The sequence below is a fragment of the Dialister invisus DSM 15470 genome (genome assembly GCF_000160055.1).
GTDB classification, from domain to species: Bacteria; Bacillota; Negativicutes; order Veillonellales; family Dialisteraceae; genus Dialister; species Dialister invisus.
The window spans coordinates 1,418,781-1,534,123 of the sequence record NZ_GG698602.1; the positions used below are offsets into that span (position 1 = coordinate 1,418,781).

Annotated in this window: 117 protein-coding genes, 2 tRNA genes, 2 pseudogenes and 1 other annotated feature (1 of these 122 only partly in view); of the genes and pseudogenes, 98 read left to right on the plus strand and 23 right to left on the minus strand. The window is 45.8% G+C overall.

Annotation, left to right across the window (positions count from 1 at the left end; all coding sequences use genetic code 11):
* Positions 1-506 precede the first annotated feature (506 nt).
* The 7 genes from GCWU000321_RS07015 (at position 507) to GCWU000321_RS07045 (ending at position 9,888) form a co-directional block, all read left to right on the plus strand.
* A complete protein-coding gene (locus GCWU000321_RS07015; protein ID WP_007070476.1) occupies positions 507-1,814 on the plus strand; it encodes an S-layer homology domain-containing protein in 1,308 nt (435 codons plus the stop codon).
* A 1,035-nt stretch (positions 1,815-2,849) separates the two neighbouring features.
* Positions 2,850-4,091: an SEL1-like repeat protein gene (locus GCWU000321_RS07020; RefSeq protein WP_040381468.1), complete on the plus strand. Its 1,242-nt coding sequence runs from the start codon at positions 2,850-2,852 to the stop codon at positions 4,089-4,091.
* Between the two features lie 206 nt (positions 4,092-4,297).
* The gene (locus tag GCWU000321_RS07025; protein ID WP_007070478.1) at positions 4,298-5,077 is read left to right on the plus strand and encodes a ZIP family metal transporter; all 780 of its coding nucleotides are present in this window, start codon (positions 4,298-4,300) and stop codon (positions 5,075-5,077) included.
* Between the two features lie 133 nt (positions 5,078-5,210).
* Complete coding sequence (locus tag GCWU000321_RS07030; protein WP_040381471.1) at positions 5,211-5,663, plus strand: YwiB family protein; 453 nt, start codon at positions 5,211-5,213, stop codon at positions 5,661-5,663.
* Positions 5,642-7,306 carry an arginine--tRNA ligase gene (gene argS, locus GCWU000321_RS07035; protein ID WP_007070480.1) on the plus strand — a complete coding sequence of 555 codons (1,665 nt, stop codon included), beginning with the start codon at positions 5,642-5,644 and terminating at the stop codon, positions 7,304-7,306. The genes GCWU000321_RS07030 and argS overlap by 22 nt, the downstream gene beginning before the upstream one ends.
* Before the next feature lie 10 nt (positions 7,307-7,316).
* On the plus strand, positions 7,317-8,933 hold the full coding sequence (locus GCWU000321_RS07040; protein ID WP_007070481.1) for a CTP synthase: 1,617 nt from the start codon (positions 7,317-7,319) through the stop codon (positions 8,931-8,933).
* 235 nt (positions 8,934-9,168) lie between these two features.
* Complete coding sequence (locus GCWU000321_RS07045; RefSeq protein WP_007070483.1) at positions 9,169-9,888, plus strand: DUF4198 domain-containing protein; 720 nt, start codon at positions 9,169-9,171, stop codon at positions 9,886-9,888.
* 51 nt (positions 9,889-9,939) lie between these two features.
* Here the strand turns inward: GCWU000321_RS07045 and GCWU000321_RS07050 are convergent.
* Positions 9,940-10,461, minus strand: a pseudogene (locus GCWU000321_RS07050) (site-specific integrase); the annotation flags it as partial.
* A gap of 73 nt (positions 10,462-10,534) precedes the next feature.
* On the opposite strand from GCWU000321_RS07050, the gene GCWU000321_RS07055 reads away from it, so the two are divergent.
* Together GCWU000321_RS07055 and GCWU000321_RS07060 are read left to right on the plus strand one after the other, a co-directional pair.
* Positions 10,535-10,711, plus strand: a complete 177-nt coding sequence (locus GCWU000321_RS07055; RefSeq protein WP_007070485.1) for a type II toxin-antitoxin system HicA family toxin — start codon at positions 10,535-10,537, stop codon at positions 10,709-10,711.
* A gap of 32 nt (positions 10,712-10,743) precedes the next feature.
* Positions 10,744-11,124: a type II toxin-antitoxin system HicB family antitoxin gene (locus tag GCWU000321_RS07060; protein ID WP_040381473.1), complete on the plus strand. Its 381-nt coding sequence runs from the start codon at positions 10,744-10,746 to the stop codon at positions 11,122-11,124.
* A gap of 214 nt (positions 11,125-11,338) precedes the next feature.
* Here GCWU000321_RS07060 and GCWU000321_RS07070 read toward each other — a convergent pair whose 3' ends face one another.
* Both GCWU000321_RS07070 and GCWU000321_RS07075 read right to left on the minus strand, forming a co-directional pair.
* Positions 11,339-11,731: a surface-adhesin E family protein gene (locus GCWU000321_RS07070; protein WP_040381476.1), complete on the minus strand. Its 393-nt coding sequence runs from the start codon at positions 11,729-11,731 to the stop codon at positions 11,339-11,341.
* Between the two features lie 23 nt (positions 11,732-11,754).
* Positions 11,755-12,666 (minus strand): radical SAM protein, encoded by a 912-nt coding sequence (locus GCWU000321_RS07075; protein ID WP_211204385.1) that lies wholly within the window; start codon positions 12,664-12,666, stop codon positions 11,755-11,757.
* Between the two features lie 199 nt (positions 12,667-12,865).
* On the opposite strand from GCWU000321_RS07075, the gene ispE reads away from it, so the two are divergent.
* The 5 genes from ispE to GCWU000321_RS07105 all read left to right on the plus strand — a co-directional run bounded on the left by ispE (position 12,866) and on the right by GCWU000321_RS07105 (position 19,576).
* Positions 12,866-13,714: a 4-(cytidine 5'-diphospho)-2-C-methyl-D-erythritol kinase gene (ispE, locus tag GCWU000321_RS07080; protein WP_040381477.1), complete on the plus strand. Its 849-nt coding sequence runs from the start codon at positions 12,866-12,868 to the stop codon at positions 13,712-13,714.
* 71 nt (positions 13,715-13,785) lie between these two features.
* Positions 13,786-14,535 carry a class I SAM-dependent methyltransferase gene (locus tag GCWU000321_RS07085; protein WP_007070492.1) on the plus strand — a complete coding sequence of 250 codons (750 nt, stop codon included), beginning with the start codon at positions 13,786-13,788 and terminating at the stop codon, positions 14,533-14,535.
* 715 nt (positions 14,536-15,250) lie between these two features.
* Complete coding sequence (locus GCWU000321_RS07095; protein WP_156777756.1) at positions 15,251-15,481, plus strand: hypothetical protein; 231 nt, start codon at positions 15,251-15,253, stop codon at positions 15,479-15,481.
* 748 nt (positions 15,482-16,229) lie between these two features.
* Positions 16,230-18,818 (plus strand): S-layer homology domain-containing protein, encoded by a 2,589-nt coding sequence (locus GCWU000321_RS09235; RefSeq protein WP_083786260.1) that lies wholly within the window; start codon positions 16,230-16,232, stop codon positions 18,816-18,818.
* A gap of 38 nt (positions 18,819-18,856) precedes the next feature.
* The gene (locus GCWU000321_RS07105) at positions 18,857-19,576 is read left to right on the plus strand and encodes a hypothetical protein (RefSeq protein WP_007070497.1); all 720 of its coding nucleotides are present in this window, start codon (positions 18,857-18,859) and stop codon (positions 19,574-19,576) included.
* An 87-nt stretch (positions 19,577-19,663) separates the two neighbouring features.
* Here the strand turns inward: GCWU000321_RS07105 and GCWU000321_RS07110 are convergent, their stop codons facing one another.
* Both GCWU000321_RS07110 and thiW read right to left on the minus strand, forming a co-directional pair.
* Positions 19,664-21,484 carry an S-layer homology domain-containing protein gene (locus GCWU000321_RS07110; RefSeq protein ID WP_040381478.1) on the minus strand — a complete coding sequence of 607 codons (1,821 nt, stop codon included), beginning with the start codon at positions 21,482-21,484 and terminating at the stop codon, positions 19,664-19,666.
* A 244-nt stretch (positions 21,485-21,728) separates the two neighbouring features.
* A complete protein-coding gene (gene thiW / locus GCWU000321_RS07115) occupies positions 21,729-22,241 on the minus strand; it encodes an energy coupling factor transporter S component ThiW (protein ID WP_007070500.1) in 513 nt (170 codons plus the stop codon).
* 120 nt (positions 22,242-22,361) lie between these two features.
* Here thiW and GCWU000321_RS07120 point away from each other — a divergent pair, with 120 nt between their 5' ends.
* The gene (locus tag GCWU000321_RS07120) at positions 22,362-22,835 is read left to right on the plus strand and encodes a pyridoxamine 5'-phosphate oxidase family protein (RefSeq protein ID WP_007070501.1); all 474 of its coding nucleotides are present in this window, start codon (positions 22,362-22,364) and stop codon (positions 22,833-22,835) included.
* Positions 22,836-22,917: 82 nt separating this feature from the next.
* Here GCWU000321_RS07120 and GCWU000321_RS07125 read toward each other — a convergent pair whose 3' ends face one another.
* On the minus strand, positions 22,918-24,312 hold the full coding sequence (locus tag GCWU000321_RS07125; protein WP_040381480.1) for an NCS2 family permease: 1,395 nt from the start codon (positions 24,310-24,312) through the stop codon (positions 22,918-22,920).
* 142 nt (positions 24,313-24,454) lie between these two features.
* Between GCWU000321_RS07125 and GCWU000321_RS07130 the strand changes: the two genes are divergently transcribed.
* Positions 24,455-25,378 (plus strand): radical SAM protein, encoded by a 924-nt coding sequence (locus GCWU000321_RS07130; RefSeq protein WP_040381483.1) that lies wholly within the window; start codon positions 24,455-24,457, stop codon positions 25,376-25,378.
* Between the two features lie 70 nt (positions 25,379-25,448).
* Here GCWU000321_RS07130 and GCWU000321_RS07135 read toward each other — a convergent pair whose 3' ends face one another.
* Positions 25,449-25,829: a thioesterase family protein gene (locus GCWU000321_RS07135; RefSeq protein WP_007070504.1), complete on the minus strand. Its 381-nt coding sequence runs from the start codon at positions 25,827-25,829 to the stop codon at positions 25,449-25,451.
* A 148-nt stretch (positions 25,830-25,977) separates the two neighbouring features.
* On the opposite strand from GCWU000321_RS07135, the gene mltG reads away from it, so the two are divergent.
* The 12 genes from mltG to GCWU000321_RS07195 all read left to right on the plus strand — a co-directional run bounded on the left by mltG (position 25,978) and on the right by GCWU000321_RS07195 (position 37,316).
* Positions 25,978-27,003, plus strand: coding sequence for an endolytic transglycosylase MltG (gene mltG / locus GCWU000321_RS07140; RefSeq protein ID WP_007070506.1), 1,026 nt, complete (start codon positions 25,978-25,980; stop codon positions 27,001-27,003).
* Positions 26,936-27,598, plus strand: a complete 663-nt coding sequence (locus tag GCWU000321_RS07145; RefSeq protein WP_244835094.1) for an O-methyltransferase — start codon at positions 26,936-26,938, stop codon at positions 27,596-27,598. The genes mltG and GCWU000321_RS07145 overlap by 68 nt, the downstream gene beginning before the upstream one ends.
* A 27-nt stretch (positions 27,599-27,625) precedes the next feature.
* The gene (locus tag GCWU000321_RS07150; protein ID WP_007070508.1) at positions 27,626-28,846 is read left to right on the plus strand and encodes a peptidase U32 family protein; all 1,221 of its coding nucleotides are present in this window, start codon (positions 27,626-27,628) and stop codon (positions 28,844-28,846) included.
* Positions 28,839-29,072, plus strand: a complete 234-nt coding sequence (locus tag GCWU000321_RS07155; protein WP_007070509.1) for a DUF4911 domain-containing protein — start codon at positions 28,839-28,841, stop codon at positions 29,070-29,072. Before GCWU000321_RS07150 ends, GCWU000321_RS07155 begins: the two co-directional genes overlap by 8 nt.
* A 58-nt stretch (positions 29,073-29,130) precedes the next feature.
* Entirely contained in the window at positions 29,131-29,532 is a 402-nt protein-coding gene (locus GCWU000321_RS09240; protein WP_007070510.1) for a hypothetical protein, read from the plus strand.
* A 1,330-nt stretch (positions 29,533-30,862) separates the two neighbouring features.
* The gene (locus GCWU000321_RS07165; RefSeq protein WP_156777757.1) at positions 30,863-32,305 is read left to right on the plus strand and encodes a nicotinate phosphoribosyltransferase; all 1,443 of its coding nucleotides are present in this window, start codon (positions 30,863-30,865) and stop codon (positions 32,303-32,305) included.
* An 864-nt stretch (positions 32,306-33,169) separates the two neighbouring features.
* Positions 33,170-33,565: an IS200/IS605 family transposase gene (tnpA, locus tag GCWU000321_RS07170; RefSeq protein WP_040382023.1), complete on the plus strand. Its 396-nt coding sequence runs from the start codon at positions 33,170-33,172 to the stop codon at positions 33,563-33,565.
* A 1-nt stretch (position 33,566) separates the two neighbouring features.
* Entirely contained in the window at positions 33,567-34,682 is a 1,116-nt protein-coding gene (locus GCWU000321_RS07175) for an RNA-guided endonuclease TnpB family protein (RefSeq protein WP_083786262.1), read from the plus strand.
* Between the two features lie 206 nt (positions 34,683-34,888).
* Positions 34,889-35,152, plus strand: coding sequence for a SemiSWEET family transporter (locus tag GCWU000321_RS07180; RefSeq protein WP_007070517.1), 264 nt, complete (start codon positions 34,889-34,891; stop codon positions 35,150-35,152).
* Positions 35,153-35,256: 104 nt separating this feature from the next.
* Positions 35,257-35,634, plus strand: a complete 378-nt coding sequence (locus GCWU000321_RS07185) for a hypothetical protein (RefSeq protein ID WP_040381485.1) — start codon at positions 35,257-35,259, stop codon at positions 35,632-35,634.
* A 135-nt stretch (positions 35,635-35,769) separates the two neighbouring features.
* Complete coding sequence (locus GCWU000321_RS07190) at positions 35,770-36,519, plus strand: hypothetical protein (RefSeq protein ID WP_040381486.1); 750 nt, start codon at positions 35,770-35,772, stop codon at positions 36,517-36,519.
* A complete protein-coding gene (locus tag GCWU000321_RS07195; protein WP_007070520.1) occupies positions 36,516-37,316 on the plus strand; it encodes a hypothetical protein in 801 nt (266 codons plus the stop codon). The genes GCWU000321_RS07190 and GCWU000321_RS07195 overlap by 4 nt, the downstream gene beginning before the upstream one ends.
* 152 nt (positions 37,317-37,468) lie before the next feature.
* Here GCWU000321_RS07195 and fliB read toward each other — a convergent pair whose 3' ends face one another.
* The 4 genes from fliB to GCWU000321_RS07215 are packed head-to-tail and all read right to left on the minus strand — an operon-like array spanning position 37,469 to position 40,226.
* A complete protein-coding gene (gene fliB / locus GCWU000321_RS07200; protein ID WP_040381488.1) occupies positions 37,469-38,338 on the minus strand; it encodes a flagellin lysine-N-methylase in 870 nt (289 codons plus the stop codon).
* Entirely contained in the window at positions 38,335-38,787 is a 453-nt protein-coding gene (locus GCWU000321_RS07205) for a low molecular weight protein-tyrosine-phosphatase (protein WP_040381490.1), read from the minus strand. Before GCWU000321_RS07205 ends, fliB begins: the two co-directional genes overlap by 4 nt.
* Positions 38,788-38,802: 15 nt before the next feature.
* The gene (locus GCWU000321_RS07210) at positions 38,803-39,645 is read right to left on the minus strand and encodes a nucleotidyl transferase AbiEii/AbiGii toxin family protein (RefSeq protein WP_007070523.1); all 843 of its coding nucleotides are present in this window, start codon (positions 39,643-39,645) and stop codon (positions 38,803-38,805) included.
* Entirely contained in the window at positions 39,645-40,226 is a 582-nt protein-coding gene (locus GCWU000321_RS07215; protein WP_007070524.1) for a type IV toxin-antitoxin system AbiEi family antitoxin domain-containing protein, read from the minus strand. The genes GCWU000321_RS07210 and GCWU000321_RS07215 overlap by 1 nt, the downstream gene beginning before the upstream one ends.
* A gap of 436 nt (positions 40,227-40,662) precedes the next feature.
* Here GCWU000321_RS07215 and GCWU000321_RS09665 point away from each other — a divergent pair, with 436 nt between their 5' ends.
* The 6 genes from GCWU000321_RS09665 (at position 40,663) to pheA (ending at position 46,769) form a co-directional block, all read left to right on the plus strand.
* A complete protein-coding gene (locus GCWU000321_RS09665; RefSeq protein WP_169303249.1) occupies positions 40,663-40,848 on the plus strand; it encodes a hypothetical protein in 186 nt (61 codons plus the stop codon).
* Positions 40,849-41,237: 389 nt separating this feature from the next.
* Positions 41,238-42,407 (plus strand): GspE/PulE family protein, encoded by a 1,170-nt coding sequence (locus tag GCWU000321_RS07225; RefSeq protein WP_007070528.1) that lies wholly within the window; start codon positions 41,238-41,240, stop codon positions 42,405-42,407.
* Between the two features lie 2 nt (positions 42,408-42,409).
* Positions 42,410-43,414: a type IV pilus twitching motility protein PilT gene (locus tag GCWU000321_RS07230; RefSeq protein ID WP_040382027.1), complete on the plus strand. Its 1,005-nt coding sequence runs from the start codon at positions 42,410-42,412 to the stop codon at positions 43,412-43,414.
* A gap of 1 nt (position 43,415) precedes the next feature.
* Positions 43,416-44,588 carry a type II secretion system F family protein gene (locus GCWU000321_RS07235; RefSeq protein ID WP_007070530.1) on the plus strand — a complete coding sequence of 391 codons (1,173 nt, stop codon included), beginning with the start codon at positions 43,416-43,418 and terminating at the stop codon, positions 44,586-44,588.
* Positions 44,589-44,763: 175 nt separating this feature from the next.
* Positions 44,764-45,927, plus strand: coding sequence for a hypothetical protein (locus GCWU000321_RS07240; RefSeq protein ID WP_007070531.1), 1,164 nt, complete (start codon positions 44,764-44,766; stop codon positions 45,925-45,927).
* An 8-nt stretch (positions 45,928-45,935) separates the two neighbouring features.
* Positions 45,936-46,769 carry a prephenate dehydratase gene (pheA, locus tag GCWU000321_RS07245; protein ID WP_022027383.1) on the plus strand — a complete coding sequence of 278 codons (834 nt, stop codon included), beginning with the start codon at positions 45,936-45,938 and terminating at the stop codon, positions 46,767-46,769.
* 158 nt (positions 46,770-46,927) lie between these two features.
* On the opposite strand, the gene GCWU000321_RS07250 is transcribed toward pheA, so the two are convergent.
* From GCWU000321_RS07250 to GCWU000321_RS07265, 3 genes are all read right to left on the minus strand, one after another.
* Complete coding sequence (locus GCWU000321_RS07250; RefSeq protein WP_007070533.1) at positions 46,928-47,758, minus strand: MetQ/NlpA family ABC transporter substrate-binding protein; 831 nt, start codon at positions 47,756-47,758, stop codon at positions 46,928-46,930.
* Between the two features lie 59 nt (positions 47,759-47,817).
* Positions 47,818-48,054: a binding site (T-box leader), on the minus strand.
* 196 nt (positions 48,055-48,250) lie between these two features.
* Positions 48,251-48,326, minus strand: a tRNA-Ala gene (locus GCWU000321_RS07260).
* 180 nt (positions 48,327-48,506) lie between these two features.
* Positions 48,507-48,806: a hypothetical protein gene (locus tag GCWU000321_RS07265; RefSeq protein ID WP_007070534.1), complete on the minus strand. Its 300-nt coding sequence runs from the start codon at positions 48,804-48,806 to the stop codon at positions 48,507-48,509.
* Positions 48,807-48,974: 168 nt separating this feature from the next.
* On the opposite strand from GCWU000321_RS07265, the gene GCWU000321_RS07270 reads away from it, so the two are divergent.
* The 19 genes from GCWU000321_RS07270 (at position 48,975) to GCWU000321_RS07360 (ending at position 64,524) form a co-directional block, all read left to right on the plus strand.
* Positions 48,975-49,676 carry a 7-cyano-7-deazaguanine synthase gene (locus tag GCWU000321_RS07270; protein ID WP_007070535.1) on the plus strand — a complete coding sequence of 234 codons (702 nt, stop codon included), beginning with the start codon at positions 48,975-48,977 and terminating at the stop codon, positions 49,674-49,676.
* 1 nt (position 49,677) lies between these two features.
* The gene (gene queD, locus GCWU000321_RS07275; RefSeq protein ID WP_007070536.1) at positions 49,678-50,007 is read left to right on the plus strand and encodes a 6-carboxytetrahydropterin synthase QueD; all 330 of its coding nucleotides are present in this window, start codon (positions 49,678-49,680) and stop codon (positions 50,005-50,007) included.
* Entirely contained in the window at positions 49,997-50,656 is a 660-nt protein-coding gene (gene queE / locus GCWU000321_RS07280) for a putative 7-carboxy-7-deazaguanine synthase QueE (protein WP_007070537.1), read from the plus strand. Before queD ends, queE begins: the two co-directional genes overlap by 11 nt.
* 1 nt (position 50,657) lies before the next feature.
* The gene (gene folE, locus GCWU000321_RS07285) at positions 50,658-51,221 is read left to right on the plus strand and encodes a GTP cyclohydrolase I (RefSeq protein ID WP_007070538.1); all 564 of its coding nucleotides are present in this window, start codon (positions 50,658-50,660) and stop codon (positions 51,219-51,221) included.
* Positions 51,222-51,298: 77 nt separating this feature from the next.
* Positions 51,299-52,222, plus strand: a complete 924-nt coding sequence (locus GCWU000321_RS07290; protein ID WP_007070539.1) for an alpha/beta hydrolase — start codon at positions 51,299-51,301, stop codon at positions 52,220-52,222.
* Between the two features lie 72 nt (positions 52,223-52,294).
* Positions 52,295-52,531 (plus strand): hypothetical protein, encoded by a 237-nt coding sequence (locus GCWU000321_RS07295; protein ID WP_040381499.1) that lies wholly within the window; start codon positions 52,295-52,297, stop codon positions 52,529-52,531.
* A gap of 133 nt (positions 52,532-52,664) precedes the next feature.
* Positions 52,665-53,429: a hypothetical protein gene (locus tag GCWU000321_RS07300; RefSeq protein ID WP_040381502.1), complete on the plus strand. Its 765-nt coding sequence runs from the start codon at positions 52,665-52,667 to the stop codon at positions 53,427-53,429.
* Positions 53,430-53,513: 84 nt separating this feature from the next.
* The gene (locus tag GCWU000321_RS07305) at positions 53,514-54,587 is read left to right on the plus strand and encodes an MBL fold metallo-hydrolase (protein ID WP_156777759.1); all 1,074 of its coding nucleotides are present in this window, start codon (positions 53,514-53,516) and stop codon (positions 54,585-54,587) included.
* Between the two features lie 93 nt (positions 54,588-54,680).
* On the plus strand, positions 54,681-55,130 hold the full coding sequence (locus GCWU000321_RS07310) for a universal stress protein (RefSeq protein ID WP_007070544.1): 450 nt from the start codon (positions 54,681-54,683) through the stop codon (positions 55,128-55,130).
* 73 nt (positions 55,131-55,203) lie between these two features.
* Complete coding sequence (locus GCWU000321_RS07315; protein ID WP_007070545.1) at positions 55,204-56,760, plus strand: DUF2157 domain-containing protein; 1,557 nt, start codon at positions 55,204-55,206, stop codon at positions 56,758-56,760.
* Positions 56,753-57,448, plus strand: a complete 696-nt coding sequence (locus GCWU000321_RS07320; protein ID WP_007070546.1) for a hypothetical protein — start codon at positions 56,753-56,755, stop codon at positions 57,446-57,448. The genes GCWU000321_RS07315 and GCWU000321_RS07320 overlap by 8 nt, the downstream gene beginning before the upstream one ends.
* Before the next feature lie 19 nt (positions 57,449-57,467).
* Positions 57,468-57,941 (plus strand): SixA phosphatase family protein, encoded by a 474-nt coding sequence (locus GCWU000321_RS07325; protein WP_007070547.1) that lies wholly within the window; start codon positions 57,468-57,470, stop codon positions 57,939-57,941.
* Positions 57,941-58,741 carry a bifunctional hydroxymethylpyrimidine kinase/phosphomethylpyrimidine kinase gene (gene thiD, locus GCWU000321_RS07330; RefSeq protein WP_007070548.1) on the plus strand — a complete coding sequence of 267 codons (801 nt, stop codon included), beginning with the start codon at positions 57,941-57,943 and terminating at the stop codon, positions 58,739-58,741. The genes GCWU000321_RS07325 and thiD overlap by 1 nt, the downstream gene beginning before the upstream one ends.
* A 1-nt stretch (position 58,742) precedes the next feature.
* Complete coding sequence (yfbR, locus tag GCWU000321_RS07335; RefSeq protein WP_007070549.1) at positions 58,743-59,324, plus strand: 5'-deoxynucleotidase; 582 nt, start codon at positions 58,743-58,745, stop codon at positions 59,322-59,324.
* 447 nt (positions 59,325-59,771) lie between these two features.
* Positions 59,772-60,542 carry a DUF6630 family protein gene (locus GCWU000321_RS09245; RefSeq protein ID WP_050754531.1) on the plus strand — a complete coding sequence of 257 codons (771 nt, stop codon included), beginning with the start codon at positions 59,772-59,774 and terminating at the stop codon, positions 60,540-60,542.
* A gap of 26 nt (positions 60,543-60,568) precedes the next feature.
* The gene (gene rlmD, locus GCWU000321_RS07345) at positions 60,569-61,945 is read left to right on the plus strand and encodes a 23S rRNA (uracil(1939)-C(5))-methyltransferase RlmD (protein ID WP_040382032.1); all 1,377 of its coding nucleotides are present in this window, start codon (positions 60,569-60,571) and stop codon (positions 61,943-61,945) included.
* Between the two features lie 324 nt (positions 61,946-62,269).
* Positions 62,270-62,887 (plus strand): L-2-amino-thiazoline-4-carboxylic acid hydrolase, encoded by a 618-nt coding sequence (locus GCWU000321_RS07350; RefSeq protein WP_211204388.1) that lies wholly within the window; start codon positions 62,270-62,272, stop codon positions 62,885-62,887.
* Positions 62,888-62,921: 34 nt separating this feature from the next.
* On the plus strand, positions 62,922-63,818 hold the full coding sequence (locus tag GCWU000321_RS07355) for a ketopantoate reductase family protein (protein WP_040381510.1): 897 nt from the start codon (positions 62,922-62,924) through the stop codon (positions 63,816-63,818).
* A gap of 79 nt (positions 63,819-63,897) precedes the next feature.
* Positions 63,898-64,524, plus strand: coding sequence for a class I SAM-dependent methyltransferase (locus GCWU000321_RS07360; RefSeq protein ID WP_007070555.1), 627 nt, complete (start codon positions 63,898-63,900; stop codon positions 64,522-64,524).
* Positions 64,525-64,692: 168 nt separating this feature from the next.
* On the opposite strand, the gene GCWU000321_RS07365 is transcribed toward GCWU000321_RS07360, so the two are convergent.
* From GCWU000321_RS07365 to GCWU000321_RS07390, 6 genes are all read right to left on the minus strand, one after another.
* A complete protein-coding gene (locus GCWU000321_RS07365) occupies positions 64,693-64,902 on the minus strand; it encodes a hypothetical protein (RefSeq protein ID WP_040381511.1) in 210 nt (69 codons plus the stop codon).
* Between the two features lie 88 nt (positions 64,903-64,990).
* On the minus strand, positions 64,991-65,704 hold the full coding sequence (locus GCWU000321_RS07370; protein WP_007070556.1) for an ImmA/IrrE family metallo-endopeptidase: 714 nt from the start codon (positions 65,702-65,704) through the stop codon (positions 64,991-64,993).
* A gap of 2 nt (positions 65,705-65,706) precedes the next feature.
* On the minus strand, positions 65,707-66,090 hold the full coding sequence (locus GCWU000321_RS07375; protein ID WP_007070557.1) for a helix-turn-helix domain-containing protein: 384 nt from the start codon (positions 66,088-66,090) through the stop codon (positions 65,707-65,709).
* A gap of 126 nt (positions 66,091-66,216) precedes the next feature.
* A complete protein-coding gene (locus GCWU000321_RS07380) occupies positions 66,217-66,588 on the minus strand; it encodes an ASCH domain-containing protein (RefSeq protein WP_040381513.1) in 372 nt (123 codons plus the stop codon).
* The gene (locus GCWU000321_RS07385) at positions 66,563-67,660 is read right to left on the minus strand and encodes a hypothetical protein (protein ID WP_007070559.1); all 1,098 of its coding nucleotides are present in this window, start codon (positions 67,658-67,660) and stop codon (positions 66,563-66,565) included. The genes GCWU000321_RS07380 and GCWU000321_RS07385 overlap by 26 nt, the downstream gene beginning before the upstream one ends.
* Positions 67,661-67,671: 11 nt before the next feature.
* Complete coding sequence (locus GCWU000321_RS07390; RefSeq protein WP_007070560.1) at positions 67,672-68,187, minus strand: ATP-binding protein; 516 nt, start codon at positions 68,185-68,187, stop codon at positions 67,672-67,674.
* 204 nt (positions 68,188-68,391) lie between these two features.
* On the opposite strand from GCWU000321_RS07390, the gene GCWU000321_RS07395 reads away from it, so the two are divergent.
* The 25 genes and pseudogenes from GCWU000321_RS07395 to GCWU000321_RS07500 all read left to right on the plus strand — a co-directional run bounded on the left by GCWU000321_RS07395 (position 68,392) and on the right by GCWU000321_RS07500 (position 94,757).
* Complete coding sequence (locus GCWU000321_RS07395) at positions 68,392-68,598, plus strand: helix-turn-helix domain-containing protein (RefSeq protein ID WP_007070561.1); 207 nt, start codon at positions 68,392-68,394, stop codon at positions 68,596-68,598.
* Between the two features lie 52 nt (positions 68,599-68,650).
* Positions 68,651-71,659 carry a type I restriction endonuclease subunit R gene (locus GCWU000321_RS07400; RefSeq protein WP_007070562.1) on the plus strand — a complete coding sequence of 1,003 codons (3,009 nt, stop codon included), beginning with the start codon at positions 68,651-68,653 and terminating at the stop codon, positions 71,657-71,659.
* A 1-nt stretch (position 71,660) separates the two neighbouring features.
* Positions 71,661-73,295 (plus strand): HsdM family class I SAM-dependent methyltransferase, encoded by a 1,635-nt coding sequence (locus tag GCWU000321_RS07405; protein ID WP_040381516.1) that lies wholly within the window; start codon positions 71,661-71,663, stop codon positions 73,293-73,295.
* Positions 73,283-74,545, plus strand: coding sequence for a restriction endonuclease subunit S (locus tag GCWU000321_RS09250; protein WP_007070564.1), 1,263 nt, complete (start codon positions 73,283-73,285; stop codon positions 74,543-74,545). Before GCWU000321_RS07405 ends, GCWU000321_RS09250 begins: the two co-directional genes overlap by 13 nt.
* Positions 74,546-74,591: 46 nt before the next feature.
* A complete protein-coding gene (locus GCWU000321_RS07415) occupies positions 74,592-76,415 on the plus strand; it encodes a DUF262 domain-containing protein (RefSeq protein ID WP_007070565.1) in 1,824 nt (607 codons plus the stop codon).
* Positions 76,412-77,179: a restriction endonuclease gene (locus GCWU000321_RS07420; RefSeq protein ID WP_007070566.1), complete on the plus strand. Its 768-nt coding sequence runs from the start codon at positions 76,412-76,414 to the stop codon at positions 77,177-77,179. The genes GCWU000321_RS07415 and GCWU000321_RS07420 overlap by 4 nt, the downstream gene beginning before the upstream one ends.
* Positions 77,169-77,666: a hypothetical protein gene (locus GCWU000321_RS09825; protein WP_007070567.1), complete on the plus strand. Its 498-nt coding sequence runs from the start codon at positions 77,169-77,171 to the stop codon at positions 77,664-77,666. Before GCWU000321_RS07420 ends, GCWU000321_RS09825 begins: the two co-directional genes overlap by 11 nt.
* Positions 77,667-77,685: 19 nt before the next feature.
* A complete protein-coding gene (locus tag GCWU000321_RS07430) occupies positions 77,686-78,852 on the plus strand; it encodes an AlbA family DNA-binding domain-containing protein (RefSeq protein ID WP_007070568.1) in 1,167 nt (388 codons plus the stop codon).
* 116 nt (positions 78,853-78,968) lie between these two features.
* A complete protein-coding gene (locus GCWU000321_RS09905; RefSeq protein ID WP_007070569.1) occupies positions 78,969-79,115 on the plus strand; it encodes a helix-turn-helix domain-containing protein in 147 nt (48 codons plus the stop codon).
* Positions 79,116-79,127: 12 nt separating this feature from the next.
* Positions 79,128-79,277 (plus strand): FAM83 family protein, encoded by a 150-nt coding sequence (locus GCWU000321_RS09420; protein WP_338131588.1) that lies wholly within the window; start codon positions 79,128-79,130, stop codon positions 79,275-79,277.
* Positions 79,278-79,312: 35 nt separating this feature from the next.
* Positions 79,313-79,633, plus strand: a complete 321-nt coding sequence (locus tag GCWU000321_RS07435) for a TfoX/Sxy family protein (RefSeq protein WP_040381519.1) — start codon at positions 79,313-79,315, stop codon at positions 79,631-79,633.
* A gap of 26 nt (positions 79,634-79,659) precedes the next feature.
* The gene (locus tag GCWU000321_RS07440) at positions 79,660-80,301 is read left to right on the plus strand and encodes an RpiB/LacA/LacB family sugar-phosphate isomerase (protein WP_007070572.1); all 642 of its coding nucleotides are present in this window, start codon (positions 79,660-79,662) and stop codon (positions 80,299-80,301) included.
* A 479-nt stretch (positions 80,302-80,780) separates the two neighbouring features.
* A complete protein-coding gene (locus GCWU000321_RS09735) occupies positions 80,781-81,059 on the plus strand; it encodes a transposase (protein ID WP_007069739.1) in 279 nt (92 codons plus the stop codon).
* A 17-nt stretch (positions 81,060-81,076) separates the two neighbouring features.
* Positions 81,077-81,550 carry an IS3 family transposase gene (locus tag GCWU000321_RS09740; protein ID WP_244835153.1) on the plus strand — a complete coding sequence of 158 codons (474 nt, stop codon included), beginning with the start codon at positions 81,077-81,079 and terminating at the stop codon, positions 81,548-81,550.
* Between the two features lie 7 nt (positions 81,551-81,557).
* Positions 81,558-81,923 carry an integrase core domain-containing protein gene (locus GCWU000321_RS09745; protein ID WP_007070574.1) on the plus strand — a complete coding sequence of 122 codons (366 nt, stop codon included), beginning with the start codon at positions 81,558-81,560 and terminating at the stop codon, positions 81,921-81,923.
* A 601-nt stretch (positions 81,924-82,524) separates the two neighbouring features.
* On the plus strand, positions 82,525-83,826 hold the full coding sequence (locus GCWU000321_RS07455) for an ATP-binding protein (protein ID WP_007070576.1): 1,302 nt from the start codon (positions 82,525-82,527) through the stop codon (positions 83,824-83,826).
* Between the two features lie 352 nt (positions 83,827-84,178).
* Entirely contained in the window at positions 84,179-84,370 is a 192-nt protein-coding gene (locus tag GCWU000321_RS07460) for a hypothetical protein (RefSeq protein WP_040381521.1), read from the plus strand.
* Entirely contained in the window at positions 84,367-85,065 is a 699-nt protein-coding gene (locus tag GCWU000321_RS07465) for a hypothetical protein (RefSeq protein WP_007070578.1), read from the plus strand. Before GCWU000321_RS07460 ends, GCWU000321_RS07465 begins: the two co-directional genes overlap by 4 nt.
* Positions 85,055-86,581 (plus strand): Eco57I restriction-modification methylase domain-containing protein, encoded by a 1,527-nt coding sequence (locus tag GCWU000321_RS07470; protein ID WP_007070579.1) that lies wholly within the window; start codon positions 85,055-85,057, stop codon positions 86,579-86,581. Before GCWU000321_RS07465 ends, GCWU000321_RS07470 begins: the two co-directional genes overlap by 11 nt.
* On the plus strand, positions 86,581-89,565 hold the full coding sequence (locus GCWU000321_RS07475; protein ID WP_007070580.1) for a GIY-YIG nuclease family protein: 2,985 nt from the start codon (positions 86,581-86,583) through the stop codon (positions 89,563-89,565). The genes GCWU000321_RS07470 and GCWU000321_RS07475 overlap by 1 nt, the downstream gene beginning before the upstream one ends.
* Positions 89,566-89,986: 421 nt before the next feature.
* Positions 89,987-90,610, plus strand: a complete 624-nt coding sequence (locus GCWU000321_RS07480) for a hypothetical protein (protein WP_007070581.1) — start codon at positions 89,987-89,989, stop codon at positions 90,608-90,610.
* 249 nt (positions 90,611-90,859) lie between these two features.
* Positions 90,860-91,327, plus strand: coding sequence for a hypothetical protein (locus GCWU000321_RS07485; RefSeq protein WP_022026742.1), 468 nt, complete (start codon positions 90,860-90,862; stop codon positions 91,325-91,327).
* 688 nt (positions 91,328-92,015) lie between these two features.
* Positions 92,016-92,096 (plus strand): annotated as a pseudogene (locus GCWU000321_RS09890) (sodium ion-translocating decarboxylase subunit beta); the annotation flags it as partial.
* 545 nt (positions 92,097-92,641) lie between these two features.
* A complete protein-coding gene (locus GCWU000321_RS07495) occupies positions 92,642-93,400 on the plus strand; it encodes a hypothetical protein (protein ID WP_007070585.1) in 759 nt (252 codons plus the stop codon).
* A gap of 130 nt (positions 93,401-93,530) precedes the next feature.
* Complete coding sequence (locus GCWU000321_RS07500; RefSeq protein WP_007070586.1) at positions 93,531-94,757, plus strand: phosphatase domain-containing putative toxin; 1,227 nt, start codon at positions 93,531-93,533, stop codon at positions 94,755-94,757.
* A gap of 14 nt (positions 94,758-94,771) precedes the next feature.
* Here the strand turns inward: GCWU000321_RS07500 and GCWU000321_RS07505 are convergent, their stop codons facing one another.
* Positions 94,772-96,103 (minus strand): MATE family efflux transporter, encoded by a 1,332-nt coding sequence (locus GCWU000321_RS07505; protein WP_040381523.1) that lies wholly within the window; start codon positions 96,101-96,103, stop codon positions 94,772-94,774.
* Between the two features lie 187 nt (positions 96,104-96,290).
* Positions 96,291-96,719 carry a tautomerase family protein gene (locus GCWU000321_RS09520; protein ID WP_007070588.1) on the minus strand — a complete coding sequence of 143 codons (429 nt, stop codon included), beginning with the start codon at positions 96,717-96,719 and terminating at the stop codon, positions 96,291-96,293.
* A gap of 192 nt (positions 96,720-96,911) precedes the next feature.
* Between GCWU000321_RS09520 and GCWU000321_RS07515 the strand changes: the two genes are divergently transcribed.
* From GCWU000321_RS07515 to GCWU000321_RS07525, 3 genes are all read left to right on the plus strand, one after another.
* Complete coding sequence (locus GCWU000321_RS07515; RefSeq protein ID WP_007070589.1) at positions 96,912-98,312, plus strand: NAD(P)/FAD-dependent oxidoreductase; 1,401 nt, start codon at positions 96,912-96,914, stop codon at positions 98,310-98,312.
* On the plus strand, positions 98,313-99,605 hold the full coding sequence (gene purB, locus GCWU000321_RS07520; protein WP_007070590.1) for an adenylosuccinate lyase: 1,293 nt from the start codon (positions 98,313-98,315) through the stop codon (positions 99,603-99,605).
* 137 nt (positions 99,606-99,742) lie between these two features.
* Positions 99,743-101,026: an adenylosuccinate synthase gene (locus GCWU000321_RS07525; RefSeq protein ID WP_007070591.1), complete on the plus strand. Its 1,284-nt coding sequence runs from the start codon at positions 99,743-99,745 to the stop codon at positions 101,024-101,026.
* A 110-nt stretch (positions 101,027-101,136) separates the two neighbouring features.
* On the opposite strand, the gene GCWU000321_RS07530 is transcribed toward GCWU000321_RS07525, so the two are convergent.
* A tRNA-Gly gene (locus GCWU000321_RS07530) sits at positions 101,137-101,210 on the minus strand.
* A gap of 284 nt (positions 101,211-101,494) precedes the next feature.
* On the opposite strand from GCWU000321_RS07530, the gene GCWU000321_RS07535 reads away from it, so the two are divergent.
* From GCWU000321_RS07535 to GCWU000321_RS07610, 17 genes are all read left to right on the plus strand, one after another.
* Positions 101,495-102,172 carry a nucleoside recognition domain-containing protein gene (locus GCWU000321_RS07535; RefSeq protein WP_007070592.1) on the plus strand — a complete coding sequence of 226 codons (678 nt, stop codon included), beginning with the start codon at positions 101,495-101,497 and terminating at the stop codon, positions 102,170-102,172.
* Positions 102,162-102,650 (plus strand): YjiG family protein, encoded by a 489-nt coding sequence (locus tag GCWU000321_RS07540; RefSeq protein ID WP_007070593.1) that lies wholly within the window; start codon positions 102,162-102,164, stop codon positions 102,648-102,650. The genes GCWU000321_RS07535 and GCWU000321_RS07540 overlap by 11 nt, the downstream gene beginning before the upstream one ends.
* Before the next feature lie 30 nt (positions 102,651-102,680).
* The gene (locus tag GCWU000321_RS07545) at positions 102,681-103,775 is read left to right on the plus strand and encodes an amidohydrolase (RefSeq protein ID WP_040381525.1); all 1,095 of its coding nucleotides are present in this window, start codon (positions 102,681-102,683) and stop codon (positions 103,773-103,775) included.
* A 288-nt stretch (positions 103,776-104,063) separates the two neighbouring features.
* A complete protein-coding gene (locus GCWU000321_RS07550; RefSeq protein WP_007070596.1) occupies positions 104,064-104,867 on the plus strand; it encodes a class I SAM-dependent methyltransferase in 804 nt (267 codons plus the stop codon).
* A gap of 223 nt (positions 104,868-105,090) precedes the next feature.
* Positions 105,091-105,900 (plus strand): TMEM43 family protein, encoded by an 810-nt coding sequence (locus GCWU000321_RS07555; RefSeq protein ID WP_007070597.1) that lies wholly within the window; start codon positions 105,091-105,093, stop codon positions 105,898-105,900.
* An 86-nt stretch (positions 105,901-105,986) separates the two neighbouring features.
* Complete coding sequence (locus GCWU000321_RS07560; protein WP_007070598.1) at positions 105,987-106,373, plus strand: hypothetical protein; 387 nt, start codon at positions 105,987-105,989, stop codon at positions 106,371-106,373.
* A gap of 62 nt (positions 106,374-106,435) precedes the next feature.
* Entirely contained in the window at positions 106,436-106,789 is a 354-nt protein-coding gene (locus GCWU000321_RS07565) for a hypothetical protein (RefSeq protein WP_007070599.1), read from the plus strand.
* A 78-nt stretch (positions 106,790-106,867) separates the two neighbouring features.
* Complete coding sequence (locus tag GCWU000321_RS07570; protein ID WP_007070600.1) at positions 106,868-107,161, plus strand: hypothetical protein; 294 nt, start codon at positions 106,868-106,870, stop codon at positions 107,159-107,161.
* A 37-nt stretch (positions 107,162-107,198) separates the two neighbouring features.
* Positions 107,199-107,582: a DUF7674 family protein gene (locus GCWU000321_RS07575; RefSeq protein WP_007070601.1), complete on the plus strand. Its 384-nt coding sequence runs from the start codon at positions 107,199-107,201 to the stop codon at positions 107,580-107,582.
* 197 nt (positions 107,583-107,779) lie between these two features.
* A complete protein-coding gene (locus tag GCWU000321_RS07580; RefSeq protein ID WP_007070603.1) occupies positions 107,780-109,129 on the plus strand; it encodes an FAD-dependent oxidoreductase in 1,350 nt (449 codons plus the stop codon).
* A gap of 131 nt (positions 109,130-109,260) precedes the next feature.
* Positions 109,261-109,512, plus strand: a complete 252-nt coding sequence (locus GCWU000321_RS07585) for a hypothetical protein (protein WP_156777760.1) — start codon at positions 109,261-109,263, stop codon at positions 109,510-109,512.
* A 56-nt stretch (positions 109,513-109,568) separates the two neighbouring features.
* Positions 109,569-110,384 carry an AzlC family ABC transporter permease gene (locus GCWU000321_RS07590; protein ID WP_244835097.1) on the plus strand — a complete coding sequence of 272 codons (816 nt, stop codon included), beginning with the start codon at positions 109,569-109,571 and terminating at the stop codon, positions 110,382-110,384.
* Positions 110,381-110,713 (plus strand): branched-chain amino acid transporter permease, encoded by a 333-nt coding sequence (locus tag GCWU000321_RS07595; protein WP_007070606.1) that lies wholly within the window; start codon positions 110,381-110,383, stop codon positions 110,711-110,713. The genes GCWU000321_RS07590 and GCWU000321_RS07595 overlap by 4 nt, the downstream gene beginning before the upstream one ends.
* 185 nt (positions 110,714-110,898) lie before the next feature.
* A complete protein-coding gene (locus GCWU000321_RS07600; protein WP_040381528.1) occupies positions 110,899-111,690 on the plus strand; it encodes a HEAT repeat domain-containing protein in 792 nt (263 codons plus the stop codon).
* An 85-nt stretch (positions 111,691-111,775) separates the two neighbouring features.
* Positions 111,776-111,901 (plus strand): hypothetical protein, encoded by a 126-nt coding sequence (locus GCWU000321_RS09865; protein ID WP_277352336.1) that lies wholly within the window; start codon positions 111,776-111,778, stop codon positions 111,899-111,901.
* 365 nt (positions 111,902-112,266) lie between these two features.
* Complete coding sequence (locus GCWU000321_RS07605) at positions 112,267-114,615, plus strand: TonB-dependent receptor (RefSeq protein WP_050754532.1); 2,349 nt, start codon at positions 112,267-112,269, stop codon at positions 114,613-114,615.
* Positions 114,616-114,651: 36 nt separating this feature from the next.
* Positions 114,652-115,343: the start of an ABC transporter substrate-binding protein gene (locus GCWU000321_RS07610; protein WP_007070611.1), read on the plus strand. Its footprint extends 868 nt past the window's final position; 692 of the gene's 1,560 nt are visible here — the first part of the coding sequence; it begins with the start codon at positions 114,652-114,654; the stop codon falls past the right edge of the window.

Genomic DNA, 115,343 nt, shown 5'->3' on the forward strand with positions numbered 1-115,343 from the left:
CAGGCCTGCCGATAAAGTAGCACCCATAGTAAGGCGTCATTCTGAGCGACAGCGAAGAATCTGTTACCGTGGTGAGGAAAGCGGTAAGAAGATAAAAGCTATCAGCTGTGAGCTGTCATCTGTCAGCTAAAAGTGCTGAATGACACCGAACGGTAAGACGTCATCCAGGGTGGCAGCGAAGAATCTGCTGCGCAAATGAAGGAAAAGGAAACCATACTGCTTAGCACATACTGCATATCATATGTATTATAGATATATAGTAAGATACTTTTTAAGGCATTTGTATGGGAACCGTAGATTTCAGGTTTGAAGCAATTAAGAAATAAAAAGACTGAAATTTGTCAAAATCTAATAATTGTGGTACACTGAAGTTGCTAAAAAGGCAGTCCTTCTTTTTTAGTGCGGAGATTCAGAAAACAGGCAGAGGAAACACGGTCACTCGAGCGAGATTTTCTGATTCCTGCTGAGCCAAGGACGCAAAGTTTTTTCTCAAAGGAGGAAGAATCATGAAAAAGATTCTCGCAATCGCAGCAGCAGCTGCACTCACCGCAGGCGTATCCGCATACGCTGCAAATCCGTTCTCTGATGTATCCCCTGATGACTGGGCCTACCAGGCAGTGTCCGATCTCTCCGATCAGGGCGTTGTAGAGGGGTATCCGGACGGTACATTCAAGGGCGAAAGAAACATGACCCGTTATGAACTGGCGCAGGTTATCGCCCGTCTGATGGCCCGTGAAGACCAGCTGAATGCAGAACAGAAAGCAACCCTGGACAAACTGGCAGGGGAATACGCTGATGAACTGGCTAACCTCGGCGTCCGCGTAAGCAACCTGGAAAAGAAAGTCGGCAACATTTCCTGGTCCGGCGATGCCCGCATGCAGTACCAGCATAACCTTGATGGAGATAAAGATCATACGGATGCTTGGAAAGGCCGTCTGCGCATCAATGCGGACGCCCAGGTCAATGACCAGGTTGTTGTTTCAGGCCGTTTCGTATCTGAAATGGATTTCAAAGACAGTGGGGATGCTAAGACTATCATGGACCGCATCCATGCGCGCTGGACACCGAATGACGCTTTCTACATGGATCTTGGCCGCCAGGGTGTGGCATTGGACCAGACCGGCGTGTTCTGGGATGAAGATGGAAGGTTTGATGGCGTCGTAGCAGGTTATGATAATGGCAAATTCGGCGCTGAATTCGGTTATGGCCGTTTCCAGGACGCTAAGCGCAGCATGGATCACTATTCTTGGGAAAACAGCGCGTCCATTGAGTCTTGGTATGGCAAGCTGACAGGACACTTTGGTGAATCCTCCGCGGTTTCTGCTTTCTATCTCAAAAATGCACAGGGGCTTGATGGAAATAGTGTAGATCCTGATATAAAGGGAGCGCATATCCACGCTTGGGGCGCCGGTGCGACCATTGGACTGGGGGATTCCGGCCTGAAGGTTGACGGTGATTTCATCCAGACAAGAGGCGATCATGACCTTGGACATGCTAATCTGTGGACAGCCGGCCTGAATTATGGCGAAGTGGATCTGAATAAACCGGGCAGCTTTACTCTCGGTGTCCACTATGTAAGAGCTGACGCAGGCGCTTATCTCCTCGGCAATTCCGCTCTGGATATGACGGATCAGCTGGATTATGGCTGGGACAATGACGCAGGTGTGAAGTTCTGGACAGCTCGTGCAGGCGTTGCTGTACAGAAGAATGTAGAACTGGACGCTTACTACAACTTCGGCGCGAAAGCATATGATAACGATGATGCAAAAGATCCGGCGAATACATGGGGCGTTGAACTGAACTACGCTTTCTAATTCGTGATTGTAAGCTAACAATAGAAGACCTCTTCGGGGGTCTTTTATTTTGCGAAAAAACAGCTGTTGGAAGAGAATTCCCTGCTTTCTCACAAAGTGTTCTTACCCCGCGCAGAATGACGATTGGAGGAAAGGACGTCATAATGAGAGAAACGGTAAGAAGATAAAAGCTATCAGCTGTGAGCTGTCAGCTGGCAGAAAAGTGCTGAATGACGGGATACGGTAAGGCGTCATTCAAAGCGCCAGCGAAGGATCTGCTACAGTGTTGAGGAAAGGGATTCTGACGGAAAAAATAGGGATTGGGTAAGCCTCCTTATTTATAAGGAGGTGGCCGGCGAAGCCGGACGGAGGATACTGGCTTGGGGGAACGACGCAAAAGAATAGAATGAAGATTCTTTTTCTGCCCCCCGTTCTGAGTGATAACGGACGGTAAAACGTCATCCTAAACGAATGTGAAGGATCTGCTGTCGTAGTGAGGAAAGCCGGTAAGACGTTATTCAAGGTAATAGATTCTTCACTCTGTGTCACCATCCCGTTTCCCGTCCTTCCCACAAGGTGTTCTTGCCTCCGTTCAGAATGACGTTAAACAGACGGCACAGCTGGGATTCTAACCACTTTCAGGCCTGCCGATAAAGTAGCACCCATGGTAAGGCGTCATAATGAGGAGAGCGTTAAGCGTCATCCTGAACGAATGTGAAGGATCTGTTACCGTAGTGAGGAAAGCCGGTAAGAAGATAAAAGCTATCAGCTGTGAGCTGTCAGCTGGCAGCTAAAAGTGCTGAATGACGGCGGACGGCAAGGCGTCACTCAGAGCGCCAGCGAAGAGTCTATACCCGTGGTGAGGAAAACGGAACGTGTGGTCTTGTAATGGCAGAAAGAATAGAAGCTGATGCCTGATATTTGATGCATTAAACATATTCCATTATGGTATATGTCATCTTTTCTTATACAATATATTCCTATATGCGTCGTTGGATGTTTTTTACACAGGCCGACTGTGTTACAATAGGTACACAGGTAATGAGAGAGGTTCGTATGTTTGACGAAAAGTTATTGAATAAGGCGGAAGCGCTCTACATCCGGTGCCGGCTTGATGAAGCGTTTCCTTTATTTATGGAGCTTGCCGGGGCAGGCTGCGGCCGGGCGATGTACTTCCTCGGTGAGTATTACAATCACGGTCTCGGCTCGATTAAAGACAGGAATGAAACGGAAGCCCGCTACTGGCACGGGAAAGGCGCGGCGGTCGGCGAACTATTGTCCCAGTTGAATCTGGCGTACATGGAGGATCCCCGCTCTGAGGAGAGGGCGGTGCTTTGCCGCGGGTATTTTCCGTCTGTCGTGAAGGCGGCGGAAGCGGGGGATATCGTGGCTGCTGATGAGCTGGGCGATATGTATCTGTACGGGTTCGGTGTGGAAAAGAGCGGGAAGCAGGCTGTCTTCTGGCTGGAGAAAGGCGTAGAAAAAGGGTATTGGCGTTCTCTCAATGCTCTCGGCGATATGTACCGCCTGGGGGAAGAAGTGGAAGAAGATGGGAAAAAAGCGCTTTCCCTGTACAGGAAGGCGGAAGAAATGCATTCCAGGGAGGCGCTCACATCGATCGGCTTTATGTACTATGCGGGGCAGGGTGTGGATTTTGATGAAGGGAAAGCTTTTTCCTATTTCCGGAAAGCGGCAGGAGCAGGGGACTTGGACGCTCTCTTCATGATGGGCCGCTGCTACATGGAAGGCGGCGCGGTAGAGAAGGATGACAGGAAAGCGGCAGACTGCTTTAAGGAAACGGCTGACCGCGGCTATCCCATGGGCATGTGGGCGCTGGGACAAAGTTACCTTCACGGCATCGGTGTACAGCGGGACGAAAAAAAGGCGGTCGCCCTCTATCAGAAGGCGGCAGGCATGAATCTGGCGGCAGCGTATTCCGCTCTTGCCCAGTGCTATCGCTACGGAGCGGGCGTGGCTGAAGATAAAGCGGCCGCTGTGGAGATGTACAAGCAGGCATTTGCCCTGGGCCAGGGTCTTGCGGCGGATGAGATCGGAACGATGTACCTTGTGGGAAATGAAATCCTTCCGAATGTGGCAGAAGCGTTCCGCTGGTATGAAAAAGGGGCTGAAATGGAAGAGGCGGCCAGCTGGTACCATTTGGGAATCTGCTATGCCGAGGGTCTCGGTACGGAAATCAATCGGGACAAGGCGCTGGAGTACCTTTACCGGGCGTATGCCGCAGAGTATCCCGGCGCGCTGGAATATATCACGGATAATATGCAGATCCGGCTGCAGTAAGGAAACTGCTCTTCTTCGGAGGAGCGGTTTTATCATGGCGGAAAGACGCAGATGAACGGGGCAGAAAAAATCCTTTCGGCGCAGGGGGAAGCTGATTGCTGTCATTATCCGACAAAATATTTCTATACAGGGAAAGAAAAGATACTTTTGTTGGCAGAAAAGCGGTAAAATAATATAAATCAGAGTATAAAATATAGGGGATATATATGGAAGATGTTTTCTGGGGGCTTATGATTCCCCTTCTTGGTACGACACTGGGTGCGGCGTGTGTTTTTTTCATGCGGGGACGGCTGCACCGATCGGTTCAGCGCGGCCTTACGGGATTTGCCGCGGGCGTCATGGTGGCGGCTTCATTTTTCAGTCTGCTCCTTCCGGCACTGGAGCAGTCGGCGCCTATGGGGCGGTGGGCGTTCCTTCCCGCGGTGATCGGTTTCGGTGTGGGTGTGGCGTTTCTTCTGTTTCTGGATCACATTATTCCTCATCTGCACATGAATGCGGAAACGGCGGAAGGGCCGAGGAGCCATCTCAAGAAGACGACGATGCTCATTTTGGCGGTGACGCTCCATAATATTCCTGAGGGAATGGCGGTAGGCGTGGTATATGCGGGGGTTCTTGCCGGCAGCAGCGGTCTGACAACGTCAGGGGCGATGGCTCTTTCAGCAGGGATCGCCATCCAGAACTTCCCGGAGGGCGCTATCATTTCCATGCCGCTCAAAGCGTCGGGCATGGGGAGCTGGAAATCTTTTTTTGGAGGCTTCCTTTCGGGCGTTGTGGAACCGGTCGGCGCGGTTCTGACGATTCTGCTTACGAGCCTTGTCGTCCCGCTTCTTCCCTGCTTTCTCAGCTTTGCCGCAGGCGCCATGATTTACGTCGTCGTGGAAGAGCTCATTCCTGAAATGTCGGCAGGGGAACATTCCGATATAGGCGTGGTTTCCTTTGCTGTCGGTTTCATGGTCATGATGGCTCTCGACGTGGCGCTGGGGTAATCTTATTTTCTTTTTTCATGGCGAATTTTCCGCTTTTGAATGTGATATAATTAATTGTAAATATTTTTAGAAAAATACCGAAACGCGTTTTTGTTTTTCGGCATTTCTTTTGTTTGAAGAAGGACGGGGTACCGTGGAAAAGCAGGTCATGATCCGCTGCAAGTCGATCCAGCGGGACGAACGGGGAAAGGCGGAGGAAGTGGTACTGGAAACGCCGGGCGTGTACGGTGAAGATGAGGACTGCCGGTACCTGACCTACGAGGAAACGTCTCTTTCCGGCATGGAGGGAACGACGACGACGATCCGTATGTACGGTGACCATGTCACGCTTTCACGGCAGGGGAGTTTTCTCCAGGAAACGGAATACCGTCCGGGCACTGTGGCAAAGTCGGAGTATATAACGCCGGCAGGACCTGTGGAAATCACTGTTTCTTCGAAAGAAATCACCGATACGGTGAGCGGGGGAAAGGGGCGGCTCCGCCTGGTTTATGACATTGAAATGAAAGGGCTTTTCAGCCATCTGAACGAAATTATTATTGATGTGCGGGAGGAATCGGAAACTTCATGGAAGTCAGAGAAGAACTGAAAGAAATTATTGAAAGGGCAAGGGCGGCGGCCGAGGCGGCAGGCGAACTTCCCCGTGGGGAGTATGCTCCTGTGCAGCGCCTGGAAATACCGAAAGCGAAGGAATTCGGCGATTATTCCACGAATGCGGCCATGCAGTGGGCAAGGACGGCACATAAAGAGCCCCGCGCCATTGCGGAAAGTATCGTAAAATATATTGACGCGCCTCTTGTTTCCAAAATGGAAATCGCGGGAGCGGGATTTATCAATTTCTTTCTGGCAGCAGACACAGTGTATGCCGAGTTAAGAAATATCCTTTCCGCCGGCGCTTCTTACGGAGATCTTCCGAAAGATAAAAAAGACAAAATCCTTGTGGAATATGTGTCCGCCAATCCCACAGGACCGCTCCATATCGGGCACGCCCGCGGCGCGGCTTATGGTTCTGCTCTGGTGAACCTGCTCCGCGCGGCGGGGTATGATGTGTATGCCGAGTATTATGTGAATGACGCGGGCAGCCAGATTGCCCACCTGGCGGAATCGGTCAATGCCCGTTACCTCCAGCTTCTCGGAAAAGACGCAGATGTGCCGGAGGACGGTTACCACGGATATGACATCGTGGAAACCGCCAAGTCCCTCATTGACCGTGAAGGCGATGCGTATCTGTCCATGGATGAAGAGGCGCGCCTGAAGGTGTTCAAAACGGTGGCGCTTAATGAAAAACTGTCTATCCTGAAAAAGGATCTGGCCGATTTCCATGTCACTTTTGACAACTGGTTCTCTGAAAAATCGCTTTACCCCAAGCAGGTGGACGACGCTCTCGCTGCGCTGAAAAAGGACGGATATCTGTATGAGAAAGACGGCGCCTGGTGGCTTGCCACGACGAAGAACGGTGATGACAAAGACAGGGTCGTTATCCGCGCGAACGGCGAACCGACCTATTTCTGTTCCGACATCGCCTATGTGCCGAACAAGGAAAAACGGGGCTACAATAAGCTGATTGATATCTGGGGCGCAGACCACCACGGATATATTATCCGTATCCATTCTGCCATGAAGTTCCTTGGCTACGATCCGGAAGATTTTGAAATCATGCTTCTCCAGATGGTGACACTTCTCCGTGACGGACAGCCGGTGAAAATGTCCAAGCGCACAGGACAGGCGGTCACGCTCCGTGAGCTGATGGACGAAGTGGGAAGCGATGCGGCGCGGTATTTCTTCTGCAGCCGCACACTGGACAGCCAGATGGACTTCGATATTGACCTGGCGAAAAAGCAGTCCAGCGACAATCCTGTTTACTATATCCAGTATGCCAATGCCCGTATCCACAGCCTTTTTGCCCAGGCAAAAGAAGCGGGCGTAAAGTGGGGCGACTGGGAAAAGACAGACTTTACGAAACTGACGGAAGAATGTGAACTGGACCTTGTCAAGAAAATGGAAAACTACCATATGCTCATTGACGGCGCAGCGAAGGAACGAGCACCCCAGCGGATAGCGAAATATGCTTATGAGCTGGCAGGGCTTTTCCATCATTTTTACCGTGAATGCCGCATTCTGGGCGTTGAAGAAGGCGTGACACAGGCAAGGCTCGGCCTCATCACCGCCGTACAGCACGTGCTTGTCCACGCGCTTTCTATTCTCGGTGTTTCCGCACCGGAGCGCATGTAAAGGAGGAACCATGACAAAGTATATTTTCGTGACCGGCGGCGTCGTTTCATCTTTGGGGAAAGGCATCACCGCCGCTTCCCTGGGCCGTCTTCTGAAAAACAGAGGGTACAAAGTTACCATTCAGAAATTTGACCCTTATATCAATATCGATCCCGGTACCATGAGTCCTTACCAGCACGGCGAGGTCTTTGTCACTGATGACGGCGCGGAAACGGATCTTGATCTGGGACACTACGAACGTTTCATTGATGAAAATTTGTCCAAAGCCTCCAACGTGACAACAGGCAAAATCTACCAGTCGGTGATCAATAAAGAAAGAAAAGGTGAGTATTTGGGGTCCACCATACAGGTTATCCCCCATATCACCAATGAAATTAAAGACCGTGTTCTCCGTGTCGGCAAAAATGACAATGCGGATATCGTTATCACCGAAATCGGCGGTACTGTGGGAGATATCGAATCCCTGCCTTTCCTGGAAGCCATCCGCCAGGTCAAGAAAGACGTGCCCAACAGAAATGATGTCATCTATGTCCATGTCACCCTTGTGCCTTACATTGCGGCGGCGGGCGAACTGAAAACGAAACCAACCCAGCACAGTGTCAAGGAACTGCGATCCATCGGTATCCAGCCGGATATCATCGTGTGCCGCACCGTGGAAAAACTGTCGGATGAAATGAAAAAGAAAATCGGCATGTTCTGCGATGTGGAACCGGAAGCCGTCATCAATAACCTGACGGCGGACAGCATTTATGAAGTGCCTCTTCTTATGGAACAGGAAGGTCTCGACCATATCGCTCTGAAAAAATTGGGACTTGAAGATCGTCCGGTGGATATGGAAGACTGGAAAGCCATGGTAGAACGCATGACCACGGCAAAAAAGGAAGTGCAGATCGCCCTTGTCGGTAAATATGTCCGGCTCCATGACGCTTACCTTTCCGTAGCGGAAGCGCTGTCCCATGCGGGATACGCCATGGGGGCCAAGGTGAACATCCGCTGGATCAATTCCGAAATCCTTGAAGAAGAAAAGCCGGATCTGGATGAAGTATTTGCCGGTGTTGACGGTATCGTCGTCCCCGGCGGCTTCGGCTACCGCGGTGTGGAGGGGAAAATCGACGCTATTCGTTATGCCCGTGAAAATAAAATTCCCTTCCTTGGGCTCTGCCTCGGCATGCAGTGCGCCGTCATCGAATTTGCCAGAAACGTGTGCCACATGGAACAAGCCAACTCTTCCGAATTTATTCCCGACGGGAAATATCCCGTCATTGACCTCATGCCCGATCAGGAAGACGTCACGGAAAAAGGCGGTACCATGCGCCTCGGCATCTATCCGTGCAAGCTGAAAGAAGGAACAAGGGCGAGAACTTTGTATGAAAATCAGGAAATCGTCTACGAACGCCACCGCCACAGATACGAAGTGTCCAACGAATTCCGTCCGCAGATGGAAGCGGCGGGTCTTGTCATTTCCGGCACCAGCCCCGATGACCGTCTCGTGGAAATTATCGAATTAAAAGACCATCCCTACTTTGCCGCCACCCAGGCCCATCCGGAATTCAAGAGCCGCCCGAACCGGCCCCACCCCCTCTTCAACGGTTTTATGGAAGCTGCCGTGAAACAAAGCGGTGAATAAAATATGAAAAGAAAACGCTCCCTGCAGGGCGTTTTTTTGATGGAGAAATGTGAAATGAAAGGATTAATAAAAACAGATTTGGGGATTGACATTTTGTATTTTGTTAAAATTTATACAGAAAAAGAGTTTCAAAAATATTTATTATAAAATGCAAAGTTAAAATTAAATATAAGGTGTGATATAATTATATATATAATTATGATTAAGTTGGTTATTATTTAAGGGAGGTTTTTTCATGAAAAAAAGATACGTACTGTTACTTTGCGCGGCTGCTTTGTCTATTGGCGCGGCTTGCTCTTCCGTGTCTGCCCACGGTGTGTTTATTGCAAACCGTTTTGACCAGAAAGCCCTTGTCCTTGGGGAAGGACCGACAGACAACGCGTACAATCCGTCCTGTGTGAAGGCGGTGGAAGCTTATGATAAGAATTTCGACGCTATGAATGTGGAAACTGTAAATTATGAGGATCATATTTCTATCATTCCCACGGATGAGTTGGGTGTAACGGTGACTTTCTTTGATTATGGCTTCTTCACGAAAGACAGCTCCGGCAAAATGCATCAGGCTCCGTTTGCGGAAGTAGCGGACGCGGTGAAGACGACCCACGCGATCAAATGGAATATTAACTACTGGAGCCCCGATGTAAAACCGGGCGGCATTTATAATGTGCCGATCCAGATCGTTCCCCAGGTGAATCCACTGACGCTCCGCAAGGGCGATACGTATAGAATCCGTGTATATAAAGATGGCAAGCCCTATGCGAACGCGCCTCTCATCAAGGACGTCATCAATGACCTGACTAATGAGTCCACAGCCGACGCGGACGGTTACGCTACAGTTACTGTCAGCGCAAACGGTCTGAACGTAGTAGGTGTGGAAGTGGCAGGGGAGAAAGAGGATGAACATACCACGCCGAAGTATTTCTCTTCTCTCTCTTTCATTATTGATCCGGAATAATCTAAAAGACCGTGGGACATACTATAAATACAGATGTTCCGCGGTCTTTTTTTATGCTATTGATACTGTTTTGATACTATTGCGTCCTATATCATTTAATTTAGCGGTTAATTCCTCTTGCTTAGACGGGTATAAATGGGAGTAGGTTTGAAGAGTTGTTTTAATATCTTCATGTCCTAAACGTTCTTTTATAAGTAAGGGAGAAAAAACCATTTCAATTAATAGGCTTGCGTGGCTGTGGCGCAGATCATGAATTCGTATCTGTTCTGCACCCGAAAGCTTGCATCCTAATTTCATATGGCGGAAAAGCCAAAATTTAGTACAAGGAAATATGCGTTCATTCTGCTTAATATATGGCAGGCGGTTAATATAATCGGCGAGCATATCCACAATGAATTGTGGAAGCAGGATGACTCTATTTCCTTTTTCCGTTTTTGGCGATGTTATGATGTCTTTTTTATGCAGGCGTGAATAGGTTTTATTAACACGTATACTTTTTTCTTTTTCATAAAAATCTGACAGAGTGAGTGCTAATAATTCTTCTGACCGCATTCCTGTATAAAATAGCAGGTTAAAGACGAGATATTCCTATTGATACATACGTATACACGTGCTACAATAGAATCAATAAAGGAGATATGGCAGGATGAAAGACAAAGACTTACTGAAACTGCTTTTGAAAAATGGATGGCAAGACGTGAGACAGCGTGGAAGCCATCACAGGCTTGTCAAAGGCGATAAGTTTGAAGTTATAGCTGTCCACGGCAAAGATATGCCGAAGGGACTGCTGAACGCCATACTAAAGAGAACGGGGCTGAAATAAGCCCCGCATGGGTGACAAAGGAGGTAATGAAAATGTTATTTATTTATCCGGCGGTTATACACGAAGACGCAGATGGAATGTGGGCAGAGTTTCCGGATTTAGAAGGGTGCACTACATACGGTGATACAATGGAAGAGATTTTGTCCGGAGCCGCGGAGGCAATGGAGCTGTACGTATTAGGAATGATGGAAGACGGAGTGCAGCTTCCTATGCCGACTGACATTAAAGAAATTAAGAGACTGGATAAAAATGCTTTCGCAACGTTGATTCAATCTGATGTGGATCTGGCGAAAAACACGAAATCGGTTAAAAAGACATTGACAATTCCAGCATGGTTAAATCAGCGGGCATTGGACAAAGGGATTAATTTTTCTAAGGTACTTCAAGAGGCGCTGGTTGCGAAAACAGTTTAATAAAGATACAGGTTACGGCCGTCCGAATGGGCGGCTTTTGCATTTTCTATACATTTCCGGCGGTACGTACTGCTCAATGGGCGGGATTTTAAATGGGGAGAGGAAGTCCGATGCCCGAGAGCAGCGGTCCGAAATTGACAGCGTATGTTTTTCTTTCCGTATTGAAGATATGGATATATTCCCACCTCACTGCCGATTTCCCGCTTATGGACGGCTACAGTGAGGCAGTGGCCGGCTTATTCACGATCTGTTTATAGAGCAGCTCTTCCTCCGAATTTTCTTTCACTTTTTTCCATCCGAAATCCGATTCATGGAAAGTTTCAATTTTCTTGACGTTCCCGTTTCGATCATATTCAATTTTGGAAGCAAGGGTGTATTTCTTCCGGTGGGTATCAAAAAGATAATTGTACTCCTCTGCCTCGCCATCCGCTTCCCGTTCCTGCATGGTGACGGCAACCAGGTTGCCCTGGCGGGAAACGGAAGAGGTATCATAATAGATTCGGTCGTTTCCGTCCTGTCCGAGGTAGACCCAGTTTACGGCGTAGGAAGTCATGCCTGCAGCGGTGAGGGCCAGGGCGAGTGCTGCGGAAGTCAGTAATTTTTTCATGATAGTCTCCTTTACTGTCATAACTATTTTGTCCAGTCGTGGTTGTAAATATCCCAGTCTTTCATTTGGGACAGGTAGTCGATGCTTTCCTCTATGTCCTCCATCAGCTGATCTTTCTGGGCGGGGAGTGTCGCCGCCAGACGGATATAGTTGGACACGTGATTGCTTCTGAAAATCATACGTTCGCTGTCAGGAAGATGCACGTTCTCCATGATCAGTTTGAGTTCTTTCATCAGTCCTGCCGGCGGCAGGGGATGGAATTCGCCTCGTTCAAACTGGTCTTTCAGTTCGCTGCCGCGATAGAGCATGAGGGACAGCGCAGAAAGCATGGTCGGCTTGATTTCATTGATGGCATGGGCGGTGGCAAGAGCGTGGCGCTCCGATCCTTCTACGCCTGCGATGCCGAGGATGACCATGATGGAGAGCTGCATTCCCGCGGCGATGGCGCGTTTGCCCACTTCGATGGACTGCTCACCGCTTACTCCTTTGCGAATCTCTTTCAGTGTCTGGGAATCGCCGCTTTCCATACCGTAGTAGAGCAGGGTGAGGCCTGCTTTTCTGAGAGCGGTGAGTTCTTCCACGGATTTGCGGAGGATATCTCCCGGCGCGGCATAAGAAGCTACTCTTTCTAAGTTGGGGAAATATTCTTTCAATACTGCCAAGATTTTCAGCAAACGGTCAGTGGGCAGTACAAGGGCGTCGCCGTCAGCAAGAAATACGCGGCGCACGCCTTCCGCGTCAGTGGCACGGGCAAGCTCAATCTGGCGCATGATCTGTTCATCAGAAAGCTTTTCAAATTTGACACCGCGGTACATATTGCAGTAGGTGCAGTTGTTGTGCGCACAGCCGCGGGTTACGCGGAGAATAAAGCTGGCCGCTTCACTTGGCGGGCGGTACACAGGGGTATCATATGTATCAAAAAACATGCCGTACATAAAATTCATCCTTTCAATTTCGGGTTCTTCACAAAAGATTTTGTTTACAATTCAATATATTTACAATGTTCTATATATCGAATTATACGGGAAAGGAAGTCAAATGACAACAAATCATTTCGATATAGAAGTATTTCATATCTATTATGCCGCTGGCGGAATGATATAATAGAGCCATCAATAACGAATGGGGATCATAATGATTGCAGAAAAGGCTTATGCGAAAATCAACCTGACTTTATCAGTGGGGGAAAAGAGAGAAGACGGTTATCATGAGATTGACAGCGTGATGCACAGTATATCTCTTTGCGATGAAGTGACACTTACGGAAGCGGGAGGGATTTCTCTTTCCATTAAAGAAGGGCTTGCGCCGGGGGGAAAAGCGAATCTCATGTGGGAAGCGGCGGAATTATTTTTCAGAGAAACAGGATTTTCCGGCGGTGTCCACATGGAACTGGTGAAACAGATTCCGTCGGAAGCGGGAATGGGCGGCGGCTCCTCTGACGCGGCGGCTGTCCTCCGTGGATTAAACAGAATGACAGGGCAGCGGCTTTCTCTTGCGGCGTTGGCGGATATGGGGGCGAGACTGGGGGCTGATGTTCCCTTCTGCGTGGCAGGCGGGTGCCGGCGTTGTGAAGGGATCGGTGAAAAACTTACTCCTCTTGCCGGTTGGGCGGGACTGCCCGTAGTTATCGTCCGGCCCGGTGTTTCTATCTCCACAGGGAAGGCTTATGGACTGCTGGACGTCTGCCCCCGCCGCAGGGCAGGTACGGCAGAAAGCTGTATAGAGGCTTTGAAAAATAAAGACCGCGCTGTGCTGCTGGCATCTCTTTCCAATGATTTTGAAGACGTCCTGTTTAAGGCGGAGCCCGTTCTTGGGGAAACGTTTTCCTATCTGTCCTCTCTTTGCAAAAAAGCGATGATGACAGGGTCAGGATCCGCTTTTTTCCTGATGGCGGGAAATGAAGTACAGCAAAGAAAGCTGGCGGCCAAAATAAAAGAGGAACGGCCGCAATGGTATGTGGGCACGGCGGAAACGATTTTGTGAAGAAATTGGGCGGTTGGCGGGTTAAAAGTGTTTGGTTTAATCATATAATGTAGAGATGAGGCATGTAAACCATGAAATCATATCAGGAGATTAATAAGGATACGATTGATAAATGGATTGAAGAAGGCTGGGAATGGGGGAAACCTGTTTCTCATGAAGAATATATAAATGCGAAGAATGGGAGCTGGAATGTTTTGCTGACGCCCACTGTTTTTGTTCCTCATGAGTGGCTTGGCAGCCTGAAAGGAAAGAAAATTCTGGGACTGGCATCAGGCGGCGGGCAGCAAATGCCTATCTTTAATGCTTTAGGCGCAGAATGTACAGTGCTTGATTATTCATCTAAGCAGATAAAATCTGAATTATTGATAGCAGAAAGAGAAGGTTATGATATAAATGCTGTTGAAGGAGATATGACAAAGAAATTTCCTTTTGCAGATGAAAGTTTTGATATTATATTCCACCCGGTTTCAAATTGTTATGTTGAAGATGTACAGCATGTTTTTAATGAAGCTTACAGGGTTTTGAGAAAAGGTGGCAGTTTACTGTCAGGACTGAACAATGAGATAAACTATATTGTTGACGATGAAGAAAAAGAAATAGTTTGGGCAATGCCGTTTAATCCGTTAAAAGATAAAAGAGCCAGGGATTTTATGATGGCAGAAGGATCGGGGATGCAGTTTTCGCATACTATGGCCGAGCAGATAGGGGGTCAGTTAAAAGCGGGGTTCACGCTTATTGATTTATATGAAGATACAAATGGTATCGGCAGGCTCCATGATATGAATATAAAAACATATATTGCAACTAAATCGGTCAAATAATTGGTTCATCATAGAAAGCTGTGAGGATGATGTCAGACGTCTTTCCCTAAAGCGTCATTCTGAACGGGGGTAAGAATGTTTTGTGGGAAAAACGGGAAAGCGGAATGGTGACACAGAGTGAAGAATCTATGACCCTGATGACATTTTATGGCTTTCCTCACCACGGCAGTAGATCCTTCGCTTGCGTTCCGGATGACGCTTTACCGGCCCCCTCATTACGGGTACAGATTCTTCGCTGGCGCTCATTATGACGTTTTACCGTACGTGGTCATTCTGAACGGGGGTAAGAAGGTTTTGTGGGAAAAACGGGAAAGCGGAACGGTGACACAGAGTGAAGAATCTATTACTCTGATGAAATTTTACGGCTTTCCTCACCACGGCAATAGATCCTTCGCTTGTCACTTCAGGATGACGCTTTACCGATGCCCTCATTACGGGTACAGATTCTTCGCTGGCACTCCGGATGGAGTCTGGCGCGTTTACAGGAAGCGGAAAAGCCTTGTGGGAAAAACGGGAAACGGGGCAGTGTCACTGAGTGAAGAATCTATTACCCGGATGACACTTGGAGATCCTTTTTTAAATACCGGTTCATATTAAATATTTTAGGAAAAATGGAATACGGTAAGGCTTCTTATTTATGAGGAACTGGCGTACACAGTGCGGCTGAGGATACTCGCTTACCGCGATGACTCTAATCATAAAAGAGGATAATCTTTTGGGGCGAATTAAGTTTCGAGCCTTTCTTGCGAATTCAGCACCACCTGTGATAGTGAGTCCGATTGATAAAGCAATCAGCAAAACGGATGTGGATTACTGGCTTGTCCAGGCTGATGTCATCCTCGCCAAGAATGTAAAACTTCACGGCGAATATGCCTTCGATGTAGACGCGAAGGATGGCAGCGACTACGATAATTTGGCCACCGTATCCCTGAACTATGTATTCTGAGATACAGGCAACAAAAAAAGACCTCGAAAGAGGTCTTTTTTGTGGTTTATTGCAAATAGACAAAGGGTAGAAATAACTAGATAAAGCGTATTGAAAGAGAAACGTAGTTTCTTTAGCCGTCTCAAATGACTAAATCAAAACGAGGACAGTGGTTGTATTCTTTATGTCATATCGACCTTATTCCATGCTAAAAGGAAGAATATTGTTGTGACAGGATGGGGAATTCTGATGCTTACGAATTGATGTTATAATCAAGTGGTCTTTAATATAAATAGAATAATTATTCATGAATGGAAATATATCTTTAAGAAAAGGAAGAATGACTCAAATCGTTCGGATGTGAACGATTTCTTTTTTTGCGTAAATTACTGTTTAAATTTATTGGGTGTAAAAAACAGAATATATCGATAAAATTCGGGGGGGGTGGGTAGGGTTAGAGGTGTATTTGATTAAGGCAATTAAAGATTGCTTTTGGTTTATATAAGCGGTATTATGTAATAAAGTATAAATAATTATAATATGGATATCATATATAATATTCAAAATACTGCATATAAATAAATTTTTACATGCGGTAGGAATGAGGATGTATAGGCTGTCTTATCTGATCGGGATATTCATGAGAAATAATCTGATCAGTTTATATAAATTAAAAGGAGGATGGGAGGGGAGATATCTGCAGGAAAATATTATTCATGACAGTAATTTGCAGGTTGTGCGAATGGTAAGTTGGGAGGAATGATTTGCAATGAGGTGGAATCAATGGCGTAAGCGGTGTATCTTAGCATGCATCGGTGGAACAGTTTTTTGGGGAAGTATGGCAGGTATTAATACCGTAAGTGCCGTTACTGCCGGATATATGGCGGATGGAGGGCATATCAACAGTACGAGTAATGTGATTTTATATCAAGATGCGAATGGAACATATGAGCTGTCTGATCAATCGGCTTCCAAAGGGAAAACAGATAATTCAGAAGCTGTCGGCAATGTGGCTGCAGGTAATTTTTCCCAAGCCGGTTCGGAAGCAAATTATGAATCATATAATATTCAGATATATCGGGAAACAACAAATCCATGGGCGGGCGTAACGCATAACGGAAAAAAATATGATTGGAATGGTTCCGTTGATTTAGTAAAAAAGGGAAATGACTATTATTGTGATACCGGAGCCAAAGATGGAGAAGGGAATGTTTTATATGCCAAGTTTGATTTTGCAACAATGGCCCCAAACCCTGATCATGCTGGTTGGAAGTCTGGAAAAGATTTGGGATTCAGCGGAGGTATTACTAATAATGTGGCGGTTGGCAATCATGCAGTGACAAAGAGCAGCAGCAGTGTGGCGATTGGAGATAACAGCAGTTCACAGGGATACCGCAGTGTCGCGGTTGGTGCAGACAGCCAGGCCGGTGATACGACTGATACGGCTGATCATAATGATGGTATTTCTGCTGTTGCCGTCGGTGACGGTGCCAAGGCTATGGGGAATGGCAGTATTGCGACGGGAAAAGGTGCTCATGCGTATGGTTATGCTTCTGTTGCCCATGGAGCCAATGCAGGCGCTAATACGACACGGTCGATTGCTATCGGTGAAAATGCAGCGGTCGGTTATAGGGCGGATGCGGTTAATGATCCGCAGCGTCTGATTGCCGAACAGGCGATTGCAATTGGCTATAACAGTGAGGCGAACGGCAAAGATGCTACTGCCGTAGGGCGACAGGCCGTCGCAGATCGCCGGAATTCATCCTCTTATGGCAATAACAGTCATGCAAATGCGTATAATTCCGTGGCAATCGGAAATAAATCGATAGCCGGTCTGAAATCGGAAACGGACAGTAATCCGGTTGCCGGACAGTCTGCTGTGGCTGTTGGCAATCGGGCTACAGCCACGGCGGAATATACGACGGCCGTCGGAGCCAGCACATATGCCTCCGGTTGGCATGCGGTGGCGGTCGGCGACTCCAATCGTGCCACGGGACGTTTCAGTACGGCTATGGGTGCCGGATGGTCTGATTACACTGTCAATGAAGATGATAATGATAATACGGAAAGAGAAAGAGTATACAAACATATTGGAGCTAACCAGGCTGCCGGGGATTATAGTACTGCCGTTGGTTATGGTAATGCTGTATCAGGGCAGAGCAGTTCCGCCTTTGGCAGACAAAATGCTGTATCCGGTGAAAATTCTGTCGGTATCGGCGGAGAGAATATTATCGGAAATGAAAGCAATCCGGGAGATACAGATGTATTAAAAAAGAAAAATACAGGAAATATCACCGGGTTTGCCTTCGGGCATAATAATAAAGTTACCGGACAGCGCGGTTTGGCAGGCGGTGAAAGCGCACGGGTGATGGCGGAGGATTCCATTGCCTTGGGGACGGAAGCGCAGGCGACATTGGCGCGGTCTGTCGCGCTCGGCAGCGGTGCCACGACGAATGAGGTCATTGGCACATCTGTCGTTGAAATACCCGGTACAAATGAAACATACAGTAATATTTCCGGAACGGAACCTGTGGGTACGGTCAGTGTGGGTGATAAAGGAAAAGAGAGGACAATCACGAATGTGGCAGCAGGACGTATAGGGCCGGGCAGTACGGATGCGGTCAACGGGTCGGAATTATATGCTGTATCCAGACAGGTCGGGATCAATGTACAGAATATTTCTGATTTAAATAACAGAATAAATAAGGTGGGGGCTGGCGCGGCAGCTCTTGCCGGTCTGCATCCGCTCGACTTTGACCCGGATGAAAAATGGGATTTTGCTGTCGGGTATGGACATTATAGAGGAGAAAATGCAGCTGCTATAGGCGCTTTTTACCGTCCAAATGAAGATACCATGTTCAATATTGCCGGCACCATAGGAAATGGGAATGACATGGTCAGTGCCGGTTTAAGCATAAAGGTAGGACAAGCCAATCATGTGTCAGTTTCCCGTGTTGCCATGGCGAAAGAAATCATTGAATTGCGCAAGGCATTGGAGGATCAACGATCATTCATAGCGGACAGCGTGGCCGGTAATGTCCTTGATTTATCAAAAATCCAGTTGTTCCCGGATACACCGGAGAACCACTGGGCTTATGATTACGTGGCGACATTGGCAGGGAATGGGATTCTGGAAGGGTATCCGGACGGATATTTTAAAGGAACCCGATCGATGACCCGTTATGAAATGGCAGCAGTTCTCTATCGGGCGATGCTTCGCGGTGTCAGGCTGAAAGAAAAGGCGCTTCGTGAATTTGCTCCTGAACTGGATCGCATCAGGGTAGATACCATTACAAAACATAAAGACGGTTCACCAGATATACAGAGGGTACGTACTATTAAAGGGCGCGGCTGCTGATTATGCCGGGCGGTGTTTTTACAGAAAGGTGATTAATAATGCTTACCGGAAAAATAATGAAAATTATGCTGGCAGTCTGTATGTTTGGTAGTACCGCATGGGCGGCCGATCAGCAGGAAGTCACGCTGCATGGAGAAATACGCGAATTCGTAGAAGGCGATATTTATAAGATAGCCGATGAGGCGGGCAGGGTCTTCCGTGTTGATTTGGGCAGGTACAGCGGCCGATTGCTGAACAGGACACCTTTTGAGGTGAGAGGGACGATGAAAGAAGCCAAAGAAGGAGCAATTCTTGTTGCAGATTATATGGACTATCGTGATCCGGATCCTTTTAAAGAGTATTTTGAAGCACTTAGGGGAAAAGATAAATCTAATGATGGCGGACTCAAACTGGAGCAGATTCGTGATAAGGCTTTTGACCATGAGAATCCTGTCAGTGACAATCCCATTTTCTATCAGAATAATGTGAAAAAGCTGCAACGGGCGGATCTTGATAAATACCAGATGATGGACGTACGGGAATTGTCTGACAAACCGAAAGGGGCGCGGGTGGCTTTTACAGGACGTGCAATCAATACTATCATAGATCAGGAAGTCATGAATTTCTGGGATATTAAGGGCGATCCGGTCATTGTCCATATGAACGGCGCATATTGTCCCCTTGGGCAGCGGTGTCTGATTTACGGCGTATGGAAGCAAGGTGAAGAGGGGGACTATATAGATTTAGAGTATATGGAAAGTGTAGATCTTCCCGGATAATCTGCTGATATTCGGGTGATATGAGGCAAATAAAAAGCTCATAACGGGTTCAGAAAATCTCTGCCTGTTATGAGTTTTTTACAGCTTTTATTTGATGTAAGCGGTCGCTTTCAGCATGAACATATTATCCATTTTTTTGCCGCCCATATCTTTGGCGTTAAAGCCGTAATCAGCTTCCACGATAAGGCCTTTCATGGGAACATAAGACGCTTTGGCGAGGAAGAACTTGGCGCCGCCGAAGTTGTTGTGGTCGTTGGCAGGGTTGCCGTCGGTCAGGGCGTCCATTTTGTCGGCAAAGTAGGCAGGGACATTTTTCATGCCGTGCCAGTTTTTATATACATGCCCCATGTACTGGTCGGCGATATCATTGCCGGAGCCGCCGAAGTATGTGCCTGCCTGGCTGTAAATATAATCTATGCCGATGGAGTAAGATCTGGGTTTGAGCACGTCTGCTGTTCCGTAGGAAAGACCGTAATTGAAGCTGTGCGGCTTCTCGTTATTCAAAGGAAGGACACGGAGATTCTTGACGAATTCGCCGTGGATATTCCATTTCGGTGTGACGTAGTAGGAACCGGCAAAGCCGTAGGCCTCGCAGATGTGTCCGACAGGACCGTTTGCTTTCATGGCATACGCATGGAATTCCCACTGATCCGGAACCTTGTAAATATAGGAGGCGTAAGTGACAGGCACGTCTTCATCTTCGCCCCAGTCCATTACGACATCTTTCCCCATGGGATAGAGGGTGTCATTAGCGGGATTGTAGTACATGGTGCTGGCGGAAACGAGGGAGTTCAGATTGAGAGTCCCCAGCTTGGCAGCGACCGCCTGTGCCAGCTGCGGATTCTGCGTCTTGATGAGATTGACGATCTTTCCTAAATTATTTTGCAGCTCTGGCAAATTATTGCTGCTGTTGATCAGGCCGGTGGCTTTTCCCAGTACGCTTTTGAGCGCCGGGTTGGCGGCAACGGCAGCGGCCACCACTTTGTTGGTGGAAAGCTCGCCAATCAGCTTGCTCTTGGCAATCGGCGTGACTTTTATTCCGTGCATCATGGGACCGGTATAATTATAGTTGATATTGGTGGCGCGGCCATAAGCGATTGTCAGACGGCCTCCCTTTATGTAGTCGCCGAAAGTGATGAAGGCGCCTTTAAATTCACCGTCATAGGTATAGCCGGTAACCCCCATTTTGACGGGGAACTGTCCGATACCGATGAGGTTCTTTGACGGTCCGAAAGGAAGGTTCGTGGTGTCCTGTTTCTTACCGAACTGGAATGTGGTCCAAAGACGGTTCAAATGAAGCTCACCATCGCTGTGTCCGGCGCGGACGCTTTCGTTTCCGTTTTTATCGTATGTGTATTTATTGATATCGTAAGGGTCTCTGCCGTTCATGCCCATGTAGGTCTCAAGCTGCCCGTACAGGGTGCTTCTGTCATTAATCTTGGTCATGGTATTTAAACGGATACGGGCGCCCAGTTCATAGTGTTTTTCTTTTGTGTCTTTGAAAATATTATCGTAGCGGTCGATGCCCTGTACACGGAGTTCCGTGAGAAGCGATGTTTTTCCCGTTTTTTTCTCCAGTTCGGAAATACGGACGCCGAGGCTGGAGAGATCATTGGCATACTCTCTTGAAAGCTTGTCTACGACGGACTGCTGATCAGCGGAAAGAGAGTTTCTTTTTGCCAGCAGGCGGGCGGTAATCTGCGCCATTTCGTAACGGGTGATGTGCTTGTCGCCTTTGAATGTGCCGTCAGGATAGCCTTCAACAATGTTCTGGTCTGACAGGGAAGCGACAGCTTCGTATGCCCAGGAATCTCTTTCTACATCAGAAAATGGGTTGGCCGCGGAGGCGGTCATCGCTGCACCGGCAAAAAATGCGCAGACGGCGGCTCTCAGTATGGTATGTCTCATTGAATAAATCCCCTTGTTGTCCTTGGTTCTCATTTAGATAGCAAGACTTAAACGAAATATAAAAAATGAATGAAATATGTCTCAAAACAGACTTATTATATCTGATGGAAATAAAAACTGTCAATGGTTTTAACGCCTGATGTTAATTGTACATACAAATCGTATATGATAAGCGTGCAGCCGTCATTTTTGTGCAGAAAGAAAGAGGCCTGAAGGCCTCGGAAAGTCAATTTTAAAAGAAATATTATTTTTCTTTTATCGTATTTGTTTGAAAGATATGGATCCCTTTGAGGACGATGAAAGCAATGAGGCACCCGGCGCCGCAGGAAACGGAGAAGAGAGAAATATAGAAAAAAGCTCCTTTTGACGACCCCATAAAGAGAGCGGCCACCGGATAAGAGACAAGGCCGCCGATGAGCGATGTGCCTGTGAATTCTCCAAGGACGGCTGCCCAAAGTTTTTTCGTGCGGCTGTACAGGTATCCCGACAGGAAGGCGCCGATCATCGAGCCGGGGAAAGCGAGGAGCGAACCGGAGCCGATGATATTCCTGATCACCGATGTGGTAAAGGCGGCGGAAATACCGTACCGCGTGCCGCAGAGAACCGCAAGAAAGATATTGATCATGTGCTGGAGCGGGAAAGCACGGGTCACTCCCAAAGGAAAAGAAAAGACCGGTGAAAGAAGGACGCCTGCCGCGGCGAGGAGAGCAGCAAAAATCCATTTCCGTAAAGAAGAACGGCTGTCATTTTCAAACATAATAATCTCCTTTGTAAGAAAATATATTTTCCACAGATGTTTTTTCCATCATAGCACAAATAAGGATGGAATTTATACAGAGCGGTATAATTTAAGCAGGCAATAGTCATCGAGGAGGTTATGATGAGAAGAAACGACAGAGAAGTTACGGAAGAAACGGAAATCAGAAAAGTTCTGGACGAGTGCAAAATCGTCCATCTGGGTTTTCAGGACGGCGGCCGTGTTTTTGTGGTGCCGGTCAACTACGGATACTCTTATGAAGGGGGAAAGCTTACGGTGTATTTCCATGGTGCTGATGCCGGACTGAAGCGGGAACTGGCAGAATCAAATCCTGTCATCGGTTTTGAAATCGACAACGGCGGTGTCATGGGACGGGCGGAGAAAGCCTGCGATTATACGGAGTACTACCACAGCATCATCGGGAGCGGGCCGGTGTCGGTGGTAAAAGACAGGGAAGAGAAGAAAAAGATCCTTACGATTTTCATGGAATGCCAGGATAAAAAGCATTTCGAGTTTACTGACCGCATAGCAGCGCATGTGGCGGTGTATAAAATCGAGGCGGACGAATTTGCCTGCAAGGAGCATAACATGTAAAATACCCTCTTTACCGCTGTTTGATAAAGAGGGTACATAGTATGTCCGAAACCTGTTGGTTGATTTGTAGGAAATACTTCGATCAGAGGAAGATATATTTCCCGATGAAGAGGATTGTCAGAATATACATCAGGGCACTGATCTTTTTCCCGTTTCCTGTGAGGGCGTTCATGACAGTGTAAGTGATGATGCCAAACGAGATGCCTTCGGCGATGCTGTATGTGAAGGGCATGGCAAGGATGGCGATATATGCGGGAATGGCTTCGGTGGGGTCGCTGAAGTTGATGCCCGTGACGGCGGTGAACATGAGGAAGCCCACGATGATGAGGGCGGGCGCGGTGGCAAAGGCGGGAATTGCCAGGAAGAAGGGGGAAAGGAACAGGGAGAGGGCAAAGAGAACGGCTACGGTGACGGCGGTAAGACCGGTCCGTCCGCCTTCAGAAACGCCTGCCGCGCTTTCTACGAAGGTGGTCGTGGTGGAAACGCCGAGGCCCGCGCCGATGGTGGTGGCGACAGCGTCAGCCATGAGAGCGCCTTTGATGCGGGGCAGCTTCCCTTCCTCATCAAGCATGTTTGCTTTGGAAGAAACGCCGACCAGGGTGCCGAGGGTATCAAAAATATCCACGAAAAGGAACGCGAAGAGGACGACGAAGAAATCAGGGCTCATCACCTTTGAGAAATCAAGCTGCATGAAAATGGGGGACAGGCTTACAGGGGTAAAAGAAGCAATGCCTGCGGAAAGATCCGGCAGAGTACTGAACGCTCCTTTTGCGGGATCGGGAATGTAGAGCCCCGTGAGTTCGCAGAGGATGCCGAGACCCCATGTGAAGAGGATGCCCCAGAGAATATTTCCTCTCACTTTTTTCACCATGAGGATGCCTGTGAAAAGCACACCCAGGATGGCGAGGAGAACCGGAACTCCCACGGTGTGGAATGTTCCTGCGGCAATTGCGCCTTTAAAGGAGAAAAGAGAAACTTTCGTAGCGGGATTGGCGACGATGATATTGGCGGAAACCAGTCCGATGAAGGCAATGAACAGACCGATGCCTGCCGACACTGCCCGTTTCAGGTTGATGGGGATCGCGTTGAAAATCGCTTCGCGTACATTGGTGAGAGACAGGATAATGAAAATCACGCCTTCCAGACAAACAGCGGCAAGGGCGGTCTGCCAGGAATAGCCCATCTGTCCGACGACGGTGAAAGCGAAAAACGCATTCAGCCCCATGCCGGGAGCGAGGGCGAAGGGGTAATTGGCAAAGAGTGCCATGAGAATGGTGCCGATGAATGCGGCAAGGGCGGTCGCCGTAAGAAGCGCGCCTTTATCCATGCCGGCAGCGCTCATGATGCCGGGATTGACCGCGAGGATATACGCCATCGTCATGAAAGTCGTGATGCCCGCCATGATTTCTGTCCTGACGGACGTGTGATTTTCTTTCAGGTGAAAAATTCTGTCCAAAAAACCGGATTGCTGTTCCATAAAATTTCTCCTTTCAGCTTTACCCACAATATGTATCATTATAAGATTTTTACAAGGCGGGGGCAATGGATTTTCTTCTTTCGGTGTATAATCAGGTAGTGGAAATTCTGCGGGAAAGCCCGCTTTATATAAAGGACATATAATGAGTATCTGTAATATCTGCCCGCGGGGATGCCGTGTGCCGCGGCGGGAGTCCATTCACGGACAGGGCGCCGTCGGTTACTGCCGGACAGGCATGCTTCCCATCGTATCACGGGCGGCGCTCCATCATTGGGAAGAACCGTGTATCAGCGGGACAAGAGGCGCGGGAACGGTTTTTTTTGCGGGGTGCAATTTATCCTGCGTGTACTGCCAGAATTATGAAATATCCGAACTGCGCCGGGGGATAGAAATATCCGTGGAGCGGCTGGCGGAGATTTACCGTGAACTCATCGCCCGGGGCGCGCACAATATCGACCTTGTGACGCCGACCCATTTTACCCATGCCGTTTTTCAAAGTCTGAGAGAACCGCTTCCCGTACCGGTGGTGTATAACTGCGGCGGCTATGAAAGCGTTCATACCGTGGCGTTCCTACGGAAGAAAATACAGTGCTGGCTTCCTGATTTGAAGTACAGCGACGCTGTGGCGGCGGAAAGGTACAGCAGTGCGTCGGACTACTTTGAAAAGGCGGTGTCTGCCATTGAGCAGATGTTCCGGCAGACAGGTCCCTATGAAATCGGTGCCGACGGTATATTAAAAAAAGGTGTTCTTATCCGCCATCTTATTTTGCCGGGGCAGATGAAAAACACGAAAGGCGTTTTGGAATATGTGGCGGAAACGTTTCGTAAAGGGGATGTCCTTTTCAGTCTTATGCGGCAGTACACGCCTCACGGAAGAGCGGAAGAGTTTCCGGAAATCAACCGCCGGATTACCGATGAAGAATACGAAGAGGCGGAAGCGTACATGGAAGCGCTCGGCATTGAAGACGGCTATGTCCAGCAGAAAGAATCTTCCGATCAAAGTTTTATCCCCGTTTTTGACGGGACAGGGGTGGAACGCGCTGCGGAAAGCAATACAAAAAAATAAAGCATCAATGAAAAACGTCCGCAAAATACCGCGGGCGTCTTTTGACATGCCTTTTGATTTGAAACGCTTTTTACTTGTGTAATTTCCTCATGAATGCTTCTTCATCCACAAGGAAACGGGTGTGCTCCGCCTCACCGATGGCGCCGTTTTCATCAGAGGCGGTGATGGTGAAAGATATTTTCTTTCCTCTGACCGCCGTCACGGTGGCAGTCGCTTTGATCGTTTGTCCCACGGGGGTGGGCGCGTTGTGGCGGACGGCGATGAAACCGCCCACCGTAGTCTGTTTCGGCGGCAGGCAGGGCGCAAGGGCGGCAACGGCAGCCTCTTCCATAAGGGCGGATAAAACAGGAGTGGCAAGGACTTGCAGAGAGCCGCTTTTGACGGCAAGGGCAGTGTCTTTTTCCGTGACGGTCCGGCTGGCGGTACCGACAGTTCCGATTTTGATTTCCATAGGAGTTCCTCCTTTACTAATGGACCTATTGTAGCACGGCGGAGAAAAAGCGGCTATTTTCAGAGTTGTGGTATAATAAACCAGTCATGAAAACAGCGGAAGGCCGCGATGGTTTCTGTCCTTCCACGATTGAAGCAAAAGAGGTTTTATGAAGGAAATATCTTTTATAAAAGATAAAAGGAAATACCTGCATGGGGTGGTGCTTGCTTTTGCGGCGCTGGCGGCGGGCCTGTTCCTCTATTTTTATTTCTTTTATCACGGAACGGCGGATGGAACGGTGATGGTGGAAATACCGAAAAATGCCACGGGGCGGGAAATCGGAGAAATGCTTGAGGAGAAAGGCGTTATCAGAAGTGCCACCGTTTTCCGCGCCATGCTTTTGGCCACAGGAAACGGGAAGGCGCTCAAAAGCGGGTACTATACATTCCGGCGTGGTTCGACGGTAGCGGAAACGATTGCGGATCTGAAAAACGGAAAAGAAGAAGTGGTGAAGATCACCGTGCCGGAAGGCTTTACCGCAGCGCAGATTGCAGATGTTCTTCAGAAGGCGGGGCTGGAATGCTATGGAGATTTTCTTCATGAAGCGGAAACTTACGCGCCTTTTCCATACATGTACGGTCCTGAGGAGGCAAAGGTGAAGGGAGAAGGATTTCTTTTCGCCGATACGTATGAAATTCCGAAGTCTTGCTCCGCCCGGCAGATTGCTGACATGATGTACCGGCGCACGGATGAAATGCTTACACCCGCATTGCGCAGGCGGGCGGAGGAGAGACATCTTTCCATTCATGCCCTCATGACCATCGCGTCCATGGTGGAGCGGGAAGCACGGTTAAAAGAGGATCAGGTGCCGATTGCCTCTGTCATTCTGGCGCGTCTGGAAAAGCAGATGCCTCTTCAGATTGACGCTACTGTCCAGTATGCATTGGGCAGGCAGAAAGAGGAACTGACCATAGCGGATACGAAAATTGATTCGCCTTACAACACATATGAACGGCAGGGGCTTCCGCCCGGCCCCATAAGCAGTCCCGGCATGGATGCGGTCCGTGCGGTGCTTGACGCGGCGCCCGGAGAGTATCTTTACTATGTGGCGGAAAAAGACGGCCGCCATGTCTTCACAAAGACGCTTGAAGAACATCAGGCGGAAATCGACCGGATCTATGGGACAGACGACTGATATGGCCATGATTGCGGATCTGAGAAAGGAACTGGAGCGGGAAGCGGAAGAAGAGAATATTCCCATTCTGCGCAGGGCGGAGAGGAAGCTGCTGCTGGAAGCCGCGGCGGCAGCCGATCCAAAGAAAATACTGGAAGTGGGGACGGCCATCGGCTATTCCGCTTTGCTTCTGGCGGAATATTTTCCTCTGGCGGAAATTGATACCATAGAAATAGATGCCCTGCGGAATGAACGGGCTGTATCCGTCATGCAGGCGGCAGGATTCGAGCAGCGTGTCCGGTGTCATTTGGGGGACGCGGGAGAAGTGCTTTCTACGCTCGCAGGGCCGTATGATTTTGTTTACCTTGACGGGCCGAAAGGGCAGTACCTCCGCCATTTGAAACTTATTGAGCCGAAATTATTGGAAAATGCGGTTATTGCGGCGGATAATGTCCTCTTCCGCGGATTGGTGCGAAGCGGGGACCCCGCGGCGCATCGGTACAGGACGCTTGTCACACGCCTGCGGGAATACCTCAAATATGTGGAGGCTCATTATGATACGGTTATCCATGAAGAGGGAGACGGTCTTGCGGTGTCAAGTAAGATAAGGAAATAAGGGAAGAAAGGAACACAAGTGGAAAAAATGGAACTTCTCGCGCCGGCGGGAAATATGGAAAAAATGAAAATGGCGCTCCTTTACGGGGCAGACGCGGTATACATGGCGGGCAAAGCTTTCGGTCTCCGTGCCTACGGCGGCAATTTTACCCAGGAAGAAATGAAAGAGGCTGTGGAGTATGCCCATTCCATGGGAAAGAAAGTGTATATCACGGTCAATATCATTCCCCGGAATGAAGATCTGGAAGGGCTTGACACATACCTGAAATATTTACAGGATATTCATGCGGATGCCGTCCTGATTTCCGATCTCGGCGTATTTGATATCGCCCGTGAAGCAGCGCCTGATTTGCCAGTCCATGTGAGCACACAGGCGAGCGCGGCAAACTGGCGCACCGTCAGGAGATGGAAAGATATGGGCGCGTCCCGCGTCGTTCTTGCCAGAGAAGTATCCCTTTCAGAAATGGCGGACATCAGAAAACGGGTGGATATCGAACTGGAAGTATTCGGCCATGGGGCGCTCTGTATTTCCTGGAGCGGCCGCTGTCTTTTATCCAATTATTTTACAAACGGGAAACGCCAGTCCAACCGGGGTGAATGCATCCAGGCCTGCCGGTTTAAGTATTCCGTGATGGAAGAATCTCGGCCGGGCCAGTATTTCCCCGTGGAAGAAGATGAGCACGGCACATATATTTTCAACAGCAAAGATCTCTGCATGATCGACCATATCCCCGAGCTTATCAAAGCGGGCGTTTCTTCTCTGAAAATTGAAGGCCGCATGAAGAGCGTCTACTATGTGGCGGCGGTTGTGGCAGCGTACCGGAAAGCGATTGACTCGTACTACGAATTGGGAGCGGCATTTTCCGTTCGTCCGGAATGGCGGGAAGAACTGGAAAAGGTATCCCATCGTCCTTACACGACGGCTTTCGCGTTCCAGAACCCCGACCATTCCGCCCAGGAATATATGAAGTCCCAGCCGGAGCAGCCTTATGATTTTATCGGTCTTGTTCTGGAGCAGGATAAAGGAAACGGTACGGTGAAAGTGCAACAGCGCAACTATTTCAAGGCGGGAGAGGTCGTTGAATGTCTTACTCCGGCAGGGGATGTGTTTCCTGTCACAATCGGACATCTGACGAATAAAGACGGTGAAGAGGCGGCAGCAGCGCCCCATCCGCTGGAAGAGCTGACGATGGTGACAGAAGAGGATCTGCCGCCGTATACCATTCTCCGGAGGCGCGCCCGTGGATAACAGAGTCTATATAGAAATCGCGCCGGGCGATGTGAACTACGTCAATCGTATCATGGAAGGATATGAATATCTCGGCATTCTGACCACCATCGATCCCCGGCGGGCGACCTGCCGTATCAACGCTACGGCGGACACGCGAAAAGAAGTCATCGCGGTTCTCACCCATCTGGATACGGAAGTGAAAATCCTGGCGGACAGAGAGGAAGCGGAAGCGGGATTGAGGTAAATATTTCTTTTGGAATATGATAAAATAAATGTAGAAATAAAGGACGGGAGGAATCTGTATGGCAGCGGCGGAAAGAATTGCTGAATATCTGAAACAATGCGGTGTGTTTTATCTGGCTACTTTGGACGGTATCTGGCCGCGCCTTCGGCCGATGAATAATGTCTGTGTCTGCGGCGGCGTAATCCATTTCCTTTTCAATAAAGATGATGAGATTTACGGACAGCTTCTTCTGAACGACCGCGCGGAAATCTGCGCCACCCATCCAGATCAGTCGAATATCTGCATATCCTGCAAACTGCGGGAGGATAAAGGGGAGGAACCGCGTCGCGCCATGCTGAGGAGCTGTGAGGAGTCTCTGGACGGTATTCGTAAAGACGGCAGGTATACCGTGTTCAGGCTGGCATCGGGAAACGCGGTCATCACGGATTTTACCGGAAAGACGGAAGAAATTGAATTATAAAAGAAAGCGCGTTCCATGTGGACGCGTTTTTTCATTTTCTGAAAGGCCGGCGGGGAAGTGCTATAATGGAGTTTAAATACGAACGGGAGCGAAGGATCTGTTGCCGTGATGAGGGGAGCCGTAAGAAGATAAAAGCTATCAGCTGTGAGCTGTCAGCTGCAAGCTAACTATTCTTTTACGATTTAAATCATTACGACAAGCGAGTATCCTCAATCGCACTACGTGCGCCAGCAGCTTCTTCTGGCGGCGGGTTCCATGGTCCTTGTGCAAAAAGCGGTATTGATGGTGGGACTTCATTCGGAGTAACAGATTCTTCACTCTGTGTCACTATCCCGTTTCCCGTCATTCCCATAAAGAATGCTTGCAGCCGTTCTGAATGACGATTGGAGGAAAGGGCATCATAATAAGAGAAACGTTAATCGTCATCCTGAACGAATGTGAAGGATCTGTTACCGTGATGAGGGGAGCCGTAAGAAGATAAAAGCTATCAGCTGTGAGCTGTCAGCTGCAAGCTAACTATTCTTTTACGATTTAAATCATTACGACAAGCGAGTATCCTCAATCGCACTACGTGCGCCAGCAGCTTCTTCTGGCGGCGGGTTCCATGGTCCTTGTGCAAAAAGCGGTATTGATGGTGGGACTTCATTCGGAGTAACAGATTCTTCACTCTGTGTCACTATCCCGTTTCCCGTCATTCCCATAAAGAATGCTTGCAGCCGTTCTGAATGACGATTGGAGGAAAGGGCATCATAATAAGAGAAACGTTAATCGTCATCCTGAACGAATGTGAAGGATCTGTTACCGTGATGAGGGGAGCCGTAAGAAGATAAAAGCTATCAGCTGTGAGCTGTCAGCTGCAAGCTAACTATTCTTTTACGATTTAAATCATTACGACAAGCGAGTATCCTCAATCGCACTACGTGCGCCAGCAGCTTCTTCTGGCGGCGGGTTCCATGGTCCTTGTGTAAAAAGCGGTATTGACGGTGGGACTTCATTCGGAGTAACAGATTCTTCACTCCGTGTCACTATTCCGTTTCCCATCTTTCCCATACAGCATTCTTGCAGCCGTTCTGAATGACGATTGGAGGAAAGGGCATCATAATAAGAGAAACGTTAATCGTCATCCTGAACGGAGGTGAAGGATCTATACCCGTGATGAGGGGAGCCGTAAGAAGATAAAAGCTATCAGCCGACAGCTGGCAGCTAAAAGTGCCGAATGACGAGGAACGGTGAGGTGTTATCCTGAACGGATGGGAAGGACCTGTTACCGTGATGAGGGAAATAGGAAGAATCGATAAGTCTTGAGAATACGTATATAAAGAAAGGCGGAATAAAAATGAATGGCTTGATTACCGATTTATACCAATTGACAATGGCAAATGCCCTTTTCAACAAAGGACGCCATGAACGGAAAGTCGTGTTTGACCGTTTTTACAGAAAGAATCCTTTTAACGGCGGCTACACTATCGTGGCGGGGCTTGAGCATCTCCAGCAGTTTGTAGAAAATTTCCGTTTTGATGAAGAAGATATCGATTACCTGGAAAGTCTGCAAATTTTTTATCCCGCCTTTCTTGATTACCTGAAAGACTTCCGCTTTAAAGGAGATATTTATGCTGTACCGGAAGGCACCGTAGTCTTTCCCGGCGAACCGCTTCTTCGTTTCCACGGTACTACGACAGAAGCCATGCTTCTCGAAACAGGTTTATCCATGATTATGAACCATGAAAGCCTCATCGCCACGAAAGCACGGCGTGTGCGCACCGTGGCGCCGAAAGACGCCCTGATGGAGTTCGGTCTCCGCCGCGCGCAGGGACATTCTGCCGGGCTCTGGGGCGCGCGGGCCGCCATGATCGGAGGGTTCAACGGCACATCCAATGTGGAAGCGGGAAAACAGTTCGGCATTCCTGTCCTCGGTACGATGGCCCACAGCTGGGTCATGAGCTTTGATGAAGAGATAGATGCTTTCCGCGAATACGTTCGCCAGTATCATGACAACCTCATCCTTTTGGCCGACACCTATAATGTCCTTGAAATGGGTGTACCCCATGCAATTCAGGTGTTTAAAGAACTGAAAGAAGAGGGGCGGCTTCCCGGGAAATACGGGATCCGCATCGACAGCGGAGATATCGCCTATCTCTCTCAGGAAGCGACGCGTATGTTTACCGAAGCCGGCTTCCCTGATGCCATCATTTCCGGTTCCAACGATCTTGACGAATATACCATCCAGTCCCTCAAAGCGCAGGGCTGCACCGTCACCTCGTGGGGCGTGGGTACGAAAATCATCACGGCCGACGGCACTTCCGCGCTGGGGGGCGTCTTTAAAATGGCGGTGAAAGAAGCGGATGGTAAAGAGGTTCCTGTTATGAAATTTTCCAATGACGTGGAAAAAATGACGAACCCCGGTATCAAGACGGTCTATCGTTTCTATAAAAAAGATACAGGAAAAATGATTACCGATCTTGTCTGCCTCCATGATGAAAAAGCGGCGGACGGCGGCGACTTTACCCTTGTCACGGAATCGGCGAAATGGCGCAGGAAAGAGCTGAAAGCAGGAACTTATACAGTGGAAGAACTGCTGAAGCCCGTCGTAGAAAATGGCAGGAACCTTCCGCTGCCCGCACTTTCTGAAATCATCCGCTATGCAGACAAACAGATAGATACCCTCTGGCCGGAATATACACGTCTCCTTAATCCTGATTTGATGGAAATCAACCTGTCCGACAAGCTGCAGACATTGAAGAGTGAGCTTATCCGCCGCGAGTTGGGAGAATAAAAAGACCGTTTTCAGGTACAGGCTTTTCAAGCGCCGAGGTGACTTCATTAAGGGCACAGATCCTTCACCTTCATTCAGGATGACACTTTTCGTTCTCCGTTATTATGACGCTTTCTGTTCCCCATTGTTAGTGACGTGCTTTTCCAAAATCGTTATTCTGAACGGCAGCAAGAATGCTTTGCGAGAAAAATGGGAAACGGAATAGTGACACAGAGTGAAGAATCTATTACTCCGAATGAAGTCCCACCGTCAATACCGCTTTTTACACAAGGATCATGGAACCCGCCGCCAGAAGAAGCTGTTGGCGCACGTAGTGCGATTGAGGATACTCGCTTGTCGTAATGATTTAAATCGTAAAAGAATATTTAGCTTGCAGCTGACAGCTCACAGCTGATAGCTTTTATCTTCTTGCCGTCTTCCTCACTATGGTAACAGATCCTTCACATCCGCTTCGGATGATGGTTGACGTTTTCCTCATTATGACGCCTTTTCCTCCAATCGTTATTCTGAACGGAGGCAAGAATGCTGTGGGAGAAAGAAGGGAAACGGGATAGTGACACAGAGTGAAGAATCTATTCCTCTGCATGACGGGTTTGGTATAATGAAAGAAAATAATTAAAGACAGCTCATGAAAGGAGCATTATGAAAAAACGTATATGTGCCATGGCGCTCACGCTTGCTTTGGCAGCAGGCGGACTGTCTCTGGCATCCGATTTAACCTAACCTGCAAGAAGTCTCCCCCCTCTATAGGTGGTGAGATGAATTGTGGGTTTTTCTGTGGGTTCGATGCCCTCAGAAAAACAATTGCTTTGTAGCTTGTTCCATGATATAATCAGCCGTAGAGACGAAAGGATTGATTGTGTCATGGAATTAGACAATAATAACCATTCAGTATTCTTGCTGTATTATCATCTTGTTCTAGTGGTAAAGTATCGTCGCAAAGTGTTTTCTGACGAGATGAGCCAATACGCAAAAGATATATTCGTTCGTATAGGCTCTTCCCATAACATCATATTGGAAGAATGGAATCATGACCAAGACCATGTGCATATCATGTTTCGTGCTTACCCTAACACGGAGATGTCAAAATTCATCAACGCTTACAAAAGTGCTAGTTCGAGACTAATCAAAAAAAAATTTCCAGAAGTTAGGCGTAAGCTGTGGAAGGAGATGTTTTGGTCAAGAAGCTATTGTCTGCTAACAACAGGCGGTGCTCCCATAGAGATAATTCGTACATACATAGAAAATCAAGGTGGGTGATGTGGCAGTGAATAAGGCATACCGATACAGGCTATACCCGACAACAGAACAGAAGATTATGTTTACCAAGACCTTCGGCTGTGTCAGATTCATCTATAACAAGATGCTTGGTGACCGTCTTGACTATTACAAGGAAACTGGCAAGAAGCTGAAAAATACACCTGCACAGTATAAGGAAGAATTTCCTTGGCTGAGAGAAGTTGACAGCCTTGCTCTTACGAATGCCCAGATGAACCTGAACAAGGCATACAGCAACTTCTGGAGCAATAAGAAGCATTTTGGCAAGCCACGCTTCAAGTCGAAGAAAACAGGTCATGCTTCGTATTCCACGAACAACCAGCATGGCTCTGTAAGAATCGAGGAGAACAAAGTAAAGCTGCCTAAAATCGGTTGGGTAAAGCTATGTCTTCATCGTCCATTGATGGAGAACAGCATTATAAAGACTGTAACCATAAGCAAGACACCATCAGGGAAATATTACATCAGTATTTTGGTGGAGTACGAAAACCAAATACTCCTCATAATACCTAAGAAATTCCTTGGGCTGGATTTTGCTATGCACGGTCTGTATGTTGCTTCCGATGAGGATGATGCCGATTATCCGAATTTCTTGCGAAGAGCCGAGAAAAGGTTGGTCAAGGCACAAAGAAAACTCTCCAAGAGACAAAAGGGAAGCCATAACCGAGATAAGCAAAGATTATGTGTAGCCAAGCTCCATGAGAAAATTGCGAATCAACGTCGTGACTTTCTGCATAAGAAAGCCCGTTACCTTGCAGACCGCTACGATGCCATTGGTATTGAGGATATTCGTGTCAAAGCTATGGCAAAACGCAAGAAGGGTGGCAAATTCAGCTTTGGCAAATCCGTAGCCGACAACGGCTGGAATTTGTTCACGAACATACTAGAATATAAACTTGCTTGGGAAGGTAAACAACTTGTCAGGATAGATAAATGGTATCCAAGTAGCCAGTTATGCCATGTTTGTGGTTATCAGAATAACGAAACAAAAGACTTGTCTGTGAGGGAATGGGATTGCCCTAAGTGTGGCAGTCACCATAATCGTGACAAGAATGCTGCGATAAATATTCGAGAAGAAGCTAGGCGAATATCTGCCTGACATAACTCATAGAGTACCGTGGGTCGCACGGGAATCTACGCCTGTGAAGAGAATGTAAGTCGTCGCAACTCTTCGGAGTCAGTGGTGCTGTTCTCGCTGAAGCAGGAAGCTCCCGCCTCTATAGGCGGGAGTACGTTCACATTTGACAACGATATTAAACTTTGATATACATTTTATATGTATATTTTTTACAAGGAGGTAATTTTATGAACAAAAAAAAAATTAACACTATTGTTGGTTCAATTGGAGCATTTATTGGGGTTTTTGTGTTTATAACTTATATTCCTCAAATTATTGCTAATTTAGGAGGAGAAAAAGCTCAACCTTGGCAGCCTCTTACAGCTTCGATTTCTTGTCTAATTTGGGTTATTTACGGATGGACTAAAGAACCTAAAAAAGATTTTATTCTTATCGTTCCAAATTTAGCTGGTGTAATATTAGGATTTTTAACTTTTATTACAGCTTTATAAATTTTTATTTATAAAGATTCTGAATTGTTATTGAAATAATTGTATGGAAAATATGTTAAGGAATATCTGATGAAATGGGTACGCTTTCGAGAGGAGCAGAAGAAATGAAAACACCATATGAAGTGATTGAGAAGAAAGAAGTTCTGCATGAATGCTTTGCTCAGTTACTGGCTGACAGCAGTCATCTTCGGCAGAGATTAGCGATTGATCGTGACGATGCCACACATCCTCTGAACATATTCCGAGAACGGATCTTACGAATATTTCATGACATTTTCACGGTGCAGTACCAAACGGAAGCCGATATGCAAAAGCTACTAGAACAGCTCCAATATGCTCGTTCCTCTTTGCAGCAACTGAAAGAAAAAAGTGTGAAAAAAAAACATTCACTCATAACAAAAATAGCAAAAGCCTTCTTGTCTAGGGATGAAATTTCCCTAGACAAGAAGGCTTTTGCCGTGGGGAGTGTCTTCTCACTCTAAACGTTTCCTTGCGTGTCAACTTTTTCTACTTGTAATCGACGGAGATTTTCAATTCCTCCTGCTTCCACTGCTATTTTCTTTAAGTAGTTATCCATTTTTACAAAACGAAACCGTGGTAATACTTTAAGGATTGAAATGCTTTCTTCTGATAATTGTCCTTCGATAAAACCTCCTAATTCTATGAGACGTTTCGTCCGTGCCTTTCGTTCTTTTTCGCTCTCTTTTGCCTTATTTTCTTTAAAATTGGCGGACGGACATATTCTTCCGCTGGGAAATGAGATGACCCTCCGGGAAGCAGATAAATCATATGTGGGAAAAGAACTGCAGAAAGAGTGGAACCAGGAAAAAGCAGAAAAAGAAATCCTTCCTGCTGTCAAGCGGATGGGATTATTTGGAAAAGGCGATACAGTCCATGAAAAAATGATGGCCGAGCAGCTCGGAAAACTTTTTGCAGCCGGCAGATTTTCCCAGCTGCAAATGGAGACGAAGGATGCCTTTCATCAGGCGGCTGTTGTATCTGTAAAATTGGAAGAGAAAGATATCGCCGGCTGGAATGAAATCATCAGGGCCATGGAAAAAGCCCATCCGAAAAAAATTGATATCCTTGGAGAGAACCGGACTTTGAATCTTGAAACTATCCGGGAAAGCATGAAAAAAGAAGACAGTAACAATCGTTTCGTCTATAAAAAAGATGGACAGACTGAGTTTGTTTATGGAAGCATGTTTCTTTTTGTGGAACAGTACGGGGTGGAAGCGCCTTTTTATGTCTTTTTCATCGCGTCAGCAGATAAAGGGCAACTTGGAGCCACTGCCATTTATACCAATCAGGCCACAGGCCGGATTATAGAACCTGTTTTAGTAAAAGGCGCGGAGGGACTTCGATGAAAAGACTCGTGACAGCATTTTTGGCGGCGGGGATTACCGTTTCCTCCATGACCGCTGTTTTTGCAGAACCTGCCCATAAAGAGACGGGTACAGGCACGGCGGCCGACAGGCAATTGACTGCCGATTTCCGCAGAAGTCCGGGAGATGCCATAAAAGATCTTTACAGGCAGGCAGCTCCTTTTCTTACAAAGGAAATCACTTTAAGAAATAACGCCGTTTATACGCCTTTCGTCATAACGCCGTCTGTGAAAAAAATGGCGGGAAAAGAGATTCCGTTCAGTACGGAAAAAGGAGGAGTATTTCCTGCGGGACAGCTTCTCGTCACTTCTGACGAGGGAAGCTTTGACGCCTTTGTCGTGAATTTCTCTTTTCCTGAAACGGAAGAAAATAAAAAGGGAATGGATCCTTTCTTTGTGAAGGATCAAAACATGGTGTCTGCAGGGGCGCTTATGATAGCGAACCTTTACCTGATGGGTGCTGAACCCGCAATTAACGAACTCATCGTAGATGCCATACGCGAGCATAATAAAACGGCTCCTGTGAAACTTCCCGAAGACTTTGCCCATGTGCGTCTGCAGGACATAGAACCGATTACCCGTTTAAATGACCATACGTATACGGCAGGCGCGCGGGTCATAAGCGACGCCGACGGTTTCATCGTGCCCCTTTACATCCGGGGATACTTCATGAAAAAAGAGAATCAATACAGAGCAATCCTGGCAGTGACCAGTGACGCGGAAAGAAATTATCTGAAACCATCTCTGGAAGAACTGGCAAAAACAAGTATGAAATACTAAGATATCTCTATGAAAAGCGGAGTGAATCTCTTCTTTTTGTATAGGAGCATACAGTAAAAAAACTTTATGGAATTTTTTCTCTTAAAAGGAAGGTTGTTTTAAGGGAAAACGAAAGCAGGTCCTTTAACGGGATCTGCTTTTTTGCTGAAATATTATTTTGTGATGAGCGACAGAAGGATATCCGGATTGTCCGTGTCGTATTCGATCTGCTCCGACCAGCGCCGTATGTTTTCAGGGAGATTTCCGAATACGGCAGTTTCCATGAAGATGAAGTCTGTGCTTTGCCGGGCGTATGTCATGACGGCGTCTATGCCGCAGAACGGTTCTTTTTCCAGGGCGCGGTAGAAAATGTATTGATACACCGCCGTCAATTCCGGGAGAGGCGCTTCGGAAAGATAGGCGTGCGCCTTTTTCAGCGTGGAAGTAAAAAATCCGGAAAGAGAGGAGAGCCTCTTTGTCCATGCTTCATCGACAGGTTCCGTTTGAGAAAGAGCGTGTAAAATGGTCCGGCAGTAAGTTTCATTGATGGTCGGCGTATAGGAGAGCGCTTCTTCGGGAAGACTGCAGCCCATAGCGGAAAGCAGCGTGGGAAAGTCGAATAGAGAAAGGGCGCTGTCTTCCATGAAAAGCAGAGGCGTGGAATTGGACAGGAGAAGCTTCACGCTTTCTTCACAGGCAAGTCCCACACCGGCCAGTTCAAAATTTCCGTTTTCCATAAAGAAACGGGGATGCATGGCACAGATATCGCAAAGATTTTCTTCTCCCGTTTCCGCAATGATGCGGCAGAGTCCGTCTTCCTGCAAAAGAGGGCATCGGCCGTCTTTCATGATGAACCGGCGGTTTCCTTTTGTGCCTGTCATGGAGGCACGGATAGTTTCACCCGGTTCACCCGTCATGACGAGATATTTCATTGCCGTGGCTTCGTCGATGTCGATGTCCCAGTTCTGCATACAGCATGAGTGGACACACCTGTCCGCCTTGCAGCGGAAGTCTTTGTAAAAAGCCGGGTAAACGGAAATCATGGCATGACCCTTTTGAGAATCGCGGCGCAGCCTTCCCTTATATCACGATAGGCTGTTTCGTAATCATCGGTATACCACGGATCGGCGATACTCCGCTTTTCCCCTGCCCATTCCAGAAGGAGAGAGACCTTTTTCTGCGGGTCGCCTTTGGTAAGACGGTAAAGATCGCGGCGGTTCTCATCATCCATGCCGATGATATAAGTGCTTTCTTCGTAATCGGCAGGCGTAAATATCCGTGCTTCCCGTTTAGTGAAAGGGATACCCTTTTCGTTGAGAAGCCGGCGTACGGGGGGATAGGTGTCGTTTCCGATTTCTTCATAAGTCACCGCGCAGGATGAAACGGAAATCAAATGTTCCAATCCAGCTTTTGCCACGAGGTCTTTCATAACAAATTCCGCCATCGGGGAGCGGCAGATATTGCCGTGGCAGACGAACAGTATTTTTATCATAATTTCTTATAACCTCTATTGTTTCATCATTTTATAAATTTGAATGGCTTTTTTTACAGCTGCTTCAAATGGTATGTCTCCTGCATACAAGTATTTTTGTTGATATGAATTCCATAGGTCATTCAATCTATCGTCATTAATTATGATATCTAAGATCTGCATCCCTGAGGTAATAATGTCCGTTGTATTTCTTTTATTGCAGGTAGCTTCAAATGCCTGTTTCAGAATTTCATGATTGATCATCTCCTCATAGCGGAGCATTAATGTATAAACGTCATAAAAATCTCTCATCCTTGTATTCAGGATACCGCGGGCAAGAATTGTCTGAAGTTTCTCCGCAAAAATGGTCTCCAAATTATAGGACCAGAGCTTTATGGATCGTTCTTCCAGCATGAGGCTGTAATCATATTCAATGGCTCTGGGAGTAATGATGTCTCCTGTAGAAATATCAATCTTGATTGGAATAATCATTTTACCAAGATATGCATCCATTGTTACCCGAATGCCGGGGTATTCCATATCGTCCATGATTCCGGTTACATCCTTGACGTTGAACGTCACACCGTCCTGCAAATCAATCTTACTGATTTTATTAATTATACGCAGCGCTTCTTCCTCAGAAAGATTTAAATTACGGATAGATGTATCTATATCCATTGTTGAGCGCATAGAAATGCCTATCATGGACGTGACCAATATACCGCCTTTTATGATAAAGTTTTCAGAATATGGTGAGTTTGCCACTCTTTCAAGAAAACGTTCCATCATATATATCCGCATCAAAATGCGTGCATCTGCCCTGTTTGATTTTGCAATATTTTTTATCTTTCCTCTTACCTGTGCACCGGTCAGAGCCATTACAACAGCACCTCCATATACTCTCTGATCTTCTTATCAACATGGAACAGCTTTGCATATTCCATTAGCCTGTTAAGATTCTTGTTTTTTCCCATGATGTAAGTTTTAAGTGCGGCCTGGAAATCCTGTATTTCAAACCTGTTTCTGGAACGGATCAGATCACAGATTGTGCGTTCACGATTGTAGAGCGGTATGTCATGGCCATATGATGTTTTCACTATTTCTTTCCCAATATCCAGCAGTTCTTTTTTTACGGTGAAAACTTTTATTCCGTCCGCAACCATTCGGGAAGTTCCATAACCGGTATAAATCGTAATTGTTTTCTGCAGAGGTTCTCTGTCAGTAAGGCCATGATAATAGAGGGCCTCGTCGTGAGATAAAACACCTTGCGGACAACGCAGCGACAGAATATAGTTTTCATCTTCCCAGGTTTCCGGAGACGCATAAACGCCATGAGCGGCCTTTTCAAATCCGTTATCACGTATGAAGTTGTACAGAGCATGCTTTGAAATCCCTGCTTCTATGGCATTTTTCGTCAACAAGATTCCGGAATCATCAACTATTTCTTCGGGTGTCTTCATGTGCCGTCACCAACTTTCGTGCTAATAGTATATCTTATATTAGCACGAAAGTAAAACAGAGGGCTGCCAATTTGAGGATACGAATGCACCTTTAATTGTTCGGGCAGTGATGGCACAATTTTGACTGGCCCAGTCTTAGCTTTCCGGCAGAGATAAAAAAGAAGCTCCCGAAGGAACTTCTTTATGTTTTATCGAAGGCAGTCCTGTTTATGATGGTTTTGGGCAAATGGGGGTACAAACCACTTTTTCATGTAACGGATTCCTCTTACCCCCAATCTTGACCGGAAAGGAAGTATGGATAACGGTAGAAAATGCTTTTGACTGCTGTAAAGCGGATATAAGCGCTATATTTATTTCTTAACCGCACGGGGTGTTTGTGTATTTTATGGCATTCCGCATTTCATGGAAGACGCAGCTCATTATATCGGAGCTGTCGATGAGTTTGCAGCGGCAGCCGATTATCCATATTCAAATCTGGGATGTGGCTGCCATGGCCACCTGTCCCTGCCCGACTCGTCCCGTTTCGGCGTTTTGCGCTATGATATCTGAAATGATACGGGAACTGATGAGAATAAGAAAAGAGGTGAGGAGAAGAAATGCGGGATGGACGCGTTTGTCGTGAAAGTTCATGAAGAAACTTCCAAAGGAATGAAAAGGCTTTATTTATATCCGCTCTTTTTGTACACTATAAAGAAAAGCAGAAAATATTTTACTTTATATACAAGTGTAAATTTTTTATTCCAATTACGCAATAGAAATGGAAGGACTTCTACTGTCCCGGGAGGAACCATGCGAAGGACGAAAATTATCTGCACTATCGGTCCGCTGCCGTTTTGAAAGGGAAAAAATTTCGGGAGGACAGCCTTTGTGTCATCGCGGCAGGAGTCAGGCAGGGGGAAATAAACCGGCGGAAATCTTTTGCCACGAATATCATGCGCATTATGCAGGTGTAAAAAGAAAGGCTTGCGGCGGGAAACCGGCCGCGGGCTTTTCCTGCGGAAGGGAGAAATTATGGAAATACTGCGGGCGGCCAATGCGGAAATTGCCATGCGGAGAATCCTGCAGGCCGCCGTTTCGGAAAAGGCGAGCGATGTCCATCTGGAACCGTGCCGTGAATTTGTCCTTGTCCGGTTCCGCATTGACGGAACTCTTACAGAAAGGTACCGGCTGCCCCCGGATATGGCGGCGGGGCTGTCGGTGCGGGCCAAAGTCCTGGGCGGTATGGACGTGGGGGAAAACCGTATCCCCCAGGACGGAAGTTTTTCGGAAATCAGGGATGAAAGAAATACAGATTTCCGTCTTTCCGTGATGCCCTCGGTTTACGGGGAAACGATCGTCATACGGATTTTATCGGGACAGGTGGATTTCATTGAAAAGAATGAACTCGGTATGCTTCCCTTGCAGAAGAAAATATTCCGCACAAAAATAGGAAAGAAAAGCGGCATGATTCTCACTACCGGTCCTACGGGAAGCGGGAAAACATCGACGCTCTACGCGGCGCTGAAACTGGTGTGCCGTCCTGAAATCAGCGTGATTTCCGTGGAAGATCCCGTGGAGTACCGCATACCGGGAATCACCCAGGTGGAAGTGAATGAAAAAGCGGGCCTTACTTTTGAAAAAGGCCTCCGTTCTCTTGTGCGGCAGGATCCCGACGTGGTGATGATCGGGGAAATACGCGACCGGGAAACGGCGGAAATTGCCGTACATGCCGCTCTTACGGGACATCTTGTCCTGTCTACGCTTCATACGAACGATGCCGTATCGGCGCCTGCCCGCCTGACAGATATGGGCATTCCGCCGTACCTGCTTTCCGCGTCGCTGTCCCTCATCATTTCTCAAAGGCTTGTGAAGAAACTCTGTCCCGCCTGCCGGAAGGAAATGGTCATTACAAGAGAAATGGCGGAAGAAAAGTTGTTTCCTGAAGCGTTTATCGGGAGACGGGCATACATGGCAAAGGGCTGTGATCATTGCAGGGGGAAAGGCGCAGACGGGCGGACCGGTGTTTTTGAAATGCTGGAAATAGGAAAAGAAGAACGGCGGCTGCTTCATGAAAACGCGGCAGCCGAAGAGTTTTCAGAATGTATGAGAAAACAGGGACAGTATTCCCTGAAGGAATCCCTTTTGCGGTTAATGGAAAGCGGCGCCGTCCCGCCTGAGGAAGCGGCGCTCTTATGGGAGTGACTATGAAACATATTGAACAGTGGCTGGCCCTTTACCCGGAGGCTACAGATATCCATCTTACGGAAGGCGGAAGGGTTATTGTCCGTGAATATGGCGGACTTAAAGAATTGGAAGAAAGAGCGGAGAAAAGTTTTTTTGACATGCTTTTCCATTCCAGCCTTTCACCGGATAAACGAAAAGTGTATGAAGAAAAAGGTGCATGCGATACTTCTTTTTCCATAGGAGAAAATCGGTTCCGCCTCCATCTGTACAGGGCGGGTGGAAAAGACTGCGCAGCGCTCCGTGTGCTGCCCGTGCTTGACCGTGTGGAAAAAGATCCTGATGAAAAATGGTTTGAGAAGATTGCAAAATTATCTTCCGGCCTTATCCTTTTTTCAGGCCCTACAGGAAGCGGGAAAAGCACCACCATGGCAAGAGTACTGGAAGGAATCGGTAAGGAAAAAGCGCGTCACATCGTGACCTTGGAAGATCCTGTGGAGTATGTCCTTTCCGCGGGGAAATCCCTTGTCCGCCAGCGGGAAATCGGTCGTGACGCGGTAAGTTTTGCCGAGGGCGTCCGCGAATCTCTCCGTGAGGATCCCGATGTCATTGCCGTAGGGGAAATGAGGGACAGGGAAACCATAGCGGCGGCGCTTACCGCGGCAGAAACAGGGCATCTCGTTTTGGGAACGCTCCACAACGGGCGAGCTCTGGAAGCCGTCGGCCGCATGGTGCATGTATTTCCGGCGGAAGAACAAAACGAAGTGCGCCTGATTATTTCTTCCGTCCTCCGCTGCGTGTCGGCGCAAAGACTTTGGCGGATGGGAACTAAAACTGTACTGCTCCGTGAAATTCTGACAAATACCCCTGCTGTGGCGAACCTCATCCGCGAAGGAAAAGAAGCACAGGTCCTGTCCTATATGGAAACGGGTGTGAATGACATGCGCACTCTGCGCCAGGCGGTATACAAGGTAAAGGGTGTGACAGAAAAAGAACGAGAAGAACTTTTGCATTTGGCGGGAGAGTAAAATGGAGTTCCTTTATAAAGCGTACGCTGACAGCGGAGAAGTAGAGGAAGGAAGAGTGGCGGCTGCCGGCAAAAGAGAAGCAGCGGATGAACTCAAAAGCCGCGGGCTGCACCCGATGACCATCAGAAAAACGGGAGAAAAGAAAAAAGTGTCCCTTTTCAAAAGACGCCGTCTCGCCGATTTGGCTGAAGAATGGGAATCACTTCTTTCCGCGGGGATTCCCGTAACCGAAACTTTGGACATCCTTGGCGGCGGCCGGAGCGGGAAAGAAAAGATTCTTCTGGGCGAGATCAAGGCGACCATCGAAGCAGGGCACTCCATTGCGGAAAGTTTTGCGGGATCCCGTGCGTTTCCGCCTTTTTTTACGGCCCTTCTGCAGGTAGGCGAGCTGTCGGGAACGATTCCGGAACAGCTCCGCCTGGCCGCCGCGTGCTATCGCAAGGAAGAAGAATTTATTGCCGGTATGAAGTCGGCTCTTTCCTATCCTGTTTTTGTTCTCTTCTTTTCCTTTCTTGTATTTGCATTGATCCTTACTGTCATACTGCCGTCCTTTGCCGCGCTTTTTGACGCCCTCGACATACCGCTTCCGGCGGTGACGAGGGCGGCGCTTGCTTTGGGCCTGTTCTTACAGGAAAAAAGGTTTTATTTTCTTGTTGAACTTCTCTTGGGTGCAGTCGGCGGTGTCGTCTGGTTACGAAGTGAACGGGGAAAAAGAAGTACAGATGCGTTTCTTTTCCGCTTCCCTTTTATCCGGAGGCTGTACCTCATCCGTGTGACGCTTGCCCTGTCGGCACTTTTGAAAAGCGGGAAAACCTTGTCCGACGCCCTTGCTGATATAGCGGACATAACGGATAACAGCGCCGTAAAAGAAGAATTGCTGAAAATAAAAAAGGATATAGAGAGGGGCGGCGATTTTGCCCAGAGCATGGAAAGATCCTTTGGCGATACCGCCCTTGCCCGCATGATCCATGTAGGAATGGAAAGCGGGCGGCTTCCTCTCTTTCTGGAGCGGAGCGCTCATCTTATGACAGAGGAAACGAAAAGGAAACTGACAGGATTCAGAAAGATTCTGGAACCTTCTCTTTTGCTTTTTGTAGGTCTTGTAACAGCGGCAATCATATTTTCCGTCCTGCTTCCTGTTTTCAGTGCCGTGGGGACGCACATGGGCGTTTAGTATCGAAGGACGGAAATTAAATTCCGGATGCCGGATATGGGATAAGATAAAAAGCGCTTTTCGGAATTTAGGTACAGGGACAAAAATTTTCCTGTGGTTTGTGTTTATGACTTTTAATCATACTTTTGTTTTGCTATACTAAAAAATAAAGTATGATGAGAAGGAGGCGGGACGAGTGGGTCTTTCTGTACGTGAGATACTCATACTGGATTATTTTGACGGCAAACCGGTGCATGCAAAGATGCCGTCTTATCTGTATGCCACTTACGGCAGCGACGCCGATCTCTGTCTGGACCGCCTCTATGCTGATGGCTGGATCCGCGAAAGCACTCCCCGGGAAACGGTGAATATGCTTCCCGATAAGGCGCTTTCCGATTTCCTTAAACGATACGGCCTCTCCGGTGAAGGATCGCATACAGAACTTGTCCGGCGTGTAATCCATGAAGTTCCTGAAAAAAATTATAACCACGCTGTACCGAAAGTATATGTGCTGGAACCTAAGGGGCGTACCGAGGTGGGACACCATATGGCGTATGTCCTGAATGTTCGTGAAAACTACGGACTTACGGAAGGAGAAATCGGCGAGTCCCGTTCTGCTCTGGCTCTGAAAGGGAATCCCTGTTCCGCCAGGGATATACTGGAGCGCGCTTTTCAGCAGAAGGTCTCCATCTATACCATGGCGGGAGAATGGTCGAAGCTGCGCAACCTGTACTATGTCATAGCAAACTTCCATCTTCGTGCGGAAGCGGGGGATAAGGCGCTCTCCTGCCTGTTCCTTGTCTTCTTCCTGGATATGTCGGGGATGGGGAATAGAAATACCGTTATTCCTTATGAAAACTTATTTCCTACCCAAAAGGGAATGATCCTTCTTTTAGATGAGGTGCGCCACAGGGAGAACATGACGGCGGAGGAAGTGAAGGCGGCATTTCTTTCTTCTGTTGCGCGCATGGCGCCGAGACTGCCGTTCTCTTATTTCTCCCCGCAGGTCATGGCGGCGCAATTGCTGGAACGTCTCCGCGGCGTTCCCTTTAATGGGGCGAAGTATATCGCGGAACGGAACGTGCCCGACCCTTCTGCCGGCGCATACCATTATGTCCCTTGGGGGCGTGAGGAAGCCGGCAGCTTGAAAGAGGTGCCGAAATTTACTGTGCCGAAAATCATGGCGCCGCCCAGCCTGCGTATGCCGCCCGCTTTTACGCGGCCCGTCCCTTTTGAATCGACAGAAGCGCGGAAGCGGCGGGAAGAAATGGAAAAACGGATGGTCCGCACTGTAGAGCGTCCAACACCGGAGGAGAAAAAGGAAAAAGGTCTGCTTGTGAAATTGAGAAAATGGATATAGGAGAAACTATGGAAAAACGGATCCGTGTCGGCTGTTACGGCGCGAAAGGCTCCTATACCTATGAGGCCATGGAACGGCACTTCGGTGAGCGGGAGCGGGAAGAAATATATTTCCCCCTCTTTGAAGATGTGACGAAAGCCGCTGCGGGAGGAATGATTGATTACGGCGTTGTACCCATTGAAAACTCTTCCACCGGGGGTATTACGGAAGTCTATGACCTTATCAGGGGCTGCGGCTGCGCCATCGTCGGTGAAGAACTGGTAAAAATCGAGCACCACCTGCTGGGACTGCCGGGAGCGGAAATGGAAGATATCGATACGGTCTACTCCCATCCCCAGGGATTTGCCCAGTGCCGTCTTTTCTTCAATGACCATCGGGATTGGAAATTGAAACCTTATTTTTCCACATCCCAAAGCGCGGAACGTGTTTCAAAGGATGGAAAGAAAAATCAGGCGGCCGTAGCAAGCCGGACGGCGGCGAAGCTGTATGGGCTTTCCGTACTGAAAGAAAATATCTTTTTTAATGAAAACAATTACACCCGTTTCTTCATCATCGCACCGAAAATGGAAATATCCGATAAAGCGGATAAGATCACTCTTGCCATTTCCGTCAGGCATGAACCGGGTGCACTCTACCATGTGCTGGGATACTTTTTCTACGGCGGTATGAATATGACCCATCTGGAATCCCGTCCGCTCGAAGGGAAACCTTTTGAGTATTTCTTCCACATCGATGTCATGGGTTCGCTGAAAGATCCATCAAATACGCGGACACTGGAGGGACTGTCTTCCATGTGCAGTTATTTTAAAATTCTGGGAAACTACGAATCGTGCGGCAGATGACAGAAGTAAAATGCGGAATGAAAGATAACAGAAAGGCAGACATCAGGAGACCGATGTATGATGCGGACTTTCTTCTGGTATGAAAAGGACCTCTTTTACCGGGCATTTGGTTTGTCCGGCAGAAGAGGTCCTTTATCTTGAAATCTTCTTTTGTTTAATCAGAAAGCGGCTTTGATGGCGCCGTTGTATTTCTTCTCGATGAAATCTTTGGATTCCTGGCTGGTAAGGGCTTCGATCAGTTTTTTGATTTCAGGGCGGGTTTCATCTCCTTCACGGACAGCGACAATGTTTGCGTATGGGGAATCGCTGCTTTCGGTGAAGATGGCATCTTTCGGATTCAGTTTTGCTTCCAGGGCAAAATTGATATTGATAACGGAAATATCAGCGTCTTCCAGCGAGCGGGGGAGCTGTGGCGCCTCCAGTTCAGAGAATTGAAGATTCTTTTTGTTTTCTGTGATGTCCTGCGGTGTAGCGGTGATGGGTGCACCGTCACGGAGCTTGATGAGCCCCGCAGACTGGAGCACGAGGAGCGCGCGGCCGCCGTTTGTGGGATCGTTCGGGATGGCTACACGGGCGCCGTCAGGAAGATCTTTCAAGTCTTTAATCTTTTTAGAGAAGACGGACATCGGTTCCAGATGGATCGCTCCTGCGGAAACGAGTTTCAGATTTCTTGACCGGGCGAATTCATCCAGGTACGGTTTGTGCTGGAAGTAGTTCGCGTCAAGGTTTTTGTCGTTCAGCGCCAGGTTCGGCTGTACATAATCGGTAAATTCGATGATTTCCACATTGACACCTTCTTTGGCAAGCTTATCTTTTACGGCGCCGAGAATTTCAGCGTGGGGGACGGGAGACACGCCCACTTTGAGAGTGACCGCCTTGCTGTCTTTCGGAGCGGGAGCCGCCGCTTTTTTCTCATCGCCGCAGCCTGTGATAAAACCTGTGAGTGCCAATGCGGCGACGGATGCGATGATTGTCTTTTTGAATTTCATGAAAAATTCCTCCTTTGACGTTCTTGCTTAAAAAATTGTAATAAAAAATCTTCCGTCCAATAAGGGACGAAAGATCGTGTTACCACCCAAGTTCATTTGCACGTCACCGTGCAAACCTCTGTAGGTACGAGGGAAATCCTGATACCGCAGCTCTGTAACGGGAGCGCCCGGACTGCTTAATGATTCGGCATATTCGGCTCAAAGACCATGTTCGGCAAACTTCCTGTACTTCCTTTCACCTTGCGGAAGCTCTCTTTGACATTCGTTTTGCTTACTCTTCTTCTCATTGCCTGTGATTAAGTTGTGCCTACTATAGCATTTTCTTTCGGCAGATGTCAAGCGGAAAAATAGTCTGCGAAATATATTTTGCGTTGCGGTATTTCCTGCGGGGCGGTTTCCGCGGCAGCGTACGGGTGCAGTTGAAATACATTAATAAAAAAAGCAGACCTGCTGCGGCAAGCCTGCTTCTGTTTTGCCTGGCCCCAAAGGGCATGGTGGAGACGAAGAGGATTGAACTCTCGACCTTACGGATGCGAACCGTACGCTCTCCCAGCTGAGCTACGTCCCCATGAAAATCAGTCCCTGAAAAGGACAAATCAATTATAGCACATGATTCAATTTTTGGGCAGTCCCGTAGTGATATGGCGGGTTTGCCAGACCGGTATTTGCCATATGCGCCACAGAGATTTTTTTACCGCATGGATGAAAAGGCACCGATGGGGCTGCCGGATGATGACTGGGGAGGTTCTTACCAGTCGATCCAGGTGAGAGCTTTTTCCAGCTGGTAGAAAGATTTCCCGTCCCAAAGGATGTCTTCGGTGAGGTGATTGATACAGTCTTCTTCATCGGATGTGTAATAATAGACGAGCTCCATGAAATCTTCAAACGGTTCTTTTGTCCAGCGGTATTTTTCTATGCTCACCCGCCACTTGTGCTGGCCGGGATGGTACACAAATCCTGAAAAATGGTAGACATATCCTTTGTGGCGTACACTGGCGCCGCCGTCCATGAGATAATCGATAAATTCGTCCGCATCTCCGCCCTTCATAATGCCTCCTTTTAATAATACAGCTTTATTATACTATATTTGTTTGTCTTATTTCTGTCCTGTGCTATAATGAGTTGATCTATTAATAAACGAAACTAATAAACGAAACGGAAATTTGTTCCGACAGTTGTCCATTCTGAGCACCAACTATAAAAAACGGGAGGAAATATGAAAAAAGCAATTATATTATCCAGCGGCGGTGTGGACTCGACGACCTGTCTCTCCGTGGCTGTAAATGCACTGGGAGCAGAGAATGTCAGCACTGCTTCTATTTTTTATGGACAGAAGCATAAAAAGGAATTAGATGCCGCAAGAGCGGTGGCGGCATATTATCATGTGCCTCATTATGAATTTGATTTGGCGCAGATCATGCAGTATTCCAATTGTTCTCTTTTGTCCCATTCGACGGAGAGTATTGTACACAAAAGTTACGGTGAGCAGATTGCGGAAAAGGGGGCAGGAAAGGTATCTACGTATGTTCCTTTTCGGAACGGCCTCATGATTTCTGTGGCGGCAAGTCTGGCAGCCGGCATTTATGAAGAGGAAGAGACGGATATTTATGTCGGCGCCCATGGAGATGATGCGGCGGGAGAAGCGTATGCCGACTGCTCGCCCCAGTTTCTGAAAGCCATGGGGGAAGCGGTTGCTGTCGGCACATACGGCAAGGTGCATCTGGTTTTTCCTTTTGCCGATAAAAATAAAACCGGCGTCGTGGCGGAAGGGCTGAAACTGGGGACACCCTATGAACTGACATGGAGCTGTTATGAGGGGGGAGACACGCCTTGCGGCGAATGCGGGACCTGCATAGACAGGGCGAAAGCGTTTGCTGAAAACGGGGTGGAAGACCCGTGGAACGGAGGGAAGGGATAATATGTTTACAGTAACGAAAAGAATGGAAATCAGCGGAGCGCACTTCCTGCGTCTGAACTATGAAAGCAAGTGCACTTCAATGCACGGGCACAACTGGATCGTGACTGTCACCGTGCAGAATGATAAGCTTGATGAAAACGGCATGGTGGTAGATTTCACGAAGATTAAGGATATCGTTAATCTTTTTGACCACCGGTGCGCTAACGATATCATGGAAGGCTTGAACCCCACGGCAGAAAATATGGCGAAATGGCTTTGCGACCGCATTCCCCACTGTATCCGCGTGGCGGTGCAGGAAACGGAAGGAAATACAGCGGTATATGAAAAATAAGTTTCCCGTGGCGGAAATATTTGACAGCATTGATGGAGAGGGAAAACGGACAGGGTATATGGCGGTATTTGTCCGGTTTGCCGGCTGCAATATCCGCTGTACATACTGCGATACGGCATACGCTTTGAAAGAGTCCGACGCGGAAGAATTCCTTACGAAAGAGGAACTCTTAGGCCGTATCCGTTCCTATCCCTGGAAGCGGATTACTTTTACGGGAGGAGAACCGCTGCTTCATCCGCTGCAGGAAATCTGCGACATCCTCGGGGAAGAGGGGTATGAAATTAATATAGAAACGAACGGCGCAGTTCCCCTTTTGGCGCGCCGTTCCCAAAATCTTTTTTATACGATGGATTACAAATGCACAGACAGCGGAATGAAGTCTTTCATGCGGCTGCCGAACTTAAAGGAATTGACGGAGGAGGATGTTCTGAAATTCGTCGTTTCCTCGAAAACGGATTTGGAGGATATGAAGGAAATTATTATAAAGTATTTTCCCCGGGGCGGTCCGAAGTTTTATGTGAGTCCCGTGTGGGGGAAAATAGAGCCGCGTGAATTGGTCGAATATGTGAGAAAAGAAAAACTGGCAGAAGTCTGCGTGCAGGTACAGCTCCATAAAATTATCTGGGAGCCGGACAGGAGAGGGGTCTGAAATGGATCAGAAAAAATTGGAACAGGCAGCGCGCCTGATTATAGAAGCAGTCGGGGAAGATCCCGAAAGAGAAGGGCTTGTGGAAACGCCCCGCCGCTTTGCGGAAATGGTGGCCGAGCAGCTGGCCTATGCGGCGGTGCCCAATGAAGAAATCGCCCGCACTTTCGAGAAGACGTTCTCTTCTCCTGAAAGTGACATGGTAGTGGTGAAAGATATTTCCCTCTTTTCCCATTGCGAGCACCATATCGCCCTCATGTACAATATGAAGGCGGCTGTGGGATATATTCCCAGAGGGCGCGTCATCGGACTGTCAAAAATTGCCCGCATCGCCGATGCCGTCTCTAAGCGTCTCCAGATCCAGGAACGGATAGGAGCGGATATACGGGATGTCATGGAACGGATTACCGGTGCCGGGGATGTGATCGTTCTTTTGGAAGGGGAGCATTCCTGTATGACGGCACGGGGAATCAGAAAACCGGGGACGCTTACAAGGACGATTTCCGCATCCGGACGGTTCAGGACAGACGGGGATTTGCGCAAAGAATTTCTTTCCCTGGCGAAGTAATGGGTGCCGGTTCCTGTTCGTGGTTCGTTTCAAAGAATAAAATTTAATTGTTTATTCATTTTTGGTATAATGCGGATATGGAGAAGATAAAAAAACAACTGCAGATAATTTTATATGTGTGGGTATGGCTCCTTTCTTTTTCTGCGGCGGACGCGGCGGAGGCCATTACTGATGAATACTGGATAACGACGGCGGATCGGGGGAAGATTGAACAGCGATACCGCAATCTCGGTATATACGAAGTGGCAAAGAAGACCGTTTCAAGAAAAGAAGAACAGTACGGAAATTATACTTACCGCGTGTGGTATCCGAAACGGCTGGAAACGGAAAACCGGAAATGGCCCATGGTATTTCTTTTAAACGGGACGACCTCGACCTGTGATCTTGATGAGCCGATTTTTGAACATCTTGCCAGCTGGGGCTTTATTGTCGTGGGCAATACGGACAGGAATACGGGACTCGGGTACTCGGCGGAATGGGGACTGGAACTCATGGACAAGCTGGCGGCGGACAGAAAAAGCGTGTTTTTTCAAAAGATTGATGAGGAAAATCTGGGGATCGGCGGCCACTCCCAGGGAGGCGTCGGCGCGGTGAAAACGATTTTATTCCGAAAAGGCGGCGGACGTTTTAAAACGGTTGTCACTGTTTCGGCGGTGACGGAATCATTTGCAAACAAATTAAAAATGAACAGCTGGAAATATGACGCTTCTGCAGTCAATGTGCCGTGGTTCATGGTGAGCGGAGACAGGCTGGATGATCGTCTCATTACACCGCTTCCGGATATGGAGAAGATATTTCAAAAGGCAAAGACAGCGATGGTCATGGGACGGCGTTCCCGTGCGGACCACAGCCATGTGCAGGCCGAAGCGGACGCTTATGTGACGGCATGGTTCCGCTGGCAGCTGGCAGGGGATCGGTACGCGGGGAAAGCGTTTCTTGGAAAAGACGCGGAGATACTCACAAATAAGGGATGGAACCATACGGCAAGAAAGAATTTATAAGAGAGGCGCAGAAAAATATTTTTCTTGCGGGGAACTCTCTTTTTTTGTACGATGAAGTCAGCGAGGTGTGTGATGAAAAATAAAGAAGAGACTGTTTTAATTACTGCTGTAGACAATGGAAGCACGGTAGAATTGGAAATCAATACGACGCTGCCCCACGAAGAAACAAAGGAAATGCTTGCCGGCGCGGTATGTGCCGTTTATGGCATTTCTGATTTCCATGAGGGGGATGTGGCGTCCTTTTTGGAAGCGCTTGCTGATGAATACAGAAAAGAAGAGAGGTCTCCCCATTCTCCTCTGGTGAATTGAAGCAGGAAGCGCTGTACGGAAGAATCTCTCCCGCATGGTTCCCGGGGAAAGGAATCGGCGGTTCAGCGGCGGAAAAATTGAAAACCGGCGGTAATCCGCTGCTGATGGCACGCGGTAAAAGAGGAGGCGGATCGTGGGAAGAAAAGAATATCTTGAAAGCATGGGTGTCCGGGCGGCCCGGCGCGCTTTCTTTTCCTATACGACCGAGCCGGAGGGGAGCTACAGCATCCACCGCGTATTTATCCGATTCCTCGAAGTGAACCGTATGGATATGGGCCAGGCGGAGAAGCCGAAGGCGGCCGCTTTCCTTACGGATTATATCCTGCTCCGTATCTATGTGGCGAAGTATGTCCTTGCCGGATATGCAGAAACCTATGCGCCGCTCTTGGATTTGTTCCGCGGTTTTGAAAAAGTGGAAAAGAAATTCTCCCTGTTTATGGAACGGGAAACAGCGCCCGGCCATGGCGCGGAACGAAAGTTTCTGCCGCCTGATCTGCGGAGACGCTATGATGAGCGCGGCATGCGGAAAACTATCGAACTTTTTGACAGTATCTCACGGAGGTATGAAGAAAGGGAAGACACGCCGGAACGGGTTATGAAATGTATCGTTGACGAATGCCTTTCCACGATCGCCATACGGAATGAAATATCTTTATCGGCGCCGTCCTTTTGGTTTTTTACCAGAGAAATGAACGGGTACATCAGGTACCTGAACCGTTTTTACAGCGGCCTGATTCCACCGGCGATTCACGAAAGAATAAAAGCGCCCATGATGGAAGAAGAAACGCGCAGTGATGCTGATGAAGAAAGCGGCGGTTTTAATTATGAACGCGCGGCATACATCATTTTTGCCATTGCCGGTGTGATCTGCGCCCTTATCGCGGCAGGCTCAAGATAGTTTTGCGGCTTTTTTTGAAATATGGTATATTGGGTGCAGCCATACGTGGCGCTTAACTGAAGAATAACGTCAATGGAGATGGATATGCAGATAACAATTGCAGGCGGCTGCGGTGATTTCGGACGCAGCTGCTTTTTTGTTGAAGGAGGGCGCCACGCTTTTATCGTGGATGCGGGAACTTCGACGGACGGACTGGACCGGGTACCTGATCTCACAGCGGAGCAGGTTGCAAGAGCAGAATACCTTTTCATCACCCATTCGCACCGGGACCATACGGGGGCGATCGGATATTTCGAGTCTCTCGGCTTTGCGGGATCCGTGCTTCTGACGAACCAGACATACCGGCAGATGAAAGAGAAGCCGGGGAACACGATGATTCTTGATTCGACAGCGCCCGAACTGGAATTGGAACGGGATTTCAGTTTCCGCTGGGGGCGGAGCGGCCATTGTGCCGGTTCCGTGTGGTACGATATTTCCTGTGAAGGGAAAAAATTGTTCTTTTCGGGGGATTACCGAAGCGATGACCCTTTTTATGTCTGTGATGATGCGGAAGGGAAAACGGCGGATGTGGCCGTCCTTGATGCAGCATATCCGGGCGATCGTACGGGGGCAGATATGCGTCGGTCGGTTCTTGATAAAATATTGGAATTGGTGTGGCGGGGAAAGCCGCTTCTTCTTCCTGTGCCGCATTTCGGCAGGGGGCTTTCCATCGCGGCATATTTCCGTAATAAAGGAAGTATGGAGATTCCCGTGCATATGGCTCCCGGGCTTTATGACGAATGGCTGCGTCTGGGGCGGAGGAAATACTTCGCCCGCCGGGAAGTGCTTGCCCTTCCCAATGAAACGTTTTCCTTATGGGACGGAAAAACGATTCATGACAATGGGGTTTATTTCCTTACCGATGCCCAGCTGTCACGGTCGGAGAGCAGAGAACTCATCGACCGGCATCCTGAACTTTCGCTGCTCATGACAGGCAGCATCCACGGCTACGGCAAAGCGAAAGATTATTATGAAAGCGGCAGGGCGGAACTTGTCCTCTGGCCGAACCATATGACGGAAAGGGAAATGTGGGAACTTGCCGGGAAAAATCATTTCAGAAAAATTATTCCTTATCACAGCACAGACCGGAAACCGGAGTCTGATGTATTTTCTTTATAAGAGAAATGAATAAAAAGAAATACGCAGTCAGGAATATTCATGGTATAATGAAAAAAATAAAATCCTTCAAAAGAAAAGAGAGGCGGGATTTCTATGTTGAAGTATAAGAATATTCTTGTTCCTTATGATGGTTCTGCCCACGCGAAAAAGGCGATGGCGCAAGCTGCGGATCTGGCGGCTGCAGGCGAGGGTACGAAGCTTTACATCGTGTCCGTGTGCAATATGGTTTCCGCCATGAGCAATTTTGACCAGGTATCCATTGCGGAAGGCTGCCTTACTTCCAAGCTTTCAGAGGATCTGGAAGCGCACTGCCGCCGCGATTTGAAAGAAGCTGCCGCTATGGTTCCTGAAGGCGTGGCGCATGAAACGGTTTTTGAAATTGGTTCGCCCGGACCGGTCATTCTCAGTATTGCTGAAGATAAAGGGTGCGACCTCATCGTCATGGGAAGCAGGGGACTCGGTCCGCTGAAGGGCATTTTCATGGGATCGGTTTCCAGCTATATCGTAAGCCGGGGCAAGTATCCCGTGCTTATCGTAAAATAATTTAAGATTCGGCGGTGGTGGAAACGAAATTCTTTTCATCACTGCTTTTTTATTGACAGGCGGGAGTTAAGTTATGACTCACTTTAAATGGCTGAAAAAAGAAATACCCCGTTGGGTGAAGGAAGAAATTATTACCCGTGAAGCGGGAGATTCTCTTATTTCTTTATACAGGAATGAACAACGCCATTCTCATGGCGAAGGGCTTTTCGTGCTGGCTGCTGTATGTTTCCTCACCGGTCTGATTTTCATCTGCGCCGGCGTATGGAACGGTCTTTCTCAGGATGAGCAGTTTATGATGGCCCTTGTGCCTTTGGTGCTGTCCATTCTTATTATTGCGGCGATTTTGTGGCAGGATCGTCCTGTGATGGATCAAATTCCGGCAGAAAGCGTCCGCTTAGAAGAAGCTGAAAACACAGCAGAGCTGCTTTCCGGGGAAACAGGGGGAACGGTTTCTGCCGGAAGCGGAAGCGAAGAAAATACCGCGGCGGGAAATAAGGGAAAAGATCTGTCTTCTCTTCTTCCTTCCGTTTCTTACCGCCACCGCGTACCTGATGTTATTCGGGAGGCGGCCGGTGTTTTTCATGGCGTGGCGGTCTTGTGTGCCGTATGGATGGTAAATGAGTCTTTCAAGCTGTCGGGGGATTGGTTTGTTCTCGCGGCGGTGTCCTGCGTATTCCTTCTTCTGATGAGCTGGGCGTTTCCTACGGCAGGACTCGGTATGGTCTATATGGCGTCGTCTGTTCTTGTGTACCGTTTATCACCGTACCGGGGATGGCCGGAAGCGGCGGCATGGGTGTTTCTTGTTTTGGCGCTTCCCCTCCTGGTGCGGCTTCTGGGAGAACGGCGTCATAAAGCGGTCGTCTGTTACTCATGGTTTTGGGCGGTCTGCGTACTTCTCCTTATTTACTGGACCGCGTCCAACCTTTTATGGCAGACGATGTTTTTTGCCCTTGCGGCAGCGCTTACCTGGATAGCGGGCAGTATGCTTTCTTCCTGGGGCGCGGCGGCGGAAGCGCTTCGCCTCTTTGGCGGCGCGGCCGTGTTCGGTGTTCTGCTGGAGGGCTCCTGGAGTTCCGTGTGGAAAGGCATTTCGGGAAATTGGACCTTATGGATTTTGTTTTTTGTCATTCTTGCCATTGACGCTGTCCTGCTTACCCGGATGGGTATCAAAAGGGACCGGCTGGCTGCCCTCGGAGGTCTTACGCCTTTTATTATGCTTGTGGCGGCATCCCTTGCCGTTTTTGAAACAACCGGTGTGTCTTCTGCCATCTTTGTATCCATTTTTACCGCGTTTCTTGCCATGGCAGTTATCGGGAGGGGATACCGGAGCGATTCCAACCTGCTGAAATGGGTCGGCGGATGTCTTCTGGCTGCGGCAGGTGCTGTGCGTGTCCTTGATGCGGCGCTTTCCTTCGGACAAAGAGGAATATTCTTCCTCGTCATCGGCGCGGCTGCTGTTATTGTGTGCTGCCTGACTTTCCTTCCCCATGCCGTGAAGAAGATAAGGCGGAAACCGGGAAGGAAGACTGTACGACGGGATCGGCAGCCGGCAGCACCTGCGGATCAATCAGCGTTCTTGTCCGATCTGCCGGAAAGGAAAACGGAGGAAGGCGGGGAACGCCGTGAATAGAAAGTACAGTTTGCTTCTCGTCCTGATCACTGCTATTTTTGAACTTGCCTTTTTTGTATGGACAAGGGCGGATTACCGTTCCACCCTTCTTGACGGAGAAGAATATGAGGTGCCGGCGGCGATTGAATTTCAAGGGGATTTTTACGACAGAAATTACATAGCGGTGAACGTACCCATAACGGAAACGAAGTGGGAAGGAGAGCGGGAACCGGAAACGGGGGAAACGATTTACCTGGTGATCAGTAAGGGGCAGAAGGGAGCGCTTATTCTTGATCATGCCCAGCTTACCCAGCCCAGCGGAAGTTATATCAAAACGCGGGCACTCCGCATCATGGATGGCACCGTATATTTCAATTTTCCGGCGGACCGCATGTACATGGCGCCGGAGCAGCTGAAGAAACTGTCCGTCGTGGAACTTTCCGAACGGGTACAGGTGCCTGAAGACAATGGAAAAACAAAAACAGCCATGAAGAATGAAATTACGGCACTTGTCAGGGTGAAGGACGGACGTGCTGCTGTTTCCAGAGTCCTTGCCAATGGCGGGCCTGTGGAACAGATATTTACAACCGTCGGGAAAAATTTATCTGTGAAATACGCGACCAGCAAAGACGAAAAAGACCAGTATAATGAAAAAAGATTCTTTACCGCTGCTGATATGGATAAGAACGGTAAAGAATCGGATAATTAATCGGAATAAGGAGGCAGCGATGTACTTAATTCTTATGCGGCATGGGGAAGCTGTTCCCCAGACGGAAGATGTGCCGAACAGAGAAAGACGGCTGACAAAAGAAGGAAAGAAACAGGTGCGGACCACATCGCGCATGCTTGCCCGATTTTTGAAAGACCGGCCGCTCCGCATTTTCGCAAGCCCTTTTATGCGTACCCGCCAGACGGCGAGGATTTTATCGGAAGAATGTTTTGCCGAAGGGCTCCACCTGACGGAAGAACTTTTACAGGGCGATTTCAGGCGGATTGAGAATCATCTCATGACGGACGGAGGACCGCTGGCCTTAGTAGGACATCATCCTTTCCTCCAGTCCTACCTTCTTGAAGCGGCAGGTGCGGGCATTCAGCCTGATTTGGCGTCCATCTCCGTTGTTGACTATGATATGGCGTGGAAACAGGGAAAACTCATTGCCTATTTCACTCCGGCTTTGAAAAAATTGAAAAAGGAAGACTGATGAAGAAACTACTTACTGTTGCCGGTTCAGATTCCTCCGGCGGTGCAGGGATACAGGCGGATTTAAAAACCTTTGCTGCTCTTGGCGCCTATGGAATGAGCTGCATCTGCACACTCACCGCGCAAAATACGACCGGTGTTTCCATGGTGGTGAATACTCCCGTGGAGATGGTGACCGCCCAGCTGGAAGCGGTATACAGCGATATTCCTCCGGACGGAGTCAAAACGGGCATGCTCAGCACCCCGGCCATCGTTTCGGCAGTGGCGGAATTTCTCCGCGGACACAAAGGACCGGCAATTGTCGTTGATCCTGTCATGGTTGCCACCACGGGCGCTGTTCTTTTGGAAAAAGAAGCCATTGAAACGTATAAAGATATTTTGATTCCTGAAGCGGATCTCATCACGCCGAACATTCCCGAAGCGGAAGTATTATTGGGATTGGAAATAAAAACGGAAAAGGATATGGAAAACGCGGCGGAAAGAATAATGGAATACGGCTGTCGTGCGGTTCTTGTGAAAGGCGGGCACCGGGTTCATGATGCGGTAGATATCCTTTTTGACGGGAAACAATTTTATCGTTATGAAGGAAAGCGGATTAAGACAAAAAACACCCACGGTACGGGATGCACGCTTTCCGCAGCGCTCGCCGTCAAACTGGCGGAAGGGAAAACGCTGACGAAGGCTGCTGCGGAAGCGAAAGCATACCTCACCGGCGCTATCGAAGCGGCAAAAGACGAAACCATCGGACAGGGGAGCGGCCCAGTTCGTCATTTCTGGCTTTGTGGAATAAAGGGGAGATAATATGCACACTTTTTTTGCGTACCTTGCAAGAATGAAATATATACAGCGCTGGGGACTTATGCGGAATTCCTTTCCGGAAAATGACGCGGAGCATACCTTGCAGACCGTCATGATTGCCCACGGACTTGCAGTGATCCGTGAAAAAATTTTTCATGAACCCTGCGATGCGGAGCATTGCGCCATGTTGGCCGTTTATCATGATGCGGGAGAAGTCTTTACAGGCGACATGCCCACTCCCGTGAAATACTTTACAGAGGATCTGCATGACAAATATAAAGAAATAGAAGATAAAGCAAGAAGGCGCCTTTTGGAAACGCTTCCCGATGAATTGAAAGACACCTACCGCCCCTATATTCTGGACATGGAAAACGATCCTTTATGGCCGCTTGCAAAAGCGGCGGACACGTTGTCGGCATACCTGAAATGCGCCGAAGAAATACAGGCGGGGAACAGCGAATTTGAAGAAGCGTTCCGCACAACGGAAAATAAATTGAAAAATCTGCACCTGAAAGAAGTGGACTGGTTCCTGGAACACTTTGCCGGCAGTTTTGCCCTTACCTTAGATGAAATGAATCGAATGTAAAATAAAAAAGTAAAGTGTGTTTTGGAAGAGGCACTTTACTTTTTTTATTCAGCATATGTTCATCCTGTATTCTTGGAAATATTGAAGTCCTCAGTATAAATAACAGCAAGCAACAAGCGGCGTATTTCGCGAGCAAGATATGATTCCGCATAGGACAGGAGCTGAGAATATGACGCCGAACACTTTTGGCGGAAATAGAAGAAAGAAACTCTTTTTGTAAAGAACGGTGAGAAGTTTTTTGACTTGATATGCTGTACCTGAAAAAATGTGGATATTCTTTTTTGCTTCACAGATTCGGGGAAGCCTGCTTGTGAGATGTTTTATGGATGAATCGGTACGCGTTTTTTATATTTCATTCCTCATGTATAATGGAATGGAGTAAAAGTCAGGATCAGGAAAACAGCCGCAGTGGATAAGGCCGAGTATAGATAGGGCATGGAGGGAATCATGACAGAAGAAGAGTACCATCGAATCGCACGAAGAGAAAAAATATTTTACGCTGTCCTTATTATCGCGTGGTGTTTTGCTTTTGCTGTCTGGTTCACCATCGGATTTCCAAAAGCGAAGTGGGTGCTGATCGGCGGAGGGACGCTGATATACCTGTATCTGAAAAGCACTTTCACCGGGCTTCCCTGGTCGAGGCGGCTGGTCAGACCGGATCCCGTACCGGCGGAAGCGCAGGAAGAAATTGGGACAGAGGAAGAGTATCCTCTTATTTCGGAAACGGAAAGAAAAGGGTATACGATGCTGGCAGAACTTTGCCTGGCGGAAGAAACGCAGAAGAAGCTGGCATCTTTTTTTGAGACATTGAAAGACTATTCAGGTGCGGGAGAAGATGGGGAGTATGGCAGCACGCTGTTCTATGTGATGGAGTACATGGATGAGGAAGCCCATATTTTTTTTCTGATGGGGCTTGATTGGAAGCAGGAGGTGGAAACCCTGGAATGGCGGATTGAAAGCGCGCTTACAAAAAATTTCGGAGTGTCTGCCGACCTGCCGGATTTCAGAACGTATGGAAACAAGTCAATTTCCGCCCCTTCTGTTTTTGCCGACTATGACAATGCCCTGCGCAGGAAAGGATTTCAGCTGGGCTTTATAGATGTGGAATGTGATGAATACGTCATATTTGTCCATCGGACAGCGGATAGGGACAAAGCAGCAGACGCTGTACATCGGATTGGATACCGATATAAGGAAGTGGCGGATCTGGCAATATGAAAAACAGGAAATCGGGAGACGCCGGTATGAAATATGATCCGGCACAGGTCAGAATCCATGAAGTATACACGGTGGCAATCAGGGATCTGGGTGTTCATGGGGAAGGGATCGGGAGTGTGGACGGATTCACCGTATTTGTTCTCGGGGCGCTTCCCGGAGAAACGGTCACCGCGGAAATCATTCTGTTGAAAAAATCTTATGCCCTGGGGAAACTGCTTTCCATAGAGCAGGAATCTCCTTTCCGCGTGGTGCCGGAGTGTCCCGTTTATGAAAACTGCGGCGGCTGCCAGCTTTCCCATCTCACCTATGAAGGGCAGCTCGATATGAAATACCGCCGTGTAAAAGATGTGATAGAGCGTATCGCCGGCGAATCGGGGAAATTGGTGAGGCCCGTGCTTCCGGCGGTGCATCCTTTCGCGTACAGAAATAAAATGGCCGTACCGGCAGGTCTCGTAAAGGGGGAAGCGGCGCTCGGCTGCTACCGGCAGGGTAGCCATGACATCATACCGGTTTCCTCCTGTGCTATTCAGAAAGAAGAAAATAACCGCCTGCTTCAATTTGCCCGGCGGTTTATAGAGAAGTACGGGATTTCCGTCTATGATGAAAAGACACGGAAAGGAAGCCTGCGCCATGTAATGGGGCGTGTGGGTGATGACGGAAAAGTGATGGTCGTTCTTGTGACCGCTTCCGAAACCCTTCCGGAAGAAAAACGGTGGATAGAAGGAATACAAAAGGAACTGCCCGAAGTCATTTCCCTTTGGCACAATATCCAGCCCAAGCCGGGAAATACGATACTGGGCGCGAAAATCCGACACCTCTGGGGCAGAGAAACGCTCACTGCCTCTCTTTGCGGACTGCAATTTGAAGTATCCCCGTACTCCTTCTTTCAGGTGCATAAAGAGCAGGCGGAAATTCTCTATGAGAAAGCTTTGGAATACGCTGATCTCAAAGGCGGAGAAACTGTCATAGACGCCTACTGCGGTACAGGTACCATTTCCCTCTGCCTGGCGAAAAAGGCAAAGCGGGTCATCGGCATAGAAATCGTGAAGCCCGCCATAGAAGACGCCAAAAAGAATGCGAAAAAGAACCATATGGAAAATACGGAATTTTACGCAGCCGACGCGGGAAAACTCATGCCGCAGCTTTACCGGCAAGGGCTGGTTCCCGATGTGATCGTCATGGATCCCGTCAGAGCAGGTTGCAGCGAAGAAGTGTTGAAGGCGGCGGCAGGCATGAATCCCAAGCGCATCGTTTACGTTTCCTGCAATCCCGCCACCTTTGCCAGAGATGCGAAGATTTTAAAATCGGAAGGCTACGAAATCAAAGAAGTCCAGCCGGTGGACATGTTCCCCCAGACCATGCATGTGGAGACTGTGGTCTTGATGTCACGGGTTGAGAAATAGACTGTGAAGGAATGGCTTAAAACAAGGCCTTTCGAGGATTTGACCATCAGCGCCGAGGTCTCCCTTAGACCGCAAAAATCGCTCCGAGGAAACATATCAAAGGCATTTTGCCGGAGGGTTGAGTTGCCGGTTTGGATGTCAGAGGGTTGAGACTTCGGTTTGGATGTTTTTGAGGCAGGGTTGACACTGTGATTTGGATGTCAGGAAAAGTGGCCTCCACACGACCATCAAAGGCGGCGGGGAGCAAAGCAATAAAATAGACAAATTTCGGTTTACAGAGAATCGAGGTATCGGAGAATGATGAAATACACAGGAAAATATTATATGCTCTTTACCATTTTTCTGAAAAAGTATTTGAAAGAACAATATGGGAAGGATGTTACAAAGAGTACCCTTAAGAAAGCACCTGCGATATACAGGGATATGCTCGACAAGTGCGATGATATAGGCTCAGACAATCCCATGGCAGGAAATATCTATATGTGCTTTGTCTTTCTCGCCGTATGGAAAGCTGCTGACGGGGCAATTGATCCTGAAAGTTACCGTACTGTCGTGAACAAGTTTATGAGAAGCGGTATTGTCTCAAAATTCATGGGAGGGAAAGATATTAACAATCCCGATGATTTTAAGAAGATGAAGGATAAATTCCACGCCATGCAGGACTGGGCAGATGCTCATCCCGAGTACAAAGAAAAGACGTGGGATTTCAACTTCGATGATAAAAAACACAGGGACGGCAGCTATTACCACTTTACAAGATGCCCGCTTAATAACTTCGCAAGGGAATATGGCTTTCTGGAAGTTCTTCCGATATGCTGTGATATAGATTACATTACGACAGAATATTCTCACGGAGTTCTTTACCGTGATTATACATTGGCATCAGGTGGGGATATATGCGATTACTGGATTGTGCCGGATAAGGTGGAGAATCCAGAATAAATCAGAAGCACCCACATTTCCGTCAAAGGCGGTGGTGTACAGAACACAGGAGGTAGTTGTCACGAGAATTTTAATATATGGAACAGGTGTGATCGGGAGCCTTTACGCCGCGTTGCTCTCGGAGATGGAAATGGATGTTTCCGTATATGCCAGAGGAAACCGACTGAAAAGCCTGCAGGAACAGGGTCTGCGCTATAAGGCCGGGCAGGAGGTCAAAACCGCAAAGGTGACTGTTCTTTCCCGGCTTGAAGCGAATGACAGATACGATTACATCATCCTTGCAGTAAGGGAAAATCAGCTGTATAACGCTTTGGCAGAGCTGAAATATAACACGAGTCCGACCATAGTTACGATGGTGAATTCTCTTGATACATATGACAAGTGGGAGACCATCTGCGGAAAAGGACGCATTCTTCCCGCTTTTCCCGGAGCAGGCGGAGGCTTTGACGGAGATATTTTGGATGCGGCGCTGACTCCGAGCTTCATTCAGCCGACCACGATCGGAAGCACGGATGGACGGGAAAAGGCTTTGGCAAAGGCTTTCAAAAAAGCAGGGATCCCCTGTCAGATCGTTGATGATATGCATATCTGGCAGATATGTTATCTGGCGATGGTCGTTCCGATCGCGAATGCCTATTATGAGTCAGAGGACCCGAAGCATGCCGGAAATGACGGAACGCTGATGAAGATAACGGCGGCACGAATCAGGAAAAACTTTGAGGACATTTCCCGCATGGGGCTGAAGCTTTCCCCTCCGAAAATGAAGCTGTTTACCATTCTTCCGGCGGGCCTTGCTGCTGTTGTTCTCGGTTTCGTTTTCAGAAGCAGCTTTGGTGACATCTTCATGTATCGGCATTCCATGAAAGCACCGGATGAAATGCGGCAACTGCATGAACAATTTTATGGGTATATGGAGAAACACAAAGCATAAGGGCATAACTAACATAACACACGGCCTCACGCTGCCGTTAAAGGCGGCGGGGAGTGGCTGAATACGAGGAGAATCGGTTATGTTTTGGGATAATGTTGCGGGTGTATACGATGTGTTCGTAAATGTCATCAACAGGAAAACACATACAGCGCTGCGTAAGATCGTAGCCGGCATGATAGAATCTGAAGACACGGTACTGGAATGCGCCTGCGGAACAGGGCTTCTCAGCATTGTAATCGCGAAAAAATGCAAAAGACTGACAGCTACAGATTTTTCAGAGAAGATGCTGAAAAAGGCGGCAAAGAACTGCGCATCCTGCACCAATATCGCGTTTAGGTTTGCTGATATTACGGCGCTGGATTTTGCGGATAACAGCTTTGATAAGGTGGTGGCGGGGAACGTGATCCATCTTCTTGATGACCCGATGAAAGCGCTGAATGAGCTGAACCGTGTTTGCAAACCGGGAGGCACATTGATCATCCCTACATATATGAATCGGGAAAAGAAAGAACAGGACAGCAGCTTTATCTCTGCGGTCGGCAGGGCCGGGGCGGATTTTAAGCGACAGTTTACAGCAGACAGTTACAGACAGTTCTTTCTGGACGCCGGCTATGATGATGTAAAAATAACCATGGCTGAGGGACGGGTTCCCTGTGCCGTAGCCGTGATGAAATGCGTTTTACATTGTTTTCATTGTCTTTCATAAAAATCGTCTCCTTTGGATTTGCAAATAAATAAGGTTGAAATCCGCAGGAGCCGATTTATGTCCGTAGAGACAGAAAGACGGCCAAAGGCACAGTCCTCCCCGTTGGGATGAAACTATGTCCTTGGCCGTCAAGCAGCTCTGCGGACTTCTATTCAGTTATGGATCTGGTTAAGCGGCTATTTTATAGCTGCGCACTTTGAAGGCCGAGGTGGTGATCCGTGTCACGTCGGTCCGGGTGTTGTCTCTTTCCACTGTGAATGTTTCGCCTATAGACAAATAGGCTGTCGTTCGATGTCCTTTATACAGTGAAGAGACATAGCCGGTCGCCGCGTTGCCACAGCAAGCTAAGCGACCGAGGCAGTCTCGAATTTCTTCCATCCGCACCCCTCCTTTCATTAATTCGTTAATTAGCGGCTCCGCTTTTTAGCGAAGCAACACCCTAAAAAAAGAGGAGCTGGCACATGGCTCAAGAGAGGAGTTCCAGCTCCGAGAGTCTGATCGCAGCAGAAGTCTGCGATACTTGATAGAATCCGGCGAACTGTTCCAGAATCCATTTCGACTTGGAGATCAGTCCTGCGGATACAAATTTGTTTTTCTTACTGCGTTCGATGATCATTTGAAACCCGTCAGCAATCGTTTCTCTTGGCATAAGTATGCGAGGGGCAATACCGTTTGCTTGCCATTCGAGCCAATCCACATCGGTCCAAACCTCCTTGAAGGACTCGTCTTTAGCTTCAACGGGACATCGTTGAGCCACAGCTCGTCCCTCCTTTAACGCCTCCATAGCAAGAAAGTAGTTGCGATGGTAGATCCAGTGGACACATTCGTGGGCTACAGTATTACGACGGCTGCCAAAGTTACGCTTCAGATAGGTGTCCGGATCAATGATCATCGTCTTTGCCTTAACGAACACCTCCCGATATTCATCTTCGGATGGATCGTAGATTTCAACAAGTCCATCGGTGAAACACATCTGGCCGAGAATACTGAGATCCTCGGAGAGGTGAAATTCCTTGATGAGTAGATGCAGTTTATCTCTTGCGATCTCTTCGATAGGGACGGCCATCGGCTTTTCGAGCGCTTCTGGACAGTATTCTGCTAAAATGTCAGCGGCCTTGTCGTCAAATTCTGATTTGTACATTCGAGGGACAAGAGAGCTGAGATATGCTTCTTTGGTCATATTTATCCTTTCTTTTCGATCTCTTCCAGAACGCGCTGCCAGAAGTCATCACCGAGCTTCTTATCACTGGCCTTACGAAGGGCAGCCCGAACATGCGGAATATTCTCATCCATGATGTATTCAGGAAGGTCCGGTGCCGCTTCATTTCTTTCGCGACCTGCGAGATCGAACATCTCTGCACGCTCATCTTCAGTGAGGTAAAGTACGTCTGCTATTTTGAGCAGCATACCCATTTCCGGGGGATTACGTCTGCCTTTGATAATGTCCGAGAGATAGGTAGCAGTTGTGCCCATCGCCTGTGCGATGTCTTTGAGGAGAATGTTGCCGCCGTCAGAGGCGCGTCCCAGCCTCTTCTCATTAATGAATTTTCCAAAATCGCCTGTCATTGTAAAAACTCCTTTCTTCGTCAATTAGCGACTTCGCTAATCTGCTTATTAGTATAGCGAGGAAATGTGTTTTTGTCAAGTGGTTCATAAAAAAAGCCACGCTGTTCCTCACAACGTGGCTAAGAGTTAATCCAGATATACAAATGATTGAGGGGCTTGGTTGATTCCGTAATCGGATAGCGCCTTCGGTGTTTCATAGATAATAACATCTTTCAACTTATAAGCAATGGCTTTATCTTTTCCGGCATAGTAGGAGAAATAGAACTTTTTCGTTATTCCTGCCGCCGTTTTTGCAATTTCCCAGATTTCTTTTGGTGTGCCCTCCAGAATCTCATCTATGGTTGCTTCGCCAACCACCTGCTTTTGAGGCGAGGAAGCATAGAAGACTATGCGGTCCACACCGTCTTTGGGTTTGCTTTTCCTGAATTCATATTGTTTTTTGCCTTCCAGTATTACCTTGGCATATTTAGGTTTAATCGATAATAACATTGTCGACATCGACGTTGCCCTCCCGTAGAATTTTCTCGAACTGACTTCTCGTGTAGCGGAAATTCATCGGGTGGGTTCCGGGCCAGCAATCATTATCCTTCAGCCATTTCCAATTCACATTATTCCCAGCGCCGAAGTAGCCATAGTAGAGCAGTTCAATCAGCGTTAGAGAAGCCCATATTTCATATTTTATTTTAAGCTCATCTTCATCGTATACTGATTTATTGCCAACCATATGGAGGAATTCGTCATATGTGCAAAGAGCCTGTCCATTAGCCTTTATCTTTTCTACTCGTGTTGCGACACAATAAGAAGTGATAACGGACTTGTATCCCGGTCGACCGTCTGTTCCTGTGTACTTTCGGTATATTAGAACGGGTTCTCCGACTTTAAAAGCTAAGCTGTAAGGCTTGCCTATATATACTTTCTTTAGTCCATTTGCTACGCGCAGATCTACACGCTCCTGTAGAGTGTTGGCAAGCTCAGAATACGCAAACATCGTATCGTGGTAAGCCATGTCGATTGCAAGGCATCCAGCATATTGTACCTGATTGCTAATGAAAGGAAAAGACTTACACGGATCGCTGAAATCAAGATTTCTTCGATCTTTAATATAGACACGTTCGCTATTCAAATTATTGCCCACATGAATAAAGCCATATTTTTCCAGAAGGAATATGAGGCTGGTATGCTTTTCAAATACGGTGACATAAATTTCGTTTGTGCCGAGATCTCTCCACCGCCAAAGGGTGAGGCCGAGTGCACCCTCACCGATTCGCTGATGACGATATCTTTCGTCAATTTTGATGGTGGTTATTTTTAAGCGTGGCACTTTGGGTAGTACAGTTCCGTCAGCCAGCTTGATCTCTTCGGTTTCATCTGGCTTTAAATTGACGAAGGCACCAATTCCTTGATCATCTTGGAATACCAAGGCTTTTTTACCATCGGCAGCTTTGGCGGCAAACCATTGAACAAAGCCTGTGCTGGTTGAATTACCCGGATAATCAGCTTTTAATGAATCAAAGAAGGGGTCATCGAGATTTATCTCAGAAAAACGTTTGCGCTCAAATTTGCCCGCCATAAAAATCCTCCTTAAAGTGCCTTTATAAAATCAATCGCCTGTGCAAGATCTCCGGCACCACCAGATATGAAAAGCTTCGAACCAATTTCGGTGGCGATCTCTTTTGCATAGGCGCATTCTTCATGCTGGAAATCTTCGATACTCTGTACCGAGGCTTCAATTCCGTCGCGTTCTTTACGACGATCCGCAATCACCTCTGACTTCTCCATCAGCAGAATAATAGCATCGGGATTCAAAGTGGTGAAGGTATCATATGGAATGCGGGTTATTTCACCAGATGCATTGAGCAGACAGAAGTGTCCATCAAGAATAAAATTCTTCCCGGATGATCTCAATTCATCAACTGCCTGAAGAAGGTATTGCTGGTTGTCGTCAATGTCTGGAATAAGTTTGTCTTTGGCGAATCCGGAGTGCTTCTTCTGGGTGATCAGCGTACTGGCAGAGTATGATTCTATACCTGTAGTCTCTTTGACCATGTCGCAGAAGTAGGACTTCCCAACGCCGTGAACTCCGCTTATAAAGATCATGAACGACACGCCTCCTTAGTGCAAAATCGGCTGCGAAACCAGCCGTCTATGTCATTATAACAGATTTGATCACGAAATTCAAGAGAAAACGATATTTATTCCTGCAATCGCACGATAAAATCTTGAAATTTAAAGCCAGACGTGCTATAATGAAAAAGTCGGAGTATATATGTAGACATTTTGACAGAAAATGGAGGTTGGCACATGGCCATTAGTTACAAGAAATTATGGAAGCTGTTAATTGATAAAGATATGAAGAAAAAAGATTTGCAGCGTGTAGCTGGGATCAGTGCGGCATCCGTGACAAAGCTCGGAAAGAACGAGAACGTAAACACAGAGATTATAGAAAAAATCTGTGTGGCTTTGCAATGCGATGTCAGCGACATAATGGAAATGGTCGATGACGAATAAAAAGGGTCCTATGGACGGTGAATATGTAGCGTAACTAAAGGAGGATTTGATCATGGGCAGACCGGAGGATTCAAGGGTTAAAATACCGGCGCTCGTGCATTTCACGAGACTTGGATATGAATATATGTCCATTAAAGGAAAAAATCGTGGCGTTGATTATGACGAAGACACGAATATTTTCTATGCACAATTTTTGGAAGCCCTGAACAAAATCAACAGAGTATCTTTATCGCAGGAAGAATCTTTTAAGATAATTAATGAGTTAAAAATTAAACTCGATAATGATGATCTGGGTAAGACCTTTTTTAGTCTTTTAAAGGACGGGATTAATGGCCTCCGCCTCATTGATTTATCTGACATCAAAAATAATTCGTATGTAGTCGTAACTGAGCTTCCTTATGAGAATGGCGATGACAATTTCAGACCGGACATTACCATTTTGATCAATGGAATGCCTCTGTCTTTCGTGGAGGTAAAAAGACAGAATAATCGCGAAGGCATACTGGTTGAACGCGAGAGAATGACGCGTCGGTTTTCAAATCGGATTTATAGAAGGTACGTAAACATCACCCAATACACCGTGTTCTCCAACAATAATGAGTACGACGATACCGATATTGAGCCGATACAGGGAGCGTTTTATGCATCCAGTAATTACGGCAAAATGTTCTTCAGTAAATTCAGAGAGCAGCGCAAGGAGGAATTGAGTCGATCTCTATTGCCTATAGATGATGAAACAGAGCTATTTATATTAAAGGATACAAATCTTCTCTCAATCAAAGGCACTCCGGAATACAAGTCTTCTATTAGTGAAGATTCTCCAACAAATCGGATCGTGACTTCCTTATATACAAAGGAACGGATAATGTTTCTTTTGCAATATGGAATTTGCTATAAGGAAACAACCGACAAAAACGGTATACGCCACATTGAAAAACACATCATGAGATACCCGCAAATGTTTGCTACTATGGCCATCCGAGATCGCCTCGACGAGGGTATTAAGAAAGGTATCATTTGGCACACTCAGGGTAGCGGTAAGACAGCTCTTGCTTATTCAAATGTGCTTTATCTACGGGATTACTTTCAAAAGCAAGGTAAAATAGCGAAGTTCTACTTCATAGTTGACCGCATTGATCTTGCTTCTCAGGCAAAAGCCGAGTTTGAGGCACGCGGACTGAAGGTAATTACTGTCGACTCAAAGGAGGACTTTATCAAAAATATTTCCTCCATAGGCGAAGCTGATAAAAGTGGGAAGATTGCATTTACCGTCGTAAATATCCAGAAATTTTCTGCGGAATCGGTGACAAAAAAGGCGAATTATAATGTCAATGTTCAGCGTGTTTATTTTATGGACGAAGCTCATCGAAGCTACAATCCCAAAGGCTCATTTCTTGCAAATTTGATGGCCTCAGATCGAGAAGCCATTATGATCGCTCTGACTGGCACTCCGCTAATCGGAGAGGGATATAACACGAAAGATGTTTTCGGTCCTTATATTCACAAGTACTATTATAATCAATCGATCGCAGATGGATATACATTGAAACTGATCCGCGAGGAAATAGAAACTACATATCGAACACAGATGGCGGCTACGTTGGAGCAGCTTGAAGTCCAAATGGGCTCCATCAAGAAAAAAGATTTATATTCCCATCCAAAGTTTGTTAAAGAGATGGTCGACTACATTGTAGATGATTATAAAAAGGGCCGTAGTGTTTTGGATAGTTCAATTGGGGCGATGATTGTTTGCGATTCCTCAGAACAAGCGCGGGAGGTTAACGCTCAGCTGGATAGATTAAATGCCTATTCTCATGCTCTCGTTTTGCATGATGAAGGGAGTAAGCAGGATCGAAAAGATATTCAGGAGGACTTCAAGAAAGGCAACATCGACATACTTGTTGTATATAATATGTTGCTAACTGGATTTGATGCTCCTCGTCTAAAAAAGCAATATCTGGCACGAATGATCAAGGCCCATAATCTGCTTCAGACATTAACAAGGGTGAATAGGCCTTACAGAGATTATCACTATGGATTTGTCGTTGACTTTGCAAATATTAAAGACGAATTTGATAAAACAAATAAGGCCTACTTTGATGAACTTCAAGCAGAACTGGGCGATGAAGTAGAAAATTACAGCGAGATCTTTAAGAGCCATGAGGAGATTGAACGGGATTTAACGGATGTAAAGAACCAGTTATTCCTATATGACACAGATAACATCGTAGAATTCATAAATCAGATTAATGGCATTGATGACAAGAAGACGCTCCTCAATCTAAAGGAGGCGCTTGAAAACTATAAGGTTCTCCATAATTTGATCCGCTTGTTTGGCTATGATGACTTATATGTTCATTTTGATGTGAGCAAGGCAATCCAGATGCTGAACGAGGTAACAAATAGGATAAATATTATCAACTTCAAACAGAATGTCGAAAATTCTGAGGATATGTCTAGCGTCTTGAATACGGCTCTGGATCAAATCCGTTTTCAGTTCAGAAAGGTAAAAGAAGAAGAACTTGTTATTGCAGATGCGTTTAGAAATTCCCTCGAAAAAACGCGACGTGAGATCGTGGATCGATGCCTTGATCCCAAAGATCCTGAGTATATATCTCTTCTCGAAGAGCTGAAACGTGTCTTTAAAAAGAAAAACATAGAGGAACTGACTACCGATGAGATGAAGGCCGTAATAGAGGAACTCGATGGCCTAAGAAAAAGAGCTGAAAAGCATAATCACGAAGATCAAATGCTGGCAGCCAAATATGATGGGGATGTTAAGTATATGCGAACACATAAGCGAATAATGGGAAATCCGCCGCCCATTGCGGATGCGCTTACGGTTCATTCAATCCTGATGGATGTTAAACGACAGGCGGACGACACTGTTTCTCGTAATGAAAGCGTGTTGGATAATCAGGCCTTTTTCATCAGATCGCTTCAACCTGCAATCATTTCGGCTTGCAAAAAGCGAAACACTAAAGTTAATATGCAACAAGTTCAATTTATAGATGCTTGCATCGCACAAGAATATTTTACGGAAAGGAACTGGGCTTCTTAATATGGAAACACAGATTATTATGAAAAGAACCAAGGCGATGATTGATGACCTTAAAACAGTCTGCGCAAATTATGGCCTCGGCAACGCAAGTAGCGAATATAAAATTATCACAGAGGTTTTCCTCTATAAATTCTTAAATGACAAGTTCTTGTACGAGGTCAGGCAGGCTGATGAAGGCTTAAAAAACAGTACCAATATTGAAGCTGATCTTAGTGCAATGGACGATGAAAGTTACGACTTCCTTCTGGCCAGCCTTCCTCCGACGACTGCACAGCTTAAGAAAGAACACTTCATTTCCTATTTGTTTAACCGAAAAAACACAGACAAGTTTAATGAACTGTTTGATGATACGTTGATCGATATAGCCAACTTTAACATTGATGTGTTTTCTGTCAAGACGGGTAGTGAAGATAAAATAAGGCTGTTTGACGCAATCTCAGTGTTTGTTACTGAAACCAATAGGAGATCAGACTTTTGCCGAGCAATCATAGATAAACTGGTTGCCTTTAGCTTTGCGGAAGCCTTTGCACAAAAGTATGACTTCTTTGCAGCCGTCTTTGAATATCTTATAAAAGATTACAACAAAGATTTTGGTAAGTATGCTGAGTACTATACACCACATTCGATAGCCAGCATTATTGCTAAGATCATGGTGCCGGATGGGGCACAGAATGTTACTGTATATGATCCAGCAGCAGGATCAGGTACGCTCGTCTTAGCATTGGCACATGAAATTGGTGAGGATAACTGCACTATTTATACACAAGATATCTCTCAAAAATCGAACGAGTTTTTGAGGCTTAATCTGATCCTCAACAATTTGGTTCACTCCCTCGGAAATGTTGTTCATGGGGATACCCTTCTTCAGCCGGAACATTTGAACAAGCAGAAGAACGGCTTAATGAAGTTTGACTACATTGTTAGCAATCCGCCTTTTAATATGGATTTCAGTGATAATAGAGACACGTTGGCTGGGGAGAAGTATAAAGAGCGATTCTGGGCCGGAGTTCCCAATATACCTAAGAAGAAAAAAGATAGCATGGATATTTACTTGCTGTTTTTACAACATATCTTATTCTCATTAAAAGATACTGGTAAAGCGGGAATCGTTGTCCCGACAGGATTCCTAACTACTGCAACTGGCATACAGAAAAAAATTAGAGAGAAGATCATCTCGGAGAAAATGCTCAGAGGCGTAATATCGATGCCTTCTAATATCTTTGCTACAACAGGAACTAACGTATCAATAATGTTTTTGGATGCACAGAAACAGCAAGATAAAGTGATGCTGATGGATGCTTCCTCGATGGGCCAAAAGATCAAGGTCGACGGAAAGAATCAAAGAACCGTTTTGAGAGACTTTGAGATAGAACAGATAATCAGTACTTTTAACTGCGAAATTGAAACAGATGATTTTTCTGTTATGGTATCACTCGATCAGATAAGTAAGAATAAATTCTCTTTAAGTGCCGGACAGTATTTTACTTTTAAGCTTCCGTATGTGGAAATTAGCGAGGCAGAATTTGATAAAGAGATGCAACGACTTCAAATAGAATTAGGAGATGAATTGGATGCAGGAGCAGAACTGAATAAAGAAATCTGCGCCATTATGGAGAGGTTAAAATGGAATCAGTAAAACTTGAGCCATTAGGCAAATATATCGATATAATAACTGATTATCATGCAAACGGATCCTATGAGTCGCTAAAGGATCATGTGACTCTGTTGGATCATAAGGATTATGCGGTTATTATAAGAACATTGAATTTCGAACGTCAGGACTTTCGTGATGAACTGTTGTATGTAGACGAAGATGCCTATAATTTTCTTGAAAAAAGCAAAGTTCTGCCGAACGATATCCTTATGAACAAGATTGCAAATCCCGGTAGTGTATATATTATGCCTGATTTGGGATGCCCAGTTACCTGTGGAATGAATCTGTTCCTAATCCGTTTCAATAATCAAGTTAATCAGCGTTACATGTACTATAACATGAAAAATGTTGAGCCTTATATAAAGTCATTTTCACATGGTACTACCACTAAAACAATTACCAAAGATGACGTTAGGGGTATAGAAGTTTATTTTCATAGCAAGCCCATGCAAGATTCTATTGCGAACTTCCTTACACTAATTGATGATAAGATTCAAAACAACAAGAACATTATTTATACGTTAAGTAGGACAATCAAATTATTATATGATTATTGGTTTATTCAATTTGATTTTCCTGATAAAGACGGAAAGCCTTATAAATCTCATGGCGGGGAATTTATATACAGCTCATTGCTGAAAAGGAATATTCCTGAAGGATGGACAGAGTTATCTTTAGGTAAAAGACTTACGTTCGAAAGAGGTGTCGAGATCGGTAGCGATAATTATCTGGTGGAAAAACAGGAGAATAGCGCTCCATTTATTAGGGTAAGCGATTTAAATGGCTCCAGTGAGATTTACGCGAAAATGGATCTTCTTGATGGTAAATTGCTCGCGCCACAAGATATTTGCGTGTCGCTTGATGGGACGGTTGGAAAAGTTGACTATGCATTGTATGGTGGATATTCAACTGGAATACGCAAAGTTTATGATGAGAAGGCGGAAATCAATAATTCCCTAATTTTTGCAATCTTAACTTCAGATTATATTCAATATGTGATTGAAAAGTATGCAACAGGATCAAATATCTTGCACGCATCCGAAGCCGTTAATCATATGGATATTCCATATTCTAAAGAAGTCTATGGACAGTTCCAGAAATTAATCACGCCCATGTTTGAAAAAATGATAAAAGTTAAACTCGAGAATGAAAAACTGCAGAATTATAAGAATCTAATTTTACCAATGTTAATGAATGGGCAAGTAATATTTGGAGAAGACATACGGGATTGATCTGTCTTAAGACATATTGAGGTTCGCATTTGTCTGGAGGAAGTTTATGAAGAAGATTGAAGGATCTCCTAAGAGTTTAAAACAGCTGCTGCAGAATACGAAGTATTCCATCCATTATTATCAGAGGGAATACATGTGGCAGAGAAAGCATATTGAAGAGCTGATTGATGACCTTACATCGGAGTTTTTGGATTACTATGTTCCGGGAGACAGCCGTCAGAAGGTACAGGATTATGGCGCATATTTCATGGGCTCCATTGTTCTGGCAGGAAGAGAGAATGCCATCATTGACGGGCAGCAGAGGTTTTCGTCGCTTACTCTGTTGCTGATGTATCTCAATAACCGGCTGCGCACGCTTGGCCAGAGTTATAGCATGATCGAGCAGATGATTTTCTCCGAAGCCTATGGCACAAAGTCTTTCAATATCAATGTTGAGGACCGGTCAGATTGCATGAATGCTATTTTCAATGACCAGCCATATGACACGACTGATGTTGGCGAATCCGTGAGAAATCTTTATGGCAGATACAACGATATCATCGACGTCTTCCCTGCTGATGATATTACGGACGATATGCTTTTGCATTTCTGCGACTGGCTGGCTGAGAAGGTGTTCTTCATTGAGATTGTTGCCACAACAGAGCAGGATGCGCATAAGGTTTTCGTAACGATGAATGACCGTGGCCTTAGCCTGACATCGACGGAAATGCTGAAGGGTTATCTGCTGTCTGAAATTAAGGACGATTCAAAGCGTGAAAAGCTGAATGACGTCTGGAAGGATAAGGTCCTCTCGCTCAAGAAGGATGATGACAAGGGCGATGAGACTTTTATCAAGGCATGGCTGAGGGCACAGTACGCGGAAACTATTCGTGAAACGAAAGCCGGTGCTGTGAATCAGGACTTTGATATTATTGGTGGCTCTTTCCATAAATGGGTACGTGATGAGCGAGATAAGCTGGGCCTTTCCACAACGGACGATTTTGAACTTTTCATCATGAAGTTCTCGAAGTTCGCTGATGTCTACAAGAAAATCCGCGAGGCAGAGAGCACCTTCGCGGAAGAAACAAAATACATTTATTACAATGCGCAGGTCAATTTTACGCTTCAACCGCAGCTGTTGCTGGCACCGATTTGCTATGAGGATACATGGCCGGCCATCATCGAAAAAATGAATCTGGTAGCCCGGTTCATTGACCTGCTGATCACTGCCAGAGTTACGAATTACAAATCCGTTGATTACAGTACTATCAAAAACTATGTATTCAACGTAACGAAGAACATCCGCAGATGCAGTATCGATGACCTGAAAGCTCGACTGAAAGCTCAATATGAGAATCTTGCCTATGATCCGGCAGCGGCACTTCCTGAGCTGCGTCTGAACAGCTTTACTAAGAAGTACATCAAGAACATGCTTGCCCGAATCACCGGTTATATAGAGGAGCAGACCGGAGTGGCTTCAAATTACTGTAATTACATGAATACGCAGACAAAGAATCCATTTGAAATCGAGCATATCATCACGGACCATTACGAGTGGTTCACAAGCGAATACGCTGATCAGGAAGAATTCAGACGGTGGAGGAATAGTTTCGGCGCATTGCTGCTTTTGCATAAGAGCATCAACGCCAGCCTGAACGATTCCAAATATGATTACAAGCTCTCGAAGTATTGCTCCAATGAAGGAAACATTTATACCGAGTCGCTGGGAGATCAGGCCTATCAGAACAATCCGAAGTTCAAGAAATTCATAGCTGATAATGGTCTGGGATTCAAGCCTTACGCACAGTTCGGAAAGACAGAAATCACTGAGCGGATTCAGCTTCTCGTGCAGCTGGTTAATCTGGTATGGAATACGGAGATGTTTGTATGATGGAGCTATTAGAAGATGTTTTTATCCGTTGCAACAGATGCCGGGAAATAACAGGAATTCATAAAGAGGATTTTGATTTTGAAACCTATGTTTATGATCACGGCGATAATGGCATGGGTGAAGAAATAGAATATAGGCACGAAGGCGGATTTGAATGCGACTGTTGCGGGAACAGAATATCCTTCAGAATATCTGGATATGAATATCCGGTAGGAGCATTCGATTACGAAGATTGCGAAATTGAAGGTGGCTCCTTTGAAGTGGAGCCGCATATGGGAGTCATCTATAGCCGCGATGATTTTGATCCTGATGATGCCTATCCGGAGTATACAAGAGTCGAGCAGATGATTATGGAAATTGCGAAGTCTCCAGAAATGATTTATGACATTTCACCACGGGAATTTGAAGAGGTTATAGAGCGAGTGCTACAGGATCAAGGGTTTGAAACAACCTTAACGCAGCAGACCAGAGACGATGGACGAGATATCATTGCGACAAAATACGAGATGGGAAAGCCTGTTGTTTTCTATATCGAATGTAAAAGATATGGAAGACAGAATTCTGTTGGAGTGAGCATAGTAAGGTCCCTGTATGGTGTGCAATCAGCAGATCGTATTAACAAGGCGATTCTTGTAACAACCGGTCATGTTACGCGTGGAGCCCGCAGATTTGTTGAAAAACAAAATACCATGATGAGCGTAATTGATGTTGATGAAATCCACGATTTAATCCAGAAGAACGCAAGAAAGTATCGTGGCTATTAGGGTTGAGACAATGAAATTCCATCCACTCGCAAACCAGGCAAGGGTTGAGACGATGAAAAACGCGATGCCCGGAAAAGTCCCATTTCATGCGGCTTTCCTGAAAGCGGTGGATATGTTTCCGCGAACAGCGATATGCCCTGACATCAAAATGGACGTGTCGAGCCATGTGGAGACCATCGTGTTGCTTTCCAAACTATATTCAAAGAAATATATTAGTGTAGAACTTCCGATGGATGATATGGACTTAACAAGTGCCGAGAGTAAAGCAACCTATAAACAAATTCAAAACTATGTTTTGGAAAAGTTTGGGTTTAAAGTGTCGACACTTTATATTGCACAAGTTAAGAGGAAATGGGGGTTAGATGTTAGGGAACACTATAATATGTCTAAAAATGAGAAGCAGAAAATACCAAAGTGTCCAATTGAAAAAGAAGAAGCTATTTTAGATGCGTTGAAGCATTTTAAGATGATTAAAGACGATTTTTAGTGAATATGGGAGGGTAGATATGAATTCTAAAGAAATAAAGAACCTCATTCAAAATGGAGAAAAAATAGATGTCGAATTTAAAGAATCTAAGAATTCTCTAAGCAAAGATGTCTTTGATACAGTATGCTCTTTCAATAATAGAAATGGCGGACATATTTTACTTGGTGTAAATGATAAAAGAGAGATTGTCGGTGTCAGTAAAGAGAAAGTTGATAAAGTGATTAAGGAATTTACTACGGCAATCAATAACTCGCAAAAGATGTATCCACCACTTTATTTGTTGCCGGAAACCTTTGAAATTGAGGGCAAACAAGTTATTTATATAAGAGTTCCTGAAGGTTATCAGGTCTGCAGACATAACGGAAGAATTTGGGATAGGTCTTATGAGGGAGACATCAATATCACAGATCATTCTGAACTTGTATATAAGTTATATGCAAGAAAACAAGGAAGCTATTTTGTAAATAAAGTATATCCGAATCTTGATATTGATTTTCTTGATGCTTCTGTTATTGCTAAAACCAAGAAAATGGCTGTCTCCCGAAATAAAAATCATGTTTGGGAAAATATGAGTAATGAGGAGCTTCTTAGAAGTGCCAATTTGATACTGACAGATCTGGAAACAAAGCGTGAAGGAATCACATTAGCTGCTATTTTGCTATTTGGAAAAGACAACTCTATTATGTCCGTTCTTCCGCAACACAAAACTGATGCAATATTCAGGGTTGAAAATAAGGATAGATATGATGATAGAGATGTTGTCATAACAAATCTGATTGATAGTTATGACAGGCTTATAGAGTTTGGGCAGAAGCATTTGAATGATCTATTTGTATTGGACGGAATTGTAAATGTCAATGCAAGAGATAGGATACTTAGAGAGATAGTTTCAAATACACTGGCTCATAGAGATTATTCAAGTGGGTATCCTGCAAAGATGATTATTGATGATGAGAAAATTACTGTTGAAAACAGCAACTTGGCTCATGGTATGGGAGCGTTAGATTTGCAGAAGTTTGAGCCATTTCCCAAAAATCCAGCTATATCAAAGGTGTTTAGAGAAATAGGTCTTGTGCGGATGAACTTGGTTCAGGAATGCGAAATACCTACAAGTACACACAGCTTTATTCAGGACAAAACCCGCTATTTGAGGAGGGAGATATATTCAGAACGATTATTCCTCTAAAGAGGATAGCGACACAAAAGGTTGGAGGCGACAATGTCGCTCAGGGTGTCGTTCACGATGTCGCTCACGATGTCGCTCACGATAAGATAGCCCTCGCAGAGTTTATCAAAGAAAAAGTGAGAATCAATGATAGGATTACAAGAAAGGCTATTGCAGATGAGGCCGGAGTTAGTGTAAAGACTATCGAAAGAGCTATAAAGGAAATAGATAATCTGAAGTATGTAGGAAGTGGTAATAGCGGACACTGGGAACTGAATGAATAGAAGTCTTGTATAATAGATATGGACTATGTAATGCATGGCTCATATAATTGGACACCAACAGCTAATAATAATGAAGAAACCTTAGCCACTGCACTTGATCATGAACTTGTCGCAAAGTTTGCTAAAGAGTTTATGGAATTATATAATGGGATTTATTTTTAAACGAAGACAAATTGAAATTTTTGGAGGTGCAAGGTATGGCTTCAAGTAAAGAATATTTAAATTTCATTTTAGAACAACTATCAGAGTTGGAAGAAATAACATATAGATCAATGATGGGCGAATATATTGTTTATTATCGCGGAAAAATTGTGGGTGGAATTTATGATGATAGATTTTTAGTGAAGCCTGTTAAATCTGCAATAGCATATATGCCAAATGCAAAGTACGAGTTACCATATGATGGAGCAAAGGAAATGCTGTTGGTAGATGATGTTGACAACAAAGTTTTTTTAATTGGCTTATTCAATTCAATGTATGATGAATTACCTGCACCCAAACCAAAGAAAAAGAAATAATTACATTAGAAGTTGTAGGGGGGAGAATGAGAATCGGAGTTATTCAAGCAAGTTCGCAAGCGACTAAAAATCAAATAATCTATGATGATGTATTAAAGTATGCTCCAAAGAAATCTGAGGTTATAAAATTTGGCTGTACGATGGAAGAAAATGAAAAATACTCGTATATAGAAATTTCTATTCTTGTAGGTATCTTGTTGGCAAGTAGGACAGTTGATTTCGTTGTTACGGGCTGTTCTTCCGGACAGGGAATGATGCTTGCTTGTAATAGTATGCCAGACGTCATCTGCGGGTATGCACCTACACCGAAGGATGCCTATTTATTTGCTCAGATTAATAATGGAAATGCGATATCATTACCATTAGGTGAAGATTATACATGGTCAGGTACTGAAATTCTTGAAAAAACAATAGAAGCTCTTTTCTCGGAGTCATTTGGGCAAGGATACCCCAAAAGTGAGGCAGAGAGAAAGGTAAGAGATGCCGAGAAACTTAAAGAAATAAGAAGTATCGGACAGGTTAAGTTTGAAGAATTCGTAAATATACTATATATATCATTGCTTGAATCAATCAAGAGGAAACAGGATGTAATTCAGAATGTAAAGGCGTATGGGAAGAAAGAAATAGCTGATTTAATGAAATTAGCAAATCCCAGTTTATCGAGGTAATACCTTTAACGATAACCTTATTTTATCGTTAAAAAGTATGTGGATATGTTTACACATACAGACAAGACTACCTGACATACTTAGTGTTCACTCGTTTCATGTGGAGACTATCGTGTTGCTTTCCAAACTAGATTCAAAAAGATATATTAGTGTTGAGCTTCCAATTGATGAGGTGGATTTAACAAGTGCGGAGAGTAAGGTACCTATAAGCAAATTCAAAACTATGTTTTTAAGAAGTTTGGGTTTAAGGTATCTAATTTATATATAGCACAAGTAAAAGAAAAATGTGGAATTAAAGAAAGAGAAAATTATAATAAACCTAAAAAAGAAGACTTAAAACAACCAATTTGTCCAATAGAAAAAGAAGAGGCAATAAAAGATGCGTTTAGATATTTTCAGATGTTCTGGTGTTAGTATAAATTAGTGGACACATAAAATGCGACACATTAAACTTTTGTATAGGAAAGGATGTGTTGCAAATGGTGCATAACAACAAGAGGTATTCTGAGGAATTTAAGAAACAGATTGTAAACTTACACCTTTCCGGAAAATCAGTTAAAGCGCTCGCAAATGAATATGGCTTAGTCGAGCAAACAATTTACAAATGGAAGAAGCTCTATGCTCCTACTCTTCAAGTAAATGAGAAGCAAACTATTTCTATGAAGGAATATCAAAAACTCCAAAAGAAAATACATGAACTTGAACTGGAAAATGAAATATTAAAAAAAGCTACAGCCATATTCGCCAAAGAACAATAACCGCAATCGTTACTTTCATAACAGCATATCAAAATAAGTATCCTATCAAACTTATGTGTAAGGTACTCAATATGAATCGCAGCACCTTTTACAAATGTATTCACCATGTCCCTTCTAATCGGGAAATTGAAAATCAAAAGTTAGATGCAGATATTTTGGCAATCTATTACGATACAAATTACCGTTACGGAGCGCCAAAGATCTGTGATGACCTTCATGACAGAGGCTGGCATGTCAGTTTAAAACGTGTGCAGCGAAGAATGGCTGCTATGGGGATTCGTTCTATCGTCATCAAGAAATACCGTCATGTCTCAAACAATGTCCATGTCGATGAAAAAGAAAATATATTAAATCAGGATTTTACAGCGACCGGCATTAACCAAAAATGGTGTACAGATATTACCTATATATTCACACAAAAAGACGGTTGGACATATCTGGCATCAGTAATGGATTTATATAGTCGCAGGATTATCGGGTGGGCGTTATGATACATCAATGACTGCTGAACTTGCAGTAAAGGCTGTGCGTAATGCTTGTATGAATGTTTCTGATACGGAAGGAATCATTATTCAAAGCGATTTAGGGACGCAGTATACAAGTGAATTATTTGAACAATATCTTACAAATCATAAAATACGGCATTCATTCAGTCGAAAAGGTTGTCCTTACGATAATGCTTGTATTGAATCATTTCATTCTTTGCTAAAAAAGGAAGAAGTGTATTGTAAAACGTATAAGGATTCAAAAGATGCCTATCAGAGTATCTTCGAATATATCGAGTCATGGTACAATCACAGGAGAAAGCATAGTAGCCTTGGCTATCAGATCCCGGATGAAGTGCATGCGGGGAGTGTGGCATAAAAGTCGCAATTTTAGTGTCCACCATATTGTCCTAAGACCAAATCGGAACAAAACGTGATAGAAGATGGTTTGCAATAAAATAGGAAAATAATCCTCATAGATATATTTTATGTTGATGTTTATATGTGGAAGTTTGGACAAAAGTTCGCATGTGGAGACAGTGGCATTGATGATGTCGGGGAAAAGTAAATAGGGATAAACTTTAGCAGAATAAGGGTTTTTAGTGTTTTTGCATACTTGGAAATAAGATGTAATCATGGCTGGAACCCTTTATTTTTGTGTGCATATGTGACTAGAAATACAGTTGAGTAGACAAAAGGTACATACCGCAATGGATGTCAGAAAAGAAAAGGAATTCCTGCTACCACTTCCAAAGAAAGTGATACGAGATTCCTATTGTTTACGTTATCATATGCAAATGAAAGAGTAGCTGTACAAATTATTTCGTTAAAATGGTACATTCTTATATTGATATTTACGATTAAAGTAGTAATACGCATTTGTTTTAAAAGTATCTTTAATATGTAGGGTAAAATGTTATAATAAAAATAGATTTAACAAAAATGCGTATTTATACAGGTTTATTAAACAGAGGTGTAAGATGGAAGTGGAAAGACCAAGATATTTGAATCAACTAATAGATAAAAAAGATAATGGAAGAGTAAAGATCATTACAGGCGTTAGAAGATGTGGGAAATCATATCTTTTATTTGAATTGTATCGAAAATATCTACTGTCTATTGGGATAAATGAAAATCAGATTATCATGATTGCTCTTGATAGTTTGAAGAATGTGCAATATAGAAATCCCATAGAATTAGATGATTTTCTAAGAGGAAAAATTCGGGATAATGTATTACGATATTATATTTTTATCGATGAAATTCAATTTGTGGAAGAAATTTCAAACCCATATCTGAAAAATAGTGACTCAAAGATATCCTTTGTAGATCTTGTATTAGGCCTTATGAAAATCTCCAATGTCGATGTATATATTACAGGGAGCAATTCCAGGATGCTTTCGTCAGATGTGTTAACACAATTTCGAGATCGTGGCGATGAGATAAGAGTATATCCATTTTCATTTGCTGAATTTTATTCATGCTATGATGGAGATAAAGGAAAGGCTTTCGATGAATATTGTTTATACGGTGGTATGCCTATATCTGTGCAACTTAAAAACCATGAAGAGAAGAGCAAATATTTAAAGAATATTTTTACAAGCACTTATATTAAAGATGTGGTAGAGCGTCATAAAATCTTAAAAGATGTGTCTATAATAGATGATTTGCTGGATATTATATCTTCATCCATTGGTTCTTTATCGAACCCAACCAAGTTAGCTAGTACCTTTATGTCAGAAAAGAATATAAAGATATCTCAATTTACAGTTAGTAATTACTTGGATTACTTCATTGATGCTTTCTTAATAGAAAAAGCCAGGAGATTTGATGTGAAAGGGAGAAAGTATATTTCATCCCCATATAAATATTATTTTTCCGATATTGGTCTGAGAAATGCAAGACTAAATTTCAGGCAGAATGAACAATCACATATTATGGAAAATGTGATATACAATGAACTGCGAATGAGAGGGCTAAATGTAGATGTTGGTGTCGTAGAATATAATTATAAAAATGAGGACAAAAAAACAGTCAGAAAGAACCTGGAAGTTGATTTTATTATTAATAGAGGAAGTAATAGATACTATATTCAATCAGCACTTAATGTGGATACAAAAGAAAAACAAATGCAGGAAACGGAATCTTTGAGAAGAACCGGAGATTCCTTTAAAAAAATAGTGATAGTAAGAAATAATATTGTACCTCGATATGATGATGATGGTATTTTATATATTGGAATAGAGGACTTTCTTTTAGATGAAACGTCAATAGACTTATAGAAATATCAATACTGCATTTAATAAAAATACGTATTTACAAAAATTTATTAATGTGGCATGGCTCAGAGAAATCTGGGCTTTTTTAATGCCACGTTTGTCCTATAACCTGGATTTTAGAGATAGGTGAAAGGTTCTGCGTATTATTCCATGCTGTTAGCATTGCAGTCGTTAAATATGATTTATCATGACATATCGTTTCATGTGAAGACAGTAGCTTTGATAATACAGGGGAAATATGTGTCGAATGAAGTGAAGGCACAAAAAAGTTTACGAGCAATCGTGTTGAAAAGCTGTGTATAATCGCCTACACTATTACAAGTGGGATTTTTATGTGGAAGGAGCGTATGAAGATATGGCTCAGCACAAAAAAGACTATATAACCCTTAATATAAAGACGGACGCGGCACTAATGCGTTGTTTTGCAACATACTGCAAAGATGTTGGTCAGACAAAAACTCTGGCCGTTGAGCGCATAATTGGTGCGTTTCTGGATGAGCGTGGCGTGAAAGCCGAAAAGGAACGTAAGGAGGCTGAAAATCTATGATAAAGCAGATTAAATCAAAGGCTCGTGTAGCTGACCATGGCGAAGTCTTTACGGCTAAACGTGAAGTCGATGCAATGCTTGACTTAGTGAAGCAGGAAACAGAACGTGTAGACAGCCGCTTCTTGGAGCCAGCCTGCGGAGATGGCAATTTTGTTGCTGAAATTCTTCGGAGGAAATTGGTTGCTGCAAAAAAGCGCGCAATTCCGCCGAGAAAGAAGAAACCTTTGCCATTAGAATTTGAGAAACAATCTGTGATTGCGGTGGCTTCTATTTATGGTGTTGACTTGATGATGGACAACGTAAATGCTTGTCGAAGAAGGCTCTATGACATTTGGAATGATGAGTATGAGGCAATCTGTAAGAACGAGGCTGATGATGAATGCCGTGAGGCAGTCAAATTTATTCTTAGGAGAAATATTGTTTGCGGTAATGTCCTGACATTGATGTGCGTAGATGACCAGCAGCAGGATATGAAAAAGCCGGTCGTATTCTCCGAATGGACACTTCCGTTTAACGATACACGGATACAGCGGAAGGATTATACTTTCGCGGAATTGATGAATGCATCCTTTATAGAAAAGGATACCCGTAAGACTCAAATGGACCTGTTTTCAAATAAAGACGGCGAATTTGAGCCAATATTCCTCAAACAGTATATTTTCGATTACAGGAGGCCTCAGGATTATGTCGAGTAATCTTTATAATACGATGTATAATCCCGATGTATTGTCTTGCATTGCCAATCTTTCCAGTGATGAGGTGTTTACACCGCCAGAATTAGCTAATGCGATGTTGGACATGCTTCCGCAGGAATTATTCGAGAATCCTGATACAAAGTTCCTTGACCCTGGATGCAAGAGCGGGGTCTTCCTTCGGGAGATAGCTAAACGACTTTTGAAGGGGTTGGAACCGATATATCCTGATTTACAGGAACGGACGGATCATATCTTCAAAGAACAGTTGTATGGTATTGCTATCACAGAACTGACATCTCATTTGTCTCGGCGAAGCCTTTATTGCTCGAAGTTTGCAAATGGAAGATATTCCGTTGTGAGTTTTGATACGGTTGACGGAAATGTAAGGTTTAAGAATATTCAGCACCGATGGAAGAATGGTAATTGTGTTTATTGTGGTGCTTCTCAAAAGGAGTATGAACGATCAGATGATTTGGAAACACATGCCTATGAATTGATTCATACAACAAAGCCAGAGGAGATTTTTAAGATGAGATTTGATGTGATAATAAGTAATCCACCATATCAATTGAATGATGGTGGTGGAACTGGAAAGAGCGCTAAACCGATATATCAACTTTTTGTATCACAAGCAAAGAAACTGCATCCCAGATACATGACCATGATTATTCCATCAAGGTGGTTTTCTGGTGGTAAGGGGCTTGATGAATTTCGGGCTGATATGCTTACAGATAAACGTATTCGTAAATTAGTTGATTTTGATAACTTCAGAGAAGTTTTTCCTGGTGTTGATTTAGCAGGCGGTGCATGTTTCTTTTTGTGGGATAGGGATCATCCAGGTTCTTGCGAGGTCACTAATGTTAGTGGTGAAATGCGTGACACGGTAGTTCGTGAGTTGAACGAGTATGATACATTTATTCGTTCTAATAAAGCATTGGCTATTGTGAATAAGGTAAATGCAAAAGATTATAAGCGGCATTTAAATGAGGTCGTTTATCCGAGGTTGCCGTTTGGTATTCCAACCACGTATACTCCGACAAATTCTGGAGTTCCCTGTTATTTTACACAGCGGATCGGTTTACAGCACGCTCGAAAGAATGATGTGACTGATTCATTTGGCATTATTGATAAGTGGAAGTTTTTGGTGCCAAAGGCTCCTATTGCTGGACAGACAGATTTTTCAAAGCCTGTTGCGTTTTATTACGATGGTAACACGAGGATTGCCAAACCAAATGAGATTTGTTCCGAGTCATGGTTAGTTGCTGGTGCATTTGATAGTGAGGAAGAAGCATTATCTTATAAATCATACATTTTCACAAAAACTGTTCGCTTTTTGCTTCTTCAAACGGTCGTATCTCAGAATATTTCTAAGAAAAATTATGTTTTTATTCCTGACCTTGGAAAGTATGAGGGAATATATACTGATACCCAATTATGTAATATGTGGGATATTACGGATAATGAGTTTGAGTATATTAAGTCCCGAATCGGAGAGATTGGAGGAGGTGACAACTGATGCCTGAAATGGAATTTTTTCCTCAACGCTCCGGCTCACATCCTTCGATTTATGCGTATGAGCTCATCGGCGTAGATTCGCGTAAGGGATATATCAAGGTCGGTTATACTGAGCGTGATGTTGAGACCCGTGTTAAAGAGCAGGTGCATACGGCAGCGGTGCCGTATCGTATTCTTGACCATTGGTCTGCCATGAAGAATGATGGCAGTTGCTTTACAGACCGTGATGTTCATGCAGTTCTGAAGGCAAAAGGCAGGCGGCAGTTGAACGCTGGCGAAGACCGTAACGAATGGTTTAAGTGTAGCCTTGATGATGTCAAAGCCGCGGTGGCAGCCGTGAAGACAGGCACGGAGAATACTGAGAGTAGGACACAGACTTTCGAGATGCGTCCTGAGCAGAAACGTGCTGTTGACCTGACGATGGCCTATTTCAGGTCTGTTTACAAAGAAGGCAGCAGGCGTACTCCGAAGTTCCTTTGGAACGCAAAAATGCGCTTTGGTAAGACTTTTGCGGCGTATCAGTTAGCGAAGAAGATGGGAATGAAGCGTGTGCTTATCCTGACCTTCAAGCCTGCTGTTCAAACGGCATGGCGTGAGGATTTAATGACTCACGTCGATTTTGACGGCTGGCAGTTTATCACCCGTTCGACGCAGCCTGGGGATCTTACGAATGATCAGCAGTATCAATGTGCTGATAAGGACAGGCCGATCGTCTGCTTTGGTTCTTTCCAGGATTTCCTTGGTGTGAACAAGAATACAGGCGGTATTAAGGCGAACAACGAGTGGGTACATATGACCAACTGGGATCTCGTCATTTTTGATGAGTATCATTTTGGTGCATGGAAGGACAATGCGAAGAAGTTATTCGAGTCTGATGAAGACTCTTATGAAGACGACCTTTCTAAATACGATGCCGGCAATGCCTATGATGAAACGTGGCTCCCGATTACGACGCAGTATTACTTGTATCTGTCTGGCACGCCGTTCCGTGCGTTGAACTCCGGTGAGTTCATTGAGGAACAGATTTATAACTGGACTTATTCTGACGAGCAGCGTTGCAAAGAAGAATGGCCTCATCTGTTTGACTTCCCTGATTATCAGGCAAAGGCTGGGGATATCAATCCCTATGCTGCGCTTCCGCGTATGGTCATGCTGACCTATAAGATTCCTGAATCTATACAGAGGATTGCAAAGCGGGGAGAGTTTGACGAGTTCGATTTGAACGTTTTCTTCTTGGCTGAAGGAACGGGTAAAGATGCTCATTTCAAGTATGAGGACTATGTTCAGAAGTGGCTGGATTTGATCCGTGGTTCTTATTTGGAGACAAGTGTAGACGAACTGAAACTCGGTGCTCAAAAGCCGCCGATGCCGTTCTCGGATACACGTCTGCTGAACGTCCTGTCTCATACGTTGTGGTTCATGCCTAACGTAGCCTCGTGCTATGCGATGGCGAACCTGTTAGCACAGAAGCAGAATGCTTTTTATCATGATTACAAGGTCAATGTCTGTGCCGGTACGCAGGCGGGCATTGGTGTAGCGGCTCTTGCTCCTGTCCGTGATTCTATGGATGATCCTTTGGAGTCTAAGACTATCACGCTTTCCTGCGGAAAGTTGACGACAGGCGTTACGATCAGACCATGGACAGGTATTTTCATGCTGCGGAATCTCTCTTCTCCAGAGACCTATTTCCAGGCTGCTTTCCGTGTACAGTCTCCATGGGAGATTACGAAGGACAATGGACAGCGAGAGATCGTAAAGCAGGAATGCTATGTCTTCGATTTTGCTCTTGACCGTGCACTTCGCCAGATTTCGGATTATTCCTGCCGCTTGAATGTGGCTGAGCATAATCCTGAGAAGAAAGTTGGCGAGTTCATCAAGTTTCTTCCTGTGCTTGCCTATGATGGCAGCGCGATGCGTCAGGTCAATGCCGCTGAGATATTGGATATTGCTATGGCGGGTACTTCTGCCACCCTGCTTGCGAAGAGATGGGAATCTGCGTTGCTTGTCAACGTGGACAACGATACGCTTTCGAGACTGCTTGCCAGTAAGGAGGCGATGGATGCTCTCATGCGAATTGAAGGTTTCCGTAGTCTGAACGCCGATATTGAGACTATTATCAACAAGTCCAATGCCGTGAAGAAGGCGAAGAAAGAAGGCGAGAAACTTACTCCGAAGGAGAAGAAAGAACTGACTGATGCAGAGAAGGAATATAAGTCCAAGCGAAAGATGATTCAGGAAAAACTGATTAAGTTTGCTACCAGAGTGCCTGTGTTCATGTATTTGACGGATTACCGTGAATACAGCCTTCAGGATGTTATCACACAGTTGGAACCTGAATTGTTTAAAAAAGTGACAGGTCTTGATGTCAAAGACTTCGAGCTGCTGGTATCTCTGAATGTCTTCAATGAAGCTTTGATGAATGATGCCGTTTATAAATTTAAGCGGTACGAAGATGCCAGCCTGATTTATACTGGGATTGACAAGCATACAGGTGAGAATGTGGGTTTGTATAGTACCGTTATTTCTCGTGCTGATTATGATGCGATGGCGGGTCAGTTGGCTGCGTCCATGACTGCTGATGCTCCGCGTGAAGATGATATTCCTAAGCGTCCTGTGTTTAGAAACATCAGCAGTTATCCAGATGATGACGATGCTGAGGATAACTTTCCGATGGTTGCGGAGTCGAAAGCGCAGTATGGGGCTAAGCGTTCTCCGATTGCGCAGCCGTCGAAACCTGTTCAGAGCACTTATAGACCGTCTTATGTGCCTCCTACACCAGCGGCTACACCGCAGCCCAAGCCAAAGGTTAAAATGGATTTGTCAGGAGTACATGCTGGAACTATTGTGAAGCATAAGGCGTTTGGTCTTGGTCAGGTCGAAGGTATTGATGGCGCCATTATCGTTGTTACGTTTGATGGGGTAGCAAAGAAATTTCAATTTCCTGGTGGATTTGAGAATGGATTTTTATCTTTAGATGTGGATTAAGGAGTGTTTTATAACTTAAAACGTGAAAACATGTCGGAAATAGAAAAGTCTCAAGCACTTCTCATTAACTTATGAGGACAGCGGGTTTCATCCGGCTATTTGATGTTTCGTCCAAAATCAATTTTAATTGGATGAAAAAAATTATGATGGACGAATGGATATCATAAGACAGGGAAAATACATGGCATCGGACGAAAGGTGTTTTGAGGAAAAGATTTTTATTGGAGTATGCGCTCCGCTATGCCATGATGTACTCTGACAGTAAATGATTTCTGTACAAAACAAGTGCATTTGGATAAAAACTATCGCAGAGATTCGTATTAATGATCTTGTGTTATTTTTGAACATAAGGTCAGTAAATTTACGTACCGTTTTTTCGGTATTGTGATTTAAGGAATTATAGTTTGTGCGGAGTAGAGAAATGAATGCAAAAGAATTTTATGAGAAATTTATTGCGGCAATGAGAGAAGAGAATATTGCAACTAATGAACAGATAAAAAAACATTTGGATCAGGTAGGATGGACATACAAAAAAATTTATAGAGAATGTGAATCGGCTTTTACGGAATTAGTAAACAAAGGTATTGTTGATAGAATTATAGAGTCGGAAGATGGCTTAATACCACAACATGAGTATCTTAGAATAGATTCCATAGGTTATAAACATAGATATACGGAAATTTCTGAAGAAGAAGCACGAGAAGTGGGGCTTAATAGGCATTTTTGGGAACTTGCAATTGCAGTTGAACATGAGAACAGTAAGCATGATTGGATGGATGAGGTCATTAAGTTACTGCATGTACGTTGTCCGTTAAAAGTCGTAATTTCTTATAATTATTGTGATTGTAGAGAAGAGATGGAAATAAACAAATTGGGATTTATTGCAAAGTATATGAAAAAATGGTTGGAGAATTATCCGAATGATAAGGAAGAATATTTAATAATTATTGGTAATTCAGCACCTAAAAATAGAAATAGTATAGGTTATGAAATTTTTGATTATCGAGGGTATGAATATATTAATGGTCATTTTTATAAAATATAGTTAAGATGAAAATCCAATACTTTACATGACTATTGAGATAATTACTATAGGTAATATATTTTCAACTGGAGGGTGGAATTATAAAACGGAAAAACCGGCGGGGAATCTATTCATTTTATGTAACAAAGTTTGGGGCTTATTTTTGCGAATGTGAGATGCTATTTCCGGTTAAATTGTTTGTCATGTATGATAAAATAGAAATCATGAAGTGTAATTAATTTTATATTGTTTTTAGACGAGGAGATTGTTATGGGATTGATGGATATCGTTAAGAAGCTTCTGACCGGTGCAACAGATGAGGAAAATGCAAGAAATAAGGCGAGGATGAGAGAGCTTTTCAACGAGTGTGTGCCGGAAGGGGATCAGTATACGCTGATATACTGCCATATGGAGGATTTTACGGATGCAGTCGTTGTTAAAGTCACGACGCACAGTAATTTCATCGTAGGATATAAACCGGGAGAAGTGGTCGTAGTGCCTGTGGACGCGGAGCTGAAAGGGCATGAGGAGCCGGTTGTGTTCAATAAAGAGAATGGCGGACAGATTAAGTCCACCCTGGTGGGGTACTGCACCGCATCCAAGCCGGATGTTACGTTCCAGTTTGAACCGATTACTTATGAACCGGGAATCAAACGCGGTAGCAAGTATGCCGTATCTGTCACGCAGTCCCATGCGGAGGTATCTGCTTTCAGGAAATTTTTCAAGCAGGGGTTGTAATTTTAGGACGGAGAGAACCCGGACTGTGGGATAGGGAATCTGTTTATTTATAGGTCATAGGATATAAACTATGCAGTGATAAAAGGTCAGACGTATTTGTCTTTGGATACAGCGTTCTGATCTTTTTGTATGTTATAAATCGGTGAAACGATTCAGGATAAAGCGGTCGGTATGGAAATTGTAAAGTGTTTCTTCTTATGCTATGTTTGCGCTGCGAAAGACAAGCGTAGAATCATAAGGGAATTGATTGCGGATACAAAAAATCCGACACAATAGCATATGCCGGAAGCCGGATCAAAAATGAATTTAAAAAGCCCGTCAGTCAGGGATCATCTGCAGATCTTCGGTGATAGGGTTTCTATACAAGATCTTTTGCTTCGCCCATCCGGACATTTCATTGCAGAAGACACAATAAAGAAAAGTAAAATAATAGAATAACAGACGCTCGTTTCTGCTATAATTAAAGAAATATAAAAGGAACGAGGTCACTATGAAAACAATATGCGCAGCGCTCGGCATGGCCGCTTTACTCACTTTTTCTGCTTCGGCAGATACACTCACTCTTCCGAAAGGACACGTGCTGGATTTTGGAGATACTGTCGATGTTCTTGACGGGAGACAGACGTACTTTGGAAAGCAGATGAAAAACTGGGCGGAACATGAAGCAGTTGAAAAGGAGTCGAAACCGCAGGCAGCTGTTATCGGCATTATCGGCGGTGCTGACAGCCCGACATCTGTTTACCTGACGTCCAAACTGGCACCGCATGTATCCCGTCTGGCGGCGGAAGCCTTGGGAGAGCTGCGGGTATACCAGCTTCGGGCAAACACGCCGGAAGCTTTTTACGAATCCTTCGTCCTCTCCTTTTCCGTGGATCATAAGAATCCGGGGAAAGAGAAGAACGGTTTATCACCCTTCGTGAAACTGCTGGGGAAAGAAATGACAGGCACGGCGGGCAGCACTGCAGCGAAACAGGCAGCATCTGATAAAAAGAACGCTGCCATACCGTTTGCAGGCAAAATGTGGAAAGAAGCTGAAATCGGAGAGCCGTATAAACAATTTCTGGCAAAAAAGGGAATCCGTCTGTATGTGAGCGGTGAGGCCCGCTGGAAAGAAAAGAAATCCCGCGGAGGGAAAGCGTACCGCCTGGCAAAGGTGAAAGCCGGATTATACACTGGCGGCTGTCTGATCCCCTTTTTTGCGGAAGGGCTCATTCTGGAAGACGGTGACAGTACGACATACACACTCTTTGCAGGTGATCAGAAATCAGGAGCATACTTTGCGCCTTATGTGGAAAAAGCGGCACGGGAGATGAAATGATGAAGATGAAAATAATGCTGGCGGCTTCGATTCTTTGTGCCATGACGACAATGTGTGCGGGAGCTGCCGATATGATGGACAATATGGGAAACATGGCAGGCTTTCCGCCGATTTCAAGCATAAATATTCCTAAAGATGATAATATCGTTTCCGCTGTATGGAACGGTATTGTGCAGGAAGAGGCGAAATCTTTCTTTCAAAAAGTGAAGCTTCCGAAGAATACTGATTTTACTCCTCTTGGGAAGGATGGAAAATTCGGACTGCTTACCGTGACGGAAGAAGGAAACAGCGTGCCCGCTTTCGTCATGAACTGCGAATTTGCTCCTGTAGTCGGTAAAGAGGCCATGAAAGACGCTTTTGACGCGCGCCGTCTGTCGGGAAAATCGGTTTCCGAACTGTATGGCTGCAACGTGGCTCTTTTGGGCATGGAAAACGTATTGAATGGTATGTTTCTGGAAATGGCGAAGCGGATCAATGAAAAGCCTGAGACGGATCCCAAGATTCCGTTCAACATGCTTGGTGTCAGTTTCCTGAATGTGGAGCAGATCCACCGCGCACAGGACAGACCCCGTATTTATACAAGCGGCGTGCGTGCCGTTTTCTTCATGGACGGATTTGCCGTTCCCGTTTACGGAAAAGGCTACGTGATGAAGTACGGCGATAAGTACCGTCTTTTTTCTGTTCTGACAACGGACTCCGCCAATGAAATGGTGAAAAAAGCGGCTGACCGCATCGCGGCGGCTTCAGTGAAGTAGATATCATCCTGTTTTTTCTGTGACCGGATTTCATCGGCAGGGAATACAGGGGAAATCACAGACTTTTCCCAAAAAATCACGAGCGGCAGCGTGTTCAAAAAGGAGAAAGGAAAACGGTAGGTGATAAAATGTGTCAGAGGAATTTGCTCATAAGAAAAAGCTATGGATTTATACGTCTGTAGACCCTGTAGCTTTTTCATTTGTCCATTTACAATTATTTTTTACATGGGAAAGTGTATCACTCATGCTGCATCTTAAAAAGAAAATACTATTCTCAATAACGGCGGCAATAATACTTGGCAGCATGCCATTATCAGGGAATGCCTGGGAAGCGGAACCTGAAATAAGTGGTGTTTCTCTGCAGCAAGCACCGGATCAGACGGATGTTTCTGCAGCCGATCGTACAAAGTACGATGGCTATATCTGGCGTCTCGATGCAAAGGATAGGGATCAATTGCCGCGCAGATTTCGTACTGCAAATTCTGCGTTCCGCTCTCATGTGGATGTCAAAAAAACAGGCAAAGGATTTACGATGACCCCCTCGCGCAAGGGGTTGGATCGTCTGAACATATCCGGCAGTGCGGAGTTCTCTGTCGGAGAGTTTGAGAAGCTGGTTTCCGTACTCAAGAAGCAGGCGAACGGGCCAATTTATATTGTGGATCTACGGCAGGAAACGCATGGTATATTTAATGGGAATGCCGTCAGCTGGTTCGGCGCGCGCGATTGGGGCAACATCGGAAAGAACAAAACTGATGTTTTAAAAGATGAGATGAGGCGTTTGTGTGCAGCCAAGGGGAAAAGCCTCATTGTGACGATGCTCGATGAAGGGAAGAAGTCGATTGATCCCAAACTTATGAAGATTAATTCGGTCATGAGTGAAAGGCAGCTGGTGGAACAAAATGGTCTGTATTATTACCGCATTGCGGCAACGGATCATATCTGGCCATCGCCTGAAAACATTGATGACTTCATCGCCTTCATACGCACACTGCCCGATCATGCATGGCTGCACTTCCACTGCCGGGCGGGCAAAGGACGTACTACAATTTATATGGCCATGTATGATATGATGAAAAATCCTGATATATCACTGGAGGATATTCTCTCGCGCCAATATCTTCTTGGCGGAAATTACATTGCTTATGAAATGGATAAGCCGAAACCGAATCAATGGAAAGCCGCTTATTATCATGAGAAAGCAGCTATGATTGCAAAGTTCTATCAGTATGTGCAGGAAACTCATGCCAATCACTTTACAATGCGTTGGAGCCGGTGGCTTAAATCTCATCTGACAATGGAAGATGCATCTCCCACGCAAAGCGATTCAGGATCACGTATTCAAGGATGCCCTGGCTGAAAAAAGAATATTTTTTACACGTAACGATATTCTTTACGGCAGCTGATCCAGAAGAAAACTGTCACGAAACATGCCAGCAGCTTAGCGATGGAAACAGAAAGCCAGATGCCGTCTGTTCCCAGCCATAGCGGAAGTGCTATAACGGCGATGATTTGAAAAACAACGGACTGGAGGAGAGAGATCACTGAAGAGATGAAGCCGTTGTTCAGCGCCGTAAAAAACGCCGAGCCGTACATGCAAAAGCCGTTCAGGAGGAAAGAAAAGGAAAAGAATCGGAACCCCCGGACGGTGAGCGTGGCTAAAGGTTCATCATAGCCGACAAAAATATCCGCCAGTACGGGAGCGGCGAGGTATGCGGAGGTCGTGAGGAAAAGACCGGCACCGGCAATGACGGTGAGGCTCTTTCGGAAAATGCTCCGCAGTTCATCATCGCGGCGGGCACCATAATTGTAGCTTACGATAGGAGCGGTTCCCATGGAGTAGCCGATGTAAATCGCTTCGAAGAAGAATGCCACATACATAATCACGCCGAAGGCAGCGACACCGTCTGTTCCGGCGATGGAGATAAGCTGATAATTGTAGAGCATGGAAACGAAGGACATGGAAATGTTTGTCAAAAGCTCGGAGGAGCCGTTTGTGCAGACCTTCCAAAGTGCGGAACCATCCCATTCCGGTTTCACCAGTTGAAGAGAAGATGTATTTCTTTTAAGGAAGTAAATCAGAGGGAAAAGACCGCCCGCGTATTCACAAAGCACTGTGGCGAGGCCAGCGCCTAAGAGGCCCCATTTAAAAACAAGAATGAAAAGGGTGTCGAGCCCGATATTCGTTACACCGGAGAGGATTGTCATGCGAAGACCGAGAGAAGGTTTTCCGGCGGTAACCATGAACGATTGGAATACCCGCTGGAGGACAAACATGGGGAGGGAAAGAAGAAGCGTGCGGCCGTAAAAGACACTGCATGCAAGCACTTCACCGGATGCACCCATGGCGGAGGCAAGAAAGGGCATAAGGAAATAACCCAGGGCGGAAAGCAATATGCCTCCGGCAAGAGCAGAAAGGACGATGAGAGAAAAAAGACGGTTCGCTTTTTCCATTTGCCCCTCACCCATGGTCTTTGCCACAAGGGCGCTGCCGCCTGAGCCGAACATGAATCCGACACAGGCAAAAACCATGATGGCGGGGAAGATCAGGTTGACCGCGGTGAATGCCGTTTTGCCCACATAGTTCGATACGAAAAATCCGTCGACCATGGTGTAGGTGGAAATAAAGATCATCATTACCACGGAGGGCAGGACGAAACGGAAAAGTCGTTCATAATTGAAAGGGGAGGAAATGTCTATATGCATAAAGGCTCCTTAAAAAAAGAAATGACAGTAGGCAGATTCCGGAGGTGAGCAGATATTGATGTCTGTATGCTGACATTTTCTGAGAGCGTTTACTTAGAGTATAGTGGAATATAAATTTTAACGCAAAAACGGTTTCCGGATACAATTTTATCTGAAAACCGTTTCATATATTTGTTGGATGAGGGGACTATTTTTTGTTTTTTGATTTACTCTTTTTTGTTTTCTTTTCCTTTTTCAGTTTGAGTGCGTTATTGTTCAGCGTGAAAACCGGTGTTTCTTCTGTTGTTTCTTCTTCCGGCAGCGGAGGGATGTCTTCTTTTTTGCCGTCCTGAAGGAGAAGCTTTTTCAGGTTTTCCAATTCTTTTTCCTGCTCTTCTTTGTCGGCTTCCAGCCGGGCTATTTTGGCGTCTTGGGCTTCCCCTTTTTCTCTGGCGATTTCCACAGGATCGCCGCCGATTCCCCAGCTGTCCATGTCTACTTCTTCAATGGTGACGATTGTGGTTTTCGGGTTTTTGTTCAATACGCGGGTGAGGAGTTCCGTGGCTCCTTTGATGAGTTCTGCTTTCTGTTCGGCGGTAACGCCTTCACGTGTGATTTTGATGTTGATGTAGGGCATGGGAAACCTCCTTTTGAAAATAATTGGAATATTTCTTTTATTATACCATGACAGGAGGGTCTTTTATTTGACACACAGGGAGCCTTCCTGTAAAATTTAAAAAGGGATATATAAAGTATCTTCGCCCCCGGTGGGGCTTTTTTTATGCATAAAAAAGCTTCATGCAGATGTATTCTGTGAAAAGGAGAGGCAATGAGCAGATTTTATGATGTGGTAGTTATCGGTGCCGGACCGGCGGGTATTTTTACCGCTCTTGAACTGGCGGATACCGGTGCATCTGTCCTGATTCTTGAAAAAGGACTGGATATCCGTGAGCGGATAGCTCTGAATCGTGACAAAAATGCTCCGCCGAAAGACCGCAGGGCGAATATCGTCTGCGGCTGGGGCGGCGCAGGCGCGTTTTCCGACGGGAAGCTGACGCTTACTACGGATTACGGCGGCAATCTTGATGATTATATGAATAAAGGAGAGCTTGCCGGTTTAATTTCCTATGTGGATTCGGTGTACTGCAGGTATGGCGGGGCCGAAAGAAAAGTATACGGCGATGAGTTTGCCGAGGAAATACATGAACTGAAACGGAAATCCGCGGCGGCGGATCTGATGTTTATTCCTGCCCGTATCCGTCATTTGGGAACGGATGTGAACAGTGTCATTCTTGCTAATATGCGCGATTCACTTCCGGATAATGTGACCGTTATTTCCAAAACAGCGGCGGACAGAATTCTTGCGGACAAAGACGGAACGGTTCTCGGTGTGGAAGCGGGCGGGGAGACGTATCACTGCAAGTACCTTGTGGCGGCACCCGGCCGTGAAGGGGCGGAGTGGTTTATGAAAGAAGCCCGCGCGCTCGGTTTGGAGACACAGTCAAATGCGGTGGACATCGGTGTCCGTGTGGAATCTCCCGCAGAAGTGTATGAACCGATCACAAAGATCTGTTACGAATCGAAACTGGTGTATTTCTCCCGTTCCTTTGATGACCGGGTACGCACGTTCTGTATGAATCCTTACGGTTTCGTGGTGACGGAAAATAATGCGGGGCTCCAGACAGTGAACGGCCACTCTTTCGCCCATAAGAAGAGCGGAAATACGAATTTCGCCATTCTTGTTTCCAAACAATTTACCAGTCCTTTCAATGAACCCATTTCTTACGGGAAATATATCGCATCCCTGGCGAATATGCTTGGTGCGGGACCAATCGTCCAAAGGCTGGGTGATCTTCGTGACGGCCGCCGTTCTACGGTAGAAAGGATACGCCGCGGCCTTGTCCGCCCTACCATGCCGTCCGCGACGCCGGGAGATTTATCTTTAGTCTTGCCATACCGCTTTTTAAAGGATATCATGGAGATGTTCGAAGCGCTGGATCAGGTGGCGCCGGGAGCAAATTCCAGGCACACTCTTCTGTACGGCGTGGAAGTGAAATTTTATTCTTCCCGCATAGCGCTGACGAACCAGCTGGAAACGAAATTCAGAAACTTCTTCGCAATCGGCGACGGAGCCGGCATCACGAGAGGGCTTGTCCAGGCCTCGGCGGCCGGAGTGGTGGTGGGCAGAGAAATCTGTGCCAGGGAAGGAAAACCGAAGGGGGATATGTAAATGATTCCAAGGTACACAAGGCCGGAAATGGCAAAAATCTGGGATGAAAGAAATGAATGGCAGACCATGCTTGATGTGGAAATCGCTGCGTGCGAAGCCAATGCGGAGCTGGGACGTATTCCTAAAGAAGCGGTGGAAGTGATCAAAGCGAAAGCGGATTTTGATGTGGAACGCATTCATGAAATCGATCGTGAAATTAACCACGATATCATCGCGTTCCTTTCCGCTGTCGGAGAATATGTGGGCGATGAAGCGAAGTACATCCATATGGGCATGACTTCTACCGATGTGAAAGACACGGCGCTCAATGTGCAGATCAAACAGGCATCTGACGTGCTTATTGCCGATTTGGAAAAACTGGCGGAAGTCCTGAAACGCCGGGCTGTGGAATTTAAATATACACCCACCATCGGCCGTACCCATGGCGTCCATGCCGAACCGACCACGTTCGGGTTGAAAATTCTCCTGTGGTACAGCGAAACTTTAAGAAATATCGAAAGAATGAAACGGGCTGCTTCTGAAATGGCGGTGGGTAAATTGTCCGGCGCTGTCGGTACTTATGCGGATATTGATCCGTATGTGGAAGAATACGTCTGCAAAAAAATGGGACTGACCCCGGAAATCGTAGCGACCCAGGTCGTACAGCGCGATCATCATGCGGAATACATTACCACCCTCGGCGTTATCGCGGGCACATTGGCACAGATCGCCCTGGAAGTCCGCCATCTGCAGAGAACGGAAGTAAGGGAAGCGGAAGAATATTTCAGTCCCAAACAGAAAGGATCCTCTGCCATGCCCCACAAAAGAAATCCCGTCAAATCGGAACGGATCTGCGGCATGGCAAGACTCGTGCAGGGGTATGCCCTTCCCGCTTTTGAAAATATACCGCTTTGGCACGAACGGGATATTTCCCATTCCTCTGTGGAGCGTGTCATGATTCCTGACGCAACCACTGCATTGGATTATATTCTGGCACAGACGACCGATCTGGTAGATAAACTCCTTGTGTATCCGGAAAAAATGCTGGAAGATTTGAACATGACCGGCGGATTGATTTACAGTCCCCGCGTTCTGCTTGCCCTTGTGTCCAAAGGCGCTTACCGTGATACAGCATACCGATGGGTGCAGAGAAATGCCATGAAACGCTGGCTTGAGGGGGAAGATTTCTATGAAAACCTCTGCAAAGACGAAGATGTGAGAAAATATCTGTCTGAGGAAGAAATCAAAGAGTGCTTCGATTACAAACCCATGCTTGTCCATGTAGATAAAATATTTGCAAGATTTGGATTGTAAGAGCGGAAGACAGATGTCAGAAGACAAAGGTCGGATGCCGGAAGTCGGATATCAGAAGACAGCTATGAGCCGATAACTGTAAGCTGATATCTGATAATAAAGAATCACTGTATTATTAAAAGGAAGGAAAATGTGTAATGGCAACAGCTATGGTCATTGGTGCCCAGTGGGGCGATGAGGGAAAAGGAAAGATTGTAGATTACCTGGCGGCGAAAGCGGACGTCGTTGTCCGTTCCCAAGGGGGGAACAACGCGGGACATACGGTTGTGACCGGCGGCAAAGCTTATCCGCTGCGCCTTATGCCGAGCGGCATTATGTATCCCGGCACCATCTGTATCGTCGGTACGGGCGTCGTCGTTGACCCGAAAAGTTTCCTTGAGGAAATGGAAAAGCTGGAGGCCCAGGGAATCAACGCGAAGCATCTCCAGATTTCCACCCGTGCGCAAGTTGTATTTCCCTACCATATCCGTTTGGACGAGGCAGAAGAAATGAGAAAAGGCAGCCGGAAGCTGGGGACGACGAAAAACGGGATCGGGCCGTGTTATGCGGACAAGATCAACCGCATCGGTATCCGTATGTGCGACCTTATGGATAAAGAAGTTTTTGCGGAGAAATTGAAATACAACGTGGAGCAGAAAAACATGCTCCTGGAAAAACTTTACGGGATGGAAGGTTTCGACTACGAGCAGATGCTGATTGATTACCTGGGATATGCGGAAAAGCTCCGCCCCTATGTGAAAGATACGAACTACACTGTCCAGACCTTGGTCAGAGAAGGAAAGAACGTTCTTTTTGAAGGCGCCCAGGCATCCATGCTCGACTGTGACAATGGCACCTATCCTTTCGTCACGTCATCCCATCCAACGGCGGGCGGTGCATGTATAGGCGCAGGCATCGGGCCGCACATGATGCAGAATATCTTCGGCGTGGTGAAAGCGTACAGCACCCGTGTCGGAGAAGGGCCGTTCCCGACAGAACAGGTGAATGAAATTGGCGACCGTATCCGGAACATTGCCCATGAATTCGGTACGGTTACCGGCCGTCCTCGCCGTGTAGGCTGGCTTGACGCCCGTGCCGTCCGTTACGCGGCGGCGCTGAACTCTTTCGATTATCTGGCGATTACCCGGCTGGATATCTTAGACGAGCTGGAAGAAATCAAAGTCTGTGTTGGCTATGAATATGAAGGAAAACCGGTCAAAGAATATCCGGCAGATCTGAAATTTCTTTCCAAAGTCACTCCGATTTATAAAATCTACAAAGGATGGAAAGAAAAAATCAGCGCCATCCGTGACTACGACCGGCTTCCAGCGCTCTGCAAAGAATACCTGGCGGATATTTCTAAAGAAATCGGCGTCCCCATCGGCATCGTTTCCGTGGGGCCCAGCCGTGAAGAAACCATCGTAGTGAAAGATGTATTTTAAGAATGGAAAAGTAAGCATATAAAACAGAAAACGCGTGTCCTGAAACTAAAAAGCAGGAGACGCGTTTTTGTGTTTCTTCAAAGAAAAAAGCTTCGCAAAGGGAGCCGGTTTGGAGCGGATGATGGGAATCGAACCCACGTATTTAGCTTGGGAAGCTAATGTTCTACCATTGAACTACACCCGCATATAAAATTGTACTTTACTATTGTAGATGATTTTATCGAATAAATCAAGATTTGCAGGAAAGAAAACCGGGCAAGGGGGAAGAACGGACTTTTTGGAGCGTTCCTGTGATTTACGTGGACATGTGAAAGATGATTGTTTATAATATCTTTTAACCATTAAAAGGTTATTTGTTTTTCTTTCGTCGGTACAGAGATAGGAGGTCAATGGAGCATAGCAGAACGGAAGGAATGTTTAGTTTGTTGTATTGTGTTTTGATGCAGTGGAGTGTTAGGAGGATTATTTATGGAAGAAGAACAGAAAAAAGTAAGCGGGGCTGCCGCATTGCCCAAGGTGGGATGGAAAGGAATGCTTGCTTTGGCTTTCGGTATCCTTTTCTTTGCCGGGGTTTTTGCCACAGTACAGGGGGCGGAATGGCTCAAAGCATTTGATTACAGTACGCTCATCGGTAAATTCGGTACGATGAAAGATCCGGCGAAAGCAACTTTTGTCGGTATGGGCGGGGTAAGCGCAAGAGGAGGATTTATTTTCGCGCTGTCACTCATTCCTTCCGTTATGCTGGCCATCGGTGTTGTAGACGTGCTGGATCATTATGGCGCTCTTTCCGCGGCGCAGAAACTGATGACGCCGCTCTTTAAACCGCTGATGGATGTACCCGGCCTCGTCGGACTGGCTTTGATTACCGATCTGCAGAGTACCGATGCCGGCGCGGCTCTCACCAAAGAATTATATGATGACGGCCTTATTGATAAAAGAGAACAGACCATCATTGCAGCGTGGCAGTATTCCGGCGCTGGGACGATCAGTAATTACTTTGCTATCGCAGGTGCGCTTTTCGGATTTATCCTCTGCCCGATCATTGTCCCTGTTATCATCATTATGGTCATGAAATTTGTCGGTGCCATGATTTGCCGCTTTGCTCTTGATACTATTTATAAAGGAGATTTCAAAAATGACAACTGAAACGAGACCGGTACAAATAAAGCCTAATATTTTTGATATCTTCATCGGCGGCGCCAGAAAAGGCTGGAATCTGGCTACACAGAACCTTGTACCGAATATTTTGATGGCCTATGTCATCGCCTATATTTTAAATATTCTCGGTGTTATGGATTTCCTTGGATACTGGCTGGGGCCCATCATGGGTATCTTCGGCCTGCCGGGACAGTCTTTCGTTATTCTTCTGACCACCTGGCTGTCCTGTTCTGCAGGGGTAGGTGTGGCAGCTTCTCTCTATGCGTCGGGCATCATCAATGGGGAACATGTGACGATTCTCATGCCTGCGCTGATCCTGATGGCTTCCCAGATCCAGTACATGGGCCGGCTCCTCGGCCTTGCCGATGTACCGAAAAAATATTGGCCCCTGCTTATGGTGATCAGTATTTTCAATGCATTCATTGGTATGTTTATCATGAAACTGCTTATGCCGTTCTTTAATTGATTGTCTTACGCAAGAGAAAAGGAGGAAATCATGGCAGATGTATTTACCCATTTTAACTATCTTCATACTATTCCTGAAATAGGGATGAAAGAATTTAAAACTTCCGCTTATGTGGCGGATGTGCTGAAACAGCTCGGTTATGAAGTGGAAACACAGGTCGGCGGGGCGACAGGCGTCGTCGCGGTCTGTGACAGCGGTAAACCGGGACCTGTTCTCGGCCTTCGCGCGGACATGGATGCTCTTGGGACGAAAGACGGCGGCGCCGCCCACCTTTGCGGGCATGACGGACACATGGCCATGCTTCTTGCGGCGGCGGAGGAAATCATGAAAGAGAAGCTGGTCAGGAAAGGGAAACTGAAACTTCTTTTCCAGCCGGCGGAGGAAACGAGTGAAGGCGCTCTTTCCATGCTGAAAGGCGGTGCTGTTGACGATATTGAAATCCTCATCGGCATGCATGGTCGTCCCATCCAGGAGTGCCGTGTGGGAGAAGCGGCTCCCGCTTTGTATTACAGCGCTGCGACCCACGTGAAAATCGACATCACAGGCGTGCAGAGCCATGGGGCCCGCCCCTATCTCGGCACCAGCGCGCTTGACGCGGCATGCCTTGTTGTACAGTCAGCCAACGCTCTCCGCTTTAATTCCAATGTGGTGTACAATCTGAAAGCGACACAGATCCATGCGGACGCAGGTGTGGCAAATGCGGTTCCCGGTACGGCGACGATCACGTTCGACCTCCGCAGCCGGGATAATGATGTGATGGAACTAATGATTCAAAAACTGCGGGGTGCGGCGGAAAATGCAGCCGCTTCCATTGGCGCCAAAGCGGACTTCACCATCCTGCACCAGACACCAGCGTCCATTATCACACCGGAAATCACGGAAATCATCGGGGAAGTGATTACATCCGAACTTGGCGAAAAAGCCTGCATTCCGCCAATCGTCACCGCAGGAGGAGAAGACTTCTTCTGGTACCCGAAAATGAAACCGGAATTGAAAACGGGATTCATCGCATTGGGCGAAGATGCGGAACCGGGACTTCATGATCCCGCCATGCACTTCAACCATGACGCCCTTCCCTATGGCGTAAAAATTCATAAAGGCCTCGTGAAGAAATTCCTTGGCTGACGGATTTCCAATATAAAAGACCCGTGCTGTATCTATCTGCAGATATGGCGCGGGCCTTTTATATTGCTGCCGAAAGGGTTGTATTCGCAGAATGCCTAAGCCGGTTTCTTTTTTTATGTGCTGCCATACCATGTTTTCTCCGGAAGAGGAAGATGGAAGTGCTATAAGAGGAATAACAGGAAAATGTGCGGGCCGCGTATTCCATGCAGCATCTGCCTGCGGTTTAACAGGACGGAAGGATGGGGTATAATGAGTTAAATGATATATGTTATCAATTGAGGAGGGATTATGAAAATTGATTTAAGCGGCGTTTCTGAAACGCTTCTGGTTACGTTGTATATGCGTGCCAAGGATGCGAAAAGCAACCATCCTTTTCTGAATGACCGGAAAGCGGCGGAAATAATCAGCTGTATGGATTACGATTTTTCCGCTTTTGACCGGGTATGGATGTCATATTATGGAGTATTGGCACGGGCAAAGCTGATGGACCGTGAGGTAAGGCGGTTTATGGCGGATAACCCGGGATGTGTGGTGGTATCTGTGGGCTGCGGGCTGGATACCCGGTTTGACCGCGTAGATGACGGGCAGGTGCGTTGGTATGATTTGGATGTGCCGGAGGTGATCGATCTGAGACAGCAGTTCCTTGCGGAATCGGAGCGTGTAACCTGTATTTCCGGGTCGGCGTTTGATCCGTCATGGACGGAAAAAGTGGAACGCGAGGGCCGCAGGCTGCTTATCCTTTCAGAAGGCGTGATGATGTACTGGGATGAAGCGGAAGTACAAAAATTCCTTTCGATTCTGTCAGAAGGGTTCGATGAGCTGGAGGCGCATTTCGACCTTCTGTATAAAGGACTCGTGCACCGGTCGTCCCGCCATGACGTATTGAAACGTATGCAGGCGGAGTTTAAATGGGGTGTGACGGACGGCAGCGAAGTGGTACGGCTGGCGCCGGCATGGAAACAGCTGGACTGTATCAATTTCACTGATGAGATGAGGCATATGCTGCCGGGGTGGAAAAAGCTGCTTGTTCCTTTTTTCTATCTCACCAATAACCGTCTGGGAAAGTATGCGTACAGGAAGTATACGGACTGATTTTGTAAAAGAGACTTCATTCCGGTGTGTATCCTCTATTGTGCAAACAGCAGGAGGGGAGCGATAGAATACACAATGATGGGATAAAAGAAAAGGGTTCAGGTATAAATTTTTCTTTAAAATATGCATTCTGTCGAATTAGAAAAACCGTTGGTTTTGATATACAATAAAGAAAAGTATTCTGCATTTATTTCTTATTTTTGGATCTGAGGAGGTGTTCTTTATGAACAAATGGGTAAGTGTTGTTTTATGTATCTGCGGTCTTGGCTTGGGTGGTATGATGCTGACCGGTGATTCCGACGGCGGACGGGTGCTCATTGAAAATGCGCCTTATATCACGGACGGGAAGATCAATCCCGATCATGAGGGCAAGGTGGTCATTGTTGCGGGAAAACTGAAGACGGAAAAGCCGGCAGTAGATGAAGAACTGGGTATTTCCTTTGATTCTCCCATAATCAGGAGGAATGTGCATGTGATGGTGGAGAAGGGAAGCGGAAGTGACATAAAGAGAAGCTGGGAAAGCATGGCAGGCTCCAATATCGCCCGAATGTATAAGAGCGCCCCGCCTGTCATCACCTTTTACGGCGTGGTGAAAGCAGGCGATTTTATTCTGGATAAGACACTCCTGAAAAAATTTGCCGCCGGTGTGAACGTAAATTCGCTTCCCCGGACAGTTTCCTATAAAGGAACTCCTCTTTACCATGAAACAGAATCCGGGATCCACTATCTTACGAATCGGGAACAAAACCTGGTCTTCCCCCATCTGGACGGTGATTACAGAATCTCCTATACGAAGTCTTCTTTAGAAGAGAACCAGGAGAAAACTTTGGTGGGAATTCAAAAAGGGAACAAGCTTCTGGGTGAAGGAACGGTGAACGGTATCGAATTTTTCGGACAGGAGTGGAATGGTATTCTGACCAGGGAGAAAATTTTAAAGAATAATGACAATTTTGATTTCATTCTTACCGTTTTAGGCTATGCGCTTTCTGTGGCGCTTATCGCAGGCGGTATATATTCTTTTAAAAAATCTTAAGTAAAAAGGAACCTTAGTGGGAAAGCTGCCCGGTATTTCATTTTTAACAGAGTGATATATTCGTTTTGGAAAGGACGGGTGCGGCTATGCTGCTTATGGGTGTGAAAGAAGAAAATGGATGGCTTTGTTCTCAATGGAATCTGACTTATGGGACAGGCTGGACAGAAATTACTAAAGCGGTGAAAACGGCGTATCCCTATTATGAGAATGTGGAAGTCCTGGTAGACAACAGAAAAGTTGATCTGCGGTCGGCGGAAGATGTGCTGTGTCTGGAAGAGGGCGGGAATATGGTTATCCGGGGGACTTCTACAGTCATCAAAGTGCCGATGATGGTCAAGTTTTATAACCAGCTGCAGAGAGTGGACGTGTGGGTGGCGTGTGCCACGGATGAATTTAAAGAAGCGGATTATAAATCTTTCAACTTGTCTATGGGGCAGTATATGGACAGTATGGAACTTGCCATGTATTGCTGATTGGCGGGGCGCCGCAATGATGGGAAGGCAGATTTCCTTCCGTCTGTCTGAAAGGAGAATGTATGGACAGCGGCATGTATACGGAAAGGGAAGTGCAATGCCTGAAAGAAGGTATGGGTGCAGTCCGGTCGGTGTTGTCGGGGACGGATACGGAAGCGAAACGGCGCCTGCTTTTTTATCTTGACTGGTATATGGATCCCTATTACAAGCAGGATATTTCAGGCATAAAAAAAGATTTAAAGGAAATGCTGGAAAAAGTCGCGGTGTCTCCTGAAGAAGAGGATATCATTGATGAAGCCCTGCATCTCCTGGAAGGATATACGGATCCGCCATATCCGATACTGGCGGCGTACTGGGGGAACTTAAGTGGAAAACATAAACCGAAAGCGCTTTATCTGCTGCAGGGGGCAGGATAGAGAGCTTTCGGCAAAACAGGAAAAAGAGCAGAAATCAGACATGGAAAGCATGAAGCAGTATTTCTGCTGTATCCTGATATGGGGGAAGGCGCCGCAGTCGAGCTGTATAAGGCGTATTATGACAAGGGAGCATCTGCAGGGAAAAGAATCTGTGAGGACGCGCTTGCCGCTAAGGCGACGGCAGGAACGGAGGTTTCACCTGTCGGAATTATTGGGTATTATTATCCTGCAACGGTGTATGTGGCGGAGAACGGAATGCTGTATTGCGTCCATGAGTATGAATCTGATGTTCGTGTATTTGCAGATGTTGAAGAAATTCTTGCCTATGAATTGCAGGTGCACAGGCCGATACGGATAGAAAGGCGCCGCTGATGCAGGCCGATGGTTTTGTAAAAGTGGGGAGTCCGGCATGGATAAAGAAGAGTTTTGCAGTGCCTATGTAGCATGGTTTCCTGAAAATGAAGAAAGATACAGGGAGCATAAAAGAGAATTTCCCCATATTCTGCTCCATGTATTTTCTGTATTTGCTGTAAATATCCCTATGGCAGAGGCTTATGAGGGAAAAGACCGCGCCGGGTTTGAAAAATTTTGTTCTTTCGTTGAATATGCGTGGAGAAAAGCGGATGATGAAGTGCTGAATGTACTTGATACCACCGTGCTGGAGGGGATATCTGAAAATCTGCCGATGTGGACTGCTTTCGGGAACTGCATTCATGAAGATTTCCGGACTTACATCAATACCGTCCTGATCAGGCAGAATGTCATGATGTCTGATGTGCCGCCGCTTTGTTAATCGGCCCGATAAGGATGGAATATACTGCGGGAAGACAGTAAGGAATCCTGCTTATGTACACATCTGCGGGTTTCTTTCCGCTGCATTCTTCTAATGATTTGCAAAATAGGATAAAATAAAGAATAATAGATCAAATCCCGATCAGGGGAAGATGTATTATTTAAATATTTAAACAGGTAAGACAGAAAGGAATATATATGGATCAGAAATTTGATACGATTGTCATCGGTTTCGGCAAGGCGGGAAAGACGCTGGCGGCGAAACTGGCAAAGCAGGGTGAAAAAGTAGCGCTGATTGAAAAGGATGCCCGTATGTACGGCGGTACATGCATCAATGTGGGCTGCATTCCCTCCAAGCGTCTGGTGCTGGAGGCGGAGCGGGCGCCTGCCCATGATTTTGAAGTGCAGAGTGAGTATTATCATGTGGCGGTGCAGGAGAAAAAGAAACTGACAACAGCACTCCGTATGGCCAATTATAATAAGCTTATTGATGCCGGTGTGCAGGTCATCAACGGCACGGCTTCTTTCCTTGACGGAAAAACGATCGGGGTAAAAGGCGCGCACGGTACGATGCAGACGCTTTCCGCATCCAAATTGATTATCAATACCGGCGGGCGTCCGATAATTCCTGCTGTACCCGGTGTGGAAAATAACCGTTTGGTGTTCACGTCTGAAACCATGATGGAGAATGAAACACTGCCCCGCCGGTTGACGATTATCGGCGGCGGATATATAGGACTGGAATTTGCTTCCATGTATGCCCGTTTCGGAAGCAAAGTGACGATCCTCCAGAACGGTTCTGTATTTCTGCCGAAAGAAGACCGGGATATGGCGGAAGCGGTTGAAAATGTATTGAAATCTTATGGCGTGTCCGTCATTACGGGAGCCGGTCTGAAGGAAATCAAAGAAGGGACGGCGGTTTATACAAAGAACGGAGAGGAAGATACGCTGGACGGCGATGCCATTCTTCTCGCCACGGGACGCGGGCCGAATACGGAAGGTCTTCATGCGGAACGGGCCGGTGTGGAATTGACAAAGCGGGGCGCCGTCGTTACCGATAAGCATCTGCGGACAACCGCGGAAAATATCTGGGCGGCCGGCGATGTGTGCGGCAATCTGCAGTTCACCTATATTTCTCTGGATGACAGCCGCATTATTCTTTCCGATATGCAGGGTGATGGAAGCCGTACGACAGAGAACCGCGGTGCTTTCGCTTACTCTGTCTTCATGGAGCCGTCTTTTTCCCGTGCAGGCCTGTCGGAGAAAGAAGCGGCGGATAAAGGGCTGAATTACCGTGTGGTGCGGATGAATACCGATATGATTCCGAAAGCGAAAGTTCTCCGCAAGACGGCGGGGATGCTGAAGGCAGTCATTGATAAAGACAGTGGGAAGATTCTCGGCGCGGCATTGTTCTGTCCCGAATCTTACGAGATCATCAATATGGTGAAGTTAGCGATGGATCATGATTTGGATTACACGGTGCTCCGTGATTTTATCTACACGCATCCCACCATGTCCGAAGGGCTGAATGATTTATTTGCCTTATAAAAACGATAACGGCTGGCAGAAACCGGAAAACGAGAAGGCGGATGAATCTATCCGGAGTCTGGAAAAAGTCTGACAATAAGGACAGCATATCTTATTTATGAGATGTGCTGTTTTTTTACTCAATGGAGTATGTGATAAGAAAACAGATATCAGAAGACAGAGAACAGAGAACAGATAACAGAGAACAGATAACAGAAACCAGAGAACAGAAATCAGAAGACAGAGAACAGACATCAGAAGACAGGTATCAGAAAGCAGATATCAGAGAACAGACGCCAGAAACCAAAACACAGAGAACAGATATCAGAAGACAGAAAACAGAAATCAGAAATCAGAAATCAGATATCGAGGCTGTGGGCTGTCATCTGCCTGAGAGTGAGTGATCCACGGCTGCCCGCAGTTTTTTTATTTCCCCATACGGGAGCGTTCCGGAATATGCTTGGGAATAATCCTTTATGTGTTTTCTGCCCATGCATTGAAAGATGAAATGAAAGCTGATAGTATATGTGTACTGTTTATGTCGGAAGAGGGGATAGGATTGGAGCAGAAACGGGAAAGCGGGGCATGGAAGGCTTTTCAGGAAGCGTTTCCTTACACGGTTCCTATTTTCGCAGGATTCTGGTTCGTAGCGTTTTCTTATGGGATTTATATGCATTCCATGGGGTTCGGCTTTCTTTATCCTGCCCTTATGGCGGCATTCATTTTCGGCGGTTCACTGGAGTTCGTCGTAGTGACAATGCTTATGAGTCCGTTTGCCCCGCTGGATGCCTTTGTTATGGCGCTGATGGTGCAGTCCCGCCATTTATTTTACGGTATTTCCATGCTCGAGAAATATGAAAACATGGGGTGGAAGAAACCGTTTCTCATGTTTTGGATGTGCGATGAAACATTTGCTTTGAATTACACAGCCACAGTGCCGCGTGATGTGGATCGGGGCTGGTTCATGCTCTGGGTATCCTTCCTGAATTATTTCTATTGGGTCAGCGGCGCTACGGTAGGCGGACTTTTGGGATCGCTGGCAGCATTTGATACGAAGGGGCTCAGTTTTGTGATGACTGCGCTTTTTGTTGTTATTTTTCTGGAACAGTTTTTACGGGAGAAAAAACATTATACCGCAATGATCGGCGGCGTGTCGGCAGTGGGGTGTCTGGCTGTTTTCGGCGCGGAGTCGTTTATACTTCCGGCCATGGGTCTGATCCTGGCGGCGATTACGCTTTTGCGGAAGCCGATTGAGAAAGCAGGGGGATTTTTATGACGGAAATGCCTTTATATGAACAGGTTCTCACGATTGCTGTCTGTGTCCTGGCAACGATGGCAACACGGATGGTTCCTTTTTTTCTTTTCCGGCCCGGGAAAACTCTGCCCGCTTATATCCAATACCTTGGGAAGGCGCTGCCCTCGGCGGTATTTGCCCTTCTTGTGGTGTATTCGCTGAAGGACATTCATTTCTTTTCGGGAAATCATGGTGTACCGGAGGCGCTGTCTCTTGCGGTGACGGTCGCGGTTCATGTGTGGAAGAGAAATATGCTTCTTTCCATGGCGGCAGGTACGGCATGCTGCATGGCGCTGACAAGGGTTTTATAGAAAGCGGTAAATATGGAAAACCGGGGAAATATTTCCTCGGCTTTTTGAATCTCTTCCTTTGGAACTTATTCATTTGTACGCCTGCGATGATTTGCTTTATAATCATGGGGAGGCAGCCATAAATGCTTTGAGAGTTTAAAATTCCAAGAAGCATGAAAACAGCAATGAACAAGGAGATAAAAGCAATGTTCGGTTCAACGGATAAGATATTACAGGCGCTTGAGGCGGAACAAATCCGCCGCCTGAACCTTACAAAAGAAGATTTACAAAAATCATACCGTAAATTGGCGGAACAGAATTTTCCTGACGATCAAAGAATCCGATTTATTGCTGATTTAGGAGCCTGCAAAGATGCGGCATATCATTATCGGCTTATTTGTAAAGACTGGGAAGAAGATAAAAAGCTGCATTTAGAAAGCAGCTTTGATCAACACGGAAGAGAAGGCCTTGCGTTTTTATTTGAACAGCTGGATACAGTCAGGGATGAAAAGTTAAAGATATTGACCGCGTTTCTCATAGCGGGAACTCTTTCCAAGTTGAAGCATAGAGATTTTTATGTATCATTCTGCAATCGGCTTATTCCTGTTCTTGTTTCACTTATTGATACAAATGAAAATATTCTTCGCCGTAAAATTATCATCGCTTTTGGGTGGATAGGCTCATCAAAAGAAATTGATATCTTAACAAGACAAATATCCAGGGATAAAGATGCCCTTTGCCGGGCATGGTCTGCAGCAAGTCTTATGCAGATGTCATTTCATAGAGTGGAACGGGAAATGCTGCGGACGAAAACAAAAGAAGTATTTGCGCAAGCCATTGCAGAAGAGAAAGACTTATATGCCTGCGGAATGATGATAGAAGCAGCGCAAACATTGTTCAGCAAAAAATGGATATCTTCAACTGTTGTAGAAAATATGGAGCCTGAAAAGATAGAAAAAGCAAGACAGTCTGCCATCAGGTTTTTGAGCAAGTGTTAGATAAAAAATATAGAAATGCAGGAAACAGTCAATCAAAAATAATGGTTTACTGTTTTTTGCTGTTCAAAAGTAGAAAGGGTGTCAAATGAAGAATACCAATAAATCAAAACGGTACCTGATAAACGCTTCGTACGGCGCATGTGCGGAAGCGGAACAGTTTTTCCTGACGGCGGGGACAGCATACTGCATGGCGCTGACGTGTCTATTGTAGAAACCGGCAGCAAGGGCGGGAAGGATGTTTTATCCGATACGGATCTCTATGCGGCTGCAGTGCGAGGAACCGGAGGATTGATAAGGATAATGGGGTGAAGTTAAGAATACATAATGGTACTCAGGTCAATTTCAGAACAATGATGAGTAGATTAAAAGTCTTTCTGATAGATAAGTACAGAAAGGCTTCTTATGTGAAAAGATAAAATATCTATTTATAAGATTTTATTTATGAAATATAAGAAGAAACGAGAGGATATATGCATATATTGACAAGAATAATAGAAAAGGATAATAATTAAATAAAAATGAGGATATAGTTCAAAAATAATACAAAGTAAATTAATGATTTTAAAAGAGAGGGTTATGGAAATGAATAGGAATTTGATTAGAACAAGTTTGTTAATGATTTTTATGAGTATTCCGGTAGGGTATTCAAATGTTGTATTTGCCGAGGCTCCGGTATATTCTTTGGATCCGGTATATGTTGTCGGAGCGCATAAAGTTTTGGATTCAGACAAATTCGGGAATATTATTACAGAGCAATCTTACTATAGAACGGGCGGAGATGTGGAAGTGGTAAACAGGAAAGAAATAGAAGATCATCATTATAATTCTATTTCAGAAGCGATTAAGTCTATACCCGGCGTGACATTCTCCAATCCAGGATACCGGGCGAACTGGTATGGATATGCAGCCTATTGCAATGCATTTTCTATCAATGGAGATACCCGTGTTGTGGTTCTTGTTGATGGGCGGCGTGTAGATAATCCGGCGACGGAATTGTTTGGTGACAGCTCCGTATCGGCAAGTAAGGGCATGACAGATCTTGATCAGGTTACAAATATAGAAAACGTGGAAAAGGTGGAGGTTATTAAAGGACCGGGCGCATCTGTATATGGAGCAGATGCTACCGGCGGTGTAATTAACATCATTACCAGAAAAGGAACAAAAGTGACTCGTGGAGCAATTGAACTTGCTACAGGATCGTGGAAGCATCATCTGTATAATATGAGCTTGTCCGGCCCCATAGGAAATAAATATTCATACTTTGTTTCTGCAAATCGGGAAATGTCCGGTGATTCGTATTTTTACGACAGAATGACTGGTGCGAATCATAAGTATTACAATACTCATTATAAGGAAGAAGGGATAAGTGCGAGATTTGACGGGGAATTTGATGATGACCACAGCTTGAGAGTATGGTTCAATCATAACAATGGCAAGGACGGTTGCCCCAATGATGCTATTGATTACAGGTACTGGAATGAAACGGATTGGAATCGGATTATAGATAATGCTCAAAATAATGGAAAGTTAGGAGATACGGATAATCCCGGATATCGCAATGTGTATGCGATTGACTCCATGTTCGGCAGCTATACTGCGTATAATAAAAATGATTTGGATATTACGTATACATTTAAAAGAGATCATGGCTTAGAAAACTTTGTCCGCGTGTATAACCAGGATCATCATTACCAGGTCTTTGATAAGTATAAATGGACCTATCCCGATGGGACTACTTTGGCGCCCTGGCCGGGAAATTATGATAAGTTTAAAGAATTCATGGATCTTTGGGGCGGTCCGATCTCAAAAGAACATATTAATACATACCATGTGGAAAAGAATAAAGGGATAGAATTACAATTGGCCAGACAGATAAAAAATAATGATATCATTTTTGGCTTGACGTATGATAGAGGGGAAAATAATGATTATAAAAAGAACTATAAAACCGGAGAAGTGAAGGTTGGAAAGACGCAAAGAGATACACTTGTCGGTTATATACAGGATAAGATCCGTTTGAGTGATAAATTTGAAATAACTCCGGCTGTCCGCATGTCGCATTATGGAAATTATAGTGCTCATATTTATAAAAGAGATTGGTCAAATGGGACAATTTATCCGGTCGATTATGATGATACAGGACGCAGAACACAGTTTACCCCCAGTTTGTCAATGCAGTATCTATTTACGCCCCGTTTAGCGGGCTATTTCAGCTGGACCAATATTTACAGGCCTATTAAGCAGCAGGATTTATTTGAAGCAGATATATTGGATGACAAACCGTTAAAGGATGAAAAAGGGAATGTGTATACGATCGGCCTGCGGAGCAGAATCGGTTCAAATACCACTTTGGGCATTCATTATGCGATTACCAAAATGAGTAATTCTGTTACTAAATATTCTGTATACAGCAAGAAAAAATCTGACTATGTAACGAAAGCGATCAATGCCAGGGAAGATAAAAAATCATTTAATGTTGTCTTAAATCATAAATTGGGAGACCATTGGTTTTTAGGGGCTTCCTATACTTACCTATATGATAAATTTAAGGGGAAAGACGGGGTAATCCTGGACCCGGATATCTCATGGGATGGCAATCAGTCAGCCAATATAGACGCCATGATTAACCATCTCCGCCCGATAAATTATTATGCAATGAATGTGACTTATCAATGCGGGAAATGGAACAGCAGTTTGCTGTTGAATTTATTCAGCGGCTGTGACAAGGATGCGTTTACAAATAATAATTACATTGTTGCAGATTTGTCTGTCAATTATAAAATAAATACCAATAAATCCGTGTACCTTAAAGTTAATAATTTAACAAATGAAGGCTATGAGAATATGTACTATAAATATGATGGAAAAGGTGCTAAACCTCAGCCGGGCAGAAGCTTTATGTTGGGGTTCAGATATGGATTCTAATTATTTAAATAGGAAGTGAATATTATAGGAGGGCTGATGAAGAATATCATAATTCTTGAACTTTTATTGGCCTTCCTTATTTTATTGCTGGGAGAATCTCTTTTTGATATAAGAAAGGAAGAGTTTCAGGGGGAAACATTAAAAATCGCCTACACGAAAGATATAGGAGACGTAGATCCTTTTGATTCCGGCTCTCCGATGTTTGTCCAGGATTGGGTATATGAGGGACTGGTCGGAATGCAAAATGGAAAGGCTGTTCCTAAATTGGCAGAGTCATGGGAAATTACCGATGATGGTAAAAATTATATTTTTCATTTACGGAAAGATGTCTTTTTTTCAAATGGGAAACCGCTTACTTCGCAAATTGTGAAAGAAAATATATCTGAATTAATTGCTAAAAGAGAGCAGTATGGATTTTTAGATATGTTGAAAAAGATAAGTAAAATCGAAACACCTGATGCGCATACAGTTATCTTTCGATTGGATGAAGTATGCAGCAGTTTGCTGAATGAATTATCTTTTACTCGTCCGTTGACGATTCATTTTTCCGAATCCGGCAAAGAGGGAAATGAGGTCTTTTATGGGACGGGCAGATGGATACTGAGAAAGAATATAAGAAATCAATATGCCCTGTTTGAAAGAAATGAAAATTATTGGGGAGAAAAGCCTAAGTTCAAATATGTCAAAGTTTCTATCATACCGGAAGTATCAACGATAGAGAATGCTCT

Coding starts and splice junctions, on each gene's coding strand:
- GCWU000321_RS07015 (WP_007070476.1), top strand. CDS start 507: ATGAAAAAGATTCTCGCAATCGCAGCAGCAGCTGCACTCACCGCAGGC.
- GCWU000321_RS07020 (WP_040381468.1), top strand. CDS start 2,850: ATGTTTGACGAAAAGTTATTGAATAAGGCGGAAGCGCTCTACATCCGG.
- GCWU000321_RS07025 (WP_007070478.1), top strand. CDS start 4,298: ATGGAAGATGTTTTCTGGGGGCTTATGATTCCCCTTCTTGGTACGACA.
- argS (WP_007070480.1), top strand. CDS start 5,642: ATGGAAGTCAGAGAAGAACTGAAAGAAATTATTGAAAGGGCAAGGGCG.
- GCWU000321_RS07040 (WP_007070481.1), top strand. CDS start 7,317: ATGACAAAGTATATTTTCGTGACCGGCGGCGTCGTTTCATCTTTGGGG.
- GCWU000321_RS07045 (WP_007070483.1), top strand. CDS start 9,169: ATGAAAAAAAGATACGTACTGTTACTTTGCGCGGCTGCTTTGTCTATT.
- GCWU000321_RS07055 (WP_007070485.1), top strand. CDS start 10,535: ATGAAAGACAAAGACTTACTGAAACTGCTTTTGAAAAATGGATGGCAA.
- GCWU000321_RS07060 (WP_040381473.1), top strand. CDS start 10,744: ATGTTATTTATTTATCCGGCGGTTATACACGAAGACGCAGATGGAATG.
- GCWU000321_RS07070 (WP_040381476.1), bottom strand. CDS start 11,731: ATGAAAAAATTACTGACTTCCGCAGCACTCGCCCTGGCCCTCACCGCT.
- GCWU000321_RS07075 (WP_211204385.1), bottom strand. CDS start 12,666: ATGTACGGCATGTTTTTTGATACATATGATACCCCTGTGTACCGCCCG.
- ispE (WP_040381477.1), top strand. CDS start 12,866: ATGATTGCAGAAAAGGCTTATGCGAAAATCAACCTGACTTTATCAGTG.
- GCWU000321_RS07085 (WP_007070492.1), top strand. CDS start 13,786: ATGAAATCATATCAGGAGATTAATAAGGATACGATTGATAAATGGATT.
- GCWU000321_RS09235 (WP_083786260.1), top strand. CDS start 16,230: ATGAGGTGGAATCAATGGCGTAAGCGGTGTATCTTAGCATGCATCGGT.
- GCWU000321_RS07105 (WP_007070497.1), top strand. CDS start 18,857: ATGCTTACCGGAAAAATAATGAAAATTATGCTGGCAGTCTGTATGTTT.
- GCWU000321_RS07110 (WP_040381478.1), bottom strand. CDS start 21,484: ATGAGACATACCATACTGAGAGCCGCCGTCTGCGCATTTTTTGCCGGT.
- thiW (WP_007070500.1), bottom strand. CDS start 22,241: ATGTTTGAAAATGACAGCCGTTCTTCTTTACGGAAATGGATTTTTGCT.
- GCWU000321_RS07120 (WP_007070501.1), top strand. CDS start 22,362: ATGATGAGAAGAAACGACAGAGAAGTTACGGAAGAAACGGAAATCAGA.
- GCWU000321_RS07125 (WP_040381480.1), bottom strand. CDS start 24,312: ATGGAACAGCAATCCGGTTTTTTGGACAGAATTTTTCACCTGAAAGAA.
- GCWU000321_RS07130 (WP_040381483.1), top strand. CDS start 24,455: ATGAGTATCTGTAATATCTGCCCGCGGGGATGCCGTGTGCCGCGGCGG.
- GCWU000321_RS07135 (WP_007070504.1), bottom strand. CDS start 25,829: ATGGAAATCAAAATCGGAACTGTCGGTACCGCCAGCCGGACCGTCACG.
- mltG (WP_007070506.1), top strand. CDS start 25,978: ATGAAGGAAATATCTTTTATAAAAGATAAAAGGAAATACCTGCATGGG.
- GCWU000321_RS07145 (WP_244835094.1), top strand. CDS start 26,936: ATGTCTTCACAAAGACGCTTGAAGAACATCAGGCGGAAATCGACCGGA.
- GCWU000321_RS07150 (WP_007070508.1), top strand. CDS start 27,626: ATGGAACTTCTCGCGCCGGCGGGAAATATGGAAAAAATGAAAATGGCG.
- GCWU000321_RS09240 (WP_007070510.1), top strand. CDS start 29,131: ATGGCAGCGGCGGAAAGAATTGCTGAATATCTGAAACAATGCGGTGTG.
- tnpA (WP_040382023.1), top strand. CDS start 33,170: ATGGAATTAGACAATAATAACCATTCAGTATTCTTGCTGTATTATCAT.
- GCWU000321_RS07180 (WP_007070517.1), top strand. CDS start 34,889: ATGAACAAAAAAAAAATTAACACTATTGTTGGTTCAATTGGAGCATTT.
- GCWU000321_RS07185 (WP_040381485.1), top strand. CDS start 35,257: ATGAAAACACCATATGAAGTGATTGAGAAGAAAGAAGTTCTGCATGAA.
- GCWU000321_RS07190 (WP_040381486.1), top strand. CDS start 35,770: ATGCTTTCTTCTGATAATTGTCCTTCGATAAAACCTCCTAATTCTATG.
- GCWU000321_RS07195 (WP_007070520.1), top strand. CDS start 36,516: ATGAAAAGACTCGTGACAGCATTTTTGGCGGCGGGGATTACCGTTTCC.
- fliB (WP_040381488.1), bottom strand. CDS start 38,338: ATGATTTCCGTTTACCCGGCTTTTTACAAAGACTTCCGCTGCAAGGCG.
- GCWU000321_RS07205 (WP_040381490.1), bottom strand. CDS start 38,787: ATGATAAAAATACTGTTCGTCTGCCACGGCAATATCTGCCGCTCCCCG.
- GCWU000321_RS07210 (WP_007070523.1), bottom strand. CDS start 39,645: ATGGCTCTGACCGGTGCACAGGTAAGAGGAAAGATAAAAAATATTGCA.
- GCWU000321_RS07215 (WP_007070524.1), bottom strand. CDS start 40,226: ATGAAGACACCCGAAGAAATAGTTGATGATTCCGGAATCTTGTTGACG.
- GCWU000321_RS09665 (WP_169303249.1), top strand. CDS start 40,663: ATGAGTTTGCAGCGGCAGCCGATTATCCATATTCAAATCTGGGATGTG.
- GCWU000321_RS07225 (WP_007070528.1), top strand. CDS start 41,238: ATGGAAATACTGCGGGCGGCCAATGCGGAAATTGCCATGCGGAGAATC.
- GCWU000321_RS07230 (WP_040382027.1), top strand. CDS start 42,410: ATGAAACATATTGAACAGTGGCTGGCCCTTTACCCGGAGGCTACAGAT.
- GCWU000321_RS07235 (WP_007070530.1), top strand. CDS start 43,416: ATGGAGTTCCTTTATAAAGCGTACGCTGACAGCGGAGAAGTAGAGGAA.
- pheA (WP_022027383.1), top strand. CDS start 45,936: ATGGAAAAACGGATCCGTGTCGGCTGTTACGGCGCGAAAGGCTCCTAT.
- GCWU000321_RS07250 (WP_007070533.1), bottom strand. CDS start 47,758: ATGAAATTCAAAAAGACAATCATCGCATCCGTCGCCGCATTGGCACTC.
- GCWU000321_RS07265 (WP_007070534.1), bottom strand. CDS start 48,806: ATGAAGGGCGGAGATGCGGACGAATTTATCGATTATCTCATGGACGGC.
- GCWU000321_RS07270 (WP_007070535.1), top strand. CDS start 48,975: ATGAAAAAAGCAATTATATTATCCAGCGGCGGTGTGGACTCGACGACC.
- queD (WP_007070536.1), top strand. CDS start 49,678: ATGTTTACAGTAACGAAAAGAATGGAAATCAGCGGAGCGCACTTCCTG.
- queE (WP_007070537.1), top strand. CDS start 49,997: ATGAAAAATAAGTTTCCCGTGGCGGAAATATTTGACAGCATTGATGGA.
- folE (WP_007070538.1), top strand. CDS start 50,658: ATGGATCAGAAAAAATTGGAACAGGCAGCGCGCCTGATTATAGAAGCA.
- GCWU000321_RS07290 (WP_007070539.1), top strand. CDS start 51,299: ATGGAGAAGATAAAAAAACAACTGCAGATAATTTTATATGTGTGGGTA.
- GCWU000321_RS07295 (WP_040381499.1), top strand. CDS start 52,295: ATGAAAAATAAAGAAGAGACTGTTTTAATTACTGCTGTAGACAATGGA.
- GCWU000321_RS07305 (WP_156777759.1), top strand. CDS start 53,514: ATGCAGATAACAATTGCAGGCGGCTGCGGTGATTTCGGACGCAGCTGC.
- GCWU000321_RS07310 (WP_007070544.1), top strand. CDS start 54,681: ATGTTGAAGTATAAGAATATTCTTGTTCCTTATGATGGTTCTGCCCAC.
- GCWU000321_RS07315 (WP_007070545.1), top strand. CDS start 55,204: ATGACTCACTTTAAATGGCTGAAAAAAGAAATACCCCGTTGGGTGAAG.
- GCWU000321_RS07325 (WP_007070547.1), top strand. CDS start 57,468: ATGTACTTAATTCTTATGCGGCATGGGGAAGCTGTTCCCCAGACGGAA.
- thiD (WP_007070548.1), top strand. CDS start 57,941: ATGAAGAAACTACTTACTGTTGCCGGTTCAGATTCCTCCGGCGGTGCA.
- yfbR (WP_007070549.1), top strand. CDS start 58,743: ATGCACACTTTTTTTGCGTACCTTGCAAGAATGAAATATATACAGCGC.
- GCWU000321_RS09245 (WP_050754531.1), top strand. CDS start 59,772: ATGACAGAAGAAGAGTACCATCGAATCGCACGAAGAGAAAAAATATTT.
- rlmD (WP_040382032.1), top strand. CDS start 60,569: ATGAAATATGATCCGGCACAGGTCAGAATCCATGAAGTATACACGGTG.
- GCWU000321_RS07350 (WP_211204388.1), top strand. CDS start 62,270: ATGCTCTTTACCATTTTTCTGAAAAAGTATTTGAAAGAACAATATGGG.
- GCWU000321_RS07360 (WP_007070555.1), top strand. CDS start 63,898: ATGTTTTGGGATAATGTTGCGGGTGTATACGATGTGTTCGTAAATGTC.
- GCWU000321_RS07365 (WP_040381511.1), bottom strand. CDS start 64,902: ATGGAAGAAATTCGAGACTGCCTCGGTCGCTTAGCTTGCTGTGGCAAC.
- GCWU000321_RS07370 (WP_007070556.1), bottom strand. CDS start 65,704: ATGACCAAAGAAGCATATCTCAGCTCTCTTGTCCCTCGAATGTACAAA.
- GCWU000321_RS07375 (WP_007070557.1), bottom strand. CDS start 66,090: ATGACAGGCGATTTTGGAAAATTCATTAATGAGAAGAGGCTGGGACGC.
- GCWU000321_RS07380 (WP_040381513.1), bottom strand. CDS start 66,588: ATGTCGACAATGTTATTATCGATTAAACCTAAATATGCCAAGGTAATA.
- GCWU000321_RS07385 (WP_007070559.1), bottom strand. CDS start 67,660: ATGGCGGGCAAATTTGAGCGCAAACGTTTTTCTGAGATAAATCTCGAT.
- GCWU000321_RS07390 (WP_007070560.1), bottom strand. CDS start 68,187: ATGATCTTTATAAGCGGAGTTCACGGCGTTGGGAAGTCCTACTTCTGC.
- GCWU000321_RS07395 (WP_007070561.1), top strand. CDS start 68,392: ATGGCCATTAGTTACAAGAAATTATGGAAGCTGTTAATTGATAAAGAT.
- GCWU000321_RS07400 (WP_007070562.1), top strand. CDS start 68,651: ATGGGCAGACCGGAGGATTCAAGGGTTAAAATACCGGCGCTCGTGCAT.
- GCWU000321_RS07405 (WP_040381516.1), top strand. CDS start 71,661: ATGGAAACACAGATTATTATGAAAAGAACCAAGGCGATGATTGATGAC.
- GCWU000321_RS09250 (WP_007070564.1), top strand. CDS start 73,283: ATGGAATCAGTAAAACTTGAGCCATTAGGCAAATATATCGATATAATA.
- GCWU000321_RS07415 (WP_007070565.1), top strand. CDS start 74,592: ATGAAGAAGATTGAAGGATCTCCTAAGAGTTTAAAACAGCTGCTGCAG.
- GCWU000321_RS07420 (WP_007070566.1), top strand. CDS start 76,412: ATGATGGAGCTATTAGAAGATGTTTTTATCCGTTGCAACAGATGCCGG.
- GCWU000321_RS07430 (WP_007070568.1), top strand. CDS start 77,686: ATGAATTCTAAAGAAATAAAGAACCTCATTCAAAATGGAGAAAAAATA.
- GCWU000321_RS07435 (WP_040381519.1), top strand. CDS start 79,313: ATGGCTTCAAGTAAAGAATATTTAAATTTCATTTTAGAACAACTATCA.
- GCWU000321_RS07440 (WP_007070572.1), top strand. CDS start 79,660: ATGAGAATCGGAGTTATTCAAGCAAGTTCGCAAGCGACTAAAAATCAA.
- GCWU000321_RS09735 (WP_007069739.1), top strand. CDS start 80,781: ATGGTGCATAACAACAAGAGGTATTCTGAGGAATTTAAGAAACAGATT.
- GCWU000321_RS09745 (WP_007070574.1), top strand. CDS start 81,558: ATGACTGCTGAACTTGCAGTAAAGGCTGTGCGTAATGCTTGTATGAAT.
- GCWU000321_RS07455 (WP_007070576.1), top strand. CDS start 82,525: ATGGAAGTGGAAAGACCAAGATATTTGAATCAACTAATAGATAAAAAA.
- GCWU000321_RS07460 (WP_040381521.1), top strand. CDS start 84,179: ATGGCTCAGCACAAAAAAGACTATATAACCCTTAATATAAAGACGGAC.
- GCWU000321_RS07465 (WP_007070578.1), top strand. CDS start 84,367: ATGATAAAGCAGATTAAATCAAAGGCTCGTGTAGCTGACCATGGCGAA.
- GCWU000321_RS07470 (WP_007070579.1), top strand. CDS start 85,055: ATGTCGAGTAATCTTTATAATACGATGTATAATCCCGATGTATTGTCT.
- GCWU000321_RS07475 (WP_007070580.1), top strand. CDS start 86,581: ATGCCTGAAATGGAATTTTTTCCTCAACGCTCCGGCTCACATCCTTCG.
- GCWU000321_RS07480 (WP_007070581.1), top strand. CDS start 89,987: ATGAATGCAAAAGAATTTTATGAGAAATTTATTGCGGCAATGAGAGAA.
- GCWU000321_RS07485 (WP_022026742.1), top strand. CDS start 90,860: ATGGGATTGATGGATATCGTTAAGAAGCTTCTGACCGGTGCAACAGAT.
- GCWU000321_RS07495 (WP_007070585.1), top strand. CDS start 92,642: ATGATGAAGATGAAAATAATGCTGGCGGCTTCGATTCTTTGTGCCATG.
- GCWU000321_RS07505 (WP_040381523.1), bottom strand. CDS start 96,103: ATGCATATAGACATTTCCTCCCCTTTCAATTATGAACGACTTTTCCGT.
- GCWU000321_RS09520 (WP_007070588.1), bottom strand. CDS start 96,719: ATGCCCTACATCAACATCAAAATCACACGTGAAGGCGTTACCGCCGAA.
- GCWU000321_RS07515 (WP_007070589.1), top strand. CDS start 96,912: ATGAGCAGATTTTATGATGTGGTAGTTATCGGTGCCGGACCGGCGGGT.
- purB (WP_007070590.1), top strand. CDS start 98,313: ATGATTCCAAGGTACACAAGGCCGGAAATGGCAAAAATCTGGGATGAA.
- GCWU000321_RS07525 (WP_007070591.1), top strand. CDS start 99,743: ATGGCAACAGCTATGGTCATTGGTGCCCAGTGGGGCGATGAGGGAAAA.
- GCWU000321_RS07535 (WP_007070592.1), top strand. CDS start 101,495: ATGGAAGAAGAACAGAAAAAAGTAAGCGGGGCTGCCGCATTGCCCAAG.
- GCWU000321_RS07540 (WP_007070593.1), top strand. CDS start 102,162: ATGACAACTGAAACGAGACCGGTACAAATAAAGCCTAATATTTTTGAT.
- GCWU000321_RS07545 (WP_040381525.1), top strand. CDS start 102,681: ATGGCAGATGTATTTACCCATTTTAACTATCTTCATACTATTCCTGAA.
- GCWU000321_RS07550 (WP_007070596.1), top strand. CDS start 104,064: ATGAAAATTGATTTAAGCGGCGTTTCTGAAACGCTTCTGGTTACGTTG.
- GCWU000321_RS07555 (WP_007070597.1), top strand. CDS start 105,091: ATGAACAAATGGGTAAGTGTTGTTTTATGTATCTGCGGTCTTGGCTTG.
- GCWU000321_RS07560 (WP_007070598.1), top strand. CDS start 105,987: ATGCTGCTTATGGGTGTGAAAGAAGAAAATGGATGGCTTTGTTCTCAA.
- GCWU000321_RS07565 (WP_007070599.1), top strand. CDS start 106,436: ATGGACAGCGGCATGTATACGGAAAGGGAAGTGCAATGCCTGAAAGAA.
- GCWU000321_RS07570 (WP_007070600.1), top strand. CDS start 106,868: ATGGGGGAAGGCGCCGCAGTCGAGCTGTATAAGGCGTATTATGACAAG.
- GCWU000321_RS07575 (WP_007070601.1), top strand. CDS start 107,199: ATGGATAAAGAAGAGTTTTGCAGTGCCTATGTAGCATGGTTTCCTGAA.
- GCWU000321_RS07580 (WP_007070603.1), top strand. CDS start 107,780: ATGGATCAGAAATTTGATACGATTGTCATCGGTTTCGGCAAGGCGGGA.
- GCWU000321_RS07595 (WP_007070606.1), top strand. CDS start 110,381: ATGACGGAAATGCCTTTATATGAACAGGTTCTCACGATTGCTGTCTGT.
- GCWU000321_RS07600 (WP_040381528.1), top strand. CDS start 110,899: ATGTTCGGTTCAACGGATAAGATATTACAGGCGCTTGAGGCGGAACAA.
- GCWU000321_RS09865 (WP_277352336.1), top strand. CDS start 111,776: ATGAAGAATACCAATAAATCAAAACGGTACCTGATAAACGCTTCGTAC.
- GCWU000321_RS07605 (WP_050754532.1), top strand. CDS start 112,267: ATGGAAATGAATAGGAATTTGATTAGAACAAGTTTGTTAATGATTTTT.